This is a genomic window from Corynebacterium urinipleomorphum (assembly GCF_900155535.1).
Taxonomy (GTDB): Bacteria; Actinomycetota; Actinomycetes; order Mycobacteriales; family Mycobacteriaceae; genus Corynebacterium; species Corynebacterium urinipleomorphum.
In genome coordinates, this window is record NZ_LT706965.1 from 181,473 (window position 1) to 296,086 (window position 114,614).

The window sequence follows — 114,614 nt, forward strand, 5'->3', positions numbered from 1 at the left end:
GGGTGGAAACGCGCCACGGCACCTACAGCGGAAAGATTGCGGCGGGGGCGCGACTGGATGAAGCTGGCAGGGCGTTCCCGCCGATCATTGGGCCCGCGCTGGACGGCGAAGGATTCGCGCACGTGACCGACACGGACGGCGGGGAGTACGACAATGACGCGGAATTTGACCGTGCAGTCGGGCCGATGCAGTTCATCCCGGAATCATGGGCCCGCTACGGGCGCGATGCCAACGGCGACGGGTACGCGGACCCGCAGCAGATCGATGATGCTGCGCTGGGTGCCGCGAACCTGCTGTGCTCCGGCGGGCGCGACCTGGACACGCCGGAGGATTGGCGGGACGCGATCCTCGGATACAACCACTCCAACGACTATGTGATCCGTGTGCGCGATGCCGCCGCGAACTATGCCGTTGGGCAGCCGGCGCATAGATAGACGCATCGATAGAGTAGATCCCTCGCCGGACCTTGTCGGATTGGTGTAGCTGGAGTGATTTGGGGGATTGAAAGTGGTTAATTGTTTGATTGTTTTTGTTTGTTTTTGAATGGACCCTGACCATCGCGGTGATTTTCTGGAACAATTGAGGGCGTACAAGCCAACTTCGATTAAAGGAGAACTTCAATGGCTGACATCATGTTGACGTACGCTCGCGAGATCCTGGATTCCCGCGGTAACCCGACCGTCGAGGTCGAGGTCTTCCTTGACGACGGCTCCCACGGCCTCGCCGCCGTCCCGTCCGGTGCCTCCACCGGTGAGCACGAAGCGCACGAGCTGCGCGACGGCGACGACCGCTACGGCGGCAAGGGCGTGCGCAACGCTGTCCGCAACGTCAACGAGACCATTGCCGACGCAATCGCGGGTATCGAGGCTGACGACCAGCGTGTGCTGGACGCAACCATGATCGAGATTGACGGCTCCGACAACAAGAAGAACCTCGGCGCCAACGCCATCCTCGGTGTTTCCATGGCCGCCGCGAAGGCTGCCGCTGACTCCGCTGGCCTGCCGCTGTACCGCTACATCGGCGGCCCGAACGCTCACGTCCTGCCGGTCCCGATGATGAACATCCTCAACGGTGGCGCACACGCTGACTCCGGCGTGGATGTCCAGGAGTTCATGATTGCCCCGATCGGCGCGGAGACCTTCACCGAGGCGCTGCGCCAGGGTGCGGAGGTCTACCACGCACTCAAGTCCGTTATTAAGGACAAGGGCTTGTCCACCGGTCTTGGCGACGAAGGCGGCTTCGCCCCGTCCGTCGGCTCCACCAAGGAAGCTCTGGACCTGATCGTCGAGGCTATTGAGAAGGCTGGCTTCAAGCCGGGCACCGACATCGCACTGGCGCTGGACGTCGCCTCTTCTGAGTTCTTCGAGAACGGCTCCTACAACTTCGAGGGCGGCCAGCACTCCGCCGAGGAAATGGCCAAGGTCTACGCCGACCTGGTGGAGAACTACCCGATCGTGTCCATCGAGGACCCGCTGGACGAGAACGACTGGGAGGGCTACACCAAGCTCACCGCCGAGATCGGCGACAAGGTCCAGATCGTTGGCGACGACTTCTTTGTCACCAACCCGGAGCGTCTCGCCCGCGGTATCGAGGAGAAGGCCGCGAATGCTCTGCTGGTCAAGGTCAACCAGATCGGTACCCTGACCGAGACCTTCGACGCTGTGGAGCTCGCCCACCGCAACGGTTACCGCACCATGATGTCCCACCGCTCCGGCGAGACCGAAGACACCACCATCGCCGACCTGGCTGTTGCTCTGTCCTGCGGCCAGATCAAGACTGGTGCTCCGGCCCGCTCCGAGCGCGTGGCCAAGTACAACCGCCTCATCCGCATCGAGGAGGAGCTCGGCCCGGCAGCTGTCTACGCCGGCCGCGATGCTTTCCCGCGCTTCAACAAGTAGCGGCAATAGCGCGCCTCACGCACGCGGGTAGCGCGGCCACGTAGACTACACAGTCACTATGGCCGCATCATCCGCACGAGGCGCACGGCGCAGCGACACCAGCCCCCAGCGCAACGGCACGTCCGGAGGCGCTGGGGGCTCACGTCGTCGACCCACGACGGTGCCCGTGGCTAGCCGCGATGCTGCACGCGCGGTGAAGAAGAAACGGCCGCGCACAGACATGCTCAAAGGAGACATCGTCGGCGTCGCGGTGCTCATCACCGCGGTCTTGATTGTCCTTGTGGCCATTGCCGTCCCGCTGCGCAACTACTACACGGGCAAGGCTGAAATCGCGCGCCTCAACGAGTCCATCGCAGCGAAGGAAGAGGAGAAGGCTCAGCTCCAGGAAGACCTCGAGCGTTACAGCGATGCGGACTACGCCAAGCAGGAAGCCCGCCGCCGCCTCGGCATGATGGAGCCCGGCGAGACCGCATGGCGCATCATTGATCCCCGCATGCAAGGCACGACCATCACCAGCGAGCACGCCGAAGACCCGGACGCAGACAAGCCGTGGAACCAGATCCTGTGGGACTCCCTGCGCGAGGTGCCCAAGGAAGAAGCAGAAGAGCAGGCGCCGGAGCCGGCCCAGCCTCCCGCTGAGACGCCCGAACAGCAGTAGCGCGGCATGTGCGACAATGAGCGTCATGCAGAAACCAACGGAGGAGCAGCTCGCGGTCGTCGAAAAGCAGCTTGGCCGCACCCCGCGCGGCGTGCTCGAGATCGCGTACACGACGCCTGACGGGCAACCAGCGGTCGTCACAACGGCGCCCAAGCTTGACGACGGCACACCCTTCCCCACCCTCTATTACCTCACCGACCCCCGGCTGACCGCTGAAGCGTCCCGCCTGGAGGTCGCGCAGGTGATGAAGTGGATGGAGTCCCGGCTGGGCACCGACACCGACCTGAAGGCCGATTACGAAGCCGCTCACCGCAACTACCTAGACAAGCGCAATTCCATCGAGGACCTGGGCACCGATTTCTCCGGCGGCGGAATGCCCGACCGCGTGAAATGCCTCCACGTCCTGATCGCGTACGCGCTTGCCGAGGGGCCCGGTCGCGTCCGCTTGGGCACCGAAGCCGTCGCCTTGGCTGCCGAGCACGGCGACCTGCGCGGCACCGCGATTCCCGCCGACTGGCCGTCGCTCGCCGACCTGGGCATCACCCTCGCAGAAGCAGGGGAGGGGCTGGCATGACCCGTGTGGCAGCCGTCGACTGCGGCACCAACTCCATCCGTCTCCTCATCCACGACTCTTCAGCCGGCGAGATCTGCCGCGAGATGACCATCGTCCGTCTGGGCGAGGGCGTCGATGCGACCGGCCGGTTCCACCCCGACGCCATCACCCGCACCCGCGACGCCTTAGCCACATTTGTGGAGCGCATGTCGTCCGAGGGCGTCGAAGCCGTCCGCATGGTGGCCACGTCCGCGACGCGCGACGCCGCCAACCGCGACGACTTCTTCGACATGACCCGGGAGCTCCTGGGCCGCATCCAGCCCGGTGCTGTCGCCGAAGTCATTTCCGGCGAGGAGGAAGCTGCTCTGTCGTTCCGCGGCGCCACCACGGATCTTGATACCGCCCGCGGCCCCTTCTGCGTCATTGACCTCGGCGGCGGTTCCACCGAGTTCATCGTCGGCACTGGGGCTGACATTCTCGGCGCTCATTCCACCCAGATGGGCTGCGTGCGGATCACAGAGCGCTTCATGCGCACCGATCCGCCGACGGAAAAGGAGACCGCTGCCGCCCGCGACTACATCGACGCGCAGATCGCTACGGCGATAGGAACTGTTCCCCTCGGCCAAGCCGCGACCTTCGTCGGCTGCGCCGGAACGTTCACCACGCTGAGCGCACTCGCGCAAGGGTTGGAGTCCTACGATCCGGAGGCCATCCACTGCTCCGAGATCACCTTCGACGACATGCGCGACGTGACGGCGACCTTGCGCGCCCAAACCGCCGCCCAGCGTCTCGAGAACCCTGTCATGCATGCTGGGCGTGCCGACGTCATCGGCTCCGGCGCCGCCGTCGTCGAACAGCTCATGGCCGCCATCGAGCGGGAAACCTCTGGCACTGTCTCGTCGTTCGTCATCAGCGAGAAGGACATTCTCGATGGAATCGTCGCCGGCTTGCTCGACTAGCGATCGACTTTCGCCTTAGTCCTCGTCGGGCTCGTAAATCTCGTGGTCGCTCTTGCGCACGTTCTTGATCTCGCGCATCCGCGGATCCGGGTCGAGCTGGTTCGCGATCGTTTTGCGCGTTGAGCGGATTACCTGCTGGGTGAGAGGGGAGTTGACCACCTTCTGCGTAGTGTCCACGATCTGGTGGTAGCGCTTGCGGCCCGCCTTCGTGCCCATCACGTATCCGGCTGCTGCTCCAACCGCCAGCTGGGTTAAGCGTCCCATGGTGTTGCGCCTCCTTGTCGAGCTCCGTGCCAGTACCTTTTCACCTTAGCGAACCCGCCTGTCCGCGGTCACACGGGTGGATTGCCGGGTGCTCGCACCCCGCAGTTATACTTTGACAACGCGTCCGGTCACCACTCGGCAACCCCAGTGGCCACCGCGGACGCAGCGAGGGGCTATAGCTCAGTCGGTTAGAGCCGCGGACTCATAATCCGTTGGTCGCGGGTTCGAGCCCCGCTGGCCCCACAATTCTTTTCTGGGACACGCCGTGCGCGATGTTCTTTTGCTCGCTCGGACAGGAAGAGCAACTCGCAGCTCTGCACCCGCCGCGACTGCTTTTTGACTACACACTTCGATACTGCAGGCTACATTTCGCTATCCTGCACTGGGTGCAAACATACAAAACGCCCCCCAACCAGCGTCTTTACTGGTCAGGGGGCGTAATCCAACTGCTCCTCCAACTGGGCTCGAACCAGTGACCCTTCGATTAACAGTCGAATGCTCTGCCAACTGAGCTATGGAGGAATATTTAGTGTTGCTTCCTTGCTCGGTGCAACGAAATGTAACCATAGCGTGTTACCAACGAGAACCAAAAATCGTATGGTCAAAGCCTGTTTTTGGATTGGCTGTTGGAGGCATTTATCGGCAATGTGGGATGACTTGAGAGCTCTACACGTCGTAGCTCATCGGCGATCCGGGTCCGAGCGGGATGCCCAGGAAGTACCAGACGAGGAAGAACAGGAACCAGCCGACGCACATTGCCACGGAGTAGGGGAGGGCAAGCGACATGAGCGTGCCAACGCCGGCCTTCTTGTAGTACTTCTGCAGGAAGGTCAGGGCGACGGCGAAATAGGGGGACATCGGGGTAATGATGTTCGAGGGGGAATCGCCGATGCGGTAGAGCATCTGGGTGACTTCGGGGGCGATGCCGACGTACATCATCATCGGCACCACGACGGGCGCCATGAGCGCCCACTGGGCGGAGCCGGAGGTGATGAACAGGTTGATCAGGGCGACCATGAGCACGAACGCGGCGAAGAGTAGGACGTTCGGCAGGTCCCAAGCCTGGAGGAGCTCGGAGCCGCGGATGGCGGTCCAGGAGCCCAGGTTGGACCACTGGAACCAGGCGAGGAACTGCGCGACGGCGAAGAAGAGCACGAGCATGGGCAGGAGGGTCTCAAGGCCCTTGGCCATGAACCCGGGGATGTCGGACGGGCTCTTCACGGTGCCGACGATGACACCGTAGACCAGGCCGGTGAGGAAGAACGCCAGGGCGATCGGGACAGCGATGGCCTGGATCAGCGGGGACTGCATGAAGCCTTCCTCCGGGCATGCGAACGGCGAGGCGGGGATGAACAGCAGGGCGAAGTATGCCGCGAAGAACGCCAGCAGAGCGAGGCCGGCCCACAGCAGGCCCTTCTTCTCCAGCGGGGAGAGCTCGAGGTCGTCCTGGGACGCACCTTCGGAGGCGTTAGAGCCGTCAGTCCCTTCAGGGCCCCCATCGGAGTCGGAGGTCACCGCGTCACCGTCAGCATCGTCGTTTTCCGTGGCATTGGAGGGGTCGTCGAATTCGAGTTCGGAGGCGTCGATGTGGTCTTCGTCGATAAGTTGCTGTGCCTTCTTATCCACGTAGAACTCGGTGACGGCGGTGATGATCAGTGAGAGCACCACGGCGGACGGGATGACGAAGAAGATGTTGGCGAGGGGGGAGACGACGTAATTCTCGTCGACAAGCTGGGCGGCGGAGGTGGAGATGCCGGCGAGGAGCAGGTCCGTGATGTTGAGGATCAGCGACGCGTTGAAGCCGGCGGAGGACGCCGCGAACGCGACCATCGCGCCAACGATCGGGGAGCGGCCCACGGCGTAGAACGCCATCGCGCCCAGCGGAATGATGATCACGTAGATCGCGTCGGATGCGACGGAACCCGTCACGCCCGCCAGCGCGACCATGAAGGTGAGCATCTTCGGGCTGACGCGCACCACCATGCGGCGCACCAGCGCGGACAGCAGACCGGCTTGCTCCGCGACGGACACGCCGAGCATCACCGCCAGGATCACGCCCAGCGGCGGGAACGCGATGAAATTCTCCACCGCGTCGGACACCATCCGCGAGAGATTCTCTGCGGTAAGCAGGTTCTCCACGCGGATTTCCTCGCCCGACGAGGGGTCGACGGCGCTCAGGCCCGCGCGGCTAGCCAGCCACGACGACACCGCCACCACGCCAGACAGGATCACGAACAGCCAGAACGGGTCCGGCAGCTTGTTACCGATCTTCTCAATCCACCCGAGGAACCCCGACGATTCATTCGGGTCCTGTGTGGTCTCGTCCTTGCGCTGTGTTGTCGTGGAGGCGCTCATGGGCGGCAGCTTACAGAAGCGGCGGGAACAATTTCGGCAGACCAGCCACGGGGCACCGCTTATCGACGTAACCTTTCCCCATGAAACCCACTTTCCCCTTCCGCCCCCGATCCGTCTCCGCCCTGGCTATTTGCTTGGCCTCCACGGCCGCCGTTCTGCCCGCCGCTCCCGTTGACGCTGCCGAGGACACCGCGGGCGCCGCCGGTGCCGAGACCAACACGTGCTCCATCCGCTACACCGCCGAGGAGATTCCTGCGATCGCCGCCGAAGAGCTGTGGACGGCGCACTACGAGGACGATTCTTGGCGCGTCGTTCTCAAGGCGTACAACGCGAAGAAAGCCGAGCTTGCCGGGAAGCTGAAGCGCGGGGAGAACACCGCGGACCTAGTCGGCGTTCTGCCGCTGAAGGAACAGGGGGAGACTGCTACTGCTTCCTCCGTGTTCCGGAACATCTTCGACGAGACAAGTTCTCTCACTCCCGAACGCACCGGCCATGTGCCGTACGGTGCGCTGGCGTTCATGTACAACGCGGACGACTGGCGTACCCAGGTCGCCAGCGCTGGTTGCCCCGCCGAGCGTCCCGCACCGCCGAAGGAGACCCGCGCGGTCACCGTTCCCGAAGGTTCCGCCGTCGCACCGAAGGAGTGGCAGGGCGCGCTGATCGGTCTGCTCGCATTGCTGGGCATCATCGCCGCCGGCACAGCGCTCGTGCCGCAACTGGCGCAGCTCCAGCTCCCGCAGCTCCCTCCGCTCCCGTTCTTCGGCTAGCTCGAGGGCGCTAGGCTGGCGGGCATGGAACTCGCCCCGCACCTTCGTGACTGGCCCGCCGACACCGTCGCCGCAGCCCTCATTACGCCGAGCGCAGCCGACGCGAGCAGCACATTCACCTTCGGCGACCAGGACCACGTCTTCGAGCTCGCCAGCGTGACCAAGCTGCTGTCCGCATACGCATTCCTCATGGCGGTGGAGGAGGGGGTCTTCGACCTGGACACCCCGTGCGGGCCGGAGGGCTCCACGGTGCGGCACCTGCTGGCGCATGCGTCGGGCGTGGGATTCGACACCCGCGAACCCCAGAAACCCGTGGGGGAGCGCCGCATCTACTCGTCCGCCGGCTACGAGATCCTAGCTGAGCACCTCGAAGCCGAGACCGGCATGACCTTCACCGACTACGCCGCGCAGGGGGTGTTCGAGCCCCTCGGTATGAGCTCGACCGAGATCTACGGTTCGGCGGGGCATGGGGGGAGGTCGAGCGTCGATAATTTGCTCTCCTTTGCGCGCGAGCTTCTCGCACCCACGTTGCTCGCGGAAACCACCGTGCGCGAGGCGTTCACTAACCAGTACAGCGATCTGCGCGGCATCGTGCCCGGCTACGGAATGCAGAAGCCGTGCCACTGGGGACTCGGGTTTGAAATCAAGGACAGCAAAGACCCCCACTGGACCGGCGACGGCATGCCCGCAGACACCGTCGGCCACTTCGGCATGGCCGGCACCTACCTGTGGCTCGTCCCCGCCTGGTCCGACTCGCCCGCCGCCGGTGCTGCCATGGTCGCGCTCACCGACCGCCAATTCGGCGACTGGGCCAAGCCCCTCTGGCACGACACCAATACCCGCATCTTCAGCGAGCTGGCTTAGCTACGATACTTGCGTGTATTTCGGCGGAATTGACAACGCAGTAGGCCAAGCAATTGCCATCCTCGACCTGATCGGGGTGTTCCTCAACGCCATCATCGGCGGCACTGTCGCCCGGCGCATGAAATTCGACGCCGTCGGCTTCATGCTCATCGCCATCATTTCCGGCATGGCCGGCGGCATGATGCGCGACGCGCTGATCGGCAACACCCCCGTCGCTGCGCTTGTGGACCCCTGGTATATCTCCATCGCCGTCCTCGGCGCCGCCGTCGCTTTCTTTGCCAACCTCCACGGATATTTCTGGGAGCTCGCACGCTTCCACGGCGACATGATCATCCTCGGTGTCTGGTGCACCACCGGCACCGTCACTGCCATCGGCGCCGGCGTCGCGTGGCCCGGCTGCATCCTCATGGGCGTCCTCACCGCCACCGGCGGCATGGTCATCCGCGAAGTGCTCATCGGGCGCATCCCCCGCATCCTCAACGACCAGCAAATGTACGTCGTGCCCGCCATAGCCGGCTCCATCACCGCCATGGTCCTCTACAACGCCGGGTACCCCACTGCGGCCATTGCTGCCGCGCCGTTCGTCGCCTTCATCCTCGGCACCGCCGCCTACTGGGCCGGCTGGTACGTCCCCGTCACCATGGACAACGCCCCCATGAACACCTGGGCACGCTACGCGCTCGGACGCATGGCCAAACTCGAGCCCGCCGCTTTTCGACGTTGGCGCCACACCAAATCCTCCCACCCCACCGAAGATCCGCTTGCCGACGACGGCATGATGCCCACCAAAGGCGAAGTCCGCCACGCTCTCCGCGGCGGCGTCAGCCCACTCCGTGGCCCCGGCCCCGAACTCAAACCCGCCACCCCCGACGAATTTCTGGGCGCCCTTTACCGCGTCTACGTCCACCCCGACGGCGATGACTCCGAAGACGGGTGGGCCCGCCGCCGCGAGCCGTAGCCTTCCCCGGTACCCGCCGCGAGCCGTAGCCTTCCCCGGCACGCCTGCCCGACGAACCCTCGACCGCCCGTTGAACGATCGGGGGGATCAAGTACTTGTCGAGGGTTGCCGCTGTGACTCAAGCGAAGCAACAATCGTCACGAGTCACATGAGGCCGTTGGGGAAGACGAACCTCGTCTGGCGCACCCGCGCGACTTTCCCATCACGGGCAGAGATACCGGTACATGCTTTCACGCTTGCTCGCCGTGTGTTGGATAGCCACCGTGAATGGGATACGGGAAACCGAACTGGTCGGCCGCGGAGTGCGTTTTAGAAGCGAAAGGACCCCTCCCCGTCATGACTACGACCCTCGCTGCCACTGACGCTGCTGCGACCCACGCCGCCGCCACCCACGCCGCCACCACTGACGCTGCTGACCGCTCGCAAGATTCTTCTGCCCGCGAGCGCCGCGTTCTCGCCATCTCCTCGATGCCGCGTCACCTCCGCCTTCGCGTTGAGGGCCTCATGTACGAACACCTCAGTGACCCCGACCTCGCACTGCCGCTCGTCAGTGTTTGGGACACGCCCTGGTTCACTCGCTGGCGCAGGGAGCCGTCCCGCGCCGGGACCGTGAGCTGCCGCGAAGTGATCGAAGCACCGGCTGAGGAGTTCGCGACCTTCCGCAGTGCCCTCGCGGAGCTGGCGCAGACGTTCCGTTTTGAGGCGCACGTCGATTAGCAGGAACGCGCTTCGCGGTAGCTAGTCTTCCGCTGGCGCTTCGCCGCGCGACTGCTCGCTGAAGAACTGGGCCATTTCTCCGATCGTCGCCGACGGGTCAAGGACACTTTCGTCGACGCGCACCCCGAAATGCTCCTCGGCGCGGACCGCCAGCTCGATGCGGGTGAGCGAATCGACCCCGAGGCTGCCGAAGGTGTCGCCAGTCTCGACCTCGCCCGCGTCTTCGACGACGCCGACCTTTGCGAGAAGGCCCGCCAGCTGAGCGAGGGCGCCGCCCGCCCCGGTTCCACCTGCCCCGGTTCCGCCTGCCCCGGTTCCGCCTGCTATGTCAGCTGCACCGCCCGCGGCGCTGTTTCCGTCCGCGGCGTTGCCGGAATCACCGTAGGATTCGCCGTCGGGAACGAGGTCGGGGTCTAACCCGAGCTTGGCTAGGTCGAGGCGCTGGGAAAGTTCCATGCGCCCATTCTAAAAGCAGGTAAACGAAAGCACCTTCGCGGCGCCGCAGTCCAGTTGGTAGGGGACTTGGCGGTACGAAGGTGCTCAGGGGCAGTAGTTTTCAGTAGCTCTTAGCGGGGGCGCTTTTCACATCCGACGCCGTCGCCGTCGCGGTCGAGGTGGCTGCCGTAGCCGGGCTCGTTACGACGAATCGGGCGCCCCAGGTCGTTCCACACAGCGCGGCAGTTGGCGTAAGTCTTGGCAGGCTTTGCCGCTGGGGCAGGGCGGGGAGCTGGTGCAGGTTTCGGCGCAGGGGCAGCTGCAGGGCGCGGTGCAGGTGCTGGGGCGGGTGCTGGGGCGGGTGCAGGCTTCTGCGCAGGAGCAGGGCGGGGAGCCGGCTTCGGCGCCGGGCCTGGAATGAGACCCGGAGCGGGGTTCGGAATGAGACCCTGCTGAATCGCCCAGAAGGCACCACCAGCGAGAGCCGCGATTGCGGCAACGACACCGATGACAATGCCAGCAATCTGCCCGCCAGTCAGACCGTCCTCGCCTCCGTCGGCCTTGTCGGTGCCAGTCTTACCGGTGCCAGTTTTACCGGTGCCGGTCTTGTCTGCGCCGGTCGGCATGGTCTCTTTTCTGATTCTGGCATCAGCTGGGGCTCCAGCAGCAGTTTCGGCGGCTGGGGCAGCGAGAGTGACGTCGGTGGCAGCGGTGATGTAGGGCGCAGCCGTGGGGGCGTTCGCTCCGGTGTTGTCGTAAGCGTGGGCAGGGGAAAGGCTGGCTGCAAGAATGGCGGCAGCGGTCGCCAGTGAAATGACAGACTTCTTCATGGGAAATAACAATCAACTACGGCTGATTGGCTTGCAAGGCATTCCCGGCAATTACCCCCGAAACTCGTTGCTTCCACCCCCGGTCGCAACGATGGGCTGGCATCAGTTCTGTGCGTTTCCCGTCAGCGGCGAGGGAGAGCCGAGCGACAGTGGTCGTTGCCAGTGGCAGGAGAAGAACGGGGGCCTACTAGAAGACTAGGAGAAGAACTAGGAGAAAAATAGGAGACGGCCCGGAAAAGACGCGGTCCTCTCGGTGTGCCCACGCCTATAGGACACGCCCGTAGAGCTGAAAAACTCCCCACGAGCGGGAGCTGATTTCTCAGTCCAACTCGTGGGGAGCTATTCAAAGGGGCAGGGAGCCGATCAGGCTAGAACGCGGGAGGGTTTAGCCCATCGCGTTCTCTTCGCCGTCGTCGGAGCCGGAGTGAACGGGCTCAGCGGCGGTCGGGTCATCGACCTTGAGGTCCTTGGCGGCTTGGGCGGCGACGGAGATGTCGATCTTGCCTTCGTCGGCAAGCGCGGTGAGCGCTGCGACGACCATGGACTCGGCGTCGATGTTGTAGTAGCGGCGTGCAGCCTCGCGGGTGTCGGAGAAGCCGAAGCCGTCGGCGCCGAGCACGGTGTAGCGGCCCGGGACGTAGGGACGGATCATTTCCTGCAGCTCGGTGGTGAAGTCGCTCGTCGCAATGTACGGGCCTTCGGTCTGCTTGAGCTGCGTGGTGGCGAATGCCTCACCCGGGTCCTCGGCCGGGTTCTGGATGCGTGCCTTGTTGCGGGCTACGCCGTCGCGGGCGAGCTCGGTCCAGGAGGTGACGGAGTAGACGGCGGCGCCGACGTTGTACTCGTCCTGGAGGATCTGCTGGGCGCGCAGTGCCCACGGCATGGCCACACCGGACGCGAGGAGGGACACGGTGTTTTCCTTGTCCTCGCCACGGTCGTAGAGGTAGATGCCCTTGTGCAGGCCTTCGACATCGAGATCGTCGGGGCGGGCCGGCTGGTGGATCGGCTCGTTGTACACGGTGAGGTAGTACATGACGTTCTCGCCGCCGTCGGGGCCGTACATGCGATCGATACCGCGGTTGATCAGGTACGGCATCTCGTAGGCGAACGCGGGGTCGTACGCGACGATCGACGGGTTGGTCGACGCGAGGACGTGGGAGTGGCCGTCCATATGCTGCAGTCCCTCGCCGAACAGTGTGGTGCGGCCGGCAGTTGCACCGACGATGAAGCCGCGGCCCATCTGGTCGCCAGCTGCCCAGAAGTTGTCGCCGGTGCGCTGGAACCCGAACATCGAGTAGAAGATGTACATCGGGATCATGGGTTCACCGTGCGTCGCATAGCTTGTTGCGGCGGCGATGAAGCTTGCCGACGACCCGTCCTCGTTGATGCCCTCGTGCAGGATCTGCCCCTCCGGGGCCTCGCGGTAGGAGAGCTGCAGGTCGTGGTCGACCGGGACGTAGTTCTGGCCCTTCGGGTTGTAGATTTTCAGGGTCGGGAACCAGGAGTCCAGGCCGAAAGTGCGTGCCTCGTCCGGAATGATCGGGACGACGCGCTTGCCGATCTCCTTGTCGCGCATGAGCGACTTGAAGGTGCGCACGAGCGCCATGGTGGTGGCGACCTTCTGCTTGCCGGAGTCCTTGAACAGAGCGCGGAAGGTCTTCTCAAAGTCGGGCAGCTCGAGCGGCGTGTAGTTCACGCGGCGCTCCGGCAGGTAGCCGCCGAGCTCCTTGCGGCGCTCGAGCATGTACTTGATTTCCTCGGACTCGGGGCCCGGGTTGTAGTACGGCGGCAGGTACGGGTCCTTCTCCAGCTCCTCGTCGGAGATGGGGATTTCCTGCATGTCGCGGAAGAGCTTCAGGTCGTCGAGGGTGAGGCTCTTCATCTGGTGGGTGGCGTTGCGGCCCTCGAAGCTGTGGCCGAGGCCGTAGCCCTTGATGGTGAGCGCGAGGATGACGGTCGGCTTGCCGTTCTTGGTCTCCAGTGCCTTCTTGTAGGCGGCGTAGACCTTGCGGTAGTCGTGGCCGCCGCGGCGCAGGTTCCAGATCTCCTCGTCGGTCATGTCTTCGACGAGCTTGGCGGTGCGCTCGTCGCGGCCGAAGAAGTGCTCGCGCACGTAGGCGCCGTCGTTGGCCTTGAAGGTCTGGTAGTCGCCGTCCTTGGTGGTGTTCATGATGTGGACGAGGGCGCCGTCCTCATCCTTTTCAAGGAGCTCGTCCCACTCGCGGCCCCAGACGACCTTGATGACGTTCCAGCCGGCACCCTTGAAGAAGGACTCCAGCTCTTGGACGATCTGGCCGTTACCGCGCACTGGGCCGTCGAGACGCTGCAGGTTGCAGTTGATCACGAAGGTCAGGTTGTCCAGCTCGTACAGGCTGGCCATCTGCAGCAGGCCGCGGGATTCCGGCTCGTCCATCTCGCCGTCGCCGAGGAACGCCCAAACGTGCTGCTGGTCGGTGTCCTTGATGCCGCGGTCCTGCAGGTACTTGTTGAAGCGGGCCTGGTAGATCGCGTTCATCGGGCCGAGACCCATGGACACTGTCGGGAATTCCCAGAACTCCGGCATGTCGTGCGGGTGCGGGTAGGACGGCATGCCTGCCCCCGGGCGGGAGTGCTGCTGGCGGAAGCCGTCCATTTGCTCTTCGCTCAGGCGGCCTTCGAGGAAGGCGCGGGCGTACATGCCCGGGGACGCGTGGCCCTGCATGAAGACCTGGTCGCCGCCCTGCGGGGCGTCCTTGCCGTGGAAGAAGTGGTTGAAGCCGACTTCGTAGAGCGCCGCCGCGGACGCGTAGGTGGAAATGTGGCCACCGACTTTGATGCCGGGGCGCTGTGCGCGGTGCACCATGATGGCGGCGTTCCAGCGGATCCAGCGGCGGTAACGCTTCTCCATTGCCTCGTCGCCGGGGAACTCCGGTTCGAGGGAAGTCGGGATGGTGTTGACGAAGTCAGTCGACGTCAGTGCCGGCAGCGGCACGCGCTGAGCGTTTGCGCGCTCGAGCAGGCGCAGCATGAGGTAGCGTGCTCGCTCCGGGTCAGAGGCCTCCAGAAGCCCGTCCAGGGAGTCCATCCACTCCTTGGTCTCTTCCGGGTCCGGGTCGTGAAGGTATGACGCGACGCCGTCTCGGATGAGAGGGACGTTGGAATCGTTCAGGTTTTCGGGGTCAGACAAGACCATCCTCCGATAATTTGGTGTGGTTTCCACCAGCGTTTCCGCACGTCAAAGAGGGGCTTGTTCAACCGCGTGCTGTACGGATACGCCGATGCCTACAGGGCTCAAGGATACGTACTTTTTCCAACTGTCGCCCATGGGGGTAAATGTCGCTGTATCCTGGCTATATTCGTGTCCGTTAACCAAGGAGGAAGTGGAGATAGTGAGCGCCGCCGGTGCCGCAAACTACGTGGATAAGCTCGGTGTTTCGAAGGGCGAGATTGTCCAAGAGCTCGGCTGGGACGACGATTGTGACGCGTCCATTTCGGAGTCCATCGAGGATGCGATCGGGGAAGCGCTACTTGACGACGATACAGATGAGCTCTGCGACGTCGTCCTCCTCTGGCACCGCGCTGACGACGAGGATTTGGTTGACGCGCTGGTCGACGCGACCCGCAACCTCTCTGACTCCGGCCGTATCTGGCTTCTGACCCCCGGTGCCAACCAGCCCGGGGAGGTCCACCCCGGTGATATTTCCGAGTCTGCGCAGCTCGCAGGCCTCGTCCAGACCAAGGCGGACCGTCTCGGCGATTGGCAGGGGTCCTGCCTGCGCAGCGCAGGCGCGAAGAAATAGCTGGTTAGAGCACCCCGCTTATCGACGCAGCATCTTCCCCCATTCTCCCCTGTGAGATTCACCACCATCCTGTTTTGGGGGCCTTCCGCTACCCCCGTTGCGCTGCAAAACGCTCAATAGCTGTTTTGGATCCGCTCGTTTTTGCCCCCATCCCGCCCGGGAAGCTTCTGTAGCCCGCCCCGGATAGTTTGGGCGTGAGTCTTGAGCGCTCGCATAGGCGCGTCTGTTTCATCCGGAACTGCGGCGGGAGGAACGCGCTCGGCGTCCTCATCATGATCTCCCGGAGAAAGTGGCGATTCTCCTCCTCCTACCCATCTTCCTTGCGGCACCGAGGTTGCTCCTATGCCGGCCCAGAGTGCACCCTTTCCGTATCATCCTCGTCGGACTAGTTACCCGAATCTAGGCACACTGAACCGGCCGTGGGGCGTGTTTCTCCCCCGGCTGGTCCAGTTGTTAGCGTTTTCCCGCTCCGTCTCCTCGACCCAGTAGTTTCGGCTGGTCCCCGCCCCTTAGTTCAGCTGGCCCACTGGTCTTGGTGGCCCGGCGTTTTTCCCGTTGTTTATTCTCGTTGTTTTCCGAACAACAGGTGCATCGCGCCGTATTGGTGGGTGGTGTTCGCCGCCGGTCGCCCCCTAGGGGATACCCACACCGGGGTCCCTGCTCTGATTTCGATGCGTCCCCGGTGGTGACGGGTGGGGTCATCATCGTTGGTGCGGTTGTGGTACCTGCACACCACCGCCAAGTTATCCATGTTGGTTTGTCCGCCGTGTGACCACGCGGTGACATGATGCACCTCGCAGTTATCTGCGGCATGCCGGCACCCCGGCACCGGACACGTTGTGAGTGTTGCTCGGGCCAGGTCACGCTGCTTGGTGTTGGCGAAACGTTTCGTGTCGTACAGGTTCACCGCACCCGCCTGCGGATGGAAGATAGCTACTTCCAGGTCCTCACCGTGGAACCTTGCTAGGTACTCCGCACCGGTCATGGTGGTGCCGTCGGATAGTCCCAGGATGGTGTCATTGCCCTCACCACGCAGAATCCTCATGTGGTCCTCAAGCGGAACCACCACCAGTGGGCGGGGTACAGCATCAGCCACACCACCCTCACCACGCAGAATGTCGGTCAGTGCTTCATACATTTGCGGGCCCGCCGGACAACCCGGATCCAGGTTCCGGCGCAGGGCATACTCCAAGGCGGCGATGAAACTGTCGTCACCGGTGGCGGTAAAGGAACGTTTCCCTTTCTTCGGTGTGCTGAACCGGACCGTCGACTCCGGGGCGGGTGTGTCCTGATCAGGATCGGGGATGATCGTCTTCGCACGACGCCGCAGAGTGTTGTAGTCACCACGCACGGACAACAACGCGAGGCGGAGCCGCCACGTCTCACTTGCCGGTGTGACTGCTTTGAGTTGGTTTTCGATCAACACCAACTGATCCAGAGACTTCCCCGTCTCACGGGCAATGCGGATGGCCTGGGCCTGCTTGCGGGTGAACCTCGTTGCGCCGTAGTAGGCGTTGAAGGCGAGTTTCCAGTCGCGGACGTTGGCGGGGTTGACGCTGGCATCGAGAAGCACCTGGGCATCGAAATGCGCCAGGGCATCAACGGCGCTGCCGGTAGCGCCCACGTGGACTGCGAATTCGTTCATGCCCCACACACTAAAACCCGACAACCACGAAAGAAAGGACACGGCTTGTAGGCCTGTGGAATTTGCGGGGTTATCCACACCCCGCCGGAACCGGGGACCCTGAAAACACCGGCTGATCTGCGGTTCCGCAACCCCCGAAAAAATCCGGGCAAAATGAAAACGCTCACCGCATCAAGCAAGTGAGCGTTCATTCTCGGAAACTGGTGCGCCATGACGGGCTCGAACCGCCGACCTACTGGGTGTAAACCAGTTGCTCTTCCAGCTGAGCTAACGGCGCGCGTGGAGGAAATGCTAGCACGGGGTCGCAGCAAGCTACAAAAGACTAGAAGCGCTCGTCGTCGGGCTTGGTGGCCCACGGGTTGGAACGGGAGTGGCCGTAGCGGGCGCGGGCGGGGGAAGAGGTGGGCATGGAGGCAGTGCCTGCGGTGCTTGCGGCTCCTGCGGCGTCAGGCGCGGAAGGGGTCTCGGCGGTGGTGGAACGGGACGCCGTCAGCGCGGCCATTTCTTGCTGCTCGGCGGCGTAGCGGCGGCGTTCGCGGATTTCGGAATAGATGAAGTATGCGAGTCCTGCGGGGGCCATGATGCCGAAGGCGATCCATTGCAGGCCGTAGGAGAGGTGGTTGCCGCGGTCGAGGACGGGGAGGGGGATGGGGTTGAGGACACCGGGTTGGTCGGCAAGCAGCTGCACGTATGGGGCGACCATGTCGGTGCCGGTCAGCGACGAAGCCTGCGTAGTGTTGACGGTCTGGACCATGGTGTAGCCCTGATCGTCGACGGGGTCCATGCTGGTGGTGTCGCTGAGCCGGATCATGCCCAGCAGGGACACGGATTCGGCGGGCGCGCGGTCGATCGGGGGGACGGTGGTGCCGCCCTCGGCGGCGGGGACCCAGCCACGGTTGACCAGGATCGTCTGTCCGCTGTCGAGCTGGAACGGCACAAGAGACTGGAACGCGGGGGCACCTTCGACGGGGCGCAGGCGCAGCAGCAGCTCGTCGTCGGGAAGGTACCGGCCGGACATGGTGACGCGGGTCCACTCGTCGAAGTCGCCGGAGGCGAGCAGCTTTTCCGCGTCCACTGCTTCCCCCTCGAACGCCTTCTCAATCTGCTCGTTGCGCTCTTTAATATCGTGGTCTTTCCCGAGCTGCCAGGGGGACAGCCAGGTGATGGCGAACCACGAGAACGCGAGCGCGAAGACGGCTGCGAGCACCCATCCTGGAGTGAGGAAGGTTCTCCAGATCGGTTTCGTCTTCGGCGTGGTCACGCTGGCTAGTCTACTCGGGCGCGCATCCAATCCAGAATGCCGTCGGCGGCGGCTTCGATCTGTTCGCGGGTGACGGTGAAGCCTTCGGGGCCGCCGTAATAGGGGTCTTCGACGCTTGCATTCTCGGGTGCGGACGGGTCGAAGGAACGAAGCAGACGGATCTTCTCCTCGGGCACGCCTTGGGCGACGAGTTCGGACACGTGGCGGGTGGCAAGTGCGACGATCAGGTCGGCGTCCATCTGCTCGCCGCCGAATTGCTGGGCGCGGTGGGCGGAGCCGTCATAGCCGGCGGCGGACAGTTCAGCCAGGGCGCGCTCGTCGGCGGGGTTGCCCACGTGCCAGCCGCCGATTCCGGAGGAGGTGACGCGGACGTGGTCGGCGAGTGAAGCGTCGATAAGCTTCTGGCGCACGATGGTTTCCGCCATCGGCGAGCGACAGATGTTGCCGGTGCACACGAAGTCTATGTGGATCATTGGTCCTCCTTGAAAGCGGTGACGATGTTGGCCAGCTCGGCGGGTGTGTGCGCGACGGCCCACGCGTGGTCCCATTCTTCCTGGGTGCCGTAACCCCAGGTGACGGCGGCCGTCGATAAGCCGAATTGCGCTGCTCCCTCGATGTCGTGGAGGCGGTCGCCGATCATGAGCCCGCGGCCGATGTCCACATTATCCAGCACGTGCGCGATGACGTCGGCCTTGCGGCGGCGCGGCCCGTCCTCCTGCGCGGCGCCGAGTAAATCGATGTGCTCGAGCATGCCCTCGCGCTCCAAGATGGCGCGCGCGAAGCCTTCGCCTTTCGACGTCGCCGTGACCACCTGGTACCCCTCTTCCTTCCAGGTAGCCAGCAACTCCCGCATCCCGGGGAACGCCTTGGCGAGTTGCCAGCCGCCGGCGTGCGTGAACTCCATGTAGGCGGCGAGCGCGCGGTCCCGCGTCGCGTCGTCCATGCCCAGGCTGTCCAGCGTCTCCTCCATCGGCGGGCCCGGGATGCGCGCGGTGAACTCGTCGGACGGGTGCTCCCAGCCCACGGTGTCGAGCGCGTGCAGGAAACCGTCGCGGATGCCGGGGAAGGAGTCGATGAGCGTGCCGTCCACATCGAGCAGGAGAGTAATCACGCACCCCAGCATGGCAGTGCGTTGCTGCGCGGGCAATCGACCTAGAGTGGGAAGGCATGACTACGACTGTTGCTGATGTCGTCGCGGCGCTTAATGCCGCGTACCCGCCGCACCTCGCCGAAAGCTGGGATGCCGTCGGCCTCGTGTGCGGCGACCCCGCCGCAGAAGTGCGGCGCGTGGCGTTCGCGCTCGACTGCACCCAGGCCGTCGCTGAACAGGCCGTGTCACTCGGTGCGGATCTGCTCGTCGTCCACCACCCGCTGCTCATGCGCGGCGTGACGTCCGTGGCTGCCGACACCCCGAAAGGCAAGGTCGTGCACACCCTGGTTACCGGCGGCTGCGCGCTGTTCGCGGCGCACACCAACGCCGACTCCGCCCGGCCGGGTGTGTCCGACAAGCTCGCCGAGCTCGTGGGCATCACGCCCGGTCGCCCGATCAAGGTGGTCGGCGCCGGCACCCAGGATCTGTGGGGCGTGCACATTCCGCCTGCCGACGTCGCCCACGTCACCGATGCCCTCTTCGCCGCCGGCGCCGGCGCTATCGGCGACTACTCCGAGTGCTCCTTCCAGTGGGACGGCCGCGGCGGCTTCACCCCGCAGCCCGGAGCCAACCCGACCGACGGGGACGTGGGCTCCCATTACTCGGCGCAGGAGACCCGCGTGCAGTTCGTCGCGCCCTCGCGCCTGCGCGCCCGCCTGGCGGAGGTGCTGCGCGACGTGCACCCGTACGAAGAGCCGGCGTTCGACGTGGTGCAGCTCGCCCCAACTGGGGATTTGTCGCAGGCCACCGGTCTGGGCCGGGTGGGGGAACTGCCTGAGCCGATGACGCTCCGCGACTTCACCCAGCAGGTCGCCGATGCCCTCCCCGAGACCGTTTGGGGCGTGCGAGCGGCGGGCGACCCCGACCAGATGGTGCAGAAAGTCGCCGTGTCCTCCGGCTCCGGCGACAGCTTCCTCGACGACGTCCGCTCCCTCGGCGTCGACGTCTACGTCACCTCCGACCTGCGCCACCACCCCGTCGACGAGCACCTGCGCGCCGGCGGCCCCGCCGTGATCGACACCGCGCACTGGGCCAGCGAGTTTCCGTGGACGCAGCAGGCCAGTGAGATTGTGGCGAAGGCGTGCCCGGAGGTGTCCACCGGCATCATCACCCTGCGCACCGACCCGTGGACGATCTCCGCGCACCTGCGCCACGCAGCAGAGGCCGCGCACTAGACACCCCGCCAACTTCACCCCCGAACCCGACTAAGAAAGAAGGCCGACGTGGAACTGGAACCCGATAAGCAACGCACATTGCTCGCGCTCGCACAGGCGGAGCGCAGCCAGGCTCTTGATGCTCCCGCATCCCCGGAGCAGCAGGAGCTGGAGAAGCTGGAGGCGCAGCGCCCCGGTCTGGCCAACGCGGCCGCGGCCGCGCAGCTCGCTGTCGACGACCTTGAGGCGGAGATCCTGCGCATCCAGGAGGACGAGCGCAAGCTGAAGAAGCGCGAGATGGACGATAAACGCCAGCTCACCGCCGAGACCGACCCTGAGCGCCGCAAGGATCTGGAGCACGACCGGTACGCGGCGAAGTCGCGCATCGCGGACCTGCTCTACGAGCTGAAAGAGGCGCACGGCGAGGTCAAGGCGCTGCGCAACAACCGCGACGTGCACGGTGCGAAGCTCGACGACCTGGACCGCAAGATCGAGGCCGCACGCCGCGCGGCGGAGGCAGTCCCGGAGAAAGAACAGGTGGACACGGACGCCCTGCGCGCGGAGCTGCCGGCGGGCGTCCTGGGGGTGTACGCCACGGTCGGCGCGGCGCGGTTCAACGGCCGCACGTGCGGCTCCTGCTACCTCCAGCTCCCGCCGGCCGAGCGTGCCGAAGTGATGGCCGTCCCCGCCAACGAGCTTCCCACCTGCCCGAACTGCGGCACGCTGCTCGTCCGGGTCACGGGCTAAGGGGGGCGTGCGTGAAGGTCACGGTCTACACCGACGGCGGCTCGCGGGGGAACCCGGGGGTCGCGGGATCGGGGAGCGTCGTCTACGACGAGAATGGCACCACGCTCGCCGAGATCGCCTATGTGGTCGGCCAGAAGTCTTCGAATAACGTCGCTGAGTACCACGGTCTGCTCCGCGGGCTCGAGGCGGCGCGCGATCTCGGCGCGACCGAGGTGGACGTGTACATGGACTCCAAGCTCGTCGTCGAGCAGATGTCGGGCCGCTGGAAGATCAAGCACCCGGACATGAAGAAGCTGGCGCTCGACGCACGCGACCTCGCCGCCGGGTTCAACACGGTCACCTACTCGTGGGTGCCGCGCGCGAAGAACAAGAAGGCCGACGAGCTGTCCAACGTGGCCATGGACGCCGCAGCTAAGGGATCGAAGCCCGGCATCGTGGAGGGAACCAGCTTATCGACGCCCGCTCCCACAGCCTCACCCTCCCGCTCCCCCAAGAAGACGAAGAGCCACGAGACCGGTAGTCCCTCTCACTGGCACGGGCACGATAAACCGCGCACGCGGTTCGTGCTCGTCCGGCACGGGCAGACGGAGCACTCGGCGCAGAAGCGCTACAGCGGCTCCTCCGACCCGGCGCTGACGGAGCTGGGGGAGAAGCAGGCGGCGGCGGTGGCCAAGGCTGTGTCGGCTTTCGGGCAGATCGACGCGATTGTCGCGTCGCCGGCGCAGCGCACGCAGCAGACGGCGAAGGCGTGCGCGGAGGCGCTGGGGATCGAGACGAGCCAGATTGAGACGGTCGACGGTTTCCGCGAGATGGACTTCGGGGTCTTCGAAGGCCTCACCCGCGACGAGGCGCGGGAGGGGTATGGGGAGGAGTTCGGGGCATGGGAGGCGTCGATAAGCAAGGCGCCTCCGGAAGGTGAAAGCGTGTCCAGCGCGCACCGACGGGTGACTCGCGCGCGCCTGAAACTGCAGGAAGCGCACGAGGGGCAGACGGTGCTTGTGGTCACGCACATGACCCCCATCAAGTCGGTGATCCGGCAGGCGCTGGAATCGGGGCCGGACACGTTCAGGCACGTGTTCTTGGACTTGGCGTCCATTAGCGTGGTGGAGTTCTACGGCGACACAGGCGTGGTCCGCTGTGCCAACGACGTCGCCCACTTCCGCTGACAGCCCCCAGGCGGGTACAGTTATGCGCTGCGAGTGAGTCGGCCGGGTGATCGCGGCGCCCTGTACCGCCACGCATGTGGGCTGGCAGGGGTCGAGGAAAGTCCGGACTCCACAGGGCACGGTGGTTGTTAACGGCAACCCGGGGCGACCCGCGGGAAAGTGCAACAGAAAGTAGACCGCCCGGGAAACCGGGTGAGGGTGAAAGGGTGCGGTAAGAGCGCACCGGCGGATGTGGCGACACAACCGGCCAGGTAAACCCCACCGGGAGCAAGGCAAGAATCCCTGCCGCGTGCAGGGATCGTCGGACGCGATGAGGCTGCCCGCCCAGTTCGAAGGTAGCTGCTTGAGGCGCCGGGCAACCGGCGTCCTAGATGGATGATCGCCGCCCCGCCCCTTTACGGAGCAGGGCACAGAATCCGGCTCATAGGCCGACTCACTCGCCCAGTTTCTGCCACAATTGGCCCCCATGAAGCTGTATGCCGCACCGCTTGATTTCCGCGCGATCGCCGACGAGTTCGACGTGCCTACGGACTTTCCGCCCGAGCTGCACGCCGAGGCCGCGAATGCGCGCGACAGGTACGCCGACCAGCGGCGGGACGCGCGCGACATCGAGTTTGTCACCATCGACCCGGTGGGTTCCATGGACTTGGACCAGGCGGTGGCCATCGAGGTCAACGGCGACGGCTACCGAGTCTTTTACGCGATCGCGGATGTCGCGGCGTTCATCGAGCCGGGCTCGGGGCTCCATGAAGAGTCGCTAAAGCGCGGGCAGACGATCTACCTGCCGGACGAGCCGGCGCGGCTGCACCCGGAGGAGCTCTCGGAGGGCTCCGCGTCGTTGCTGCCGGACGCGGACAAGCCAGCGGTGCTGTGGACCTTCGAGCTCGACAGCGCAGGTGAGCTGACCAGCACGAATGTGGAGCGCGCCGTCGTGCGTTCCGTTGCGCGGCTCGACTACGACGGCGTGCAGGAGGACATGGACAATGGCATGCTGCACCCGTCGATCGCGCTGCTGCCGGAGGTGGGGGAGTTGCGCGCGGCGTCGTCGCTACGCCGGCACGCGATCAACTTGCGCGTACCGTCCGTGCGCGTCGTCGAGCTTGACGACGGCCGCTTTGAGCTCCTCATCGAACCCCGCCAGAAAATGATGGACTACAACTCCGAGATCTCCCTGCTGACCGGCATGGCCGCGGGCCAGATGATGCAGGAGGCGGGCGTGGGCATCCTGCGCACGCTCCGTCCGGCGGGCGGCGACGCGGAGAGCACATTCCGCTGCGAAGCGCGGGCTCTGGGCTACGAGCTGTCCGACACCGGCGACATCGGCGAATTCCTCCAGACCGTCGACGCCGACACCCCGCGCGGCATGGCCGTCATGCGCGAGGCGCAGAAGCTGCTGCGCGGCGCCGGCTACGTGTCGCTGGCGGACGGTGAGCCCGAAGTGCACGCCGGTATCGGCGGCTACTACTCCCACGTGACCGCGCCACTGCGCCGGCTTGTGGACCGCTACGCCACCGAAGTCTGCCTGGCGCTGTGCGCGGGCACAGAGACTCCAGAGATTCCCGAATGGGTGCACGAGGACACCCCGCGGGGGCTCAAGACCATGGGCCGGACCTCCCAGCTGGCCAACACCGTCGACCGCGCGTGTCTCAACCTCACCGAGGCCACCGTTCTGCGGCCGTGGGTGGGGGAGAATTTCACCGGCGTGGTGCTGCGGACCAATGAGGAGTCCGACACCGCCCGCGTGTTCATCGCCGACCCGCCTGTCCTGGCGCAGTGCGCCGGCCACCCGGAGGAGGCGACGGAGGTGAAGATGTCGCTGGTGCGCGCGGACGTGGAGAAGCGCGAAGTGCTCTTCGCCTGGCCCGCCGATTAGCCGGTCACACGCGCCGGCGCGCCGGGCGTGACCTCCACGACGGCGAGACCGTCGGCGGCGAGGCTTTCCGCCACCTCGTCGGCCTCTGCCGCGGGAATGTACGCGAGAGCTGCCTGCGACATGCCTGCCGCCGCGGGACGGGCCGCGCGTGCGCCGCGGAGCTGGAGCAGCTGCACGAGTTGATCCGGTGCCGGCAGCCCGGGAGTGCGCTCGGGTTCGCCGATGATCTGGAAGAACTCGTCGGTGCGCATGGAGCGCAGCGCCTTCGCTGCGTTTGCGGACAGCTCCGTCTCCGCTTCGCCGAAGTCCACCCACGCGCGGGCTGTCTCCAGGGTCGGCGCGGAATCGGTGCCGTGCACGTGGTGGCGGGCGTCGACCCACTCCACGACGCGGTCCGCCGCATTTGGCAGCTGGCGCAGTGACGCAACACCGAAATTGGCGCAGGCGTCGTCGATGAAAGTGCGGCCTTTCTCCACCGCGTGCCCCGCGTCCAAGAAAGGCTCGCCGTGCGACGGTGCGATGGACAGGATCCGAACGTCCGCTTTCGCCGGGTGCGGCGCCTGGGTGAGGGAACCGTCGGCGTAGTCGATCACGGAGACCGTGCCCTCCCGGCCGCGTAGCGCCGCCGAATGGCGGGCGCGCAGGACCGGTAGGGGAGAAAAGATCCGGGCGGACTGCGATGCGATGTCCGCCAGGCGGGTGCGTAGCGGAGCCGAGTCAATCTCCGCATCTCCGCCAAGAAGAGCAAGCGCGAGCGCCGCGTCGGCCGCATGCAGTGCGCCGAGACCTGCGCCCAGCGGCACGTCGGAAATGACCGTGATGTCCATGCCTGCGGTGTCGCGGGAGAGCATTTGCCGGCCGACGAGGGTGTGCACCAGCCCCCCGAACCGCTCAGCCAAGGAGCCCGATCGAGCTGCACCGACCTGCTCGGCGAGCTCCTCGATGCTTCTGCAGTCCGCGGTGTCTTCGGTCGTGGCGCCCGCGAAATCGCAGTGAACGGCGACGGTGGTGTCATCCCGGGGACTCACCGCCGCGGCTGCGCGCAGGCCGGTCAGACCGGTGATGGTGATTCCGCCGAAGTGGTCCGAATTCTCGCCGACGACGATGAACGTGCCCGGCGCGTCAGCGGTGTGGAGCGGGGCGTTGCCCGTGCGGTTCAAGTGAGCCTGGGCGACGCGGTCGGACGCGGGGGTCTCGGGGGCGGTCCACACTGCCATGGGGGAGAGCACTGTCCTTTCGGGGCGGTTCGGGAGGGGCGAATTTACCCCCATAACAGTACCAACCCGGCGCAGGTAGCCTTGGCGGGTGAGCACTCTTTCTCGCCATACCGAAAGGACCCGACCATGAGCGACGAGAAGTTCTACTTCAACCCCAGCACCCGCGAGGTCTCCCAGGGCAAGGAAGGCTCTTGGGACGACCGCATGGGGCCGTACGACACCCGCGAGGAAGCCGAGCAGGCTCTCGAGACTGCCCAGCAGCGCAACAAGATCGCCGAGGCGCAGGACGAGGCCGACGACAACTGGGGTCAGCCGGCCTCGTGGGAGAAATAGCTCCCTAGTTTCCTGGAGGAGTTACCTTGAGGTGTTGCTAGAGCTCGCGGACGTCCGCGGGCTCTACTTCTTTTTGGGCTCCACCTTTTTAAAGGCCTTCTTGATCTCCTTGACGGCCTTCGGGTAGTCCTGAAGAGCCTGATCGCCGCGGGTCATTTCGCGCTGGTAGAGCATGCCGTAGGCGAAGGTGTCCTCGCCGCGTTGGCGGGCGCCGTTAGCCAGTTTCTCGATCCGGTCGCGCGAGGTCACCGCGTCCTGGTAGTAGCCGAGAATCTCCTGCAGCTCCTTGCAAGCCTTGGACAGCTTGCCGGCCTTGAGGCCGCTGTCCTTGGCGGCGTTAGCGGAGTAGCGCAGCTTCTTAGCAGCCTTGCGCACGTCGTGGACGTACTCCTCGCGCTGGTGCAGTGGAAGCGACGTGTCCGGGTAGTGCTCTTCCGCGGCCTTGTGGCGCTTGACCAACTTCTTGTAGCCGCGCTCGAGGTGCTCGTAGAGGATTTCCTCGGAGGAGCGGGTCTCAGCGGGGGCAGCGGGGGCAGCGGGGGACGAGGAGTCAAAGGCATCGCCGGTCTCGGTGCCAGCTTCAGTCTCGGAGTCGGCAGAATCCGCGGCAGAAGCTTCGGCAGAATCTTCAGCAGGGGAGTCGGAGGCGAGGGGTGGGTTGGCAAGGAGGGCATCGATGGCGTCGAGAAGCGACAGGTAGCGCTCGGAGTCGAGCGTGCGCAGGATGCGTTTGTGGGCGCGCTCGTATTCGCGGCGCATATCGCCGCGGACGTGCTCGGCGGCGGGCCCGTCGATCATGCCGGTGGTGTCGGAATCGAGCAGGCCGGCGAAGCGCTCTTCGACGACTTCGGCGTCGCGGGCGGTGCCCAGCAGAGCCGCGAGTTCCTTGAGCTCGTTCTCGATGTGTGTGAGCTGGTCGCCGGCGAGGATGCCCTCGAATGTCTCGAGCAAGCTGCGCAGCTCGCGGGTGGCCACGCGCATCTGGTGGACGGAATCCCACTCGTCGTTGCGGACCTTCGGGTCCCATTCCACGAGGCGGTCGCGCTGGACGCGCAGGGAGTCGACGACAGCCTTGGCGGGGGAGTCCTCCTCGAGGCCCTCCGTGCTCATGTACGGCGGGACGGGGGCTGCCGCGGCGGAATCTCCGAGAGCGGTGGCCAGCTTAGATGCGGATGCGGACTTGCGGGCGCCGCGGTTGATCAGAAGCGAAGTGGCTTCGTGCAACAGGGCGGCACCCTCGACGGTCTCGGCCAGCTCGCCGGAAAGCTCCACTTCCCATTCGCGCCACGAGGTCTGCTGGCCGCCGGGCAGGAGAGACCAAGCGGTGACGCGGTCGTCGCAGAACTCGGCGACTTGGTCACCGGCGGCGTCGAAAAGCGGCGTCTCCGCGCGGTTGTTGTCCACCTGCGCGATGGGCGCGAGCGGCTCGCGGCGGATGATGGCGCGCACAGCCTCGAGTAGCTCCGTGGGCGGCGTGGACGGGTCCGTCAGCTCGGCGTGGAGCTCGGTGCGCCCCGTTGAGCCGGGCAGCTTGATGTGCCAGCCGTCGTCCTTGCCTCCGGTGCGGCGGCGCAGCGTGATTTTCGCCCGGGTCAGGCGCAGGTCCGCGGTGTCGTAGTAGATCGCGGACAGGCTGTGGTGAGCGGTCTCGCCCGCGGATTCCACGGCGGTAAGGGCAGTCAGGTCGGGGACCGCGGTGGTGTCGTCGACGGCAAATTTAGCCTCGACCTCGATAAACGTTTGGTTGCTCATTGGATCTGGCCTTCTTGCAAAAATAGGTGCGTCAGAAATCGCACCAGAATCGGACGCGTTCGTTCACCCCCAGTTTACCTAACGTTTTCTGGTTGGGATGTGGCCTCCGGGGCTGGAAATGCTCACTAGTGTGGTGGGCATGAACAGCCAACAAGAAAACGTCCTCCGCGACGTTGAGGAACGCGATATCCGCTTCATCCGCCTCTGGTTCACGGACCTGTTCGGGGAGCTGAAGACGGTGATGATGTCCCCGGCGGAGTTGGAGACGGCCTTCGACGAAGGCGTGGGATTCGACGGCTCCTCCATTGAGGGCTTCTCGCGCGTGTCGGAGTCGGACACGCTGCTGCAGCCTGATCCGTCGACGTACCAGCCGCTGCCGTTCGACGTGGAGGACGGGCTGCAGACGGCGCGGATGTTCTGCGATATCTCCATGCCGGACGGCAACCCGCTGTATGCGGATCCGCGCCAGGTGCTGCGCCGCCAGCTGAACAAGGCGGCGGACGCGGGCTTCGAGTGCGTGGCCAGCCCCGAGATCGAGTTCTACGTGCTCAAAGGAGACGAGCCGAAGCCTGTCGATGACGGCGGGTACTTCGATCAGGCGAAGCAGAACCAGGCGCCGCGGTTCCGCAGGCAAGCTGTCTCAGCATTGGAGTACATGGGGATTGTCACCGAGTTCTCCCACCACGAGGGCTCGCCGGGGCAGCAGGAGATCGACCTGCGCCACACCGACGCGCTGACCATGGCGGACAACGTGATCGCGTTCCGCTACGTGGTCAAGACGGTGGCGGAATTCAACGGTGTGCTGGCCACGTTCATGCCCAAGCCGTTCCGCGAGCACAACGGCTCGGCGATGCACACGCACTTCTCACTGTTCGAGGGCGAGGATAATGCGTTCCACGACCCGGATGACGAGTACTCGCTGTCCAAGACCGCCCGCCAGTTCATCGCGGGCGTGATCGAGCACGCAGGGGAGATCTCCGCGGTGACCAACCAGTGGGTGAATTCGTACAAGCGCCTCCAGTTCGGCTCAGAGGCGCCGACGGCAGCGACGTGGGGCGTGTCCAACCGTTCTGCGATGGTGCGGGTGCCCACGTACCGCCTGCACAAGCCGGTGTCACGCCGCATCGAGGTGCGCACGATCGATTCAGCGGCGAACCCGTATTTGGCCTACGCCGCGATCTTCGCCGCCGGTCTGCACGGCATCGAGGAAGGCATGGAGCTCGGCGAGCCGGCCGTTGACGACGTCTTCTCGCTCACCCGCCGCGAGCGCCGCGCGATGGGGTACAAGGACCTGCCCGGTTCGCTCGATGAGGCGTTGCGGGTGCTGGAGAAGTCCGAGTTCATGGCGGAGGTGCTGGGCGAGCAGGTCTTCGAGTTCTTCCTGCGTTCCAAGTGGGATGAGTGGCACGCCTACGAGGATCAGATCACCCCGTGGGAATTGGCCAACAACCTCAACCTGTAGGTAGCCCGGTACGACCGGTAAGAAAGGAACCATGGCCCGCAGCAGCTCACCGTCCCCTGCCCAGCTCGCGCTCACCGGGGCGCACGCCGCCGAAGACCTGGAGAAACTCGGCTGGACCGACAACGACATCCTGTACACGCTCGGCGGCTCAGGCAACCCGGACCTGACGCTCAACACCAGTTTCCGTCTCGCGGAAGCGCTCGGAGATTCATACGGCGAACTGCGCCAGGCGCTTATTAGCGACGACGTGTTCCGCGTCCGCCTCTTCGCCCTCTTGGGGGGCTCCACAGCTTTGGGCGACCACTTGGTGGCGCACCCGGAGGAATGGAAACTGCTCGCTGAACCGTTGCCGAGTCCAGAGGAAATCTTCCAGGCGATGCTGGGCGCGGTGGGAGCGGAGCCGGTGGAGGGCGATCCGACGGCACAGGCGAGCCTCGACGGCCCCGGCACGTACCGTGCGGCTGAGGCCGGGCCGGAAGCGAAGCGTGCGCTGAAAGATGCGTATCGCACGCTGGTCATGCGCGTAGCGGCTGCGGACCTAGCCGGCACCTACTCGGCATTCAAGGGGTATGGCGCAGAGCAGAACGAGCTCAGCTATAGCGAGGTCACAGAACTGCTGACCACTATCGCGGACGCGGCCTTGACCGCGGCGCTCGCCGTCGCGGTGCGCAGTGTCCACGGAGACGAGGATTACGACCGGAAGCTCGCTGTGATCGCCATGGGCAAGTGCGGCGCGCGGGAGCTCAACTACATCTCCGATGTGGATGTCATCTTCGTGGCGGAGCCCGCCGACACCAAGGCCACGCGCGTGGCCAGTGAGTTGACCTCCGTGGGCAATGCCGCATTCTTCGACGTCGACCCGAACCTGCGCCCCGAGGGCAAGTCCGGTGCGCTGGTGCGCACGCTCGACTCGCACGAGGCGTACTACAAGCGCTGGGCGGAGACCTGGGAATTCCAGGCGCTGCTCAAGGCGCGCCCGATGACCGGCGACATGGAGCTGGGCCAGGCCTATTACGACAGGCTGCGGCCCATGGTGTGGGAGTCTTCCCAGCGCGACTCCTTCGTCGACGACGTCCAAGCGATGCGCCGTCGCGTGTTGTCGAACGTGCCGGAGGACATGCGCTCCCGCGAGCTCAAGCTCGGCTCCGGCGGTCTGCGTGATGCCGAATTCGCCGTTCAGCTGCTCCAGCTCGTTCACGGGCGTATCGATGCCTCCGTGCAGACCCAGAACACCGTCGAATCCATCGAGGCCCTGTCCGCTGGCGGCTACATCGGCAGGGAAGACGCCGCCGATTTGGTGGAGGCATATGAATTCCTGCGACTCCTCGAGCACCGCCTCCAGCTGCACCGTTTCAAGCGCACACACACGCTGCCTGCGGACGACGATGTGGAGAACCGCCGCTGGCTCGCTCTGACTTCCGGGTTCATTTCCTCGCCGACAAAGTCCGCCGTGGACGAGCTGGACCTGCGCCTGAAAAAAGAGCGCAAGAAGATAACGGACCTGCACTCGCGCTTGTTCTACCGCCCGCTGCTGAATTCCATCGCCGGGATGAGTGTAGGCGAAGCGACGCTCGGTGCCGACGCAGCGAAGGCCCGGTTGAAGGCGCTGGGCTACACCCACCCGGACCGCGCCTACGAGCACCTGTCCGCGCTGGCGAAGGGCAACTCGCGCAAGGCGAAACTCCAGCAGATCCTGTTGCCCACGCTCATGGCGTGGTTGGGGGAGACCGCCGACCCGGATGCCGGGCTGCTGAATTACAGGAAATTGTCGGAGGCGGCCGTCGATAAGGCGTGGTTCTTGCGCACGATCCGAGATGAAGGCGTGGTCGGCGAGAGGCTGATGCATATTCTGGGCACCTCGCCGTACGCCGCGAACCTGATTATCTCCGCGCCGGACGTGGTGAAGCAGCTTGGCGACGGCGCCACTCAACCCAAGCTCCTCGACACCGCCCCCGACCGTGTCTACAAAGCCCTAGTGGCAGCAACGAAGCGCCACGATGACCCGGACAAAGCCGTCAAGGTCGCCCGCTCCCTGCGCCGCGCGGAGCTGGCGCGAATCGCCTCTGCGGACCTGCTGGGCTTCCTTGACGTGCGCGAAGTCTGCGAGCAGCTGTCCTGGGTGTGGGACGCCGTGCTCGAAGCCGGGCTGCGCGCCGAAGTACGCGCGGACCTGATCGAACGAGGTGTGGACGAGCCACTGGCACGTATCGCCGTGATCGGCATGGGGCGTCTTGGCGGGCAGGAACTCGGATATGGCTCCGACGCAGATGTCGTTGTCGTGGCGGAGCCCGCGGTGGGCATTGAAGAGAGCGAGGCCCTGGCGTGGGCCGCGAAGATCATCGACCAGATGCGCAAACGTTTGTCCAAGCCCTCCGGCGACCCGCCTTTGGAAGTCGACCTTGGCCTGCGGCCCGAAGGGCGCTCAGGCCCCGTCGTGCGCACCATCGCCTCCTACGAGCGCTACTACAAGGAGTGGGGCGCGGTGTGGGAGAAGCAGGCTCTGCTGCGCGCCACCTACGTGGCCGGCGACCGTGAAGTCGGGCAGGCTTTCCTCGAAGCAATCGACCCGTTCCGGTACCCAAAGGGTGGCGCGAGCGAGGCGGAGATCCGCGAGATCCGCCGAATCAAGGCCCGCGTGGACAATGAGCGCCTGCCCCGCGGCGCGGACCGCGCCACCCACACCAAGCTGGGGCGCGGCGCGCTCTCGGACATCGAGTGGACGGTGCAGCTGCTCACCATGATGCACGCCCACGAATATGAGGAGCTGCACAACACCTCCACCTTGGAAGTGCTGGATTTCTTAGCCACCGATGAGGCCAGCGACATTATCGAGACATCCCAGGCCCGCAAGCTCACCGACGCGTGGCTGCTCGCCACTGCCGCGCGCAATGCGCTTGTCCTCGTGGCGGGAAAACGCACCGACCAACTCCCCGGTCCGGGTGCTCAGCTCAACCAGGTCGCGGGCGCCGCCGGACACGACCCGCACGACGCGCAGGCCTACCTAGACCGTTACCTCAAGGTCACGCGCCGCGCGCACCGTGTCGTGGAGGAAGTGTTTTGGGGCGAGGAGCCTTCCTTCGAGTACGACGACTAGCTTCACCGCCACCGGCAGCCCGGCGCGCGAACTAAGCTGGCGGTCATGGCTCTGAAACTGTCGATCGACCTGCAGGACGCCACATACGGGGACCTCGTGGCACTCGTGGACGCCGCCCGCGCCGCCGGGGTGGACAACGCCACCGCGCTCGAGCTCGACGGCTCCACGCTCACTCTCGCCGTCGCCGCGCCAATGGTCGGGGGGGCGCGCCGAGCACCGCGCGACACGTCCGGCTTCGACGACCGCGTGGTGCCCACGCTGGGGGAGAACGCGGTGCGCGGCATCATGGACATCCTTACCGGCCGCCAGGACCCGCCGGGCGCGCACAGCCGTTAATCTTCGGGCAATCCTTCCGGGGGTGAGGCGGGGCACGTAGACTGTGTCGGGTGGATTACATCTCAACACGCGACGCGTCTGCTGCTCCGTACAAGTTCACCGACATCCTGCTGTCCGGGCTCGCCCCCGACGGCGGGTTGTACGTGCCCGTGGCCTACCCGCGGATCACGGATGAGCGCCTGACGCAGTGGCGCGGCGTTCTCGCAGAGGGTGGTTACGCGGCGCTGGCAGCCGAGGTGGTCAAGCTCTTCGTGGGCGACATCCCGCCGGCGAAGATTGAGGAGCTCACCGCCAACGCGTACCGCACTCCTGTCTTCGCGCACAAGGAGATCGTTCCGGTAAGCAAGCTCGAGGACGGCTTGTTCTTGGCCCACCTCTCGGAGGGCCCCACCGCCGCGTTCAAGGATATGGCGATGCAGCTGCTCGGCGAGCTCTTCGAGTTCGAGCTGGCACGCCGCGAAGAGACCCTGAACATTCTCGGCGCCACGTCCGGCGACACCGGCTCCTCCGCCGAGTACGCAATGCGCGGCCGCCACAACATCAACGTGTTCATGCTCACGCCCGCCGGGCGTATGACTCCGTTCCAGCAGGCCCAGATGTTCGGCCTGGATGAGCCGAATATCTTCAATATCGCTCTCGACGGTGTCTTCGACGACTGCCAGGACGTGGTCAAGGAGGTCAATTCCGACGCGGCCTTCAAGTCCAAGCACCACATCGGCGCGGTGAACTCCATCAACTGGGCGCGCCTGCTGGCACAGACCGTCTACTACATCTCCACCTACATCAAGGTCACGGAGAGCAACGACGAGCAGGTCTCCTTCTCCGTGCCCACCGGCAATTTCGGGGATATCTGCGCGGGCCACATTGTGAAGCAGATGGGCCTGCCCGTGGACAAGCTCATCGTGGCCACGAACGAGAACGACGTGCTGCACGAGTTCTTCACCACCGGCCAGTACCGTCCGCGTTCCGCCGCGGAGACCCACGCGACGTCTTCGCCGTCGATGGACATCTCCCGCGCATCCAACTTCGAGCGATTCATCTTCGACGTCATCGAGCGCGATGCCTCCCAGACCGCCGAGCTCTTCGGCGTGAAGGCGAAGGAGGGCGGCTTCGAGCTCGAGGACCACATCATGGAGGAGATCCGCACGCGCTACGGGTTCCTTTCCGGAACTTCCACGCACGCGGACCGCGTATCGACGATCCGAGCCACCCACTCCGACCACAACGTCCTCATCGACCCCCACACTGCCGACGGTGTCTTTGTGGCCCGCGGTGTGGCGGATCAGGTGGACACCCCGATCGTGGTGCTGGAAACGGCACTTCCGGTGAAGTTCTCCGAGACCATCGTCGAGGCCACCGGCCAGGAGCCGGTCGTACCGGAGCGTTTCGCGCACATCATGGACGCTGACCGCCACGTCGTGGACATGCCGAACGACGCCGAAGCAGTGAAGCAGTACATTGCCGACACAGCCGAAAAGGCTGAAGCAGCTGAGGGGAACTAAGCGACGATGGCCCAGGAACAGTTCGCAGGCCCCGAGCACTACACCGAGTTCGACCCGGAGAAATTCCTCCGCGACATGAACCTGATCAAGGAGTTCGGCGAAAAGGGCGACAAGGGTTCGGAGGACACGGATGACTCACAGAACACCGCAGACATCGGAGACACCGGAAAGCGGGACTCCTAGGCACGCCGCACCCGATGTGACCTACCCGTATTACGGGCAAGAGTTGCCGCCGCAGGGGGACCAGCCGCGCGATTCCGCATCAGGGGTGACTCTGTGGGCGGCTCTCGTGGTCATCACGAGTTTCCTCGTTGCGTCGGTGGCGTGGCTGGGCATCACCTCCGCCCAGCAGCCCACCCCGACTGCGGAGGAACGGCAGGAGCGCGAACAGGTGCAGCGTCCGGGCGAGAACGATGGTCAGACGCCGGACGAGCCCGCCATGGGCTACCGGGTCTCCTCTCCGCAGTTCGCGCTGTGGGCGCCGGGCACGAAGATCCAGGCAACGGACCACTACCCGCAGCCGGGTGAAGCCTTCACCGCGCAATCCTGCACCGTCGCGTTCAGCTTCAGTGGACCCGACGGGCGTAACTACGCCGTCACTGCCGGGCACTGCGGCAAGGAGGGGGACTTGGTGTGGCCGACGTACGCTGAAACGGCCGCGGATTACTCCGTGGAGGTCGGCCACTACATCTATTCGGGTCTCTACAGCGAGAACGTGGGGGAGATCGTCGACATCGACGTCGGCATCATTGAGATCACTGATTCTGAGCGCTACATGGACCTCGTGGGTAAACCGATCGAGACTGCCCTGTACTCCGGTGATATCCCGTCGGGCGAGAAGATCTGCAAGACCGGCGCCACCACAGGTTTCACCTGCGGGGACTTCGAAGCGTCCGGCCGCACCCAGATCATCCGCACCGACACCAATATCGAGCGCGAGACGTACGGCGACATCGCCCACGTGTGCGCGCTGCCGGGGGATTCCGGCGGGCCCGTGTTCTACATAATCGGTGGCCGCGCCAGCATCATCGGTGTCGTTTCCGGTACTGAAGCCGGCCGTGCCGACGAGCCGTGCGACGCAGAAGGATCCGCCACCAAGATGATGTCGTACTCCAACTATGACCAAGTGATGGAGGTCATTGACCGGGTTGTGCCGGGGGTCAACTGGGTGGGGCAGACCTGGTAGCGCAGGGGTAGGCATCGGCGCGAGGTCCCAAGCCTCCAGCCGGCCGGCCGTCTCAGGGTTGGCATGGACCGATTGATAGTCCCTATGGCGCCGGCTAGGTCGCTCCCGATTCATGCCCACTAGTTCCTGCCCACCGCGGCCTCATCCTGCGGCAGCGACTGCTGCTCCCAGCCCAGCTGCACCGTCTCACGTTTCCGTCGGAGGGTGGGCTTAGAAGACCTCGTCGTCGCGCCAGTAATCGGCTTTTCCGCGCTCCTTGACTAGGCGGTGGACCTTCTCCGGTGAATAGGTGTAGAAGCGGATTTGCTCGACCGCGCGGGGGCGACGAACCCCGTTCCACGTCTCGTGAATTCTCTCTGCCGACTTCTCGCTGGGAACGTACCACGTTATGGACACGTAATTGGAGTTGCCGTAACCGGGGTTGTTAGCAAAGTCGATGGAATCCGCCTTGCCATCGAGTGCGACCGTGAGCATGCGTTGGATGGATTCTCCTGGCAGGGTGGTGTAGCAAAAGCCGTTGAACGTCACTCGTTCGTTGTCGGGCGTGGTCAGCGCCATCGAATCCACGCAGTTCTGCTCGAGCAGGCGGCTCAGGTGGCCAGCGAACTCCGGGAAATCCCCGAGCGCCTCCTCTGTGATGTTTCCAGTCACCGCGACACCCGTGTACGTGCGCGCCGTCTTCGCGTCAGCAATGAATTGCGTGCGTATCGACGCCTTCACTTGCTCTTCGCTCGTCTCCGGCGGCGCCGGCTTCGGTGGGCGGGACACGCTGGTCTGGCCGTCCGCGCCGGTAACCGTAGTCACCGCGGGGAGCTGCTGCGATGTCGTTTCCGTTCCCGTCGCTGTGGAGGAAGAGCTGGACGCGCGCTCCGAGGCAGACGTCTCGTAGTTGACCACCCCGATGGCGAACACGAGGCAGATGATCAGCAACGCCCCGAACCCCACGATGAATGCGGCCGCGGGGACGCGGCGGCGGGGCTGCTTCTCGGGATCGGTGGTGCTGACCTGCGTGCTCATGATGCACATGATGTTAGTTCACCCCGTCGCCCGCGCGGGGACGCGGGACGTAGACTTGGGCGGCGAAGTTGAACAGAAAGGTGCGCCCCATGCCCATCCCCGAATTCATCGTGGAAACCCGCAAGAAGATCGGCACGGACCTGATGTGGATCCCGGCCGTGACCGCGGTGGTGCTGCGCGACTCCACGGATGACTCGCCCTGGGCCGTGCCTGAAGTGCTCCTGGTAAAACGGGCCGACAACGGTGAGTGGACCCCGGTGACCGGGATCTGCGACCCGGGCGAGGAGCCCCATCACGCCGCCGTGCGCGAGGTGGCGGAGGAGACCGGCGTTGCGGCGAGACCCGCCGCCCTCCTCGGCGTCGGTGCCGTCGGGCCCATCGTTCACGCCAACGGCGACAATGCCAGCTACATGTCCGTCGCTCTGCGCCTGGAGGCCGACGATCCCGCCGCTGTGCCCGCCGTCGGCGACGACGAGAACAGCGAGACCGGCTGGTTCTCCATCGCGCAGATGCCGGTCACAGACCCGAAATGGCGCTTGGTCATCGCCGACGCTGTGGCACAACGCAAGCACCCGGGGTCCTTCACCCCGCGCATGGGCTTTGCCAGGCGCTAGATGTTCCCAACAGGCGAACTCCAGTTCGGCATCGACGTCAGCGAGCACCAAGATGGGCTGAGTCTCGTCCAGGCTGCGGCGGAGGGCGTCGAGTTCGTGGTCGTGCGCACCACCGACGGCACCTACCGCGATCGCACCTACACCTCGCATGTGGAGGACGCGCTCCGCGCCGGGCTGCCGGTTGAGGCTTACCACTACCTGCGCAATCCGTCGGAGGGGACCACCGTCGCCGAGCAAGTTGAGGCCGCCTGCGCGGTCATGGGGGACCTGGTTGTCCCCGTGTGGATCGACTGTGAGACCCCCGCGGGCCTGGCACTTTCGCACGTGCGCGAGGCCCGCGTCCTCTTCACCGCGCGCGGTGTGCCCGTTGCCGGGGTGTACACCTACCCGCGCTACTGGCGCTGGCGCATGCTCGGCGCCGCCACCGCCGAGTTCGGGGCCGTATGGGTCGCCGATTACGGCGCGGATCCCGCCGGGCAGCCGCGGGAGCTTCACGACGGTCGCGCGTGGCCGGGCGAAGTGGGCAAGCAGACACCCCTGACGTGGCAGTACGGCTCACGGGGGCTCGTCGCGGGCTACGAGGTCGACGTGGACGTGCGCCGCGTGATCAGCACATAAGCCAACGCTGTTGCGGCCACCGTCGCTAGAACAGAAATCACAAGATCGCTTATCGACGCCGCCGCCAAGTCCACCCCGTCCACCCCGAAGGCATCCGGAGCGTAGGCGAAAGTGTTGCCTACTGCGTGAACGGCAGCTGCCGCCTCAATCCCGCGGGTGGCGTAGGTGAGAAAAGATGCGCACAACGCGAAGACGGCGACACTGATCATGCCTTGCCAGCCGTAGTGGTGGCCGGACAAGAAGAACAGCAGCGGGAGCAGGTAGGCCACGAAGGAAGGAGTGAACCACTGACCCGTGATCTGCACCAGCGAGCCGCGGAAGAAAAGCTCCTCCGACAGCGATTGGAGGGGTGCCATCGCCACGATCACCACGAGCGCCGCCACGTTGACAGGCGTGATCGAAGCAGTAGAACGGTCTGAAGTGATGATCGCGTACGCACCTTCGGCGCCGAGAAAGGCGAGCGCCGGAAGGAGTGCGAGAGCGAAATTCCGCCACCGGAATCGCAGCTCCACCGACCACAGTGCCCGCGGATTGCGTCCGGTGAGCCGTGCGGCGATGAACCCCGCCGGGATAGCCGCGACCCAGCCGATAAAGGTTGCGAGGGCCAGATACGGGTGGTCCGCAATAGCGAATTCTTCGAACGCGCTGACCTCGGGCTGAGCCACCTTCTCGTAGAGGTAGAACAGCCCGGTTGCGGCGCTTGTCAACGCGACTAACAGAACAAGGGCGAGAATGAGCTCCACGAGCGGGCGCCACCATGCGGGCTTCTGCGCGCTATCACCTGCGGCTGCCCGGTCTCTGTCAGCAGGGAACCGGTATGCGCGGCCAAGGAGATGGTAGGAACTCATAGCTGAATCGTAACGCTTCAATAGCCTATTGCTCGATCAGCTCGTCCCGGTTGATTTTTCCGGCGAGTGAGCGGGCAATACTGAATGTCACGCACAGCAGTTGTGCGCTAAGCAGCTGGGAGAAGAACAGTGCGACATCCGTCGCAGTGGGGTCGAACCAGAACTTCGAAGCGAAGGCGACCGCACCGGCAACGACGAAAAGGGCGAGCGTGGTCACAAAGGCGGTTGTCAGCCCGACTTCGCGCGCCTCCAAGCGCCGTTGGCGCTCATACTCGTCCAGATCCGTGCTGGGCAGGTCCGCTTTGCCGATGCTCGCGCGCACAACGTAGATCCCCAGCGCCGCACCGAGACACCCCAGCATCCACAACAGGTTGGACCAGCCCGGCAGGAAGAACTGGAGGCACGCCCCCAGAATCACCACCGCGATGGCGGCATCTGTGAAGTAGATGGAGCGGTTGCGGGCTTTCACTGTGCCCGGGGTGGCAGCTGCAGTCACGAATGGTCCTTCCGAGAGTTGACGCGTGGTAGGCCAGTGTCTACCCTGTCACACAATTACGGCGAGAGTCGGCGCCCTTCGGCGACCCAGCTGAGGAATCGGGCGGAGCACAGCGACCAGTGGATGATGAGCAGCACCGGGATGCTCAGCGCGATCGCGTCCAGCAACTCGGACCCGTTGACCAGCGCCAACTGGTGGCCGCCCATGCTGACCGTGCCCGGCGGGAAGGTGCACGCCCACCATGCCGGGGAGTAGTCGACCCAGCGGGCGACATTGGGGTAGAAGGTGAACATGGCGAAGATCGCCAAGGGAATAGCGATACCCAGTGCGATGAGCCCGTAGTAAATAGAGACAGGCCCGGGGTAGAGGATCTGCATCGCCGTCGTGGATTGGCCGACCACACCCAACGGGACCCATGCCGTGGCGGAATTGGCGCCTTTCAAATCCACCTGTCGGTGCCACGCCGCCCAGTACACGCGGATGAACACGGGCACCGCTGTCAAGATCGACATGGCGAAGAAGATTGTTCCCAACACGTGGTAGAACTCGCCGTAGTCGCGGGCCAGCCAGCCGGCTACCGACGCCGAAATCATCGGACCGACAAGTGGCAGGCCCCAGGTGAAGCGCGGCGTGCCGTCGAAACGCGTCAACTGAATCGCCCACGTGACCACAGTGACGGGCGCGCCGATCCAGAAGCCAATCAGGCGGTACGCTGTCTCACCCGTCAGACCCGATAACGCGGCACCGAGCGCGAGCACACCGATGAAGAACATCGACCATTCCGCCATGGAGGTCCGCTCCCAGGCGGGGTGGCGGTACCGGATGAACCCCACGACGAGAGCGATGAGGATAACGCATGCAATCGCAGCGAAGATCGCGGAACCCAACATCATATTCTCCTCGACAAGGAGGCGAGAAACGATGGAGGTGCCCATGAGGCTGCCGCCCCAAGCTGGGCCAGGAGGAGGCAGTGTGCGGAACTTATCAGTCACTCAGCACATGGTAATCACGGCTGGCGAACTTAGGAAAAATAACAAAAACCCACGGAATCCGTGGTGGAAACCGTGGGTGCGCTATCCGCTGAAGCGGCTGAGTATTTAGACGTCGAAGTACATTTCGTACTCGAGCGGAGTCGGGCGCAGGCGTGCCGGAGTAATCTCTTCGTCGTTCTTGAGCTTGATGTAGGTCTCAATCAAGTCTTCGGTGAACACATCGCCTTCGGTGAGGAACTCGTGGTCCTCCTCCAGCGCTGCGAGCGATGCCTCGAGGGAGGTCGGTGCCTGAGGGATGGACTTGGCCTCCTCCGGCGGGAGCTCGTAGAGGTCCTTGTCCACCGGCTCGTGCGGCTCGATGCGGTTCTTCACGCCGTCCAGTCCGGCCATCATCATGGCAGCAAAACCGAGGTACGGGTTGCCGCTCGGGTCCGGTGCGCGGAACTCGATGCGCTTCGCCTTCGGGTTTGAGCCCGTGATGGGGATGCGGATCGCCGCGGAGCGGTTGCGCTGGGAGTACACAAGGTTGATCGGCGCCTCGAAACCCGGAACCAGACGGTGGTAAGAGTTCAGCGTCGGGTTGGTGAACGCCAGGACAGCACCGGCGTGGTGGAGGATGCCACCGATGTAGAACCGTGCGATGTCGGACAGGCCGCCGTAACCGGACTCGTCGTAGAAGAGCGGCTCGCCGTCCTTCCACAGGGACTGGTGGGCGTGCATGCCGGAGCCGTTGTCGCCCGCGATGGGCTTGGGCATGAACGTGGCGGTCTTGCCCCATTCCTTGGCGGTGTTCTTGATGATGTACTTGAACGTCTGCAAGTCATCCGCCGCGTGAAGAAGGGTGTTGAACTTGTAGTTGATTTCCTGCTGTCCGCCGGTGCCCACCTCGTGGTGGAAACGCTCGATCTCAAAACCGGCCTGGGCCAGACGCAGCGTCATGTCGTCGCGCACGTCCAGCGTCTGGTCGTACGGCGGGACCGGGAAGTAGCCGCCCTTCAGTCGGGTCTTGTTGCCCAAGTTCGGGGAGCCGTCGTGCTCGAGCTCGCGGTCGCGGTTCCACCAACCTTCGATGGAGTCGACCTCGTAGAACGCCTTGTGGGCGTCGGTGGAGTAGCGCACGGAATCGAAGAGGTAGAACTCGGCTTCCGCGCCGAAGAAGCAGGTGTCGGCGATGCCGGTGGACGCCAAGTACTCCTCGGCCTTCAGCGCCACGTTGCGCGGATCGCGGGAGAACGCCTCGTGGGTGAACGGATCGTTGACGAAGAATTTCACGTTCAGGGTCTTCGCCTTGCGGAACGGGTCCACCTGAGCGGTGGCCAGGTCCGGCATGAGGATCATGTCGGACTCATCAATCGTCGTAAAGCCGCGAATCGACGATCCGTCGAATGCGAGGCCTTCTTCGACCGCGTCCTCGTCGAACATGGACGCCGGGATGCTGAAGTGGTGCTCAATGCCAGGAACATCGGTGAAGCGGACGTCAACGAACTCGATGTTCTCGTCCTCGATGTACTTCATTGTGTCCTGGATGTTGTCAAAGCCCACGGGTAAAACTCCTTGAGTGCAAATTGGGTGCTTTTAACGATCGTACATGGAAATCCGGGGGCTCTGCGGGCGGAAAAAGACTTCAATTCGCACGGAGTTCTGATTGCAAAAACCGTGCTCTATCCTTGATCACCATGGGTAACGCGCAGCGTGGCAGCAACGCCGGAAATCAACCGCCCACACCAGCGGGCGGCTCCGACAACGAATACATGGTAGGACGCTGGCCGGGCGAGTACCTCGGCTTGCCGGAGAGTGGAAGCGGCTCGATGGCATCCGTCATGCGACGCGCCGCCGGTGTCCTCATCGACTGGGGGATTTGCTGGATCATCGCCGGATTCATTGTCATGAACACAGACATTTTCGGTGGAACGTCGACATTGACCTATCTCCTGTGGTTGCTGCTGGGAATCATCAGCGGTTGGTTGTTCGCCCGCACGCCGGGCATGGCGGTGCTGGGAATGGGTGTCGCCCGCCTGGATCAGCCCGGTTCCACCGTCGGGTTCTGGCGCGCGGCGGTGCGCACCATCCTCACCGGATTCATTTTCCCCGCCGCGATCGTGGACGCGGACGGACGCGGCATGCACGACCGCGCTACGGGCACAGCAGTAATCCGCTCGTAGCCGTGGCCGGCCGACGAGCGGATTACTGGGTAATTTAATTATTTGCCTTTGCGCTGTTGCATGCGGCGCATCTTGCGGTTCATGCCCGCCATGTTCTGCGCCTGGTGAGGCATCGGGCCCTTCGGCAGACCGGCGCGCTGGCCGCCGCGGATATTGTCCATGGCCTCCAGCTTGGCGTTGACAGCGTAGACCTCGTCCTTGGCGTAGTTCTTCGGCAGCTTCAGCAAGTGGCGCTGGAGCTTCTTCGGCGGGACCTGGCCTTCCCCGGAACCGACGAACACCTCGTGGATAGGAACACCAGCGACGAGGCGGTCGATGCGCTTACGCTCCTTCTCCATCATCGGCTTCAAACGCTTCTCGTTGCCTTCGCCGACGAGGATGATGCCCGGGTTGCCGACCACACGGTGAACGGTGTCCATCTGCGGGTTGGCGGCCACACCCGTCTTGGTCAGCCACACGATGCCCATCGTGTTGCGCATATTCTCCAACGTCCAGCCGGCGGCTCCGGGAGTGTCGCCTACCTCGTCGTACATGGATCCCTCAAGGCGGCGGGTAAAGATGAACATGGCCAGCACGAACCCGAAGAGCAGGCCGAGCACCAACATGAACCACTGGCCGTTGAAGAGCAGGCCAATAAGGAAGAACAGCAGACCCACGCCCAAAATGGCGGCCAGCATCAGCGGGATCAGTTTCTTGTCGCGCTTGCGCTGGAGGTTGAACGCCTGCCAGATCTGTGACCGGGTCTGCTTGCGTTGCGTGCGCTTCGCCGAGCGCTGTTCCTTCTTCGCAGCTTTCTCGGCGGCAGCTGCCTTGTTGTCCTTTGCCATGGTCACCACACTATCGAAGAGCCAGCGGGCCGCACGAACTGCCACAGCGTGCAGTATGCGAAAACCCGCCGTCCCCGTTGGTTCGGGAGCGGCGGGTCAACTAAGCGGGGAGTGCCTACAGTGGCTTCAGCTCCGCGTTGAGGTGCAGCTTGTCCGGCTTGGACGAGCCACGCAGCTGGATGCCGTAGGAGCCGTCCTCATCCTCGATGGTCCACAGCGCGACCTGTGCCGGGATGACCACGGGTTTGACGAACTCGACGGAGTAGCGCAGAGCCTCCGGCAGCTTGCCTTCCAGCGGTGCGAGCACTGCCGCCGCGGAGTACATGCCGTGGGCGATGCGCGCCGGGAACCCGAACAGCTTCGCGCCCAGGTTGGACGTGTGGATCGGGTTGTGGTCGTTGGATGCCTCGACGTACGCGTTGACGTCGGACCCGGTCCAGCGCCAGCGCGCGTTCGGCTTGAACTCGGGCAGCTCCGGCTTCGGCAGGACCTTGCCGGAGTCCTCCGCACGGGTGGTCACGTTGATGTCGGCGGACTTGGCGAACTTCGCGCCCATGCCCAAGAACGTCGACGTCTGGCGCCACACCGGATCGCCAGCAGTGTCGCCGTCGGCGAAGATCTCGGTGACGATGTCCACCAGCAGGCCGCGGCGGTGCGGGCGGAGGTTCTCGCCGTGGGAGCGGATGGTGTAGGTCTCGTCGACGGTCAGAGTGCGGGCCTGTTCGATCACGTTGGTCACGTGCACAGCACCCATGGCCGGGTACGGGAAGTCCGGGCGGGAGAGCAGTTCCATGACCAGCGGGAAGGAAAGCACGAAGAAATAGGTCGGCGGGATCTCGTTGCCCAGGCGCAGACCGGTCGCGCTGGTGTAGTCCGCCAGGTTGCCCTGGTCGATCTTCACGCCGCTGACCTCAATTGCGGACGTCGGGTCCTTCTTCGCCTCGCGCGTGCCGCCGATGCCCGGAATCGCGCTCATGAAGATCTTGCGGTTGATCGCCTTCAAGTCCGGGATCGCCTTGAGCGTCTCGTACGTGCGGCTGGCGCTTGCCTGCGCCTTTGCCTCACCCTTATCTGCGGCATCCTCAGCCTTGGTCTTAGCGTCCTCGGCGACCTGCTCGGCTTTAGCTTTGGTGTCGTCAGCCTTCTGTTCGGCCTCGTCACTGAGCTCCTCGACTGTGGAGGAGACCTTCTCCTTCGCGTCCTCGAAAGCGTCGGCAGCCTTCTCAGCGAGGTCCTCAGCCTTCTCCTGGGCCTGGTTAGCAGCGGCCTTCGCCTTGTCGGCGACGTCTTCTGCCTTGGCTGCGGCCTTGTCGGCGACCTGCTCGGCCTTTGCTTCAGCCTTGGCAGCGGTCTCCTTGGCGTCAGCCTTCGCCTCGGCGGCGGCTTCTTCCGCCTTCTTCTTGGGGTCCTTGTCGTCGCCCCGGTTCACAGCAGTGGTCATGGTGCTTACGCTCCCAGCAGGTTCTGGCCGCAGACGCGGACGGTGTTGCCGTTGACGGCGACGGAGGACGGAGCAGCGAAGAATGCGACGGTCTCGGCGACGTCGATCGGCTTACCGCCCTGGCTCAGGGAGTTGAGGCGGCGGCCGACCTCGCGGGTGGTGAACGGGATGGCATCGGTCATGTCGGTCTCGATGAAGCCCGGAGCCACAGCGTTGATGGAACCGCCCTGGGCAGCGATCTTCTCAGCCAGAGCGTCGACGAAGCCGACCACACCGGCCTTGGTGGTGGCGTAGTTGGTCTGGCCGCGGTTACCGGCGATTCCGGCCATGGAGGAGACGCCGATGATGGAGGGCTTTTCGGCGAACGCATCGGCGTCGATAAGCGCCTCGGTGATGCGCACGGGCGCGACGAGGTTGATGTTCTGGACCATGTTCCAGCGGCCCTCGTCCATGTTGACCAGCAGCTTGTCGCGGGTGACACCGGCGTTGTGGACGATGGTGTCGATCTTGCGGCCGTAACGCTCCTGGGCGTGCTTGGCAATCTCCTCGGCGGCCTTCGGGTCGGTCACGTCGAGCGGGAGCGCGGTGCCCTTGACCTTGTTGGCGGTCTTAGCCAGGCCTTCGCCTGCCTGCGGGATGTCCACGCAGATCACCTTTGCACCGTCGCGGGCAAGAGTCTCTGCAATGGTTGCGCCGATGCCGCGGGCGGCACCGGTGACCACAGCGAGGCGGCCTTCAAGCGGCTTGTCCCAGTTCTCCGGCACCTGCACGTCGACCGGGGTGATGCGGATGACCTGGGCGTCGACGAAGGCGGACTTGCCGGACAGGAGGAAGCGGAGAGTGGACTCGACCTTGTTGATCTGGGAGCCATCGATCTCCGGGTCCACGTAGACCAGCTGAACCGTGGCAGCTTTGCGCATTTCCTTAGCCAGGGAACGGGTGAAGCCTTCGAGTGCGCGGGCGGCGATGCGGGCATCCGCGTCGTCGATAAGCTCCGGCGTCGTGCCGATGACCACGAGGCGCGCGTTGTCCAGGACCTTCTTCAGCTGCGGGTTGAAGAAGTTGTACAGCTCGATGAGGTCCTCCGGCTTCTTCAGCTCGGTCGCGTCGAAGACGATACCGGCGCGCTTTGTGTCAGCTTCGGCCTTGATGAGCTTGTAGGGGCCCTCGAGCAGCGGGGTCAGCTGGCCGGCGAGACGGCCGTTGCCGCCGACGACCACCGGTCCGTGGAGGAGTGCCTCACCCTGCTTGTAGCGGCGCAGGGGGTAGCCCTGGGGGACACCTGCTTTAGCAGCCAGGGGGGAGTTGATGAACTGTTCGAGGAGGCCTTTCGATGCCACAATTTTCTCCTTCTTTTTCGGCAACAGCGACCGTTCTAATTCGGTAGCTCTGTGTCGAATACTATTATAAGATCGCAATGGTGACGAACCTTACAAAGTTCGAACTTTGTAAAGTGCCAGACAGAAATCTCACGGTGAACGACTGAACAGCAGTTATTTACCTCGAGCTCCATGGGAAGTGCAGGAAACAAGCATGAATCAACCGCGCAAAGTAGCCATCCTCGGCGGAAACCGTATCCCGTTCGCTCGCTCCAACAAGGAGTACGCAAACGCCTCCAACCAGGACATGCTGACCTCGGCCATCAACGGCCTGGTCGCCCGTTATGGACTGCAGGATCAGGAGCTGGGCCTCGTGGTCGGTGGCGCTGTGCTCAAGCACGCCCGCGACTTCAACCTCGTGCGTGAGTCCGTGCTCGGTTCCGAGCTGTCGTCCACGACCCCCGCATTCGACATCCAGCATGCTTGCGGCACCTCGCTGACATCCGCCATCCAGGTCGCAGACGCGATCGCGCTCGGCCGCATCGAGAACGGCATCGCTTGCGGCGCCGACACTACCTCCGACGCGCCGCTGGCCGTCAACGACGCTTTGCGTAAGACGCTGATCCGTCTGTCCAACGCCAAGTCCACCAAGGACCAGCTCAAGCTCGTCGGCTCTATCCGCCCGAACCAGCTGGCACCGGAGCAGCCGCAGAACGGCGAGCCGCGCACCGGCCTGTCCATGGGAGAGCACGCAGCGATCACCGCGCGCGAAATGGAGATCAGCCGCGAAGCTCAGGATGAGTTGGCTGCCACGTCCCACCAGAACCTGGCTAAGGCGTACGAGGAGGGCTTCTTCAACGACCTGATGACGCCGTTCTTGGGTGTCAACCGCGACACCAACCTCCGCCCGGACTCCTCCGTGGAGAAGTTGTCCAAGCTCAAGCCCGTCTTTGGCAAGAAAGACGCCGAGCAGCACGGCGGCACCGCCACCATGACCGCGGGTAACTCGACCCCGCTTACCGACGGCGCCGCGGCAGTCCTGCTCAGCTCCGAGGAGTGGGCAAAGGAGCAAAACCTCCCCGTCCGCGCATACCTCGTCGACTCTGAGCTCGCTGCCGTGGATTTCGTCTCCGGTAAGGACGGCCTGCTCATGGCCCCGACATACGCCGTCCCGCGCCTGCTTGAACGCAACGGCCTGACCCTCCAGGACTTCGACTTCTACGAGATTCACGAGGCATTCGCGTCCCAGGTCCTGGCCACCCTGAAGGCATGGGAAGACGAGATCTACTGCCGCGAGCGTCTCGGTCTGGACAAGCCGCTGGGCGCGATCGACCGCTCCAAGCTCAATGTCAAGGGCTCCTCTCTGGCTGCCGGACACCCGTTCGCGGCCACCGGCGCACGCATCCTCGCCTCCGCGGCGAAGACCCTCGAGGAGAACGGCGGCGGCCGCACCCTCGTCTCCATCTGTGCCGCTGGCGGCCAGGGCGTCGTAGCGATCATCGAGCGCTAAACCTCCGCACACCCCAATCCCAAAAGGAAGCATTCAAGGAAAGAAGGACATCATGACTTCTGTCGAGGATAAAGTCCGCAAAGTCACTCTGGAACGCCGCTCCCAGAAGGCGTCTCCGGAATCCCGCTCCCCGAAGACGCTGCCGGAGACTCCGGATCAGGCTGTCGCAGGCAAGCTGAAGACCCTGCTCGACGGCCCGTGGGAAGAGCAGAAGGACAGCATCCGCGAGCAGCTCAACCGCGAGGAATCGCTGCCGATGATCGAGGGCTCGGTGGAGGAGATCCGCGCGGCCCTGCTGGAGAAGGTCAAGATGGTGGCCTCCACCGGCATGATGCAGACCGCCTTCTCCAAGGCGAACGGCGGCTCCGGCGAGGCTCACGTGGGCATCATGGGCTTGGACCTCCTCGGCCAGTTCAACGGTTCCCTGGCTATTAAGTCCGGTGTGCAGTTCGGCCTGTGGGGCGGCGCCGTCGACGTGTTGGGTACGGAGCGCCACAAGCAGTACGCCAAGGGCGCGATGAACCTGTCTATGCTCGGCTCCTACGGCATGACCGAGCGCGGCCACGGCTCCAACGTCCAGGAGCTGGAGACGACTGCGACCTACGACCCGGAGACCAAGGAGTTTGTGATCAACTCCCCGTCCCCGTCCGCAACCAAGGTCTACATTGGCAACACCGCACGCGACGGCCGCTGGTCCGCCGTCTTCGCCCAGCTGTACACCCCGGGCGAGGAAGAGTCCCACGGCGTCCACTGCTTCGTGGTGCGCATCCGCGAGGATGACGGATCCCCGGTCGAGGGCGTCAAGATCGGCGACCACGGCCACAAGGGCGGTTTGCTCGGCGTGGACAACGGCACTCTGACCTTCGACAACGTCCGCATCCCCCGCGAGGCCCTGCTGAACCAGTTCGGCGATGTCGACGAGGACGGAAACTACACGTCTCCGATCGAATCGAAGAACCGCCGCTTCTTCACCATGCTGGGCACGCTGATTCGTGGCCGCATTGCAGTCGGCGCCGCTGGTTCCGGTGCCACCAAGTCTTCCCTCGCCATCGCCCTGAAGTACGCGAACCAGCGCCGCCAGTTCGATTACGGCGACACCGGTCAGGAAGACAAGCTGATCGACTACCGTCAGCACCGCCGCCGCCTGATCATCCCGCTGGCGCGCACCTACGCGATCCAGTTGCTGCAGAACCAGCTGACCGCACGCTACGCCGACCAGACTGCACGTCAGGCATCGGGTGAGTGGTCCACCACCAACCCGACCGAAGCACAGGCTCTGGCTTCCCGCGAGATGGAGACCCTGGCCGCGGCGTTCAAGGCTGTCGCCACCGAGCACGCAACTGACACCATCCAGGAGTGCCGCGAGGCATGCGGCGGCGCCGGATTCATGTCGGAGAACCTGCTGACCACCTACCGCGCCGACACCGACGTGTACAACACGTTCGAGGGCGACAACACCGTCCTGCTGCAGCTGGCCGGCAAGAATCTCCTCACCGCGTACACCAGCGAGATGGCTAACCCGTCCGCCATGGACATTGTGAAGTTCGCGGCCACCAACGTGACCGACATCTTCCGCAGCCGTGCTGGCCTGGGCGCCACCGTCCAGTCCGTGGTGGACACCTTCACCAGCGAGGAAGCGTCCCTGTTCGACGCCGACTACCAGCTGAAGGTCATCCAGATGCGCGAGCAGCTGGTCATGCGTTCCCTGATTCGCCGCGTCCAGGGCGCACGCAAGCTGGACAAGGCTGAGGCTGCCAAGGTCATCGACAAGGCGCAGGACCACATGCTCAACGCTGCCTGGGCTTACATTGAGAACCTAATGGTCCAGGCCATGATCGAGGCAGAGCGCTCCCTGCCGGTGGGCTCCACCGAGCGTGCTGTCTTCGAGCAGGTCCGCCACCTGTTCGTCTTTGACACCATCATCCGCAACGCTGGCTGGTACCAGGAGCACAACGTGATCTCCTCCGGCCGCGTGAAGGCTGCCCGCGCCGCCATCAACGACCTGGTCGACTCGCTCGGCCCGTGGTCCGAGGTGCTGGTGGATGCCTTCGCCATTCCGTCTGTCGTCCTCGACCGTCCGCTGTTCAAGGACGGCGGCACCGACGACAGCCGTGACAACCCGGAGGCATGGAAGGTCGGCTCCAACATCCCGACCGGTAAGTAGTGGGGACAGCCGGTAGGCCTACTGACAAATCAACCCCCAGCCGAGAGCGCTCGGCTGGGGGTTGAGTCGTCGATAAGCGGTAGCGCCGCTTTGAGCTGGAAACTGCCGGGGCAGCCAGGAACCGGGGTAGAAGCTTCTAGTTCGCCCCGATGCCCGGCATGCCGAGCGTGACGGACGGGCGGCCAGCGGAGACGACTGGGGTCTCCTCGGAAGCGCCGTACTTGTTCAGCAAGGTCTCGGCTTCCTGGTCCGTCGCGCCCTGGGATGTCTGGGCGAGGTGCTTCAGGTTCTCCGGCAGCTCGCGGCCGTGGAACTTCATTGCCTCGACGTAGAGCTTGCCCGCGCGGTAGGAAGAACGGACTAGGGGACCGGACATGACGGCGGCGAAGCCCATCTCGTACGCGGCATCGCGGTACTCGATGAACTCCTCCGGCTTCACCCAACGCTCGATCGGGTGGTACATCGGGCCCGGCCGCAGGTACTGGGTGATGGTGATGATGTCCGTGCCGGCATCCTGCATGTCCGCGAGGGCCTCGAGGACCTCCTCGCGGGTCTCGCCCATTCCGAGGATGAGGTTGGACTTGGTGATCAAGCCGTAGTCGCGTGCCTGGCGGATGACGTCCAGGGAGCGGTCGTAGCGGAACGCCGGGCGGATGCGCTTGAAAATGCGCGGGACCGTTTCCAAGTTGTGGGCGAACACCTCGGGCTCAGCTTCGAAGACCTGCTGAAGCAGATCCGGCTTGCCCGAGAAGTCCGGCGTGAGGTTCTCCACGCCGGTGTGCGGGTTGAGCTCATGGATCTTGCGCACGACCTCGGCGTAGAGCCATGCGCCCTCATCCTCGAGGTCGTCGCGGGTGACACCGGTAATGGTGGAGTAGTTCAGCTGCATCTCGCGAACGGACTCGGCGACGCGCTGCGGCTCCTCCACGTCCAGCGGCTCCGGCTTAGCGGAGTTGATCTGGCAGAAATCGCAGCGGCGGGAGCAATTCGCGCCGCCGATGAGGAACGTTGCTTCGCGCGATTCCCAGCACTCATGGATATTGGGGCAACCGGCCTCCTGGCACACGGTGTGAAGGGACGCACCCTTCACTTTCTTGCGCATGTCCTCGTATTCGGGGCCGGTTTTCACGGCGTTACGGATCCAGCGCGGCTTGGATTCGATCGGGGTTTGCGCGTTGCGCTTTTCTACGCGGCGCAGCTTGCGTCCTTCTTCTGCGACAGTCACGCTGACAACGTTAACCGCGTCCGTGCAAACGTGCGAATATCGCTGGCACGGACACCCCTTTTAGAGTCAGCTGCGCGTAATGCTGTGGTCGGCGACTTCGAGCTCGCCGGAAAAAGCGCGGTCGAGATTGCGCACGACCGTCGGTGCAATGTCATCGGGAGTGACATCGCGGCCGGTCTCCAAGCTCAGCGTGGTCACGTCGGCGTCGCTGATGCCGCAGGCGACGATGTGGCCGAAGTACTCAAGAGTGTTGTTGCAGTTCACCGCTAGGCCGTGCATGGTCACCCCGCGTGTGACGCGGATGCCTAACTGTGCGATCTTGCGGTCGCGGCGCACGCCTAGTTGCGGATCATCCGCCGGCACCCACACCCCCGAGCGGCCCTCGATCCGGCCTGCGTCGGGAACGCCGAAGTCGCGGACTGAAGCGATCAAGGCCTCCTCGATCCGGCGGACGAAGTCCACCACGTCGACCGGGTCGGCGAGTTTGATGATGGGATAGACCACCAGCTGACCCTCGCCGTGCCAGGTGATGCGGCCGCCGCGGTCCACGGTGACAACGGGTTGGCCGTTGTCGGGCATGTCCTCCGGCTGCGTGCGTTTTCCAGCGGTGTAGGTGTTGGGGTGCTGGAGCACCAGCAAGGTGTCGCCGATCTCGTCGTTGGCGCGCTGCGCGGCGAGCTCTGCCTGCAGCTCCCAGGTCTCCGCATAGTCCACGAGCCCCAGTTCCCGCACGTCAAGTGGGGAATCTGAGGCTCGGATGGAACGGTCGGGCGGGAAGAACGGTTCACGAGGGGCGGTCATGCTCTACATGGTAGACCTCCCGTCACGGGTGCTTTATTAGAGGCCGTTGGCGGAACCGTACTCCTCGGCGGTCAGCAGCGGACCGGCGGACTCGACGGAGACCTCGAAGAGCCAGCCGTCGCCGAACGGGTCGTTGTTGATCGCCTCGTAGTTGTCCTCGATCTCCTCGTTCACAGCCGTGACCGTGCCGGTGACGGGAGAGTAGAGGTCGGAGACGGACTTGGTGGACTCCACCTCGCCGCAGGTCTCGCCGGCAGTGACGGTATCGCCCACAGCCGGCAGCTCGGCGAAGACGATCTCGCCGAGACGCTCGGTGGCCACGGAGGTGATGCCCACGCGAACGGTCTGGCCCTCCACAGCGTCAGCGGTGGCGTTGACCCACTCGTGGTCCTCGGAGTAGGAGAAGTCCTGGGGCAGCGTGATGTCGGCCATGGCTATTTGTCCTTTCGGGTGTAGAACGGGGTCTCGCTGACGGTGTACGGGTAGCGCTTGCCCCTGATGTCCACTTCCACTTTAGTGCCCGGCTCGGCGTGCCAGGGGTCAATGTGCGCAAGAGCCACCGGGTGGCCCAAAGTGGGGGAGGGCTGGCCGGATGTGACCACACCGATACGCTCCTCGGAGCCGTTGCCGTCGGCGAGGAAGACCTCCGCACCCTCGCGTGCGGCGCGGCGCTCCTCGGAGGTCAGACCAGCGATGACCACGGAGGGTTCGCGCCCAGTGAGTGCGGCTTTGCCCACGAAGTCGGCTTCCTTCTTGGCAAACGCGCGGCCCATGCCCGCCTCCACAGGAGTGATGTCGGCGGTGAGCTCGTGGCCGTAGAGCGGCATCGATGCCTCTAGGCGCAGGGAGTCGCGGGAGGCGAGGCCGCAGGGAGTGCCGGAACCGATCACGGCGTCCCAGACCTTCTCGGCGTCCTCGTTCGTGCAGAAGAGCTCAAAGCCGTCTTCGCCGGTGTAACCGGTGCGGGCGACGAAGACCTCGACGTCGCCGGCGTTAGCGTTGAGCGTGGTCCAGGCGCCGGAGTAGTAAGCGAGGGGCGCTGGGTCGTCGGCAAGCAGCGGCGTGAGCGCGTCGAGCGCGCCCGGGCCCTGGACGGCGATGAGCGCGACGCTCTCCGAGTCGTTGCGGATCTCAACGTCGAAGCCTTCGGTGCGCGCCTGGAACGCGGCCCACACAGTCGCGGTGTTGGCGGCATTGGGCACGACCATGAAGTGGTCGTCGGAGAACTTGTACGTGATCAGGTCATCCAGGATGCCGCCGTTCTCGTCGACGATCATGGAGTACTTCGCCTTGCCCACCTTGAGGTTGGACAGGTTGGAGATGAGCACGTAGTCGAGGTATGCGCCGGCGTCGGGACCGGTGACGTCGATCTCGCCCATGTGGGACAGGTCGAAAATGCCCACGGCGTTGCGCACGGCGCGGTGCTCCTCGAGCTCGCTGCCGTACTTCAGCGGCATGGTCCAGCCGCCGAAATCGGTGAAGGAAGCGCCGAGCTCCTCGTGCTTTTGGTGCAGCGGGGTCTGTGGCATGGCTGTGGGGTCTCCTTTACTTGCTGTTCTCTTCGGTGACGGTCGGGTCGATGATCTCGCCGTCATCGGGATTGGCGGCCAGGTCGAATGCCTCTGGCGGCGGACACGCGCAGACGAGGTTACGGTCGCCGTAGGCCTCGTCGATGCGGCGCACCGGCGGGAAGTACTTGGTGGTCAGGAGCGAATCGACCGGGTACGCGGCTTGCTGGCGTGTGAACTGGTAGTCCCAGTTGTCGTTGACCAGGCTGCGGGCGGTGTACGGGGCGTGGTGGACGACGGAGTCCTCGTACTTCACCGCGCCGTCGATGATGTCCTGGATCTCTGCGCGGATGGAGCGCATTGCGGTGACAAACCGCTGGAGCTCGGCGATGTCCTCGGACTCGGTCGGCTCGATCATCAGCGTGCCGGCGACGGGGAACGCGAGAGTCGGAGCGTGGAAGCCGTAGTCAACGAGACGCTTCGCCACATCGGCCGCGGTCACGCCGGACTGGTCGGTGATCTCGCGCAGGTCGATGATGCACTCGTGGCCCACCAGGCCGGCGTTGCCGGTGTAAAGAACCGGGAACGAGTCATTCAGCTCGTGAGCCAGGTAGTTGGCGTTGAGGATGGCGTTGCGGGTGGCGGATGCCAGGCCCTCTGCGCCGGACATGGCGATGTACGCCCACGAAATGGGCAGCACGCCTGCGGAACCGTAGGTGGTCGCCGCAATGGGCACGCCGGTGCCTTCAGCAGCTTCCTGGGCGGCTTCCTCGCCGCTGATCTGGGGGTCCGACGGCAGGAAGGGGATGAGGTGCTCGCCGACGCCGATCGGGCCGACACCCGGGCCACCGCCGCCGTGGGGGATGGTGAACGTCTTGTGCAGGTTCAGGTGGCTGACGTCGCCACCGAAATCGCCCGGGCGGGCCAGGCCGGTCAGAGCGTTCATGTTGGCGCCGTCGATGTAGACCTGGCCGCCGACGCTGTGAATCTTCTCGGCTACCTGCGTGACGGTGTCCTCGTACACGCCGTGGGTGGACGGGTAGGTGATCATGATGGCTGCGACGTGCTCGCCGTACTGCTCCAGCTTGGCGTCGAGGTCGGCCATGTCGATGGAACCGTCGTCGGCCGTCTTGACCACCACGACGCGCAGGTTCGCCAGCGTCGCCGAGGCAGCGTTGGTGCCGTGAGCGGAGGCCGGGATGAGGCATATGTCGCGTTCCGTGTCGCCATTGGCCACGTGGTAGCGGCGGATGGCCAGCAGGCCGGCCAGCTCACCGGTGGCGCCCGAGTTGGGCTGGACGGACACGGCATCGTAGCCGGTGATCTCCACAAGCCAACCGGTCAGCTCCTCAATGAGCTCCCGCCAGCCTTGCGTGTACTTGTCCGGGGTGAACGGGTGGACGTTGGCGAAACCGGGCCAGGTGATCGCCTCCAGGCCCGCGGTGGGGTTGAGCTTCATCGTGCACGAACCCAGCGGGATCATCGTGCGGTCGAGCGCCAGATCCTTGTCGCCGAGGGCGCGGATGTAGCGCATCATCATGGTCTCGGAGTGGTGGGTGTTGAAGACCTCGTGGGTGAGCAACTCCGTCTCGCGCGCCAGTTCGCCGGGGAGGTGGCTGTCGGCGTTCGTCGCGGGTTCGTCGATAATGCCGAAGCCGCTGAGCAGCGCCGCCAGATCCGCTTCTTCGGTGTCTTCACCGAAGCTGACGGCGACAGTGTCCTCGTCCACCGCGCGCACGAGGTAGCCGGATTCCGCGAGCGCATCCACGATGCCCTGCGCGCGCCCCGGCACAGTGACGGCCACGGTGTCGAAGAAGTGCTCGTGCTTGACTGTCAGTCCAGCATTGCTTATCGACGCAGCGAAGCGCCCCGCCCATTCATGCACACCCTGCGCGATCTCCCGCAGCCCCTCCGGGCCGTGGTACACCGCGTACATGGACGCGGTGACGGCGAGCAGCGCCTGGGCGGTGCAGATATTGGAGGTGGCCTTCTCACGTCGGATATGCTGCTCGCGGGTCTGAAGCGACAGGCGGTAGGCGGGGTAGCCCTCCGCGTCGACGGACACGCCGACGAGGCGGCCCGGCATCTGGCGCTTGAGCTTGTCGGAGACAGCCATGTAGGCGGCGTGCGGGCCACCGTAGAACAGCGGCACACCGAAACGCTGCGTGGTGCCCACCGCGATGTCTGCGCCGAGCGCGCCCGGGGCTTCCAACAAGAGAAGCGCCAGCGGGTCGGCCGCCACGGTGGCCAGACCGCCGCGGGAGTGGATGGCCTCTATCACCAGGCGCGGGTCGACGATGTCGCCCTCGGTGCCCGGGTATGCCAGGACCACGCCGACGAAGTCTTCGCCGACCAGGTTGGAGTCGAGTGCGGTGACTTCCACTTCAAGGTCCAGCGCGCGGGCGCGTTCGGCGGCGACGGCGATGACCTGGGGGTGCAGCCGTGCGTCGAGAAGCACGCGGCGGCCCTTCTTCACGGCGCGGGACATGAGCCCGATGGCTTCGGCCACAGCCGACGCTTCGTCAAGAAGCGACGCATTAGCGATGGGCAGACCGGTGAGATCCTGCACCATCGTCTGGAAATTGAGCAGCGCCTCCAAACGACCCTGGGAAATTTCCGGCTGGTACGGGGTGTACGCGGTATACCAGCCGGCATCCTCCACCACGCCGCGGCGGATCACCGGCGGGGTGATGGTGGAGGAGAAGCCCTGGCCGTAGAAAGCCTTGAGGACAGTGTTCTTGCCAGCCAATTCTCTCAGGCGCTTCTGCGCCTCGTGCTCCGTCAGCGGTGCCGGCAGATCGAGAGGGGCCTTAGCCAGAATGCCCGGCGGGGTTGCTGCTGCAACCAGCTCGTCGATCGAACCGTAGCCAACGGCATCCAGCATGAGCTTGCGCTCACTGTCCGTTGGGCCGATGTGGCGGGAAATGTAATCCACGACAACTAGCTCCTTTAATTTTCAGTGCGTCACGTTCGTCTAAGAGTGTAGAAAATCCCGTTCTAGAAATCGTCTACGGCTGCCTCGCCGAACAGCCACGTAATAGCGATCGCGCCGGGATCCGGCACATCCGCGGCGGATTCGCCGAGGTAGGAGGCGCGGCCCTTCTTAGCCTGCATACCGCGGGTGGACTTAGCGCCCTCCACAGCGGGGGTATGCAGCTGCTCGAGAGCCTCGGAGATGGAGCCGGGCGCAGAGCCGTCGGCAAGCTTCTTGGCTTCCTTTGCGGCGGGGGCGAGTGCGTCGATCAGCGTGTTATCGCCCTCCTTGGCACCGCCCAAATCCGTAATGGCCTCGACGCCGTTGTTCAGTCCTGCGCTGAGCGCCGCGACGAAGTCGGCGGTGTCAGCCTCGCGGGAATCGGCCTCCGCCTCGGCGAAAGCGTCACCCATCTCGCGGAAGAGAGTGCCAAGCACCGCGCCCGAGGTGCCTCCAGCGCGCACGAGCATCCGGTGAGCGAAGAACTTCAGCACCTCGGAGTCGCTTCCCTTCAACGGAGTCTCGATGTCCCCGAAGGCCGCCTCCAAGTTCTGGCCGAAATCGCCGTCACCCGCAACGCGGTCAAGCTCGGTCAGATCGTCGAAGGACGAACCGATGCGGTCGGCGAAGGTGCTGAGCCACTCGTTCTCGCCGCCCTCGTTCGGCGCTTCCTCATCGTCGACCATCTTCACGGCGGTGTATTCGGGATCCGCCACCACAGCAGGCCATGCCGGCGCGTTCGTCTCCGCGTCGACGAGCTCGAGCAGCTCGTCGTCCACAACCGTCACGGTCAAGGAGACACCCGCCATATTCAAGGAGGTGACCAGCGTGCCCACGATGCCGCGGCGCACGGTGGCTCCGCGCTCGGCGAGCTGGGAGACGGCCTCACCGAAGACCAAGTCGAGCTCGAGCTCGCTTGCGGCGCCGAGCCCGTTGACCAGCAGCACCACGTCGGCGCCGTCGATAGCCACATCGGCGTTCTGCAGGGATTCCGTGATGCCGTCGAGCAGCTCACCGACAAGGTCATGCGCCGTCGGCTGCCCGCCCTTGGTGGTGTCACGGCGCTCCACACCCGGCTCGCCGTGAATGCCCACACCGATCTCGATCTCGCCTTCGTCCAAGTCGAAGGTCTGGCGATCGCTCGTGGGCAGGTGACCAGGCATGAGGGCTGCGGCCATGCTGCGCGACTGGTCGGCTGCTTTCTGCGCGGTCTCCGCCACCGTCTGCAGGTCATCGCCGCGGGCCGCGGATGCGCCCGCGATCTTCTCCACGATGATCGTGGCGCCGGTGCCGCGGCGGCCCGGTGAGTCGTCCTCGTCGTCGATCTCCGTCGCGGCATCGTCAGCGACAGTCACCGTCGCAACTTCGCCCTCGACGCTGTTCGCGGCCACAGTGAAGTTCATGACGTCGCCCGTGTAGTTCTTCACTACGTGGACAACGCCCTTGCCGCGGTCCGCCCAGTCCGTCGCAGCGGTGACCTGCACGGCGTTCGGGGAGGTGAACAGCAGGCCGGGGCACGCGGCATCGAGCATGCCCGAACCGATGAAGCCCGCATGCATCGGCTCGTGGCCGGATCCGCCACCCGAGATCACGGCAACGCGCTCATCGCCGGCGGTGTCCGCGTCCTCCGTGAGCCCAATGAAACCCTCGTCGTGCCACTCCGCGTTCGGGTGCGCGGCCACGAGCCCTCCTAGAGCTTGCTCCATGAAAGCGGACGGCTCATTGCGGAAGGACTTGAAGCTGTTCTTCGCGCCCTTTTCTGTGGCGGTGCCGTCGGCAGAGTTCTGGTCGTCGTTGGTGTTTTCTGTCTGATCTTTCGGAGCCTGTGCCATACCTCCCAGTGTATCGACTGGGGTGAACACCCGTTGCCAGATAGAAAGCGGCCCAGCACTGACGCGAAGCCAGTACTGGGCCGCCCTAACTCAAAGGGGAGATGGGGTTAGAGCTCCATGTCGCCTTCGAAGTCACCTGCCTCGATGCGGTCCTTGATCGTGGTGATGAAGCGGCCTGCGTCCGCCCCGTCGACGATCTGGTGGTCGTAGGTGAACGGCAGGTAGCACATCTGGCGGATGGCAATGGAGTCGATGCCGTCCTCCGTCACGATGATCGGACGCTTCACAATTGCGCCGGTGCCCAGGATGCCGGACTGCGGCGGAGTGAGGATCGGGGTGTCCATCAACGCGCCGGCGGAACCGATGTTGGTCACCGTGAAGGTAGCGCCGGAGAGATCGTCCGGACGCAGCTTCTTGTCGCGTGCGCGGGCGGCCAGATCGGCGATGCCCTTGGCGATGTCCGCGAGGGACATGTCCTGGGTCTTCTTCAGCACCGGCACGAGCAGACCCATCGGGGTGTCAACAGCAATGCCGATGTTGACGTCCTCGTGGTAGGTGATCTCCTTCGTCTCCTTGTTGTAGGAGGCGTTCACGTTCGGGTGGGAGACCAAAGCTTCAGACGCAGCCTTGACGAAGAACGCGAGGAACGTGATGTTCGCGTCGTGCTTGTCCACGAAGGCCGGCTTGACCTTCTTGCGCAGGTCGGCGATGCGGGTGACATCGACTTCCTGTACATGGGTGAGCTGTGCAGAGGTCTGCAGAGACTCCACCATCTTGGCGGCAGTGATCTCGCGGATGCGGTTGACCTTCTGCGTGGTGCCGATGAGGTCCTGCTTGGCCGGGTCCACAGCCTTGGTGGACCAGCGAGCGCGCGGACCGGATGCCTGCTCGGACGAAGCAGCGGCAGTGGACTCCGTAGCCTTGGTGTCTGCAGCCTCAGTGCCCTTTGCGGAGCCACCCTCGGCAGCTGCCAGGACGTCCTGCTTGCGGATGCGGCCGCCGACACCGGTGCCTTCGATAGTGTTCAGATCCACGCCGTGCTTGTCGGCGAGCTTGCGCACCAGCGGGGTCACGTACGGGACCTTGCCGCCGTTATTGACCTTCGCGGAGGTGTTGGTGGACTCGGCCTTCTTCGGCTCGGCCTTCTTCTCTTCCTTCTTCGGAGCTTCAGCCTTCGGCTTTTCCTCCTTAGGAGCAGGGGCCTCCTCAACCTCATCCTCGTCGTCGGAAGAATCAGCAGCGGCTGCCTCGGCGTCGCCGATGCGTGCGATCACGGCGCCGACCTCAATGGTGTCGTCTTCCTCAGCGAGGATCTCCAGGAGGGTTCCCTCGACCGGGGACGGGATCTCGGTGTCGACCTTGTCGGTGGAGACCTCGAGCAGCGGCTCGTCGACCTCAACCATGTCGCCGACGGACTTCAGCCAAGTGGTGATGGTGCCCTCGGTGACAGACTCGCCGAGTTCCGGCATCTCCACATCGGTGGACTCGCCGGAACCCTTCTTGTTGGAAGAGGAGGACTTGGACGCGGACTTCTTCGGAGCGTCCTCCGGGTTGTCGCCTTCGCCTGCGGCGGAGTTGGCTTCTTCCACCTCTTCATCAGCGTCAGCGACATCCTCTTCCTCGCTGGAAGCAACGGCATCAGCGTCGCCGACGCGGGCAATGACCTCGCCGACCTCTACGGTGTCGTCCTCCTCGGCCAAGATTTCCACGAGGGTGCCAGCAACCGGGGACGGGATTTCAGTGTCGACCTTGTCGGTGGAGACCTCGAGCAGCGGCTCGTCGACCTCGACCTCGTCGCCGACGGACTTCAGCCAGGTGGTGATGGTGCCCTCGGTGACGGACTCGCCGAGTTCCGGCATCTCCACATCAGTTGCCGAACCGGAGCCGCCGGACTTCTTCGCCGGCTTGGACTCGGCCGCCTCAGCCGTATCCTCGTCGGCGGCAGCGGAGTCGTTGCCAGAGTCGCCGGACGGTGCCTCGCCCTCGTCGCCGACAAGCGCGATGACCTCGCCGACCTCGACGGTGTCGTCTTCCTCAGCCTTGATCTCCAGCAGGACGCCGGCGACCGGGGACGGGATCTCGGTGTCGACCTTGTCGGTGGAGACCTCGAGCAAGGGTTCGTCGACCTCGACGGTGTCGCCGACGGACTTCAGCCACGTCGTGATGGTGCCTTCGGTGACCGATTCGCCCAGCTCGGGCATCTCTACAGAGTGAGCCATTGTTGTTGAGTCTCCTCAAAAATTGCAGACGTTAATTCGCCACCAGCGTACCCGCTTAGTGGCTCTAGCGCCCTCACGGATGTCCGCAACGGGGGTGTGTTCTTGGTCGCCTTATATGATGTTGTGCGTGTTCAACATCTTCGGCTCCCGGAAAAACAATTCTCCGATCAAGCCCCCGCGCGGGCCCGGTGAGACGGTGCGTCCTGAAGATGCCCAGTACTTGAAGCAGTGGGCTGCGCAGCATGCTTTCGTAGAGGGCTACGTTGAACCCGAGACGTTGGTCAACGAGATGTCGGTGGTTTTGGTGGCAGAGAACGGGGAATTCACCCGCCGCCGTATCGGCGGCCCCAAAGGCATCGATGCCGTGAGCAAGGCTTTAGGAATTCAGCTTTACGACGTCGAGGAGACCGGTTATCCCGACCGGATGCGCAAGCGGATGGAGCAAGAACGCATCCTTCGCAAGCGCGCGGAGCAAAGAGAACGCCGCGCCCGGTTCGAGCGCGGCGAGAAGATCTAGCAGGTCGAGCTTCTAATTAAACGAGGGTGCGGATCGTCTCCACAAGGGTGCGGACGGGGATTCCGGTTGCCCGGGGCGGGGTGAAGCCGTAGGCGCCGCCGGTGTTCCAGGCGGGGCTGGCCACATCGACGTGAGCCCATTCAATATCATCGGCGACGAAGCGAGAGAGGTAAGTGGCGGCGAACTCCATGCCGCCGAAACGGTCGCTGTTGGCGTTCTTGACGTCCGCCACCTTGGAGGCGATTTCCTCCTCGTGCTCTTCCAAAAGCGGCATCGCCCAGCCGGGTTCGTCGATTTTCCGGCCGCTTTCTGCGATGCGGTCGCGCAGCTCGTCGCTGCCCATTACACCGAAGGTGCGCTTGCCCAACGCCACCATTTGGGCACCGGTGAGGGTGGACGTTTCGACCAGGTGGGTGGGGGAGTCTTCGCACGCGCGGGCAATGGCGTCCGCGAGGACAAGGCGGCCTTCGGCATCGGTGTTGATTACTTCGCTGGTGATTCCTCCGTAATGGGTGATCACGTCGCCGGGGCGCTGTGCGGAGCCGGACGGCATGTTTTCCGCCAACGGCATCCATGCCTCCACGCGTACGGGGAGTTCCAGGGCGGCGACCGCGCACGCGGTGGCCAGCACCGCAGCGGAACCGCCCATGTCCATGACCATCTGTTCCATGCCGGATGCAGGTTTGATGGAGATGCCGCCGGAATCGAAGGTGATGCCCTTGCCCACCAGCGCCACCGAAGTGTTAGCGGAAGCGTTCTCTGGCGCCCACGTCAGGTGCACCAGGCGCGGCGGGTGCACGGAACCCTGTCCGACAGCGGTGATGCCACCGAAACCCTGGTCGCGCAGCTGCTTCTCATCCAGAATCTCAATAGACAAGCCCGCGGCGGTGGCGACCTGCTCGGCGTATCCGGCGTAGAGCTCCGGGTACAACAAATTCGAGGGAGTGTTCACCAGATCGCGGGCCAGCGCGACTGCGTGTCCCATAGTGGCAGCCTGCTCAAAGGCATCCTGATCCTTTTCCACGCCGTCGCGGCCGATCACCGTGATACGAGGGGCGGAATCGGATGCATCGAGCTCGTTGTTGCCAGCGTTCGTGGTTTCAGCAGTACCCGCCTTGGTCTTCAGCCCGGTGTAGGAGTAACCGCCTAGCAGCAGGCCTTCGACGGTGGCTTCGACCCCGAATTCGCCGGAAACGACCGTGTGTCCGATACCCTTCAGCGACCGGGCAGCGACGCCCATCGAGCGGCGCACGGAGGTGGGGGAGGTGTCGTCGCCGAGGCCCACTGCAATATAGAGGACACCCTCGAAGGCCACTTTGGTGATCTCCCCGTGTGCTCCCGTGGCTCCCACGGCTTCCAGAGCCTCCAGCAGACCGTCGCGGGTAAGAGCGGACACCGGCAGCTCCAGTGCGTCGTCGCCCTGAGCGACGGGAATGAGGCGGGCGGCGCCGTCGATAAGCGTGCTCTCCGCGGAAGACGCGAAGTCCACGCGCGGCAGGAGGCCGTGGGAGGGGAGGACACCGGTGGTGTGGGGAAGCATAGAACTCGTACTCCTTCTTCAAGCCGTGAATAACGTGCGTTTCTCGCGGCCGATCCTACGCCAGCGCGGGAACACCCCGTTTCGGTGTCCAGGTGCGGGCGTATGCTGATGAACCATGACGAGCTTGGAATTCACCGTGACAAAGAACGAGCACCCGGCGAGTGCGGAGCAGCGCGCCGAAATTCTCAAGGATCCGAAATTCGGCCAGAAATTCACCGACCACATGGTGGCCATCGATTGGTCCGAGGACGCTGGTTGGCACAACGCACGCGTCGAGCCGTACGCGCCCATCGAGTTCGACCCGGCAACCATGGTGTTCCACTACGGGCAGGCGATCTTCGAGGGATTGAAGGCGTACCGTCAGCCGGACGGTTCGATCGCGACGTTCCGCCCAGAGCAAAATGCGCGGCGTTTGCAGAATTCCGCGGAGCGCCTGGCCATGCCGGAGCTCCCGGAAGATCTGTTCATTGAGTCCATCCGCCAGATCGTCGAGGTCGACGAGGCTTGGGTTCCGGAAGCTGGTGGCGAGGCCGCCCTGTACCTGCGCCCGTTCATGATCTCCACGGAGATCAGCCTTGGCGTGAAGCCGGCGAGCAGTTACACCTACTACGTCATCGCGTCCCCGGCCGGCGCATACTTCTCCGGCGGCATTAAGCCGGTCAAGGTGTGGATCTCCGAGGACTACGTCCGCGCCGCGCCCGGAGGCACGGGTGCAGCGAAATTCGCGGGTAACTATGCTGCGTCCCTGCTCGCACAGGCGCAGGCTGAAGAGCAGCAATGCGACCAGGTCGTGTGGCTCGATGCGATTGAGCGGACCTACATCGAGGAGATGGGCGGCATGAACCTCATGTTCGTCTACGGCTCCGGCGAGGACGGGAACGTCAAGGTGGTCACGCCGGCACTGTCCGGTTCTCTGCTGCCAGGCATCACGCGCGATTCACTGCTGCAGGTCGCCCAGGATCTGGGGTACGAGACGGAGGAAGCACGCATCTCTGTCGAGGACTGGAAGAACGACGTTGCCAGCGGAAAGATGACAGAGTCCTTTGCCTGCGGCACTGCGGCAGTGATCACGCCGGTCGGCCACATCGTCGGTAACGATATCGACTTCACGGTCAACGGCAACGAGGCGGGCGATGTCACTATGGCCATGCGCGAGCGCCTGACCAAGATTCAGCGCGGCGAAGTGGAGGACACCCACGGGTGGCTGCACACTCTCGTGCCCGCCAAGTAAAAGGGCTCCCCGCTTATCGACGTTCCATGGGGCCGGCCCCATCGCCCGCCCCGTCTTGGGAACGCATCTCGTCGGCGACCAGCTCCACTGCTGATGTGATCAGCGGAAGAACAGCGGTCCCGCCGGCACCTTGTCCGGTGGTCATATCGAGCGCCGCCACAGGAGTCAGGTCAAGCGCCTGAAGGCACACTTTGTGGCACGGCTCCGGCGTCAACTGGCTAGCGATCAGCCACTCTTTCACGCCGGGGGTGATCCGTTCGGCGGTGTAAGCGGCGGCGGAGGGAAACGCGCCGTCGATAAGCACGGGGGTGCGGCGCGACGCGCACTGGGCGATGAACGCGGTGAGCGCGACGAAGTCCGGTGATGAGATTCGGCGCATCACCTCCGCGACATCATCTTGGACCTCGCGCACGCGGAACATGGAGTCGCGCACGGCAGCGACCTTCACTTTCCAGACCTCGTCGTTGATGCCGCTGCCGCGCCCCACTGCCACGACTGGTTCTGTGAATGTGAGAGAGCCGATGAGTGCCGCCATCACCGTCGTGTTTCCTACACCGACATCGCCGGCAATTGCGAGGTCACATCCTGCGTCGATAGTCCGGTCCGCGACCGCGCGCCCGAGTTCCGCTGCGCGGAGGAACTGCTCCTCGCTCATCGCGTCCTCGACATCGATTGCGCCGGAACCCTCGCAAATAAGGGAGCTGGGCGCTTTCAGGCTGACTCGGATCAGTTCGACCGGTGCGCCAGCCGCTCGCGCCAATGTGTTTACCGGTGCGGCACCTGCATCGATTTCGTCGGCTTGAAGCGCTGATGCGTCAGGGGTGAACGCGGACAATCCGCGCTCCGCGATGCCGTGGTCGCCCGCGAAAATGACAACGCGCGGGGAGCTGATCGGCTGTGGGGGAGCGTCTCCCTGACGGCCCGCAAACCATGCACCAAGGGAAGCGAGGCGGCCAAAAGAAATCCCCCGTGGGTTTTCCGTCATCGCCGCCCGGACCCTCGCTTCAACAGCGGTGTCTGGAAGCGGGACTGCGTCGAGATGCAATGAAACGCTCATCGTGGTGCCTTATTCTCCGACTTTGGAGCCAATTTCTACCTGCGGTTTCGGCGTACGCCAACCCCGTGGCTGAGACGCGCGCGAGTAGGCGTACATGCCCAATCCGAAACCTGTCTCGGTCGTTTCCGGGAACTTCCGGCGGACAGCCCGGTTGGCGCGGCGTCCGATGAAGAATGCCTCCGTGAATATGCCGACGATGAACACCATGGACACCAGCGAGAGGATTTCCGCCACGCGGGGGAAGAACATACCCAGGATCATTATGGCCAGCAGAACGACCATGGCCGGCATCATGTAATTGGACAGAAAACGGCGCGAATCCACCCAGTCGCGCACATATCGGCGAATTTCGCCTTTGTCGCGGTCCATCAGGTAGCGCTCATCTCCCGCATCCATGCGGGCCTGAATCTCTTTGTTCTGTTCGCGGCGCTCTGTCCGCTCGCGCTTTTTGTAGTCCTTCCATTCCTCTTTGGACATGGAGGCCTTCAGTTCTTTGCGCTTTTGCGCTTGCTGCGGCTTGGACATCGCGTTCGGGTCGCGCACAACGCCACGCTTGACTTCCTGGTCGTGGCGTTTCGGAGTAGGGCGACCTTTCGGTGGAGTGTAACCCTTGGGCAGCGGCTTGCCGTCCTTGCCGGTGGGGCGCTCGGCAGATGCCTTCGCGTTCTGTCCCGCTGCCTTCTTTTCGGCCTTATCGGCCTTTTCGGACTTCTTTTTCGACTTGGGGGCCGGGGTTGTCGGCGCCGACGAAGCAGAGGGCGATGAAGCGTCACCGAGGTCGAGCTTGGTGGAGCCACCTGCGGCGGCCGCAGGGGCATCGGATTTCTTCCAGGGAAGTTTCACGCACTCTAGGCTACAAAACCCCGGCCCGCTGGTGGGAATACGGGTGCGTCCGGTGATGTTGAGGGAAAGCAGAAGCGCGCATTCCCGGTTTTATCAGGGTGACCAGCGCAAGTTAGGGTGCACTAGCATCCAGGTGCCGGCCAAGAGTAGGCTCGGTGCCCTGACACGATCCGTAGGCAAGGAGAAACGATCATGACTGCACCGACTTCCGCAACCGGCGTCAAGCTCAGCGAAGCCGCCGCCGCAAAGGCGAAGGCGCTGCTGGATCAGGAAGGCCGCGACGACCTGTCCCTGCGCATCGCCGTTCAGCCGGGTGGCTGTGCCGGATTGCGCTACCAGCTCTACTTCGACGACCGTGAGCTCGAGGGCGACAAGGCCGACATCATCGGCGGTGTCCGCCTCGTAGTGGACAAGATGAGTGTCCCGTACCTGATGGGCGCGGAGATTGATTTCGCCGACACCATTGAGCAGCAGGGCTTCACCATCGACAACCCGAACGCCGGCGGGTCCTGCGCCTGTGGCGACTCGTTCAACTAACAGTAACGCGGCACATTCATACTGAGCGGTGAAAGCATTGCGCCCCTTAAGGGGCGCATTTTTTGTGTATTGCCCCGGGAGTGCCGGCTCGTGGGTCTGCTGGCCTCGGGCGCCACAGGGGGCCGGTTAGACGCGTTTGAGACGCTCCCGCAAAACCGCAGGTGAAATGTTTCTCATGTTGCGCAAGGGATTATCACTCTAAACGCGACTAACCGCAGCTCCCGCGCGAAGCGTCAATGACAGAACTACCCCGCGCCGAGGACACACGGGGTGACGCCGGGCGGGGTAGAGGGGCAATTGAGCCTAGAGCTTCACTGGGTACTCGCGCTGCTCGATGCCTGGGTCGATGCGGTGTTCGACGAAGATGCCGTGCCAGATCATGAAGGCCAGCACAGTCCAAAGGCGGCGGGAGTGGTCGGAAACGCCGTCGCGGTGCTCCTTGAGCATCTCCAGAACCTCGGGTTTGTTGAAGATGTCGTCGGTCTGGGATTCGCGGATTGTCTGCTGAGCCCAGCCGTAGAGTTCGTCGCCGGCGAGCCAATGGCGCATCGGCACTGGGAAGCCGAGCTTCTTGCGGTGGAGTACGTGGGGCGGAACGATCTGTTCCATAGCCTTGCGCAGGGCGTACTTGGTGGTGCCGTCGGCGATCTTCAGTTCGTGCGGGATCGTCTCAGCGACTGCGAAGACCTCCTTGTCCAAGAACGGGACACGTAGCTCGAGGGAGTGCGCCATGTTGATTTTGTCGGCCTTGACAAGAATGTCGCCTCGCATCCACGTGAACAGGTCGAGGTGCTGCATGCGGGCAACTGGGTCCATGTCCTTTGAACGCGCATAAATCGGGGCTGTGACTTCGCGGTGGTCCCACTCCGGCTTGGCCCAGGGCAGGACCCGACGCAGTTGGTCGTAATTGAAGGAGCGGGCGTTGCCGTAGTAGCGGGTTTCCATCGGGGTGGTGCCGCGCTCGAGCAGAGACTTGCCGCGCATTCCTTCCGGCAGAATCTGGCCTAGCTTGTTCAAACCCTTGAGTAGGGGATCAGGCATCTTCTCGAAGGGCGCGAGGGAGAGTGGCTCCTTATAAATGGTGTAACCGCCGAAGAGTTCGTCCGCGCCCTCGCCGGAGAGGACTACCTTGACGTGTTTGCGCGCCTCCTGCGCCACGAAGAAAAGCGGGACGAGCGACGGATCCGCGACTGGGTCGTCGAGGTACCACATGATCTTCGGGATGGCGTCGGCGTATTCCTCGGGGGACACGACCTTGACAATGTGCTCCACACCGATCGCTGCGGCGGACTCGGCCGCGACATCCACCTCCGAGTAGCCCTCCCGTTCGAAGCCCGTGGTGAATGTCAGCAAATTCGGATTGTGGCGCTTCGCCAACGTCGCAATCGCAGTCGAGTCGATACCGCCGGAAAGGAAGGAGCCGACAGTCACGTCAGCGCGCATGTGCTTTGCGACGGAATCCTCCAGCGCCCCCGCAATCTTGGTGAACAGCTCCTGTTCTTTGCCCTTAGCCACCGGGATGACGTTGAACTGGGGGTTGAAGTAGCGCTGTGCTTCGACCTGGTCTCCGGGGGAGAGCGTGGCGGTGCAGCCGGATTCGAGGCGGCGGATCGACTGGTGCAGCGATTCCGGTTCCGGCACGTACTGAAGGTCGACATAGTGCTCGATTGCGCGGCGGTCCAGGCTCAGGTCTAGACCGAGCTCCGGTGCCATTTCGATGATGGCCTTCTTTTCAGAAGAGAAGACGGTGCCGGCTGGTGTCGTGGCGTAATACAGCGGCTTGATTCCGAATTGGTCGCGCGCTGCGAACATGGTCCGGGTTTCCGTGTCCCAGATGACAAAGGCGAACATGCCGCGCAAGTGCTTGACCACGTCTGCGCCCCAGTGGTGGTAGCCGACCACGATGGTTTCGGAATCGCCCTCTGTGTCGAAGCTGAGACCAGCGGCGGTGAGCTCTTCGCGGAGTTCGACGTAGTTATAGATCTCGCCGTTGAAAGTCAGGGCATAGCGCTCCGGGTTCTCTGCGGGGCCCCAGCGTAGGGGCTGGTGGGAGTGTTCAAGGTCGATGATGGCGAGGCGGTTAAAGCCGAAGAGGGCGCCATCGTCATGCCACGTACCAGCCGCGTCAGGGCCGCGGTGGTGGAAGCACGGGAGAGCGCGTTCGGCGGCGTCCGCAAACTCGGAAGCATTGGACGAGCTTGTCAGCATTGCGAGAAGACCGCACATGGGAATGACTCCTTAGATGGTCATTTAAGGATTATGAGTTCAGCTCTACCAACAATAAAGCCCGGATGAACCACTGCCGGAATTGGCGGGCATCCGCGTGGCGTGAACGGGTGTTGTGAAATCCGGGCGAAAGAGAGAGGCCCACCTTTAGCCCGTCCCCAATAGGGGTGCAACTTCCGGATGATATTTCTACGGATGGATGTGACCGCGGACACATGAATGGCTGGGGTGAAAAAGTGCGAGAACGAGAGTCGGCCGGTTACCAGCGGGTAAACCGGCTTGGGGGAAGAGCTGACGCGAAGGCCTTCTGCCGTGGCTGAACATGTGGCGCCGAGCAGCTTAGGAACCGCGTCCAGATAATCTATTCTGACTGGGTAGGAATATTCTGCTTTGCTCTCCTTCGGCTGGGTCTCAGTCGGAGTGGAGAATCGGAGGGTATTCACAGCTTTTTCGTTAGTGTGGACAGGAAGGCAGACACACGTGGATACGGCAAAGAACCGTGGCCTGGCCAAGAAGATCGGAGTCGCAGGCGTACTCGCACTCAGCGGCTTCGGTCTCGCCGGCTGTGAGGCTGAACCGCCGAGCGCATTGTCGAACTTGATCGACATGGGCTGGCCAGACCCCGTCACCCCTGAAGGTGCAAGCATGTACAACTTCTGGGTCTGGGTCTGGCTTGCCGCCTGGATTATCGGCATCATTATGTGGGGCATCTTCCTCTACGCGATTTTCGCGTGGGGTGGGAAGCGCCGCCAGAAGCAGGGTGCCGGGGAATTCCCGAAGCAGCTGCAGTACAACGTCCCTCTGGAGCTGGGGCTTACTATTCTCCCGATCATTATCGTGATGGTGCTGTTCTTCTTCACGGTCCAGGCGCAGACCAAGGTCGTTGCCCTGGATAAGGAGCCGGAGGTCACCGTCGATGTCACCGGTTTCCAGTGGAACTGGAAGTTCGGTTACGCACAGGTCGGTGCAAACCTGTCTCCGACGGGCTCCGACTACGACGGTGCGGACCAGGAGCGCCAGAAGCTCGCTGATGGGTCCAAGTACGACGATGAGGATCTCCACAACGCGAACCCGATTCACGGTCGTTCCATGTCGGACAAGTCCTACTTGAACTACAACAAGATCGAGACTGAGGGCACCACCGAGGAGGTCCCGGTTCTGGTCCTCCCGACCAACACTCCGATCGAGTTCCGTCTGGCATCCGGTGACGTGTCCCACGCGTTCTGGGTCCCGGAGTTCCTGTTCAAGCGCGATGTGTACTCCCACCCGGAGGCAAACCAGCAGGAGCGCCGTTTCCAGATCGAGGAGATCAACCAGGAAGGTGCATTCGTTGGCCGTTGTGCCGAGATGTGCGGTACCTACCACGCCATGATGAACTTTGAGATCCGCGCGGTCTCCCCGGAGAAGTTCCGCGACTACATGCGCTTCCGTGAGCAGAACCCGGATGCAGCTAACTCTGAGGCCCTCGCGTCCATCGGCGAAGAGCCGTTTGCAACGTCCACCCGTCCGTTCAACTCCGACCGAACCGGAACCCGCGGCGGCGACAACGCCGTGCAGAACGTCTAAGAGAGGCTAGGAAAAGCAATGGGAGCTGGAGCAAAAGTTTTCTACGCCAACGGCGTCTTTCTGACGATCATGGCGGTCCTCTACGCATTCGCCACAAACTTCGTCGGTGATGATGCGTACCTGTACGGCTACGAATGGGCCGGCGGTGTCGCGCTTATCCTGGCCGCGGCATTCTCGTTCATGCTCGGCGGTTACCTGAACTTCACCGAGAAGCGCAGCGATGTGCTCCCGGAGGATTGGGAAGAGGCTGAGGTTGAGGACGGCGCAGGCGTTCTGGGCTTCTTCTCACCGGGATCGATCTGGCCGCTCGCCATGACCGGAGGTATCTGCTTGATGGCCTTCGGGATTGCGTTCTGGCAGCTCTGGCTGTTGGCCATCGGTGCTGTCATCCTGATCTGGGCGACGACGAAACTGAACCTGCAGTACGGCATTCCGCGCGAAAAGCACTAAGAGCCTTCCGCTACAAGCGCGAGCCCCCGCACTTCACCGGTGCGGGGGCGTTTTTGCGTGCCGGCGCAGATTGGGAGTGGAGCTGAATGGGTACTGGCTACGAGGGGGTCAAACGAAAGTAGGGGAGTTCCGACGTTTACGCAGGGGTAAAGTGTGAATCCCATCACAGTTGGGAACTGAACGAAATTCGGTGGAACCACCGCGGATGTGATGTTCGGCGAATTCGATGCGGGCCGAGCCAGGGGCCTTAGCGGGCGTGGAGCGGTGACCTGCAGCGATGAACGTCGTAAAGCGGGGCCCAATAGTTCCCGAAAGTTTCATGTGTTCCGACACGCGGAAATGCCTGAAATAAAAGGGCAGGTCCGCGTTGCGCTCACATGAAAAATCCGGGGGTGAACAAGGTGACTTTATGGTTGAAAAGGGCGATACTGTAACGCGTGACGACTGCAACAACGAACCCAGGTATGGCGACAACGCCCGACCGTCTCCCAGTGCTGAACCGGCCGAACATGGTCAGCGTGGGAACGATCGTGTTCCTCGCCCAAGAATTGATGTTCTTCGCCGGCTTGTTCGCGATGTACTTCACATCGCGCGCGAACGGCATGTCCAACGGCGATTGGTCGAACCAAACGGACCATCTCAACGTGGTCTTCGGCACGATCATCACCGTCGTCCTGGTGACCTCCTCGGTCACGTCTCAGCTTGGCGTCTTTGCCGCTGAAAAGGGCGACGTGTTTGGTCTGCGTAAATGGTTCACGGTGACCATCGTGCTCGGCGTGGTCTTCTTGGGCCTTGTCGCTTTCGAGTGGACCGAGATGGCGACTGCCGGTGTCACGCCGCAGGCCAGCGTGTACGGCTCGGTGTTCTACATCATCACCGGCTTCCACATGGCGCACGTGACCGCGGGCATTCTCGCATTCGTCGTGGTCATGCTCCGTGTGGCTAAGTCGAAGTTCACCCCGGCTCAGGCAACCGCCGCCATGGTGACCTCCTACTACTGGCACTTCGTCGACGTCGTGTGGATCGGCGTGTTCGTTACTCTCTACTTGGTTCAATAGCCCGTCTCTCACAGCGACGTAAGCACGAACCACCGATTTTCGCTTAAGGGAACAACATGGATAACACCCCAAAGAAGGCGCGGAACCACCGCAGGATGCGCCGCACCGCCGCGGGCGCACTGGCGCTCGGTATCGGTCTGTCGGGTGCCGGCCTGCTGGCTACGGCCCTGACACCGGATGCGCAGGTGGCCACCGCCCAACGCGATGACCAAGCGCTGATCCAGGAAGGCAAAGACCTCTACGAGCAGGCGTGTATCACCTGCCACGGTGCTAACCTGCAGGGCGTTAAGGACCGCGGTCCGTCGCTCATCGGTACCGGTGAGGGCGCCGTCTACTTCCAGGTCAACTCCGGTCGTATGCCGATGATGTCTAACGACGCGCAGGCTGAGCGTAAGAAGCCGCGTTACTCCGAGGCTCAAGCGCTGGCTATGGCCGCGTATGTCGCGGCTAACGGTGGCGGCCCAGAACTCGTTTACAACGAGGATGGCTCGATCGCTATGGAGGAGCTCCGTGGCAAGAATTACGACGGTAATCTGCAGGCTGCGGATGTCGCGCGAGGCTCCGAGCTCTTCCGCTTGAACTGCGCTTCGTGCCACAACTTCACGGGTCGTGGAGGCGCGCTGTCTTCCGGCAAGTACGCCCCGGTTCTGGATCCTGCCAACGAGCAGGAGATTTACCAGGCAATGCTGACCGGCCCGCAGAATATGCCGAAGTTCTCCGACCGTCAGCTGACTGCTGACGAGAAGCGCGACATCATCGCCTTCATCAAGTCGTCCAAGGAGACCCCGAGCCCCGCAGGTTGGGCGCTGGGCGGCATCGGCCCCGTCGCTGAGGGTCTGGCTATGTGGATCATCGGTGTCACCCTCGTCGGTGCAGCCGCTATGTGGATTGGATCGCGCTCATGAGCAATGAAGTGAAGAAGAATTACACCAGCGAAGAGCTGGACAAGATGAGCAACGCCGAGCTCGCTGCACTGGGCACCGAGCTTGATGACGTCACGGTAGCGTACCGCAAGGAGCGCTTCCCGCTCGAGAATGACCCGGCTGAAAAGCGTGCGCAAACCGGCATCAATGTTTGGCTCGCGGTTTCGATCATTGCTGGCCTCGCCTTCTTGGGCGTCTACTTGTTCTGGCCGTGGGAGGCGAAATTCCACGGCCAGGAGGGTCTGTGGCAGTACAGTCTGTACACTCCGCTGCTCGGTCTGACCTCCGGTCTGTCGCTCGTCTCGCTGGGCGTTGCGATCGTGCAGTACGTCAAGAAGTTCGTGCCGGAGGAGATCGCGGTTCAGCGTCGTCACGACGGTCGCTCCTCCGAGCTCGATCGCCGCACCACGACTGCTTTGCTGAACGACGCGTGGCAGACGTCCACTCTTGGTCGCCGAAACGTCATGAAGGGTCTGCTGGGTGGCGCGGGTCTGATGGCCGGCCTGGTCATCATCGCTCCGCTCGGTGGCATCATTAAGAATCCGTGGCGTGTCCGCCACGAGATGAACTACAACGGCGACGGCACGTTGTGGACTCAGGGATGGTCTCTGGCCCGCGAGGGCAAGAAGCTGTACTTGGGCCGCGACACCTCTGCCATTGCGGAACTTCACGAAACGGGTGCCGGCAAGCACTACAGCACCGCCGGTGTGTCCCGACTGGTCCGCATGCGTCCGGAGGATCTGGATGCTGCTGCCATGGAAACGGTCTTCCCGCTCTTGGCGGAGGACGTCAACGATGGCGACAAGTATGACCCGGAGCGCGACGTGTACGAGAACCACATGCATTCCATTCACGGTCCGCGTAACGCTGTCATGCTGATCCGTCTGCGCTCGGCCGACGCCGAGAAAGTCATCGAGCGTGAGGGGCAGGAAGACTTCCACTACGGCGATTACTACGCCTACTCCAAGATCTGCACGCACATCGGTTGTCCGACGTCTCTGTACGAGGCTCAGACCAACCGCATCCTGTGCCCGTGCCACCAGTCGCAGTTCGATGCGCTGCAGCACGGCAAGCCTGTCTTCGGTCCGGCAGCCCGCGCTCTGCCGCAGCTGCCTATTGAAATTGATGAAGAGGGTTACCTCATCGCCCGCGGGGACTTCATTGAGCCCGTCGGCCCGGCCTTCTGGGAGCGTAAGTCATAATGAGCACGAAACTGGAACAAGCCGCGGACAACATTGACTCGCGGTACACGATCTCGGGCATTCTCCGCCCGCAGCTGAACAAGGTTTTTCCGACCCACTGGTCCTTCATGCTGGGTGAGATGGCGCTGTACAGCTTCATCATTCTCCTGCTGACCGGTGTGTACCTCGCCCTGTTCTTCGACCCGTCGATTACCAAGGTGATCTACGACGGCGGCTACCTGCCGCTCAACGGTGTCGAGATGTCGCGCGCGTACGCAACGGCATTGGACATCTCTTTCGAGGTGCGCGGTGGCCTCTTCGTCCGCCAGATGCACCACTGGGCAGCCCTCATGTTCATGATGGCCATGTTCGCCCACATGCTCCGCATTTTCTTCACCGGTGCTTTCCGTCGCCCGCGTGAAGCTAACTGGATCATCGGTGTCACCCTGATCCTGCTCGGTATGGCCGAGGGCTTCATGGGTTACTCCCTCCCGGACGACCTGCTCTCCGGTGTGGGTCTGCGAATCATGTCCGCCATCATCGTGGGTCTGCCGATCATCGGCACCTGGCTCCACTGGGCAATGTTCGGCGGAGACTTCCCGTCGGACCTGATGTTGGACCGCTTCTACATCCTCCACGTTCTGATCCTGCCGGGCATCATCCTCGCGCTCATCGCGGCGCACCTGTTGCTCGTCTGGTTCCAGAAGCACACCCAGTTCCCGGGTCCGGGTCGCTCCGAGAACAACGTCGTCGGCATCCGAATCATGCCGGTCTTCGCGGTCAAGGCGATGGGCTTCGGCATGCTGGTCTTCGGTGTGCTGGCCCTGATGGCTGGTTTGACCACCATCAACGCCATCTGGAACATCGGCCCCTACAACCCGTCTCAGGTCTCCGCTGGTTCCCAGCCGGATATCTACATGCTCTGGACAGACGGTGCTGCCCGTGTCATGCCGGCATGGGAGCTCTACCTGGGTAACTACACCATCCCGGGCGTGTTCTGGGTCGCTCTGCTTGCCGGCCTGATGGTTGTCCTGCTGCTTACCTACCCGTTCATCGAGAAGAAGGTCACCGGCGACGACGCCCACCACAACCTCTTGCAGCGGCCGCGCGACGTGCCTGTCCGCACCGGTATCGGCGTCATGGGCCTGGTCTTCTTCCTGCTGCTGACGCTGTCCGGCGGTAACGACCTTTTCGCTTACCACTTCCAGATCTCGCTCAACGCGATGACTTGGGTAGGCCGTATCGGCCTGATCGTGCTGCCTCCGTTGGCCTACTTCATCACCTACCGCATCTGTGTTGGTCTGCAGCGCAGCGACCGTGAGGTGCTGGAGCACGGTCTGGAGACCGGCGTGATTCAGAAGCTTCCGAACGGTGCATTCGTTGGTGTCCACCAGCCGCTCGGCCCGGTTGACCACCATGGCCACCAGCTGCCGCTGGAATACGCAGGTGCCCGCGTGCCGAAGCAAATGAACGAGCTCGGCTACGCAGACTCCGAGACCTCCGGCATCTTCTCGCCGGATGATCCTTCGATCACCGCGAAGCGCAACGAGATTAAGCGCGCCAACCACCACGAGGAGATTGCGACCCTCCGTGCCCTCGAGGCTGAGAAGGAAGTCTCTGACCGTGATGCTGGTGAACTCCCCCGCAAACGCAAGTAAGCGGACATAGTTCAGCACAAAGCCCCTTCCCAACTGTCCCCGTAGCCCGGGGTAGGGAAGGGGCTTTCGGCATGTGTATAGCGATTCGGTAACGGTGTGACGAGTGTCACATTTAAACTTTTACACGCCTGTGGTCTCTGTTGAATATTTTCGGAGGATGCATAAAGCTCCATATTTGCGCAGGTAAAAGGGGGTAGGTTCGTTGTGCGGATAATTCTCAGCGCTTATCCAAATATCAGTGCAGAAGCGCAATTTGGCCCGTTTTGGAAAATTACGAATTGATAACGGGCGCGTCGCTAGACAACGACCGTGTCCATTTCGTAACCTATTCGAGACCTTGCGGCCGCAGAGGCGCAAGCGATAAGACATCTGAACACTAAGCCGAGTCCCTTCTCCGCGCAGAGGAGATGGGAGCCGGGGAACCGAATACGTTTCCTGGGGTGAAAGAAGGACGAGGAGCTTTCATTCGAAAGCCGGGGTCCCTCAAGGTGAATTCCTGCACCGAACCCGTCAGCTAACCCGGTAGGCGACACTGGAAGATATTGGAGATTGTTCATGGCTAAGCACCGCCGCCAGACCGCCGCTGTTAAGCGCAGCATCGCTACCGCCTCCGCGATCGTCGCGGGTGCGACCCTCGTCGCCCCGGCCACCGCTGACGCGGCTCAGGTCAAGGTTCCTAACACCGGTATCGCAACCGAGATTCCGGGTATTGAGAATGTTCCGGGCATTGCGAATGTCCCGGGGATCGATCAGTGGATTCCGTCCCTGGCAGGTAAAGCAGATAAGAACGCTGATGTCCGTAGCGCCATCGCTGCCGTGAAGAACGTTCCGGGCATCCAGAACGTGCCGGGCTTCAACGACTGGATTAAGGGCGTGGAAGCGAAGTACGCTCCCGCCGCTGCGACCGAGTACCGCGCCGCAACCAAGGCCGCCGCTGTGGCTCCCGCCCCGCAGCAGTCCCAGGGTGAGCGCATCGTCGCCATCGCCAAGTCCAAGATCGGTTCCCCGTACGTGTACGGCGCTGCTGGCCCGAACGCCTTTGACTGCTCCGGTTTCACCTCCTGGGTGTACGCACAGGCTGGCAAGCAGATCCCGCGCACTTCTGGCGCTCAGGCCTCCGCAGGCCGCAAGGTGGCCATTTCCGACCTGCAGCCGGGTGACATTGTCGCGTACTACGGTGGCGCTTCCCACGTTGCTATCTACGCTGGTAACGGCCAGATTATCGACGCTTTGAACTCCGGCACCCCTGTGGGTTACCGTCCGCTGAACTACATGCCGATCCACTCGGCAGTGCGCTTCTAGGTATTGGCACTTCAGCGCATTTTGCCGGTCGTCTTCTCCCGGGTAGTGGGGGGAGCGGCCGGCTTTTGCTTTCAATTTTCACTCGAGTATCGGTGGTATCGGACAAGACGAAGAATTCCGCGTCAGTGTTTGACCAGCGGGCTTAGTCGGATTACCTTTGTTACAAGTTTGTAATCCTCCTCCGTTTCCTTGTGGCCCATTCATGGGCTCTTCTCTGTTTGTGAAAGAGGTTTCCCCGTGGGTAAGCACAGCGCTTCTTCTCGTTTGAGCGTCCGTAAGGCTCTGACCTCAACGGGTCTCGCGACCGTCATTGCGGTTTCTGGCACCACGGTTCCGGCGCAGGCGGATGAGATCGACGATCTGATCAAGCAGATGAGCGAAACATCCGACAAGGCGACTGCGAAGGCTGAGGAAGTCAAGCAGATTGAGTCGGATATCAAAAAGGGGGAACGTGAGGTCGCTGCGCTGAGGAAGACAGCTGAGACGGCTCAGCGGGATGCCCGTCAAGCCGCGACGGCGCAGAATGGCGCACAGGGCGCGGTGAATAACCACGCTCGCGCGCAGTACCGCAACCTGTCTAGTGACGCTAACGTCAATGCTCTTGAGTCCGCTAACCCGCAGGAGGCGATTGACCGAGCTGCGTATTTGGGATCGCTGTCGCGTTCGGCTCAGCGCACGTTGGACGAGTCGCAGCGGCTCAACCGCCAAGCTGCGCAGCGTGCGACAGACGCGAATATCGCTGTCGCTGTAGCGAATTTCCGCCAGGCGGAGCTGGAGGGCAAGCGCAAGAAGCTGGACACCGAGCGCCGTGAGCTCGAAGGCCAGGTCAAGGAAGTGGAGCGTCGTGTGGACTCCTTCACTCCGGAGCAGCGTTCCCGCTGGGAGTCCAAGAACGGTCCGGTGAGCCTCAACGTGCCTCCGTCCGCATCCGCGAACGGTGTTGTCGGTGCCGCGCTGTCGAAGATCGGTTCGCCGTACGGATGGGGGGCTGCGGGTCCGAGCCAATTCGACTGCTCCGGTTTGATGTACTGGGCTTACCAGCAGAATGGCAAGTCCATTCCGCGCACTTCGCAGGCCCAGCTGGCAGGTGGAACACCTGTGTCTATGTCTGAGCTGCAGCCGGGCGACATCATCGGCTATTACCCGGGCGTCACGCACGTGGCCATGTATGTGGGTAACGGCCAGGTCGTTCATGCTTCGGATTACGGTATTCCGGTTCAGGTCGTTCCGGTCAATTCCATGCCGGCGCAGGGCGCTGTCCGCTACTAGCGGTGCATGACGGCGCTTCTGGTCACGAATGATTTCCCGCCCACCGTGGGCGGGATTCAGTCGTATCTGCGCGATTTCGCGGACGAATACGTGCGCCTCCGGGGGCCGGAGTCGCTCGTCGTCTTCGCGTCGACGCAGGACAAGAAGGAAGCAGCGCTTTTCGACGCCTCCGTGCCCTATCCCGTCCACCGCTTGCCCGTCCCGGTGATGTTGCCGAGCCCGGCGACAGCACACCGCATGATCGAGCTGATCCACGAGCACGGCATCACCACGGTGTGGTTTGGTGCGGCTGCCCCGTTAGCGTTGTTGGCACCGGCGGCGCGCAGGGCGGGTGCCTCGAGGATCGTCGCCTCAACCCACGGGCACGAAGTCGGCTGGTCGATGGTTCCGGGTGCTCGTCAATCGCTACGCCGTATCGGAGAGTGTGCCGATACGGTCACGTACATCTCTGAGTACACTCTGAACCGTTTTGGGCGGGCATTCGGTGACAGTCCGGACTTTGTCCGTCTGCCCTCAGGCGTAGACACGGATTTCTTCCGGCCCGCCACCGAAGGCGAGAAGAGGGCGGCACGGGTCCGGCACGGCCTGGGGGAGGGACCGCTCGTCGTTGTCGCATCCCGCCTCGTCGCGCGGAAAGGCCAGGACCGGTTGATCGAATGTTGGCCAGCAGTGCTCGAGGCAGTCCCCGGTGCACGTCTGGTTGTCGTGGGCGAGGGCCGCTACGGAAAGAAGCTGAGGCGCCTGGCCGGGCGCCACGGTGTTGAAGATGCCGTCCTGTTCCTGGGCCGCCTGCCACGGGAAGAAATGCGCGACATCGTGGCTGCCGCCGACATCATGGCCATGCCGGCGCGTACGCGGGGAGGAGGGCTGGACGTGGAGGGGCTCGGCATTGTGTACCTCGAGGCGCAAGCGTGCGGCGTGCCCGTCATCGCGGGGAGGTCCGGCGGGGCACCCGAGACAGTCACCGCTGAAACGGGCATTGTGGTGGACGGAAACGACCGTGGCGAGATCGTGCATGCGGTGTGCTCGCTGCTGGGGGCTCCGGAGCGGAGACAAGCAATGGGGGAAGCGGGGCGCGCGATGGTGCGCGAACGCTTCTCGTGGACTGTGTTGGGCAACCGGCTAGCGCAGTGCCTTGAACCTGGTGCGCGTCCCTGACGGAAAGAAGAGCGAATATTGGTCTGCCGGTAGCGGAGCTAGAATGTTGACTCATGCCTACACACGACAGTGCTGCACCGCTCACCATTGGTTTCGATATCGGTGGCACGAACACCCGGGCGGGAGTCGTGGATGCATCGGGCACCGTTGTGGACACGGTGTCCACAACTACCCCGGAGGATGAGGACGGTCTCGTCCACGCGATCGTGGAGTTGGTGGAGCAGCTGCGGCGCCGCCACCACCCGGTCGCGGCCGTCGGTGTCGCTGTCGCGGGCTTTCTGGACCCGGCGTGCGAAGTAGTCCGTTTCGCGCCTCACCTGCCGTGGCGGGACAACGAGCCGGTGCGCGATATTTTGCAGGAAGAACTGGAGTTGCCGGTGCGTCTGGAGCACGACGCAAACTCGGCAGCATGGGGTGAATACCGGTTCGGCGCAGCGAAGGACACAGACACGTGGGTGCTCTTCGCAATTGGCACGGGGATTGGAGCCACGCTCATGCACCACGGGGAGATCTACCGTGGCTCGTTCGGCACTGCACCCGAATTCGGCCACCTCACCGTTGTTCCAGAGGGACGGGCGTGTTCATGCGGTAAACGCGGATGCCTGGAACGCTACGCCTCGGGCACCGCTCTCGTGGACACCGCTGTGGAGATAGCAGAACGAGGCGGGTTCGAGGGCTGCGGGCTGTACCGTCGCGTCGTCGATAAGCGTGCGTCTGGCAACAGTGTTGTCGCGGCGGCGCGCAACGGCGACGCTCTGGCGTTGGCCACCATGGACCACTTCGCACAATGGCTCGGGCAGGGCCTGTCCATCGTGTGCGACGTACTGGACCCGGAGCTTATCGTGCTCGGCGGGGGAGTGAGCCAAGATGCGGACCTGTTCCTGGATACAGCCCGCACGAAGATGGAAGCTGGTGTCGTCGGCTCGGGATTCCGTCCCACGCCGCGCCTGGAAACCGCTGAACTCGGGGCGCAGGCGGGTATGATTGGCGTTGCTGATTTGGCCCGAGACCTGGCTTAGGGGAAGCATGAACAACAAGTGGTACAAGTTTTTCAAGTACATCCTGATCGGGCCGTGGCTGCGGATCTGGAATCGCCCCGAGACAGAGGGGCTGGACAACATCCCGCCGGAAGGAACCCCGGCGCTCATGGTGTCCAACCACCAGGCGGTCATGGATTCCTTCTACTTCCCGCTGGTCTGCCCGCGTCAGCTTGTGCACCCAGCGAAGAAGGAGTACTTCACCTCCCCGGGCCTGTCCGGCGCGATCCAGAAGTTCTTCATGACGTCGGTGGGGCAGGTCCCCATCGACCGTGAAGCGAAGGATGCGGGCGAAAACCTGCTCAAGGTCACCCAGGAAGTCTTCGATAACGGCGACCTGTTCTGCATCTACCCGGAGGGCACGCGCTCCCCAGACGGGCGCATCTACAAAGGTAAGACCGGAATGGCGCGTGTGGCCATGAACTCGGGTGTGCCGTGCATTCCCGTCGCTATGATCGGTACCCGCAATGCCAACCCGATCGGCACCTGGATCCCGCGCCCCGCGAAGGTGCGTGTGAAGATCGGCGAGCCCGTCGACCCGCACCAGTGGGCGCGCGACAACGGCTACGACCCGCACGATTCCGCAGTCTGGCGCCCGTTCACCGATTTCTTTGCCCAGCAGCTCGTTGAGCTGTCCGGCTACGATTACGTGGACGCGTACGCGGCGGATGTGAAGAAGTCGCTCGAGGCGGGCAACGGCTACCCGGAGGGCACGGAGCCTGACTGGCAGAAAATGCAGTGAGGTACTTCTACGACACTGAGTTCATCGAGGACGGGACGACGATCGAGCTGATCTCGATCGGGATCGTCGCCGAGGACGGGCGCGAGTACTACGCGGTGTCCACGGACTTCGATGCGTCCCGGGCGAATCCGTGGGTGCGCGAGAACGTGCTGGAGAAACTCCCCAACCCGCAGCGCCCCGAATGGAAGCCGAAACTGAAGATCCGGGACGAGGTCTTTGCGTTCCTCACTGCCGCGGACTCTAAGCCGGAACTGTGGGCGTGGGTCGGAGCCTACGACCATGTCGTTCTCGCCCAGCTGTGGGGTGATATGGCCAAGTTGCCAAAAGAACTGCCGCGCTACACGCGTGAGCTGCGCCAATACTGGGACATGGCGGGTCGCCCGACGCTGCCGCCCGCACCGCATGGCAACCATGACGCGCTTGTCGACGCCCGCCATAATCTCCTTAAATTCAAGATTTGCGCCCGTTCTCTGCCGTTGGATCGGCGCGGTCACGCCACTGGCCGACCCCAATAACCCGAGCTCAATTCGACCTTCAACTACGTCCGTCGCAGCGGACGTGATAGAAGTAAAGGCGTGAGTTGGACAGTAGACATCCCCAAAGAAGTGTTGCCCGATCTGCCGCCGCTTCCCGGCGACATCAATGAGGCGTTCCAGGACGCCGTTTCCCGCGAGGCGAAGCAGCAGCCGACATGGGATGAGAACGCGTCCCTGTACGTGCGCAAGATTCTCGAATCAGTTCCGCCCGTTGTGGTGGCCCCCGAGGTGCACAAGCTGAAGAAGCAGTTGGCAGAGGTCGCCAACGGTGAGGCTTTCTTGCTCCAGGGCGGTGACTGTGCAGAGACCTTCGAGTCCAACACCGAGCCGCACATCCGGGCCAATATCAAGACGCTTCTGCAGATGGCTGTGGTGCTCACCTACGGTGCATCCACCCCGGTGGTGAAACTAGCCCGTATCGCTGGCCAGTACGCCAAGCCGCGCTCGTCCGACTTGGATGAGAATGGTCTGCCGAACTACCGCGGCGACATTGTCAACGGTGTGGAGCCGACTGAGGAGTCCCGTCGCCACGACCCGGCCCGTATGGTCCGCGCGTACGCGAACTCTTCTGCTGCGATGAACCTCGTGCGTGCACTAACGACCTCTGGAACGGCCGACCTGTACCGCGTCGAGGCGTGGAACCGTGAGTTCGTGGCCAATTCCGCTGCCGGTGCGCGTTACGAGGCGCTGTCCCGCGAGATCACCCGCTCCCTGCACTTCATGGATGCCTGTGGTGTGAACGACCGTGAGCTGCGCACTTCCGAGATCTACGCCTCCCACGAGGCTCTCCTGGTGGACTACGAGCGCGCGATGCTGCGTCTGGCGGAGAATGAGAAGGGCGAAACGAAGCTCTACGACCTGTCCGCTCACCAGCTGTGGATCGGCGAGCGCACCCGCGGCCTAGAGGACTTCCACGTCAACTTCGCCGCCCTGATCGACAACCCGATCGGCATCAAGCTCGGCCCGTCCGTCACCCCGGAAGAGGCCGTTGCGTACGCGGACAAGCTCGACCCGAACCGCGAGCCGGGCCGCCTGACCATGGTGGCGCGCATGGGCCACGACAAGGTCCGCGATGTGCTTCCGGGCATTATCGACGCTGTGGAGCGCTCCGGCCACAAGGTGGTCTGGCAGTCGGACCCGATGCACGGCAACACCTTCACCGCCTCCAACGGGTACAAGACCCGCCACTTCGACAAGATCATCGACGAGGTGCAGGGCTTCTTCGAGGTGCACCGCCACTTGGGCACCCACCCGGGCGGCATCCACATCGAGTTGACCGGCGAGCACGTCACGGAGTGCCTCGGCGGCGCCCAAGACATCACGGACATCGATCTGCCGGGCCGCTATGAGTCCGCGTGCGACCCGCGCCTGAACACCGAGCAGGCTCTGGAGCTCGCGTTCCTCGTTGCGGAGATGCTCCGCAACTAATGCAGGCACCAGCCCCGGGCCGCTGAGCTCGGGGCTAATCCGGCATCCGGAGGATCTCCGGGATCTCCCCGTAAGCTCCGGAGCCGAACCACCAGCCACCGACAGCGACAGCTGCGGTGGCTGCTGCTATGAGCAGTAGCACCAGCGTTAGGGCCACACCTGAGCGGTTTGATTCCACCGGGGGAAGTTCCGGTTCCGGCTGCGGACACCGGTCCACGGGCGCGTTACTGCGCTCTAGTGGGGGCACGTGCCGTTCGTACGGTGCGGGATGCGCTATTGGTTGCGCTGGTAGTGGAGCGGGAGGGGCAGCAGGCCTGTATTCCGCAGCTGGAGGTTCGTGCGCAGTCTCCGATCCCGCATGCTCTACCGGGGCGCTCATCTGCGTGATGCTTGTCGGGATGGCTGCCACGCGGTGTGCGGCCGATTGCGTCGGTGCTGGCACAGTGAAATCGGGCAGGCCCAACTCGGCTGCCACGTCGTCGAGGGCAGCGAGGAATTCTTCGGCATCGGCGAAGCGTTCGCGGGGATCACGGGCGGTGGCGGTGGCCACGAGCTCGTCGAAAAGCTTGGGTACACCCTGCATGCGGGAGGACGGCGCGGGGACGTCGAGACGCAGGCGCGAGAGCGCGTGAGATAGAGAAGTGTCGCCGTTGAACGGTACGGTCCCAGTGAGGAGCTCGAACAAGACGATGCCTGCGGAATACACGTCCGAGGCTTGGGTGATTTCGCTGCCGTCGACTTGTTCGGGGGAGAGGTACACCACCGTTCCCACTATTTGGTCGGTGGAGTGGCGCGCATCGCTCGTCGCGCGGACGAGCCCGAAGTCGGCGAGCTTCACCGTATTGTCGCCATTGATGAGGATATTGTCCGGCTTGATGTCGCGGTGCACCAGCCCGCGGCGGTGGGCGACGGACAGGCCCGTGAGCATTGCGCGCATAACGGCCGCAGCGGCGTGGGGCGGCATGGGGCCGCGCTCGGCCAGAAGTTCCCGCAGCGTGCCACCCGTGATCAGCTCCATGATGAGGAAGACGTCCTCGCCGTCGGCCGAGAAGTCGTACACGTTGACCAAGTTCGGGTGGCTCAGCTGCGCCATCGCGCGGGCTTCACGGGCGAAACGATCGAGGAAGACATCGTCGTTCATGTAACGCTCGTCCATCACCTTCGCGGCGACCTCGCGGCCCAGCCGCGTGTCCAAACAGCGGTACACGGTGGACATGCCGCCACGCGCAATGGGGCGGTCGATGAGGTACCGGCCTTCCAGCACATCGCCGGCTGCGAGGTGAGTCATGCCGTCCAGTATGGTGCACAAGCCGCGTCGACAGGTAGCAACCCCCGCTACGCGTAGAGTGGCGGGCGTGAGTTTTTCAGAGCACGACACTAACGCCCACGACATCGACGCGCTTCTGAGCGGTGAAACACTATTGACGTTCCCCGAGGTTGCGGATCGCCTCGGGGTGCCCGTGACCAAGGTTCACGACTACGTGAACGCCGGCAAGCTCGTCGCGCACAAGCAGGGCGGCACGAAGCTGATTCCCGAGCTCATGCTCGATGAAGGCACAGAATTGTCCAAGTTCGTCGCGGGCGCGATCACCGTGCTTCTCGACGGCGGCTTCAACCACCAAGAGATCCTGTCCTACCTGTTCACTGAGGATGACAGTCTGCCGGGCCGGCCGATCGACGCTCTGCACGGCCACGGTGCACGCGAAGTGATCAGGCGCGCGCAGGCAATGGCTTTTTAGCCCCGGGCACGATCTCCACTGATTCCTGGTTGCGTGTACGTGGTAGCACGTACGCTGCGGCGCCCCATCCCGCAACCAGGGCCATGAGCATCCAGGCCCCGTTGTAGAAATTGTGGTTGCCGCTGCCACTGAAAGCTAGGGCCACGATGACGGAAGCGCCGATGGTGAGACGCACCAGCCACTGCGGCGGGTTGAATGTCCCGGCTACTGAGACGGCGGAGGCGAAGTACCACGGCAGTGTCACCGCGTTGAAGACAAATGCGACCATGTAGGCGAGCGCCATGCCCGCCACATTGCGGCGGTCTGTTTGCCTGAACATCCACCAAACGGTTACGAGTCCCGCGAGCATCAATACGGAGCCCACAGTTCGGGTCGCGCTGAGAACGGTGTTGTAGGGAAATTCTTCGTCGAAAAGCTGAAGGAACGGTGTCACGGCATCCGCAGCGAGTGTCGCGCCCGACAGCGGGTTGACTACTTTCGAATTGCCCGAGATCTGCGCGAGCCACCCCCACGACGTACCCGATGCCACGGTCACGGCAGCGACAGAGGCTACGGCTACGGCAACCACTGTTAGCCCCGAAACGAGAAAGGAACCCAGGCGCCGAGCAGGCCGGCTCCCAGAGGGAGCGTAGTGGTGCGCCGCCATCCACACGATGAACGGCAATGTCACTGCCGCTGTCGCCTTGAGAGAGACAGCAACACCGACGAGAAGGGTGCCCAGTAAAAAGCGACGTTCCAAGCACGCCACCAACCCGAGGCTGACCAAGCCGACCATAACGGACTCGTTGTGCATTCCCCCGACCATGTGGATGAGCATTACCGGATTGGCCACACCGAGCCACAGAGCGAGTGCGGGGTCGCCGCCCAAACGACGGGCAATGCGTGGAACTGCCCACGCGACGGCGGCGAAACCGGCGAGCGAAATGAACTTGTAGCAAATGATTCCGGCCATCACGTTCTCGCCCACAAAGCTGGTCACACCGTTGCCGATCCAAAGGTGAAGTGGCCCGTAGGGGGTTGTCGTGTTGCGCCAGTCGTGTGAGACCTCGAGGAGGTAGGGGCCGGGGTTAATGGCGGCACCTTCGGAGTAGGGGTCGAATCCGTCGCGGACCATGGCCCCCTGCATGAGGTAGGAGTACACATCCCGGGACATGAGCGGGGCGGCGAGAAGCAGTGGAGCGGTCGCAGACCACAATGCGGACTTGGTGTACGACAACCGGTCCCGCAGACTCGATTCGCGGCGGGCAGCCACTGCATAGCGTCCAGCGGCAACCCACCCGGCTACGAGTAGGAGGAGACCGACTGTGAGCGCAATGTTGAGCAGGCCCCGCGCGTGGCCGTAGGCCAAGAACTCCATCCCCAGGTAGTCGAGCATCCCACCGCGGTTGCGGGTCGCGCCCGCACCGAAGGATCCCACTGCGAGCAACGTGGAACCGACCACGCCGAGCCACAGGGCGGTTGTCGGGGACGGTCGTCGTGTCATCGTGCCGGAACCCCCTATTTGCGGCGGGAAGTGGCCTTGATGGCCAGAGCTGTAAGCGTCTCCACCGCGTCCGAGCTGATGGAGGCGCCGCTCAAGTGATTCAGTCCCATGCGTGTCAACTGGTCGATGCGTTCTTCAACGATATCCACCGCACCAGTGTTTTCGATGATGCGAGCGAGCTCAGCGATGTCATCGTTCCTGGTGGCACTACCAATCCCATCTCGGAGTGTTTTCGCCGCGGCCGGGTCTGAGGCATCCGCCGCCTTGAGCGCGAGCGCGTACAACACAGTCCTCTTGCCTTCGCGGAGGTCGTCGCCGGCTGGTTTGCCGGTGACAGCCGGATCGCCGAAGACTCCGAGGAGATCGTCACGGAGCTGGAACGCGATGCCGATGTCGTGGCCGTACCCTCGTAACGCAGCGATGGTGGCGTTGTCCGCGCCTGCGATTGCGGCACCGAGGTGAAGCGGCCTCTCGACCGTGTACGCGGCAGTTTTGTACCGGTTGACGGCATTGGCCATGTCTTCGCTCTCGCTATTCGACGCTTCCAGCGAGATGTCCAGGATCTGCCCACCGATCACTTCGGAGCGCATTCCACGCCACGGTTCGGCAGCGCGTTGCAGAGCCTTTTCACTCACACCCGAGTAGTGCCACATGTCGTCGGCCCACGCGAGTGCAAGGTCGCCGAGAAGAATGGCGACGTTCTCCCCGTATGCGTCCGAATTCCCGTGCCACCTGCTCCGGGAATGCTCGGCCGCGATTGCTCGATGCACGGTCGGTTTACCGCGCCGGGTGTCGGAGGCGTCGATGATGTCGTCGTGGATGAGTGCACAGGCTTGGATCAGTTCAAGAGAGCTCACAGCGCGCAGTACCGCGGCGGGATCTTCGGTCTGGTCGGCCGCCCTCACTGTTGCCGTGTAGCCCACCCAGCCGTATGTCGGGCGAATGCGTTTACCCCCACCGAGCACAAAGTCGCGCAAATGCTCCACGGCATCGGCGACAGGAGCGCCGATTTCGCTTATCGACGCCGCGTTAGCCTCAAGGAAATCCCGCAACTCGGCTTCCACTGCGCCCGGAACGTCAGCTGCCGAGAGGTAAGAGGTGCGCTCGCTCAAAAGTGGTGGCTCCTTCTAACCGGGAGGTGAATCAACACCGCTCACTCTACCGGTCGGCGTTTTCATAGCGGTAAGGTCCGTCCGAGTACCGCGAAGGGGCGGGGATCTCCGGCGTACTGGAAGTTGCGCAATACATCCTCAAACCCAAGCGAGCGGTACAGCCCGAACGCAGCATTCGATTCTTGGGGCACTTCCGGGGTGGACAGCAAGACGTGCCGCTGGGGTGCGCGTTGGAGCAGACGGTGGATCAATGTTCGGCCAATCCCGCTGCCCTGGCGCTGCGGGGATACATGAATTTCCGCGAGCTCGAAATAGTTGTCGACGACTTCCAGCATGTGCTCTGTCATGGCGTGGTTATCTGCGAGGCCCCGCCGCAACTGCTGGTCCCACCAACGGCCCGGCGAACCGCGGAAACCGTAGGCGATCCCTGCGAGCTCGTCGCCGTCGAATGCGGCGACAGATGTGAAATCCCGCTCGGTGGAATCGCGGCGCCAGATATTCACTCGTTGTTCGCGGATGGTTACGGGGTAGTGCATCGCTTTGATGTAGAGGTCCACCAATGTGGGCGCCAAGGCGGAGAACTCGTGTGGGGATAACTCGCGGATGGTGACGGACACGAGTCCATCGAACCATGTCGCTCGGCGAATTGGGTGAGGTTCGTAGTTTCCGTGACGCGTAGCTGTGCTCAGAGGCTGTTTCCGAACCTGATATCGAATACATGTTCGAGGGCTGCGAGGGTGTGTCCAGGCTGTTTTCTAGTGTGAGGGCCACAAAGTAGTTCGACATCGACGGCAGTAAATGAGCAGTCAAGGAGGAAGCCGAAATGTCTAGCGTGGTTTCAGCAACAACCGGTTCGGTCTACGGGGCAACTCCTGTCACGTCCCGCCACGATGAATTCTTGGATTCGGCACGGCTGCTTTTGGGCGATGCTCAGCGTCAATTGGCGGCAGGCGCTGGTGACCTGGCGGTGGAGAGCGCATACCGGTCTGCTCTTCGCACTGCCGGCGCGGTGATCTCTCAGTCGGCAACGGTGGCGAAACGTAAGCGGCTGCCTACGAGCGCGTGGGAGAAATTGGCGCTCACTGGACCGCGGGGTGCGTACTGGGCTGAGAACTTATCTAAGTTCTCGCGGATGAGGGGTCGGGTCGCCTCCGGTATTGAGTTGCATCCGAGGGTGGAGGATGTTGAGCGTCTCGTAGGACTAGCTGCGTCCTTCTACGCGGAAACTGCTGGCGAGGCGGACGGCGTGTTCGCGGCCTAGTTTTTCATGACTATTTGCTCGGCCTCGAGGGCGGTATGATGAGGGGAACAAACCGTCTTCAATGGACGTTGTAGTTCAGAGAAGACAGCGACCAAACCAGGCTGGGAGTGAAAGTGGCTTTATCTGAGCAGGAACAGAAGTTGCTCCGCGAAATCGAGGAGTCGCTGATGGCCGATGACCCGAAGTTCGGGTCCTCCGTGTCTTCCGTGCCTGCGCGCAGCTCCGCAGGTACTGGATTCCGCCCCACCATGCGTTCGGTCGCACTCATCGTCCTCGGTCTTGTGCTGCTCATCGCTGGCGTGGCCTTGGCAGCCGAGAGTTTGTGGTTCATCGCTTTAAGCGTTCTTGGCTTCGTGGTCATGTTCATCGGCGGGGTGTGGGCACTCAATGCGCCCACTGAGCACGTTCCGGTTCGGCCACAGCGCAGTGCGGGTCCGCAGCTGCAACGTGACGGTATGAGCTCCCGGATGGAGGAAAATTTCCGGCGCCGGTTCGAGGGGCAGTAGTGCCGGGCCTCTAACGCACTGTCTTGGATGCGTGTCCGAGACAGCTTTATTCCCTTCACGGAAGTGAGGGGAATTTTTTGTGCCCCACCATGCCCCACTTTTGTGCCCCACTTTCACCCACTGCCGCCAATCGGGAGCATGTATAGGCGGATTATTTGGGCCAATAGGTGTCTCGCTCCAGGTTTTCCTGATGTCCAAAGGTGCAATAGAGGTGTTCTTGTGTCAGTGGGACGTGATTGCCCTTAAGGGGCTGGGTGGGCGCCCCACCGGACGGATGGGTGTTGAACTGTGTGTTCATGACACGCAAAAGGAATTTAGTGTTCCAATGTGGCGTGTGTGGGGGAGAGTGGGTTAAAGTGGGGGCTAGTGAAGGGCCGGTGTGACGATGCCGGGTCGGATCTGACAAAAGTTCACAGCCGGAGTTGTCGAGCGAAGGAAGGTAGGGCGCCGGATGTTTCTTGGCACCTATACCCCCAAGCTGGACGACAAGGGGCGCCTGACGCTGCCCGCCAAGTTCCGTGAGGGTCTGGCGGACGGGCTGATGGTGACCAAGGGGCAGGACCACTCTTTGGCGGTCTATCCCCGTGAGGGATTCGCGGCTCGCGCACGAAAAGCGGCCGCGGTGTCCCGCACGAACCCGAAGGCGCGCGCATTCATTCGAAACTTGGCGGCAAGCGCGGATGAGCAGACGCTCGACGGTTCTGGTCGCATCACGTTGTCGCCGGCGCACCGGGATTACGCGAACCTGTCCAAGGAATGCGTAGTCATCGGTTCAGTGGATTTCTTGGAAATCTGGGATGCCGAGTCCTGGGCGAAATACCAAGAAAATACCGAGGCCGCTTTCTCGGCGGCCGATGAGGACGACATTCTCTCGGGCCTGCTTTAAGCAAGCGGGCGGAGAGCGTGTACGAACTCTGCTCGGGGCGCGAGTCGTTCTGGTGTACTTCCCCGATATCAGAATGACCGCCCCGAGCAGGGCTCTACATGTTCCCCGTGGGTACCAAGGGACAGTTTCAGTCAGACCTAATCCGCAGCACAACACGTCAGTCGCACACAAAGGGGGGTGGACATGGTGGTACACGAAACTGCCGGGAAATCCGACATGGATTTCGGCATCGATGTCAACCACGGCCATGTCCCTGTCATGCGCGACCGTATGGGCGAGCTGCTGCGCCCGGCGGTGGAGAAATTCGGCCCGGATGCAGTGATTGTCGACGGTACGTTGGGGGCAGGGGGGCACACCGAGTACTTCCTCGCCGAGTTCCCGGACGCTGCTGTTATCGGCATCGACCGCGATGCCTCCGCGCTCGAACAGGCTACGCAGCGTCTGAAGAGGTTCGGCGACAGGTTCGTCCCGGTCCGGGGACGCTTCGACTGCTTCGCCGATGAGCTGGAGGCCAACACTCACGAGGTATTCCAGCGCGCCCGCTCCGCCGGGTTGGCGGGCGCGTTTTTCGACTTGGGTGTGTCCTCGATGCAGTTGGATCAGGAGGAACGGGGCTTCGCATACCGGGTCGACGCACCCCTGGACATGCGAATGGATCCGAGTGCGGGGATGACAGCGGCGGACGTGTTGAACACGTACAGCCACGGAGACTTGGCTCGCGTGCTCAAGACATATGGTGATGAGCGCTTCGCAGGAAAGATCGCGTCGGCCGTCATCGCCGAAAGGGAGAAGGAACCATTCGAGCGTTCGGGGCGTCTCGTCGAGCTTTTGTACAGCGTCATTCCGGCTGCGACCCGTCGCACTGGGGGCCATCCGGCGAAACGTACGTTTCAGGCGCTACGGGTGGAGGTCAACCGGGAACTCGATGCCCTGTCAAATGTCATCCCGATGGTCGCAGACGCGCTCGGTTCCGGGGGTCGCGCAGTCTTCATGAGCTACCAGTCTCATGAAGACAAGCTGGTCAAGCGTGCTTTCGCGGAAATGACCGAATCGAAGACCCCGGTGGGTCTGCCCACTGAGCTGCCCGACATGGCACCGAGGTTCCGTCTTGTCACCCGAGGCGCTGAACAAGCCTCGGAAGCGGAGATTGAGGTGAACCGCAGGGCGGCTTCGGTGAGGGTCCGGGCCGTCGAAAAGCTGGGCGGCGATCCTAGCGGAGGACCCCGATGACTACTCACGCGTCACGTTCGAAGACAACACGTCCACAAGCGAAGGGAACTAGGACCATGGGAGCAAGCCGAGACCTCACAGCCGGGAACACTACCGGCGGCTCGACCGCGCTGCTTGAACGCACCCCGCGACGCACAGTGCGTACGACGGATGCACCGCGCACAGCTACCATGCCTTCGGGGTTGAAGCCGCGCGTTGCACCGCATGTGCCGCGCGGCCCGCGTCGCTTGGGCTCCAAGCAGGTTGTTTCTGTCCGCGGCCGCCGTGTTTCGACGACAGAGGCGAAGCGGAAGTTCTCCAAGATGTCGCTATTGGCGCTACCTCTACTCGTCCTCGGCATATTCGGGGCAATGCTCTTGTCGGCGCTGTCTACCCAGCAGACATTCACAATCCAGCAACTTCAGAGCCAAGAGCGCGCGCTTAACAACGAGATTGAGACTCTCAACCGGAATGTCGAGGACAGCCGGGCCGCGGCTGAAGTCGCGGCAAAGGCCGACGCAGCTGGAATGGTCATCCCGGTTCAACCCGGCATCATCAATGTCGATGCCGAGGGCAAAGCCCACGAGACGCGTGAGTCTGACGCGTCTAAAACGGTGCGTGTTGTGGATGTGAACCAAGAAACGATCCGTACTGATCACGCCACCAGCGACCAGAAAGCCACCCGCGACATCGCAGACAACCTTTCCGCTCTGCCGCAGAACACCCTGCGGGCAGGTCGAGGTGCTGCTCCGTCGTTACCGGCCATGGGAGAGCAGGCCGCTCCCTCAGCGCCGGCGGGTCAGGAGCTTGACAACCGTGACGCCGCTCCCGTTGCTCCGGCGGCACCGATTGCTCCCGCCGCGGATGCCCCAGCTGATGTGCCGGCTGCACCGGCTGGTGCGCTCCCGGCGCTGCCCGGTGGCTTTTAAGACCGTCATTTAAGGCCCCGGTTGGCGTGTGGCGGTCACAACCCCGCCCGGTGATCGGGGCAAGATGAAGGCAATCGTTGGGCGCTACGGCACAAGAGGAGTAGGTGAGACTGCGACGTGAGCAGGATGGATCCGCGGAAGCGGCAGGCGCAGCCGCAGGGTATGTCTGCGCAAAAAGTCATCACTGCCCGCCGCATGCGCATCCTCACAGCAGTATTCCTCGTTGTCGCTCTTGTGCTCGTGGGGCGACTGGCGTGGGTTCAGTTGAAATGGGGCCCGCAGTTGCAGACTGTGGCGGCCGAACAACGTGAACGCGAATTTGTGGACCCAGCACGGAGGGGTGCCATCGTCGACAGGGAGGGCAATTTCCTGGCGTACACGATGAAGGCGCGTTCGTTGACCGTGTCCCCAGTGACGCTGCGGCGGGAACTTGGCGAGCTCGCACGCAACGAGATGTACGAAGAAGGCGCTACCCGGGCTGAGGCAGAGGCACAGCAGGAGGCACGCGTCGAAGACATGCTGCGCCAGATGGCCAACGAGATTCCGACGATGATCAAGGCCGACGACGTCGAAGAATCCGATAAGGGCGAAAATAAAGAAAAGAATAAGGATGGCGATAAGGGGGAGAAGGACAAACTTCCTACCCCGAAGGTGAACTCGAAGGACATTCTGGAAAAACTCCACGCAGACTCTGACTACGAGGTGCTCGTCCGGAACGTCGACCCCGATGTGGCGGCACAGGTCGCGGAGAAATTCCACGGCGTGGCAGCCGACCGTCAGGACATCAGGGAGTACCCGAATGGTGCTATCGCGGAAAATATCGTCGGTCGTGTGTCGATGGACGGCCAAGGGCAGTTCGGCCTCGAAGCTTCTAGTGACTCCATTCTCACTGGTATTGACGGTCGCTCCACGGAGGACGTGTCCGCGAACGGGCAGGCGATTCCGGGGACGCTTCGCGACGTTGTCCCGGTCGTAGATGGTGCCCGAGTGGAACTCACTATCGATCTTGATCTGCAAGCCTATGTCCAGCAGCTGCTCGAGCAAGCGAAAGTCAACTCCAAGGCGAAGGACGCAGAGGCGGTAGTACTGGACGCTAAGAGCGGTGAAGTGCTGGCCATGGCGAATACCAGCACGATCGACCCCAACGGCGACTTGGAACGTCAGCTGTCGGCTGGACGCAGTTTTGAGAACCCGTCGATTTCGCACCCGTACGAGCCGGGGTCGGTGGCCAAGATCATCACCGCATCCGCTGCGATCGAGGAGGGTTTGACCACCCCGGACGAGGTGCACCAGGTGCCCGGAAATATCGAGATGGCGGGGGTGAATGTTGCCGACGCATGGCAGCACGACGTCGCACCGTACACGACCGCAGGAATCTTCGGTAAGTCCTCGAACGTGGGCACGCTCATGCTCGCACAAAAGGTGGGAGAGGAGCGTTTCGACGACTACTTGAATCGTTTCGGCATCGGCCAGTCCACCGGGATCGAGCTGCCTAATGAGTCATCTGGTCTTGTCCCAGCACGCGAGCAGTGGTCGGGAGGCACATTTGCCAACCTGCCGATCGGCCAGGGAATGTCGGTGACGACGTTGCAGTTGGCTAGTGTCTACCAAGCCCTCGCTAACGGTGGCGAACGGATCGAACCGCGAGTGGTCAAGAGTGTCACTCAGCCCTCCGGCGAGCAGCTGCCGCAGGAAGACCCCCGTCGCACACGCGTTGTCAGCGAGAAAACCGCCAAGACAGTGGTGAACATGTTCCGCGCTGCGTTCCAGGATGATCCTAACGGGGTGAACAGCGGCACGGCCCAAGGCAACAGTGTTCCCGGCTACCAGCTTTCGGGCAAGACGGGTACCGCGCAACAGGTCAACCCGGACACCGGTGCGTACTCCAACTCGGACTACTGGATCACGTTCGCCGGCATCGCGCCCGCCGATGACCCCCGGTTCGTGGTCGCAATCATGCTCGACGACCCGGAGCGTGGCCCGCTTGAAGGAGGAGGCGGTGGACAGTCTTCCGCCCCCGTCTTCACCGAGATCGCCAACTGGTTGATTAACCGTGAAAACATTCCGCAGAGTCCGGACCCGGGTGAGCCCATGGTCCTGCAGGCCCAGTAGAGAAAGCGAGGAATGGTCATGAACAACACGGACACGAATCTTGCGGCCGCCGTCGCACTGGACACTGTGGCGGACATTGCCGCAGCAAGGATGGAAAATCCCCCTGCCCAATCACTGATTGTGTCAGGCATCAGTCTCGACTCCAGTGCTGTCCGGCCTGGTGAGATATTCGCGGCGTTGCCCGGTACCCGCGCGCACGGCGCGACGTTTGCGGCGTCATCGACGGCATCCGCTGTTTTAACGGATAACGACGGCTGGGAGATTCTCACGGCGGCGGGGGAGAAACGCCCCGTCCTCGTTGTCGACGATGTTCGTGCAGTGCTGGGCCTCGTTTCCTCTGAGATCTACGGGAACCCGTCGGAAAAGCTCACCGTGATCGGCGTGACGGGCACATCGGGTAAGACCACCACGACCTACATGCTTGAAGCGGGGCTCGCCGCTACGGGATGCGCGGTGGGGCTGATCGGTACGACTGGCACACGTATCAAGGGTGAGGATGTCCCGACATCCCTGACCACCCCTGAAGCACCGAAGCTCCAGGAGCTCTTCGCGCTCATGGTTGAGCGTGGTGTCACGCACGTGGTCATGGAGGTTTCCTCCCACGCCCTTGTCTTGGGACGTGTCACGGGTACGCGGTTTGACGTAGCCGGGTTCACTAACCTCTCGCAAGATCACCTAGATTTCCATCCGACCATGGAGGACTACTTCAACGCCAAAGCGATGCTGTTTGACCGTGAGTCCCCGGTAGCAGCCACGACCAGCGTGATCTGCGTTGACGATGACTGGGGCGAGAAGATGGTGGGCCGCGTCAAGCATAGAGCAGACGAGGGAGCCGCGAACGAGACAACTGTGATCACCGTGGGCACGCGCGGCCAAGAAGATTTGGACTGCGAAGCGACGCTCAACGGGACCACCGACAGCGGGGCACAGGACATCACCGTGCGGTTGCACGGCGCAACCATCGCAACACGCCTACCGCTGCCGGGCGCTTTCAACGTGGCAAACGCGGCTTTGGCAACTGCTATCGCGGACGTGGCTGGCATCGACGCTGAAGAGTTCTTGCGCGGCTTGAGCACAGCCGCTGTACCGGGGCGCATGGAGCGCGTCGATGCCGGACAGGAATTCGTCGCGGTCGTGGATTACGCCCACAAGCCTGCCGCGGTCGCCGCGGCGTTGGACACTCTTCGGGAGCAGGTCGACGGCCGTGTCGGAATTGTTGTGGGTGCGGGTGGGGACCGTGACCAGTCCAAGCGTCCCATCATGGGAGCTGAGTCCGCGCGGAGGGCAGATTTGGTGATCATCACAGACGACAATCCGCGCAACGAGAACCCCGCGGACATTCGCGCGGCCGTGCGAAGAGGCGCCGAAGAAGCCCGCGAGACCAACAGCGGGGTGGAAATCCGTGAAAGCGATTCGCGTGCCAGTGCCATCAGGCAGTTGGTGGCATGGGCACAGCCTGGCGACGCGGTTATCGTCGTGGGTAAGGGCCATGAAGTGGGCCAGATCATCGGCGATGTCACGCACCATTTCGACGACAGGGAAGAGATGCGCGCGGCGTTGGCTGAGGCCGGTTTCGGCGGAGAGAGCACAGGTAAGGAGGACCGGGCATGATTCCGATGACGCTGGCGGACATCGCACGGGTCACAGGGGGCAGGCTCAGCGAGTCGGCTGACCCCGACGCGACAGTGACTAGCTACGTGGAGTTCGATAGCCGGAAGATCACCCCAGGCGGTCTCTTCGTGGCATTGCCGGGAAGCAACGTCGACGGGCATGATTTTGCGGAGTCAGCGATCACCCGCGGCGCTGTGGGGGCTCTCGTCGCACGCGATGTCGGAGTTCCTGCCGTCATTCTTCCACCCGTCGAACGGATCGAGGGCGATAATTCGGATCTCGCCGCAGGCGATCCAGACGGTACAGCCCGTGCTGTGGTGGCCGGGATGGCAAAACTGGCGGCGTATGTGGCGCGCACGCTCGTCGATAAGCACGGCCTGCGCATTACTGGCGTGACTGGATCTGCGGGCAAGACGTCCACGAAGGACCTCATCGCGTACGTTCTCGGTCGCGGCGGGGAGACCGTTGCGCCGCCGGGATCGTTCAACAACGAGATCGGCCTGCCGTACACCGTGTTGCGCTGCACGGAGAACACAGAATTCCTCGTAGCGGAGATGTCCGCACGCAATGTCGGGCACATCGCTCAGCTGGCCAGCATCGCCCCGCCGCACATCGGCGTGGTGCTCAATGTGGGCAGCGCGCACCTCGGCGAATTCGGTTCGCGGGAAAATATCGCCCAGGCGAAGGGCGAGCTCGTCGAAGCCTTGCCGGCAGGGGGCGTTGCCATCCTCAATGCGGACGACGGCCTCGTCGCGGGCATGGCGCCGCGCACTCAGGCACGCGTCGTGCGTTTCTCCGCGGACAACTCCGCGACAGAGCAAGGGGACGCGGCGGAGTACTACGCCACGGACATCCAGCTTGACGACGTTGCACGTGCCACCTTCACCATGCATTCCCCTGCGGGGGACCCGCAGCGGGTGGGTCTTAAAGTCTTCGGTGCCCACCAGGTGTCGAATGCGCTGGCCGCTGCTGCCGTGGGGATTGAAGCGGGATTGGATGCGGCGACGGTCGCCGATGCGTTGTCCAACGCGCACAGCGTTTCGGTCAACCGTATGGATGTGAACACACGCGCTGACGGCCTGACGGTGATCAACGACGCCTACAACGCCAATCCGGATTCGATGCGCGCAGGTATTGCCGCTCTCGGCTTCACCGCTGCGGCGCGGCCAGGGGTCCGCTCTATCGCAGTCTTAGGTGAGATGGGTGAACTCGGTTCTGATTCGGTCGAGGCACACCGTGCGCTCGGCGATGAGCTTGCTCGGTACCGCATCACGCATCTGGTAGTGGTGGGGGAGAGCGAGGAGACTCGCGCTCTCGCCGAGCGGGCGGCGGAGCGCGGCATTGACACCCGGTCCGCCGACGGAGTCGAGCGAGCCGCCGGCATCGTGGGTGAGATAGTGAGCACCGCTCCGCCAGGAGAAGAAGAGTGGCGCACCCGGACGGACCGTGACGTGGTACTCGTCAAAGCATCGAATGCCGTGGGGCTCTGGCGGGTAGCCGAGACCCTGCTCGCCGACGGGAATGCACACCCGCGCAACATCAACCAGGAAGATCCGAGGTAGCCAATCATGACCCAGATCATCATGTCGGGGGCGATCAGCTTCCTCGTCGCCATCTTCACCACACCGCTGCTCATCCGTTATTTCACCTCGGCTGGTAAGGGCCAGGAGATCCGTGAGGACGGACCCGCATCGCACATCCGCAAACGCGGCACCCCGACGATGGGCGGCATTGCTATCCTTTTGGGCATTCTCGTCGCCTACCTAGTCGTCGGTTTTTGGGGCATGGCCACAGGAAATGGTGGATTCACTGCCTCCGGTCTACTCGTGCTGGGACTCACCATGGGCCTCGGTCTGCTCGGCTTCGCCGACGACGGCTTGAAGCTCTTTTTCAACCGCAACCTCGGTCTGAACAAGACAGCTAAGTTGGTCGGGCAGCTCGCCATTGCGCTGATCTTCGGCTTCCTGCTGCTCCAATTCCCCCAGGACGGCACAGGTCTCACCCCGGGCTCAACGCACTTGAGTTTCATTCGGGACATCGAGACGTTCGACATCGCCGTCGGAGGCGCGGTGCTGGGCACGATCTTCTTCCTTATCTTCGTGTACTTCCTGATCGCCGCATGGTCGAACGCGGTGAACCTCACCGACGGCCTCGACGGTCTCGCTGGCGGCTCGACTGCGTTGGTGATGTTCGGGTACACCCTGATTACGTTCTGGCAGTTCCGGAACTCCTGCGCCCAGGCACCGGGCGCCGGCTGCTACGACGTGCGCGACCCGCTGGATCTGGCGGTGCTGTGCTCCGCCGGAATGGGCGCGTGCATCGGGTTCCTCTGGTGGAACGCTGCCCCGGCAAAGATCTTCATGGGCGACACCGGCTCGCTGGCGCTCGGCGGTCTCGTCGCAGGTGTGTCCATTGCTAGCCGCACCGAAGTACTCATGGTGGTCATTGGCGCGCTCTTCGTCATGGAGGCCGCATCGGTCGTCATCCAGGTGGCCGCATTCAAGACAACAGGAAAGCGCGTGTTCCGCATGGCCCCGTTCCACCACCACTTCGAAAACGGTGGATGGGCTGAGACCACGGTAGTCATTCGATTCTGGGTCATCTGCGCCATCGCGGTCGTTCTGGGCCTGGCCATCTTCTACACCGAATGGCTCTCCACCACCGGGGTGAGTTTGACATGACGACGACTGATTTCCCTGTGTCCGGACCGGTGCTGGTTGCCGGGGCCGGCGTTTCCGGATTGGGTGCGGCGCAACTTCTAGCCCGGACAGAGCTTGCTTTCGCCGTCGCGGACGATAACGGAGAAAAGCTCGCCCAGATCGCGGAGATCGCCGGGCCGCATTACCTCGGCGGCGTGTCCACGGCTGACGCGGAGCGCAAAATTGGTGATTACCAGACAGTGGTCACCTCCCCGGGCTGGCGGCCCGACTCGCCCTTGCTCGTTGCGGCGGCGGACGCCGGATGCGACGTGATCGGCGACGTGGAGCTGTGCTTCCGCCTCGACCGCGCCGGCGTGTTCGGGCCGCCGCGGGACTGGCTCGTGGTCACCGGCACAAACGGAAAAACCACCACGACCGGAATGCTCGCCGCCATCATGCAGGAAGCAGGGGCCTACACAGGCAAACATGCCGTCGCGTGCGGGAATATCGGTGTGGCTGTCGGGGATGCACTGACCGCCCCGGAGCGTGTCGATGTTCTAGTGGTGGAGCTCTCCAGCTTCCAGCTGCACTGGTCGGATACTCTCACCCCGGACGCCGGGGTGCTGCTCAACCTTGCTGAGGACCACATCGACTGGCATGGGTCCTTCGACGCGTACGCCAGCGCGAAGGCGAAGGTCTTCGGCAGTTCCGTCGCAGTCGCGGGTATCGACGATTCCCAGGTACACGCATATGCGGACCGGTCCGAACGCGACGGAATCATCGGATTCACGTTGAACGAGCCGCAAGCGGGGCAGGTCGGAATTATCGGCGGGACCATTGTCAGCCGCATTGGAGAAAGCGCCGACGGGGCAGCCTCCCCGGTGGAGATCACCCCGCTCGACGGCATTGAACCTGCCGGTCAAGCGGGAGTGCTCGATGCTCTTGCGGCAGCCGCAGTCGCCATCACCCAGGGTGCTTCGCCCGAACACATTCACCGCGGTCTGCACGGATACCAGGTGTCCGGGCACCGCGGGGCAGTGGTGCACACCGGCGGTGGGGTGACGTGGGTGGATAATTCGAAAGCCACCAACCCCCATGCCGCGGATTCAGCTCTGCGCGGTGCTGCGACCGGAAACGGGAGCAACCAATCCAAAGTCGTATGGGTCGCCGGGGGTCAGCTCAAAGGCGCTGAAGTGGATGAGCTCGTTGCAAAGCACGCTCACCGTTTCCGGGCAGTCGCACTGCTGGGGGTGGACAGGGAACAGATTGCGCGTGCCGTCGATAAGCATGCCCCCGGAATTCCCGTCTTCCTGACGGAGAGCACCGACCCCGAGGACGCGATGCGAGCAGCTGTTGAATTCGCCGCGCAACAGGCGCGCCAAGGTGACTCGGTGATTCTCGCCCCTGCCGCCGCGAGCCTGGATATGTATTCCGGAATGGCTGAGCGGGGAAATATCTTCGCCTCGTCCGCGCGCGCCCTCGACGGAAACCTCGACGCGTAAGGCAATGTGAAACACAATGACCACATCAGCACCACGCCAACCACGGCCACCACAGCCCCGTACGCCGCACGTGAAACAAGCGTCGCGGCCCGCTCAACCGCGCCAGCGGAACGCGGGCCAATACTCGTCCGGCATGGCGCGGGCATTGTCACGCATGAACGCGTGGATGGATTCCCGCCCGTTGCTGGATTACACGATGGTGCGCACGATCGTTCTCGTGCTCGCGGGTCTCGGCGTGGTGATGGTGACCAGCTCCTCGATGACATGGTCCGCTTTGAACGACTCCTCCGTGTGGGCGCAGCCCCTCAAGCAGGTCATTGTCGTGTCCATGGGCCTGTTCATGTTCTGGCTCGCGCTGCAGATTCCGCCGGAAAGGATTAGGAAGATCGCCTGGATCCTGATGGGCATTTCGATCGTTCTGCTCATCGCGGTGCTCATTCCCGGTATCGGTACCGGGCGCGCGGAGGTCGGCTCTCAGTCCTGGATCTACATCGGAGGTTTCCAGCTGCAGCCGTCCGAGGTGGCCAGGGTGGCCATCTGCGTGTGGGGTGCCTCGATCCTGGCTAATAAGGATCCGCGCCGTATGTTCGACATGACCAACGGTTTCGTCCCGTTCGCTGTCGTGGCTGTCGCTTGTGTGGTTCTCATCGCGGCGCAGGGCGATCTCGGCATGGCTGTGTCCTTGTGCATCGCCGTCGCATTCATCCTTGTGTTCGCGGGCATTTCCTGGAAATTCATCGGGGTTGTCGCTGCCTTCGGCGCCCTTCTTTTCGCTGGTGTCATGGCAGCTGGAGGATTCCGTTCCCAGCGTTTCCATGTTTATTTCGACGCGCTCTTCGGGCATTTCGAAGACACCCGTGGCGTGGCGTTCCAGTCCTACCAGGGCTTCCTCTCCCTGGCGGATGGCTCGATCTTCGGTGTGGGCCTGGGGCAATCCCGTGCGAAATGGTTCTACTTGCCGGAAGCGAAGAACGACTTCATCTTCGCCGTCATCGGTGAGGAGCTTGGACTATGGGGCGGAGCATTGGTGATCATTTTGTTCACCATGCTGCTCTTCTTCGGTCTGCGGACCGCACGCCTTGCCGCTAACCAGTACCAGGCGCTGCTCGCGGCCTCGATCACCACCGGAATCGTCTCCCAGGCGTTCATCAACATCGGCTACGTCATTGGCCTCCTGCCGGTGACGGGTATCCAGCTTCCCATGATCTCTGCCGGCGGCACATCCGCCGTGATCACTCTTGGCGCGATGGGCTTGGTCGCCTCCGTTGCGCGGCACGAGCCGGGGGCAGTGTCGTCGATGCAGAATTACGGTCGCCCGTTGTTCGACCGCCTCTTCTTCTTGCGGGAGCCCAGTTCCTCCGAACCTCGACAGCGTACGGCACGCCCCGCGAAGAAAGAACAAGCGAACCGTTACGGCGTTCCCGTCACCGCGCGGCGTAGCCCGGTGCCGGAGAACCGGCGCCAAGAGCCGGTGCCGGCGACTTTCGCACGGGGGCGCGCCGATGCACGTTCTGGGCGCGCAGATTCCCGCGGCGGTGCGCGCCCCGGCTCCCGCACCGGAGAACGCTCTGCTCAGCGAACGCGTTACGATAACCAAGGCGCGCACCGGGATCACCGGAACCACCGGAGCAACAGCGAAACCCGCCGCGCCGGATAGAAAAGGCGGTTGATTCACCCGTGACAGCACGACACATCGTGGTGGCCGGCGGCGGCACTGCCGGCCACATCGAACCAGCATTGGCGGTGGCCGAGGTCCTGCGCGACACGTACGGCGCGGAGGTCACTGCTCTGGGCACCGAGAAGGGCTTGGAAACGACGATCGTTCCTGCCCGTGGCTTTCCGCTCGAGCTAATTCAGCCGGTCCCCATCCCACGCAAGAAGCCTCTAAAGCTGCTCGGCGTGCCGGCGAAGCTGGTGCGCTCCGTCTCCCAGACCCGCGCAGCACTGAAGAAGGCGCAGGCGGACGCAGTCTTCGGTACAGGCGGCTACGTCTCAGCGTCGGCCTATCTGGCGGCGAAGTCCATGCGCATCCCGTTCTACGTTCTTGAGACCAATGCCTTAGCCGGAATGGCCAACAAGCTCGGCGTGAAACTGGGCGGCACAGGTTTCAACGCAGTGCCCAGCTCCGGCATGCCCGGCGAGGTGCTCGGTGTTCCTGTGCGACCCGGAGTGGGAGTGGACGCAGACGGCGTGAAAGCCGAGCGCGGGTACAAAATGTGGAACCTCGACCCGCAACGTCCGACCGTTCTGGTCACCGGCGGTTCCCAGGGGGCCCGAAGCATCAACACCGCGCTTGCGGGGGCTGTCGGTCGCCTCACCGCCGCCGGCTACCAGGTCCTGCACGCCTACGGCCGCAAGAACGACGCGCCGGAGCCGCACGAGCACTACACCGCTGTGCCGTACATCGAGGACATGGAAGCTGCGTACGCGGTCGCAGATGTAGTGATTTGCCGGTCTGGCGCGATGACGGTAGCGGAGAATTCCGCGGCCGGCGTGCCCGCAATCTACATTCCGCTGCCCCACGGCAACGGCGAGCAGGGCTTGAACTCCGCGCACCTCGTCGAGGCGGGTGCGGCGTTGCGTATCGACGATGCCGCGCTGACCCCCGACGCCCTTGTCGACGCCGTTACGGGCATTCTCCAGCCCGGCGGCACAGCTGAGGCCATGCGCTCTGCGCTGGCCGGTTCGGGGGCAGGCAACGCCGTGGAGGAAATCGCTCGGCGCATCATCGGCGAAAGGACATCATGACTTCTCCCATCGATCTCTCCCGCGTCCACCTGATTGGTATCGGCGGCTCGGGCATGTCCGGGGTCGCCCGCATTCTGCTGGACCGCGGTGCTGTGGTCACCGGTTCCGATCTGAAGGATTCTCGTCCTGTGCGGGCCCTGCGCGCCCAGGGTGCGAACATCGCTGTGGGCCACGCCGCCGAGAACCTCGACCTCGCGGGTGAGCCGCCGACAGTCGTGGTGACCAGCTTCGCCGCTATCCCCAAGGACAACCCAGAGCTCGTGTCCGCCGCTGAGCGGGGCATTCCCGTCATCCGCCGGTCGGACCTGTTGGGCGAGCTCATGGAGGGCTACACGCAGGTGCTTTTCGCCGGCACCCACGGCAAGACGTCGACGACATCGATGTCCGTCGTCGCACTCCAAGCGGCGGGGGAGGACCCGTCGTTCGCGGTGGGCGGCCAGCTCAACCGCGCGGGCACTAATGCCCACCACGGCAGCGGGCACATCTTCGTCGCGGAGGCCGACGAGTCGGATGGGTCGTTGCTGCGCTACAAGCCGACGGTCGCCGTGATCACGAATATCGAGCCGGACCACCTGGATTATTTCGGTAGCGAGGAGAGCTATTACCAGGTCTTCGACGAGTTCGCGGACCGCGTCGCGGCTGGTGGCACGCTCGTCGTGTGCCTCGACGACGACGCGTCCGTGCGCTGCGGCGTCCGCGCGGCCGAGCGCGGCATCACAGTGCTCGGTTACGGCACGGCGGAAGCGGCCGCGCGCCACCCGGAGATCACCGCCGGCGCGGTTGTGACCGACGAGGTGGTCGAAGGCCACGTCACCGAAGTCGCAGTGGAGCTGAACAGTGCGGCGCAGGGGGGTATCGACGGGGCGGTCGCCTACCACCTCGCGGTCCCGGGCCGACACATGGTTCTCAATTCCGCCGCGGCGCTGTTGGCCTGCGCTGTCGCAGGTGCTGACGCGCGCAAGCTGGCCGAGGGGCTGAGCAGCTTCACGGGGGTGCGCCGCCGCTTCGAACTTCGTGGCGAGATCACTGCCGGGCCGAAGGCTGGTACGCGGGTCTACGACGATTACGCCCATCACCCGACCGAGGTCGAGGCAGTTCTCTCCGCGGCACGCGGGAAGGTCGAATCCGAAGGCAATGGAGCTCGCGTTGTCGTGTGCTTCCAACCGCACCTCTACTCGCGCACGCAAGCATTCTCGAAGGAATTCGCGGACGCGCTTTCGCTTGCCGACGCCGCCGTGGTCCTCGACATCTTCGGCGCCCGTGAAGCCCCTGTGGAAGGCGTGGACTCACGCATCATCACCGAGCACATCGCGGAGTCGACCGAAACTGTCTACCAGCCGGACTATTCCCGCGCGCCGGCCACTGTTGCGGGATTGACGCAACCTGGAGATGTGGTGATCACCATGGGTGCCGGCACTGTGACTATGCTGGCTGATCCGATTCTTGAGGCATTGGCTACGGCCGAGGAAGAGAACTAGCCGTCATGTCCACTGCTGTGTCGTCCGCCGGCCGCCCAGGAAGCCGGAACAAGAACCGTCGTGATCGGAGACGCGCCCAGACGCGTTCAGGGAAGAAAGACTCTGGCCGTCGCGGCATTCCGTGGCGCCGCATTCTCGGGATCGGTGCTATTGGCCTGGTTCTGTTGGCGATCGTGTGGGCTGTGGTCTATTTCACTCCGCTGTTCGCGGTGAAAAATGTCGAGGTTGAGGGGAATCAGCAGCTGGATGAGGAGACGGTTGTCGCCGCTGCCGGTGTCGCAGAGGGCACTCCGTTAGCGCGGGTGAATATGCGGGAGACTGCATCTAACGTGGTCTCCTTGCCGTGGGCGAAGACTGCGACGGCATCGAGGAAGTGGCCGTCAACCGTTCTGGTCGAGGTGCAGGAAAATAAGGCAGTCGCGTTCGTCGGGAGCTCAGACGGTGCTCACCTCATTGACCCCGAGGGCCAAGAATTCGCGGTGGATACCCCGCCCGAGAATGCTGTGGAGCTCACGGGAACGGCAGGATCGGACGATGCCGCTCGAAAGGGTGCAGTCGACATCGCCGCGTCTCTCAGCGACGCTGGGCGGGGAGCTGTGGCGTCGATAGAAGCGAAGTCGAAATATGAGTTCGTGCTCAATCTCAAGGATGACAGGACTGTCGTGTGGGGAGCGAGCGAGGACAACGCGAATAAAGCCCTCGCCCTCGATACTGTCGTGCAGCGCGAAGGCCAGGAATTCAACGTGACCAATCCGCGGCAAGTCACCGTGAAGTAATTGTTCTCTCCTGAAATCCCCAGGTCACGAACCCTAAAGTTGAGGTTGAGGGTACCGACACGCCGGAAATATTCGCCGAAATGCCGCCGCAGTTGGTCATGATGGGAGGCGTCTTTGAATCACACGTCCCCGTTATCTGAAAGGCGAGCACACACCCATGACCTCACCTAGCAACTACCTCGCCATGATCCGCGTTGTCGGTGTCGGCGGCGGCGGTGTCAACGCAGTGAACCGCATGATCGAAGAGGGCCTGAAGGGTGTCGAGTTCGTCGCCATCAACACGGACTCCCAGGCGCTCCTGTTCACCGACGCTGACACCAAGCTCGACATCGGCCGCGAGGCAACGCGCGGTCTCGGTGCTGGTGCGAACCCGGAGGTCGGCCGCACCTCCGCAGAGGACCACAAGCAGGAGATCGAGGAGTCCCTCAAGGGCTCCGACATGGTCTTTGTCACCGCTGGCGAGGGCGGCGGCACGGGTACGGGCGCGGCGCCGGTCGTCGCCGGCATCGCCAAGAAGATGGGCGCTCTTACCATCGGCGTGGTCACCCGCCCGTTCTCCTTCGAGGGCAAGCGCCGCACCCGCCAGGCGCTCGAGGGCATCGACGCGTTGAAGGAAGTCTGCGACACCGTCATCGTCATCCCGAACGACCGTCTGCTTCAGCTGGGCGACGCCGAGCTGTCCATGATGGAAGCCTTCCGCGCGGCGGATGAAGTGCTCTACAACGGTGTCCAGGGCATCACCAACCTGATCACCATCCCGGGCATGATCAATGTCGACTTCGCGGACGTCCGTTCCGTCATGGCAGACGCCGGCTCAGCACTCATGGGCGTGGGCTCCGCCCGCGGCGAGAACCGTGTCATGGCCGCCACAGAACAGGCCATCAACTCGCCGCTGCTGGAGACCACGATGGAAGGTGCGAAGGGCGTGCTCATCTCCGTCGCCGGTGGATCGGACCTGGGCCTCATGGAAGTCAACAACGCTGCTTCCATCGTCGAAGAGAAGGCCGACGAAGACGCCAACATCATCTTCGGCACGATTATTGACGACAACCTGGGTGACGAGGTCCGCGTGACCATCATCGCCACCGGTTTCGACGAGAAGGCCAACGCCCGTCCGCAGGCCCCCGGCCAGGAGCAGGCTGCAGACCAGTCCGGCGCCGCAGGCTCCAGCCAGCCGGTGGAGCCCCAGCAGGTGAAGGTTGAGCCTGCAGCCGCCGGTGAGACTCCGACCCCGGCACCGTCCTCCAGCTCCCTCTTCGAGCCGGCTGGGCGCGAGGAAGCCCAGGACGAGGAATACACGCCGCGCCACCGCTACGACGATTCTCGCGGCGGCCTGTTCACCAACCAGGACCGCGACCACGACCGCGAGCGCGAGTACCGCCCGTCCCGCCGCTACGAGGAGCCGCGCGGCGGCGACGATGACCTCGATGTGCCGGACTTCCTCCGGTAGTAGCCTTGGGTGTCATGATTGACACCACCGGCCGCCCCGTCCGCATGCTGTTCACCAGCCGTGCGGGCGGGGTTTCTGCATCCCCGTACGATTCGTTCAACCTCGGCGACCATGTCGGCGACGCTCCGGATTCGGTCGCGGCTAACCGGAAGCGCCTCGCAGATGTCGCTGGTCTTGATCCCGATCGATTCGTGTGGATGGAGCAGCTTCACACCAACACGGTCACGGTGGTCGACGGCCCGCAGAATGGTCCGGTCGAGGCGACTGACGCGCTCGTGACCACAAGCAAGCGGCTCGCTCTGTGCGTGCTCGTTGCCGATTGCGTACCAGTGCTGCTGGCGGACCACAATGCGGGGGTCGTCGCGGCCGCGCACGCCGGCCGTCTCGGCGCCCGCAACGGCATTGTTTCCCGAACTGTGGAGACAATGCGCGAGCTGGGGGCTGAACCCGCTAATATCCAAGCGCTGCTGGGTCCGGCAGCGGCGGGAGAGTCCTACGAAGTGCCCCAAGAGATGGCCGACGATGTGGAAACGCACCTGCCAGGCTCGCGCATGCGCACCAAGAAGGGCACACCTGGACTGGATATCCGTGCAGGTCTGGTCCGCCAGTTGCTCAGTCTTGGGGTCACTCACATCGACGCTGATCCGCGCGATACCGTGACCGACGAGTCGTTCTTCTCCTACCGCCGGGAGAAGACCACGGGACGTCAAGCAGGTGTGGTGTGGTTGACGGGAGAGGGCAATTGATGGAGATTTCAGAGGAACGTCGCAAAGAAATCGCGGAGAAGCTCGACGAGCTCCGTGCTGCCGTTGCTTCGGCTGAAGAACACGCCGGCCGTGAGCCGGGCAGCGTGGACATTCTGCCCGTGACGAAGTTTCACCCCGTTTCGGACGTGGCTATTCTCGCTGAGCTGGGTGTCGGCCTTGTCGGCGAGAACCGTGAGCAGGAAGCACGCGCGAAGTCGGAGGAGCTCGCAGAAGCGGGTGTGAACGTAGCGTTCGCCATGATCGGTCAGATCCAGTCGAAGAAGGCCAATGCCGTTGCGCGCTGGGCGAGCGAAGTTCACTCAGTCGACTCGGTGAAGCTCGCGGAAGGGCTGAACCGCGGAATGGCGCTTGCTCTGGAGCGCGGCGACCGCTCCACAGACACTTTGCCGTGCCTGATCCAGCTCTCCTTCGACGACGACGCATCCCGCGGTGGAGTGCCGCACGACGATGGGGAGCTCGTGAGAGACGTCGTTGCCGCAGTCGAAAAAGCGGAGCATCTGCTTTTCGACGGCTTCATGGTCGTCCCGCCCCGGGGCGTGGATGCGGGGGAGGTGTTCGCGGCGTCGAAAAGCATCCGCGATTCCTACGCGGAAGAGCTCGGCCGGGACCTGCGTCTCTCGGCGGGAATGTCGGGCGATTTCGAGGAAGCAATTGCGCACGGATCCACCGTCGTGCGTGTCGGAACCGGGCTGTTAGGAACACGGCCCGTAGGCTGACGAACAACGCTAGACCGACTGCCTAAAACCGCCCGCGAACAGGAGACTTACGCGCATGTCCTTCTCGAACAGCCTCAAGGAATTCTTCGGCCTCGGCCAGTACGACCCGGCCGTCGACCCGTACTACGACGACCCCGCCTACGAAGAAGCCGGCTCGACCGCGTACTCCCGTTCCAGCGCCGCGGCTGAGCCGCGCACCCGCGACCGCGACTACGGCTATGAGGCGCGCGACTACTCCGCAGCCATCATCAGCGTCCGTCCGCGCAACTACAACGACGCCAAGGAGATCGGCGAACCGTTCCGCGACGGCGATGCAGTGGTTATGGACCTGTCCAACGTGGACAAGCCAACCGCAATGCGCCTGATCGACTTCGCCGCAGGCCTCTGCTTCGCCGCGCGCGGCAAGATGCACAAGCTCTCCCGCACGGGCGACGAGCACCTCGTCTTCGCCATCGTTCCGGAGAACGCCCGCACCACCGTCAGCGAGCTCGAGCGCGCCGCGCACCTCCGTTAATTCAGTTGGCGCACGCGCCTAGGTAGGGTGGGGTCCCGTGAATATGCTCGGTGCCGTTCTCTATTCCCTTGTCGGTCTGTACACGCTCTTCGTGATCATCAGGCTGATCATCGAGATGATCCAGTCTTTTTCGAAGCACTTCGCCCCGCCACGTTGGTTCATGGTGGTTGGAGAGTTCTTCTTTGTGGTCACGGATCCGCCGATCAAGTTTCTCCGCCGCTTCATCCCACCGCTGCCTCTTGGCGCGGTCGCGCTGGATGTCAGCGTGATCGTGTTGTTTCTCGTTCTCGCTGTTCTGCAAACGGTCATCCGAAGCGTGATGCTGTAGCGGTGCAGAACTTTGAACTGCGGCGAATTTTCTAGGCGGCCCCGCATTTTGATTGGCAAAACGGGCCCGTTGAAACTCACCCTCGGGTAAACGTTGAGGGTATAACTACTGTCAGCTAGGCTTTATGCCTAGACCGTGCCACTGGCCTCTAAGGGGCTGGCAAAAAACGTCATTACTTGAAGGGAACGCAAATGCCGCTGACACCAGCTGACGTGCACAATGTCGCTTTCAGCAAGCCGCCGATTGGCAAGCGTGGCTACAACGAAGACGAGGTCGACCAGTTCCTCGACCTCGTTGAAGACACTCTCGCCCAGCTGCAGGATGAGAACGACGATCTCCGTGCCCGCGTGGAGGAGCTCGGCTCTGGCGCGAGTGCACCGGCTGCAGCGGCACCGGCGGGCCAGCCTGCCAACCAGGTGGACGAGCGGGCTATCCGCCAGGACATCGAGACGAAGCTACGCAAGGAATACGAGGCTCGCTTGAGCGATGCTGAGAACGAGGCAAAGGCTGCCCGTTCCCGCGCTGAGGCTGCGGACGCCGAGATCCGCTCCGCCCGCGAAGAAGCCGCCCAGGCACGCAAGCAGGCAGAGGCACTCAAGAACGAGGCATCCCAGGCGCAGGCTCAGGGCATTTCCCGCCCGGTCGCCCAGCAGCAGCCGCAGTCGACCGGTGACGCACACGTCCAGGCCGCACGTGTTCTGGAGCTGGCGCAGGAGACCGCGGACCGTCTCACCCGCGAGGCGGCGGAAGAGTCCCAGCGCGTGACCGAAGAGGCACGTTCCAAGGCCACCACGCAGGTGTCCGACGCGGAGAAGAAGGCCGCCGAGACCACCCAGGCCGCCGAGCAGCGCGCTAACCAGCTCGTCGGTGAAGCAGAGCGCAAGGCCGAAGAGACCACCAACGACGCCAACTCCCGCGCCGAGGCCCAGATCCGCCAGGCGGAGGAGCAGGCAGCCAAGCTGAAGGCTGATGCAGAGCGCAAGCACACCGAGATCATGAACACGGTCAAGCAGCAGCAGACCGCTCTCGAGTCCCGCATCGCTGAGCTCCGCACCTTCGAACGCGAGTACCGCACCCGCCTGAAGACCCTGCTGGAGTCCCAGCTCGAGGAGCTGGAGACCCGTGGCTCTTCCGCTCCGAGCGGCGACGTGAACAACAAGTAAGCGCTTCAGCACCGCGCTCAACCGATGAGATCCGCCCCCTGTGGGGCGGGTCTTTTTGTTTGGGGCTACACTTAGGCCTTGTCACAACCAGACACGCGTTGATCCGGCCATCACCGGGGAGCGTTTCCGGAAGAACAGCCGCTTCCAGCCTGTGCGCTCCGCGCGGCCCAGTAGAACCGGACGTGCCTAGGGATACGTCAATCCTTCACCACAATGAAGTGGGGATTCACCTGGTGGATCCCAAGCGGGGTGGTACCGCGCAGACGATCTGCGTCCCCGCACAACGATGTGCGCGGAGGAAACATGGCAGACAATCAGCAAGGTGTCGGGCACGTCTACCCGAAGGTGGACATGACCGGGGGATCGTCGAAATTCCCCGACATGGAGCGCATTGTCCTGGATTTCTGGAATGAGGACGGCACCTTCCAGGCCAGCTTGGACAACCGCGAGGGCTGCGAGGAATACGTCTTCAACGACGGCCCGCCGTTCGCTAACGGCCTGCCGCACTACGGCCACCTGCTCACCGGCTACGTGAAGGACATCGTCCCACGCTTCCGCACCATGACCGGGTACCGCGTGCCCCGCGTCTTCGGCTGGGACTGCCACGGCCTGCCGGCGGAGCTCGAGGCGGAGAAGCAGCTGGGCATCACTGACAAGTCCCAGATCGAGGACATGGGCCTGGCCAAATTCAACGAGTACTGCGGCACCTCGGTGATGCACTACGCCGACGAGTGGGAGAACTACGTCACCCGCCAGGCGCGCTGGGTCGATTTCGAGAACGGCTACAAGACGATGGACCTCGAGTACATGGAGTCCGTCATGTGGGCGTTCAAGGAGCTCTACGACAAGGGCCTCATCTATCAGGGCTTCCGCGTTCTGCCGTACTCCTGGGCCGAGCACACGCCGTTGTCGAACCAGGAGACGCGCCTCGACGACGCGTACAAGGAGCGCCAGGACCCGACGGTCACCGTCACGTTCCCCATCAAGGACACCAAGGGGCACGACGAGCTTGTCGACGCCGCCTTTATCGCCTGGACCACCACCCCCTGGACCACTCCGTCGAACCAGGCTCTGGCTGTGGGCCCGGAGGTGGAGTACTCGCTCGTCCGCGTGGGTGAGGACACCTCGGTACCGGAATTCGCCGGCACCAAGCTAGTTTTGGCCACCGACCTGATCACGTCCTACGCCAAGGAGCTGGGTGAGAACCCGGAGGTGCTGGCCACCTACCGGGGTGCGGATCTGGAGGGCATCACTTACGAGCCGCTCTTCGAGTACTTCGCCGACCAGCCGAATTCCTTCCAGGTGCTGCTCGCCGACTACGTCACCACCGAGGACGGCACCGGTGTCGTCCACCAGGCTCCTGCTTTCGGTGAGGACGATATGCTCACCTGCCAGAAGTACGACATCGACTTGGTCATCCCGGTCGACGCCGACGGCAAGTTCACCTCCCTCGTTCCGGATTACGAGGGCAAGCTCGTCTTCGATGCCAACCGCGACATCATCCGCGACCTGCGCGCAAAGGGCCGTGTTGTCCGCGACCAGACCATCGTCCACTCCTACCCGCACTCCTGGCGCTCCGGTGAGCCGCTTATCTACATGGCGCTGCCCGCGTGGTTTGTGAAGGTCGTGGACGTCCGTGACCGGATGGTGGAGCTGAACCAGGAGATCGAGTGGATCCCGGGTCACATCCGCGACGGCCAGTTCGGCAAATGGCTCGAAGGCGCGCGCGACTGGAATATCTCCCGCACCCGCTACTGGGGCTCCCCGGTGCCGGCGTGGGTGTCCGACAACCCGGAGTACCCGCGCGTGGATGTCTACGGCTCCCTCGACGAGCTGGAAGCAGACTTCGGCGTTCGCCCCGAATCGCTGCACCGCCCGTACATCGATGAGCTGACCCGCCCCAACCCGGACGACCCGACCGGCAAGTCCACCATGCGCCGCGTTCCGGACGTTCTGGACTGCTGGTTCGAGTCCGGCTCGATGCCGTTCGCCCAGTACCACTACCCGTTCGAGAACAACGACGAGTTTGAGACCCGCCAGCCGGCCGACTTCATTGTCGAGTACTCCGGCCAGACCCGCGGCTGGTTCTATGTCCAGCACGTGCTTTCAACCGCTTTGTTCGACCGTGTCGCCTTCAATCAGGTCGTCGCCCATGGCATTGTTCTGGGTTCCGATGGGCAGAAGATGTCCAAGTCCAAGGGAAACTACCCGAATGTCAACGAGGTCTTCGACCGTGACGGCTCCGACGCCATGCGCTGGTTCCTCATGTCCAGCCCGATCCTCCGCGGAGGTAACCTGATCGTCACCGAGCAGGGCATCCGCGACGGTGTGCGCCAGGCGATCCTGCCTATCTGGAACGCCTACTCATTCCTGCAGCTGTACGCGGACCGCGAGGCCACCTGGGACACCAGCTCCGACAACGTTCTTGACCGGTACATCCTGGCTAAATTGCACGACACCGTCGAGCGCACCAGCGCGGCGCTCGAGGCGACGGACATCTCCGGCGCGTGCGAAGAGGTCCGTCTCTTCGCCGACACCCTGACCAACTGGTACGTCCGCCGCTCCCGCGACCGTTTCTGGGCGGGCCAGGAGCAGCACCCGGAGGCGTTCAACACCCTTTACACGGTGTTGGAGGTGCTCGCTCGTACCGTGGCTCCGCTTCTGCCATTCATCAGCGAGGTCATGTGGCGCGGTCTCACCGGCGGCCGTTCGGTGCACCTGGCTGACTACCCGAAGGCCGCAGAGTTCCCGGCCGACGACGAGCTCGTCGCCGCCATGGACGCCACCCGCGCCGTGTGTTCGGCGGCATCCTCGTTGCGTAAGGCGAAGAAGCTGCGCAACCGTCTGCCGCTGCCGGCGCTCAAGGTCGCACTGCCTGAGGCTGACACGCTCGCACCATTCGAGTCGGTCATCCGCGACGAGGTCAACGTGAAGAACGTGGAACTGACCAGCGACGTAGACTCCGCTGGCACCTTCGAGGTCGTCGTCAATGCCAAGGTCGCCGGGCCGAAGCTGGGCAAGGACGTCCAGCGCGCGATCAAGAACGTCAAGGCCGGCAACTACGTGCACGACGGTGAGAACGTCGTGGTCGACGGCGACCTGGTGCTCACCCCGGACCTGTACACCGAGCGCCTTGTCGCCGCTGATCCGGATTCCACCGCCCGTGTGGAGGGCATGGATGGCCTCGTCGTGCTGGACACCACCCTGACCGAGGAGCTCGAGGCGGAGGGTTGGGCAGCCGACGTGATCCGCGGCCTGCAGGATGCCCGCAAGAATGAGGGCTTCGAAGTCACCGACCGCATCAGCGTCACCCTCCATGTCCCGGAGGACAAGGAGGAGTGGGCGAACCGTCACGCCGACCACATCGCCGCCGAGACCCTGGCCACGTCGTTCACCGTCACCACCGACGCCGAAGCCGACGCCAACGGCCACCAGGTCCTTGACGGCGTCACCGCTGAGGTGGCCAAGAACGGCTAGCCCCACCTGCCCTAGCTAGACACCTATCCCAGGGTTCCTATTCACAAGGTCACGAAATTTCCGGCCGCTACAGCCACCTTGTGAACAGGCATCCTGGGATAGTTTTGTGGATGAGGCAGGGCAGCGGGGTGTTTCTACACAGCCACAATCCGTACGAGGTCTTCGATTCCTTTGAAGTCCTCTGGGTTTCGAGTAAATAGCCGTAGGTCTTCTGCAAGCGCACAACTAGCAATCAACAGGTCAGCAAGACGGCGTCGCGGTGAACGCCCGGATTCGACGATCGAGGCATAAATCAATCCGTACGCTCGGGCGGCTCGTGCATCGAAGGGAATGCACTCAAACAAAGACTCGATGCGTTGGAGTTGCGATGTTCTTCTTGCCCGCTCCATATTGTCGGAGGTGGCTGAGGGACCAGCGGCAAGCTCGGCCAAGGTGATGCTGGAGATAGCGAATTCGTCGGGCAACACATCAGGATCGATTTCGCCCAGATCCAGGACTACGGACGTGTCCAGTAATCCCCGGTCATACGCGTACCTCAACCCCCTGGTTGAGGTACGCGTCTACGTCGATCCGGAATTGTTGAGAATCGATTTTCGGCGCTCCCCGGAAAGCATCAAGGACATCCTGCTTGCGGGCAAAACGGGAGCGGCGCAATGGTCGAAGTTCTCCGATGGGCTGAGCGTTACGTGTCACAACGAAACTCCGCCCCGCATCCAGCTCACGCATGATTCGGGCACTTTCGTTGCGCAACTCCCTTTGGCTAACGATGTCCGTCATGCCTTGAGCGTAGCACCGATTGCTACGGGCGCATTGGGTTCGAGGAGACCAAGGCGCGGCCCTTAGCTGGGTTCAGTCGCGGCATCGGCCTACGCTGGAGTGGCTATGACTCGCTGGGTGCTGCACATCGACATGGACGCGTTCTACGCGTCCTGCGAGCAGCTGACCCGTCCCACGTTGAAGGGGCGCCCGGTGCTCGTCGCCGGGGTGACAGGCCGCGGAGTGGTCGCCGGCGCCAGCTACGAGGCGCGGACATACGGCGCGCACTCGGCGATGCCGACCTACCGCGCGGTTCAGCTCGTCGGGCCGAAAGCAGTGCTGGTCTCACCGCGGCGGCCGGTGTACACCACGGCATCGCGCCGGGTGTTCGAGATCATTAGCCGCCGCGTGGACGTTGTGGAGCAGCTCTCCATCGACGAGGCTTTTCTCGAGCCGCGGGAGTTGGCGGGGGCATCGCCCGAGGACGTGGAGTCATGGGCGAACGAACTGCGCGAGGAGATTCGCCAGGAGACCGGGTTGCCCAGCTCCATCGGCGCGGGCACCGGCAAGCAGTACGCGAAGATCGGTTCCGGCCTGGCTAAGCCAGACGGCACGTTCATCATTCCGCGGGACAAACAGACGGAGATTCTCCACCCGCTGCCCGTGGGCGAGCTGTGGGGAGTCGGTCCCGTCACGGCCGCGAAGCTCACGGGCATCGGTGTGGAGACCATCGGCGATTTCGCGGCCATGAGCGAGCGCGAGGTGGAGGTCGCGCTCGGCGGGGTGGTGGCCAAACAGCTGTGGACGCTCGCTCGCGGCATCGACGAACGCGAGGTCGCGCCCCGAGCGGAATCGAAGCAGATTTCCGCCGAACACACGTATCCGCGCGACCTCACCACAAAAGGAGAGGTGGAAGCCGCCATCAAGCGCGCAGCGGAGGGAGCGCACAAACGCCTGCTTATCGACGGCCGAGGTGCCCGCACCGTCACCGTCAAACTCAAGATGGCTGATTTCCACATCGAGTCGCGCTCCAGCACGTTGACGTACGCCACCGATGACTTGGACACGCTCACGGCCGCGGCGTTCCGGATTGCCCGCTACCCAGACGAATTGGGGCCGATCCGCCTCGTCGGCGTGGGGTTCTCCGGACTTGAAACAGTCATGCAGGAGGTGCTGTTCCCGGAGTTGGACCGCGCGAACCTGCCCGAGCCGCAGGAGGGGGAGGTGCTTCCCGTCATTCCTGCAGGGACTCGGGCGTGGACAGCCACGCAGGACGTCCACCACACTGAGTTCGGCCACGGCTGGATTCAAGGTGCCGGCCACGGGTTCGTCACCGTCCGGTTTGAGACCCGCGCAAGCGGGCCGGGCCCCGTAAAGAATTTGCGTGCCGACGATCCCGAGCTGCAGCCCGCTGACCCCGTTGCATCGCTGGCGTGGGAGGACTGGGAACCGTCTACCGCGGCTGCGGCCCCGTTGGAGGTAGAGACGCCTGTGGGAGAGGAGAGCGAGGGAGACTGAGGCGCGCGATGACCCCTCCGCCGGGCTTCGGTTCCAAGTGGAGCTGGCCGTGGTGGGAGGAGGCGATGGCGTCCACAAGAGCGAGGCCCAGCCCATGTCCCGGACCCGTGACGCGAGCGGCGCCGCGGGCGAAGGGCTCTTTGAGTTCGTTGAGCTGTTCCGCCGACATGATCGGACCGTCGTTAGAGACCTC

Annotated in this window: 102 protein-coding genes, 3 tRNA genes, 1 other RNA gene and 1 riboswitch (1 of these 107 only partly in view); of the genes, 67 read left to right on the forward strand and 39 right to left on the reverse strand. The window is 63.7% G+C overall.

Annotation, left to right across the window (positions count from 1 at the left end; all coding sequences use genetic code 11):
* From CZ338_RS08035 to CZ338_RS08055, 5 genes are all read left to right on the forward strand, one after another.
* Positions 1-434 (forward strand): lytic transglycosylase domain-containing protein (locus CZ338_RS08035; RefSeq protein WP_143341286.1); only part of this gene is annotated, 434 nt, incomplete at its 5' end.
* Between the two features lie 186 nt (positions 435-620).
* Entirely contained in the window at positions 621-1,898 is a 1,278-nt protein-coding gene (eno, locus tag CZ338_RS08040) for a phosphopyruvate hydratase (protein WP_087117731.1), read from the forward strand.
* A gap of 58 nt (positions 1,899-1,956) precedes the next feature.
* Complete coding sequence (locus CZ338_RS08045) at positions 1,957-2,556, forward strand: FtsB family cell division protein (protein WP_087117732.1); 600 nt, start codon at positions 1,957-1,959, stop codon at positions 2,554-2,556.
* 25 nt (positions 2,557-2,581) lie between these two features.
* Positions 2,582-3,130 carry a DUF501 domain-containing protein gene (locus CZ338_RS08050; protein ID WP_407919371.1) on the forward strand — a complete coding sequence of 183 codons (549 nt, stop codon included), beginning with the start codon at positions 2,582-2,584 and terminating at the stop codon, positions 3,128-3,130.
* A complete protein-coding gene (locus CZ338_RS08055; protein ID WP_087117734.1) occupies positions 3,127-4,068 on the forward strand; it encodes a Ppx/GppA phosphatase family protein in 942 nt (313 codons plus the stop codon). Before CZ338_RS08050 ends, CZ338_RS08055 begins: the two co-directional genes overlap by 4 nt.
* Before the next feature lie 15 nt (positions 4,069-4,083).
* Here CZ338_RS08055 and CZ338_RS08060 read toward each other — a convergent pair whose 3' ends face one another.
* Positions 4,084-4,332, reverse strand: a complete 249-nt coding sequence (locus tag CZ338_RS08060) for a hypothetical protein (RefSeq protein WP_087117735.1) — start codon at positions 4,330-4,332, stop codon at positions 4,084-4,086.
* 169 nt (positions 4,333-4,501) lie between these two features.
* Between CZ338_RS08060 and CZ338_RS08065 the strand changes: the two genes are divergently transcribed.
* Positions 4,502-4,575, forward strand: a tRNA-Ile gene (locus CZ338_RS08065).
* A gap of 206 nt (positions 4,576-4,781) precedes the next feature.
* Here CZ338_RS08065 and CZ338_RS08070 read toward each other — a convergent pair.
* Positions 4,782-4,854: transfer RNA gene (locus CZ338_RS08070), tRNA-Asn, on the reverse strand.
* A 144-nt stretch (positions 4,855-4,998) separates the two neighbouring features.
* On the reverse strand, positions 4,999-6,687 hold the full coding sequence (locus CZ338_RS08075; protein WP_087117736.1) for an AbgT family transporter: 1,689 nt from the start codon (positions 6,685-6,687) through the stop codon (positions 4,999-5,001).
* An 80-nt stretch (positions 6,688-6,767) separates the two neighbouring features.
* Between CZ338_RS08075 and CZ338_RS08080 the strand changes: the two genes are divergently transcribed.
* The 4 genes from CZ338_RS08080 to CZ338_RS08095 all read left to right on the forward strand — a co-directional run bounded on the left by CZ338_RS08080 (position 6,768) and on the right by CZ338_RS08095 (position 9,993).
* Positions 6,768-7,454 (forward strand): hypothetical protein, encoded by a 687-nt coding sequence (locus CZ338_RS08080; RefSeq protein WP_087117737.1) that lies wholly within the window; start codon positions 6,768-6,770, stop codon positions 7,452-7,454.
* Between the two features lie 24 nt (positions 7,455-7,478).
* The gene (locus tag CZ338_RS08085) at positions 7,479-8,318 is read left to right on the forward strand and encodes a serine hydrolase domain-containing protein (RefSeq protein WP_087117738.1); all 840 of its coding nucleotides are present in this window, start codon (positions 7,479-7,481) and stop codon (positions 8,316-8,318) included.
* A gap of 13 nt (positions 8,319-8,331) precedes the next feature.
* Entirely contained in the window at positions 8,332-9,276 is a 945-nt protein-coding gene (locus tag CZ338_RS08090; protein WP_162287327.1) for a trimeric intracellular cation channel family protein, read from the forward strand.
* Between the two features lie 336 nt (positions 9,277-9,612).
* The gene (locus CZ338_RS08095; protein ID WP_087117739.1) at positions 9,613-9,993 is read left to right on the forward strand and encodes a hypothetical protein; all 381 of its coding nucleotides are present in this window, start codon (positions 9,613-9,615) and stop codon (positions 9,991-9,993) included.
* A gap of 21 nt (positions 9,994-10,014) precedes the next feature.
* On the opposite strand, the gene CZ338_RS08100 is transcribed toward CZ338_RS08095, so the two are convergent.
* From CZ338_RS08100 to aceE, 3 genes are all read right to left on the reverse strand, one after another.
* On the reverse strand, positions 10,015-10,449 hold the full coding sequence (locus tag CZ338_RS08100) for an acyl carrier protein (RefSeq protein ID WP_087117740.1): 435 nt from the start codon (positions 10,447-10,449) through the stop codon (positions 10,015-10,017).
* 110 nt (positions 10,450-10,559) lie between these two features.
* Positions 10,560-11,258 carry an excalibur calcium-binding domain-containing protein gene (locus CZ338_RS08105; RefSeq protein ID WP_087117741.1) on the reverse strand — a complete coding sequence of 233 codons (699 nt, stop codon included), beginning with the start codon at positions 11,256-11,258 and terminating at the stop codon, positions 10,560-10,562.
* 385 nt (positions 11,259-11,643) lie between these two features.
* Positions 11,644-14,424 carry a pyruvate dehydrogenase (acetyl-transferring), homodimeric type gene (gene aceE / locus CZ338_RS08110; RefSeq protein WP_235839509.1) on the reverse strand — a complete coding sequence of 927 codons (2,781 nt, stop codon included), beginning with the start codon at positions 14,422-14,424 and terminating at the stop codon, positions 11,644-11,646.
* Positions 14,425-14,626: 202 nt separating this feature from the next.
* Between aceE and CZ338_RS08115 the strand changes: the two genes are divergently transcribed.
* Positions 14,627-15,037 (forward strand): DUF3052 domain-containing protein, encoded by a 411-nt coding sequence (locus CZ338_RS08115; protein ID WP_235839545.1) that lies wholly within the window; start codon positions 14,627-14,629, stop codon positions 15,035-15,037.
* A 559-nt stretch (positions 15,038-15,596) separates the two neighbouring features.
* On the opposite strand, the gene CZ338_RS08120 is transcribed toward CZ338_RS08115, so the two are convergent.
* The 5 genes from CZ338_RS08120 to CZ338_RS08140 form a co-directional block, all read right to left on the reverse strand.
* A complete protein-coding gene (locus CZ338_RS08120; protein WP_087117744.1) occupies positions 15,597-16,682 on the reverse strand; it encodes an HNH endonuclease signature motif containing protein in 1,086 nt (361 codons plus the stop codon).
* Between the two features lie 201 nt (positions 16,683-16,883).
* Positions 16,884-16,959: transfer RNA gene (locus CZ338_RS08125), tRNA-Val, on the reverse strand.
* A 45-nt stretch (positions 16,960-17,004) separates the two neighbouring features.
* The gene (locus CZ338_RS08130) at positions 17,005-17,943 is read right to left on the reverse strand and encodes an SURF1 family cytochrome oxidase biogenesis protein (protein WP_235839510.1); all 939 of its coding nucleotides are present in this window, start codon (positions 17,941-17,943) and stop codon (positions 17,005-17,007) included.
* Positions 17,944-17,948: 5 nt separating this feature from the next.
* Positions 17,949-18,416 carry a low molecular weight protein-tyrosine-phosphatase gene (locus CZ338_RS08135; protein WP_087117745.1) on the reverse strand — a complete coding sequence of 156 codons (468 nt, stop codon included), beginning with the start codon at positions 18,414-18,416 and terminating at the stop codon, positions 17,949-17,951.
* Positions 18,413-19,054 (reverse strand): HAD-IA family hydrolase, encoded by a 642-nt coding sequence (locus CZ338_RS08140; RefSeq protein WP_235839511.1) that lies wholly within the window; start codon positions 19,052-19,054, stop codon positions 18,413-18,415. The genes CZ338_RS08135 and CZ338_RS08140 overlap by 4 nt, the downstream gene beginning before the upstream one ends.
* A gap of 56 nt (positions 19,055-19,110) precedes the next feature.
* On the opposite strand from CZ338_RS08140, the gene CZ338_RS08145 reads away from it, so the two are divergent.
* The 5 genes from CZ338_RS08145 (at position 19,111) to CZ338_RS08165 (ending at position 24,033) form a co-directional block, all read left to right on the forward strand.
* The gene (locus CZ338_RS08145; protein WP_087117747.1) at positions 19,111-20,268 is read left to right on the forward strand and encodes a Nif3-like dinuclear metal center hexameric protein; all 1,158 of its coding nucleotides are present in this window, start codon (positions 19,111-19,113) and stop codon (positions 20,266-20,268) included.
* Between the two features lie 48 nt (positions 20,269-20,316).
* Positions 20,317-20,994, forward strand: a complete 678-nt coding sequence (locus tag CZ338_RS08150; RefSeq protein ID WP_087117748.1) for a zinc ribbon domain-containing protein — start codon at positions 20,317-20,319, stop codon at positions 20,992-20,994.
* A gap of 11 nt (positions 20,995-21,005) precedes the next feature.
* Positions 21,006-22,160: a bifunctional RNase H/acid phosphatase gene (locus CZ338_RS08155; RefSeq protein ID WP_087117749.1), complete on the forward strand. Its 1,155-nt coding sequence runs from the start codon at positions 21,006-21,008 to the stop codon at positions 22,158-22,160.
* 34 nt (positions 22,161-22,194) lie between these two features.
* Positions 22,195-22,600: RNase P RNA component class A (gene rnpB / locus CZ338_RS08160), an RNA gene on the forward strand.
* A gap of 26 nt (positions 22,601-22,626) precedes the next feature.
* Positions 22,627-24,033 carry an RNB domain-containing ribonuclease gene (locus CZ338_RS08165; protein WP_087118201.1) on the forward strand — a complete coding sequence of 469 codons (1,407 nt, stop codon included), beginning with the start codon at positions 22,627-22,629 and terminating at the stop codon, positions 24,031-24,033.
* On the opposite strand, the gene CZ338_RS08170 is transcribed toward CZ338_RS08165, so the two are convergent.
* Entirely contained in the window at positions 24,030-25,250 is a 1,221-nt protein-coding gene (locus CZ338_RS08170; RefSeq protein WP_087117750.1) for a galactokinase, read from the reverse strand. The two genes, CZ338_RS08165 and CZ338_RS08170, sit on opposite strands and share 4 nt — an antisense overlap.
* Positions 25,251-25,376: 126 nt before the next feature.
* Here CZ338_RS08170 and CZ338_RS08175 point away from each other — a divergent pair, with 126 nt between their 5' ends.
* Entirely contained in the window at positions 25,377-25,583 is a 207-nt protein-coding gene (locus CZ338_RS08175) for a hypothetical protein (protein WP_087117751.1), read from the forward strand.
* Between the two features lie 63 nt (positions 25,584-25,646).
* On the opposite strand, the gene CZ338_RS08180 is transcribed toward CZ338_RS08175, so the two are convergent.
* Positions 25,647-27,335, reverse strand: coding sequence for a CYTH and CHAD domain-containing protein (locus tag CZ338_RS08180; RefSeq protein WP_087117752.1), 1,689 nt, complete (start codon positions 27,333-27,335; stop codon positions 25,647-25,649).
* A 139-nt stretch (positions 27,336-27,474) separates the two neighbouring features.
* Between CZ338_RS08180 and CZ338_RS08185 the strand changes: the two genes are divergently transcribed.
* From CZ338_RS08185 to CZ338_RS08205, 6 genes are read left to right on the forward strand one after another with little or no spacing between them, the layout of a single operon-like run.
* A complete protein-coding gene (locus CZ338_RS08185) occupies positions 27,475-28,797 on the forward strand; it encodes a glutamine synthetase family protein (RefSeq protein ID WP_087118202.1) in 1,323 nt (440 codons plus the stop codon).
* 31 nt (positions 28,798-28,828) lie between these two features.
* Entirely contained in the window at positions 28,829-31,891 is a 3,063-nt protein-coding gene (locus CZ338_RS08190; protein WP_087117753.1) for a bifunctional [glutamine synthetase] adenylyltransferase/[glutamine synthetase]-adenylyl-L-tyrosine phosphorylase, read from the forward strand.
* 45 nt (positions 31,892-31,936) lie between these two features.
* A complete protein-coding gene (locus CZ338_RS08195) occupies positions 31,937-32,227 on the forward strand; it encodes a hypothetical protein (protein ID WP_087117754.1) in 291 nt (96 codons plus the stop codon).
* Between the two features lie 50 nt (positions 32,228-32,277).
* A complete protein-coding gene (thrC, locus tag CZ338_RS08200) occupies positions 32,278-33,729 on the forward strand; it encodes a threonine synthase (protein WP_087117755.1) in 1,452 nt (483 codons plus the stop codon).
* 6 nt (positions 33,730-33,735) lie between these two features.
* The gene (locus CZ338_RS10885) at positions 33,736-33,912 is read left to right on the forward strand and encodes a hypothetical protein (protein WP_154669283.1); all 177 of its coding nucleotides are present in this window, start codon (positions 33,736-33,738) and stop codon (positions 33,910-33,912) included.
* 16 nt (positions 33,913-33,928) lie between these two features.
* Positions 33,929-34,915 carry a S1 family peptidase gene (locus tag CZ338_RS08205; RefSeq protein WP_235839512.1) on the forward strand — a complete coding sequence of 329 codons (987 nt, stop codon included), beginning with the start codon at positions 33,929-33,931 and terminating at the stop codon, positions 34,913-34,915.
* 210 nt (positions 34,916-35,125) lie between these two features.
* Here CZ338_RS08205 and CZ338_RS08210 read toward each other — a convergent pair whose 3' ends face one another.
* The gene (locus CZ338_RS08210) at positions 35,126-35,932 is read right to left on the reverse strand and encodes a hypothetical protein (RefSeq protein WP_143341288.1); all 807 of its coding nucleotides are present in this window, start codon (positions 35,930-35,932) and stop codon (positions 35,126-35,128) included.
* Positions 35,933-36,021: 89 nt separating this feature from the next.
* Here CZ338_RS08210 and CZ338_RS08215 point away from each other — a divergent pair, with 89 nt between their 5' ends.
* Together CZ338_RS08215 and CZ338_RS08220 are read left to right on the forward strand one after the other, a co-directional pair.
* Positions 36,022-36,546 (forward strand): NUDIX hydrolase, encoded by a 525-nt coding sequence (locus CZ338_RS08215; protein ID WP_087117758.1) that lies wholly within the window; start codon positions 36,022-36,024, stop codon positions 36,544-36,546.
* Positions 36,547-37,164, forward strand: coding sequence for a glycoside hydrolase family 25 protein (locus CZ338_RS08220; RefSeq protein WP_087117759.1), 618 nt, complete (start codon positions 36,547-36,549; stop codon positions 37,162-37,164). It begins immediately after the preceding gene.
* Here the strand turns inward: CZ338_RS08220 and CZ338_RS08225 are convergent.
* The 4 genes from CZ338_RS08225 to glnA form a co-directional block, all read right to left on the reverse strand.
* Positions 37,122-38,012 carry a CPBP family intramembrane glutamic endopeptidase gene (locus CZ338_RS08225; RefSeq protein WP_087117760.1) on the reverse strand — a complete coding sequence of 297 codons (891 nt, stop codon included), beginning with the start codon at positions 38,010-38,012 and terminating at the stop codon, positions 37,122-37,124. The genes CZ338_RS08220 and CZ338_RS08225 overlap by 43 nt on opposite strands.
* Before the next feature lie 25 nt (positions 38,013-38,037).
* Complete coding sequence (locus tag CZ338_RS08230; protein ID WP_087117761.1) at positions 38,038-38,508, reverse strand: hypothetical protein; 471 nt, start codon at positions 38,506-38,508, stop codon at positions 38,038-38,040.
* Between the two features lie 56 nt (positions 38,509-38,564).
* The gene (locus CZ338_RS08235) at positions 38,565-39,500 is read right to left on the reverse strand and encodes a TDT family transporter (protein WP_204211908.1); all 936 of its coding nucleotides are present in this window, start codon (positions 39,498-39,500) and stop codon (positions 38,565-38,567) included.
* A gap of 105 nt (positions 39,501-39,605) precedes the next feature.
* Positions 39,606-41,015, reverse strand: coding sequence for a type I glutamate--ammonia ligase (glnA, locus tag CZ338_RS08240; protein WP_204211925.1), 1,410 nt, complete (start codon positions 41,013-41,015; stop codon positions 39,606-39,608).
* A gap of 161 nt (positions 41,016-41,176) precedes the next feature.
* Between glnA and CZ338_RS08245 the strand changes: the two genes are divergently transcribed.
* Positions 41,177-41,662 carry an RDD family protein gene (locus CZ338_RS08245; RefSeq protein ID WP_407919372.1) on the forward strand — a complete coding sequence of 162 codons (486 nt, stop codon included), beginning with the start codon at positions 41,177-41,179 and terminating at the stop codon, positions 41,660-41,662.
* A gap of 38 nt (positions 41,663-41,700) precedes the next feature.
* Here the strand turns inward: CZ338_RS08245 and CZ338_RS08250 are convergent, their stop codons facing one another.
* From CZ338_RS08250 to CZ338_RS08260, 3 genes are all read right to left on the reverse strand, one after another.
* Positions 41,701-42,489 (reverse strand): DUF4191 domain-containing protein, encoded by a 789-nt coding sequence (locus CZ338_RS08250; protein WP_087117763.1) that lies wholly within the window; start codon positions 42,487-42,489, stop codon positions 41,701-41,703.
* A gap of 115 nt (positions 42,490-42,604) precedes the next feature.
* The gene (locus tag CZ338_RS08255; RefSeq protein ID WP_087117764.1) at positions 42,605-43,930 is read right to left on the reverse strand and encodes a MaoC/PaaZ C-terminal domain-containing protein; all 1,326 of its coding nucleotides are present in this window, start codon (positions 43,928-43,930) and stop codon (positions 42,605-42,607) included.
* A gap of 5 nt (positions 43,931-43,935) precedes the next feature.
* Positions 43,936-45,270: a 3-oxoacyl-ACP reductase gene (locus CZ338_RS08260; protein WP_087117765.1), complete on the reverse strand. Its 1,335-nt coding sequence runs from the start codon at positions 45,268-45,270 to the stop codon at positions 43,936-43,938.
* A 193-nt stretch (positions 45,271-45,463) separates the two neighbouring features.
* Here CZ338_RS08260 and CZ338_RS08265 point away from each other — a divergent pair, with 193 nt between their 5' ends.
* Together CZ338_RS08265 and CZ338_RS08270 are read left to right on the forward strand one after the other, a co-directional pair.
* Positions 45,464-46,759, forward strand: a complete 1,296-nt coding sequence (locus CZ338_RS08265; protein ID WP_087117766.1) for an acetyl-CoA C-acetyltransferase — start codon at positions 45,464-45,466, stop codon at positions 46,757-46,759.
* A 52-nt stretch (positions 46,760-46,811) separates the two neighbouring features.
* Complete coding sequence (locus CZ338_RS08270) at positions 46,812-48,923, forward strand: acyl-CoA dehydrogenase family protein (RefSeq protein WP_087117767.1); 2,112 nt, start codon at positions 46,812-46,814, stop codon at positions 48,921-48,923.
* Between the two features lie 136 nt (positions 48,924-49,059).
* Here the strand turns inward: CZ338_RS08270 and lipA are convergent, their stop codons facing one another.
* The 7 genes from lipA to sucB all read right to left on the reverse strand — a co-directional run bounded on the left by lipA (position 49,060) and on the right by sucB (position 59,482).
* On the reverse strand, positions 49,060-50,148 hold the full coding sequence (lipA, locus tag CZ338_RS08275; protein WP_087117768.1) for a lipoyl synthase: 1,089 nt from the start codon (positions 50,146-50,148) through the stop codon (positions 49,060-49,062).
* Positions 50,149-50,214: 66 nt separating this feature from the next.
* Positions 50,215-50,949 (reverse strand): lipoyl(octanoyl) transferase LipB, encoded by a 735-nt coding sequence (lipB, locus tag CZ338_RS08280; RefSeq protein WP_087117769.1) that lies wholly within the window; start codon positions 50,947-50,949, stop codon positions 50,215-50,217.
* A gap of 36 nt (positions 50,950-50,985) precedes the next feature.
* Positions 50,986-51,381 carry a glycine cleavage system protein GcvH gene (gcvH, locus tag CZ338_RS08285; RefSeq protein ID WP_087117770.1) on the reverse strand — a complete coding sequence of 132 codons (396 nt, stop codon included), beginning with the start codon at positions 51,379-51,381 and terminating at the stop codon, positions 50,986-50,988.
* A gap of 2 nt (positions 51,382-51,383) precedes the next feature.
* Complete coding sequence (gene gcvT, locus CZ338_RS08290; RefSeq protein WP_087117771.1) at positions 51,384-52,478, reverse strand: glycine cleavage system aminomethyltransferase GcvT; 1,095 nt, start codon at positions 52,476-52,478, stop codon at positions 51,384-51,386.
* Positions 52,479-52,494: 16 nt separating this feature from the next.
* A complete protein-coding gene (gene gcvP / locus CZ338_RS08295) occupies positions 52,495-55,392 on the reverse strand; it encodes an aminomethyl-transferring glycine dehydrogenase (protein ID WP_087117772.1) in 2,898 nt (965 codons plus the stop codon).
* A 62-nt stretch (positions 55,393-55,454) separates the two neighbouring features.
* The gene (locus tag CZ338_RS08300) at positions 55,455-57,263 is read right to left on the reverse strand and encodes a dihydroxyacetone kinase family protein (protein ID WP_087117773.1); all 1,809 of its coding nucleotides are present in this window, start codon (positions 57,261-57,263) and stop codon (positions 55,455-55,457) included.
* Positions 57,264-57,370: 107 nt separating this feature from the next.
* On the reverse strand, positions 57,371-59,482 hold the full coding sequence (gene sucB / locus CZ338_RS08305; protein WP_087117774.1) for a 2-oxoglutarate dehydrogenase, E2 component, dihydrolipoamide succinyltransferase: 2,112 nt from the start codon (positions 59,480-59,482) through the stop codon (positions 57,371-57,373).
* A gap of 127 nt (positions 59,483-59,609) precedes the next feature.
* Between sucB and CZ338_RS08310 the strand changes: the two genes are divergently transcribed.
* Positions 59,610-59,999: an oxidoreductase gene (locus CZ338_RS08310; RefSeq protein ID WP_087118204.1), complete on the forward strand. Its 390-nt coding sequence runs from the start codon at positions 59,610-59,612 to the stop codon at positions 59,997-59,999.
* A 16-nt stretch (positions 60,000-60,015) separates the two neighbouring features.
* Here the strand turns inward: CZ338_RS08310 and CZ338_RS08315 are convergent, their stop codons facing one another.
* A complete protein-coding gene (locus tag CZ338_RS08315) occupies positions 60,016-61,539 on the reverse strand; it encodes a leucyl aminopeptidase (RefSeq protein WP_087117775.1) in 1,524 nt (507 codons plus the stop codon).
* A gap of 115 nt (positions 61,540-61,654) precedes the next feature.
* Between CZ338_RS08315 and CZ338_RS08320 the strand changes: the two genes are divergently transcribed.
* The gene (locus tag CZ338_RS08320) at positions 61,655-62,770 is read left to right on the forward strand and encodes a branched-chain amino acid aminotransferase (protein ID WP_087117776.1); all 1,116 of its coding nucleotides are present in this window, start codon (positions 61,655-61,657) and stop codon (positions 62,768-62,770) included.
* Between the two features lie 13 nt (positions 62,771-62,783).
* Here the strand turns inward: CZ338_RS08320 and CZ338_RS08325 are convergent, their stop codons facing one another.
* Both CZ338_RS08325 and CZ338_RS08330 read right to left on the reverse strand, forming a co-directional pair.
* Entirely contained in the window at positions 62,784-63,827 is a 1,044-nt protein-coding gene (locus CZ338_RS08325; protein WP_087117777.1) for a nicotinate-nucleotide--dimethylbenzimidazole phosphoribosyltransferase, read from the reverse strand.
* Between the two features lie 9 nt (positions 63,828-63,836).
* Positions 63,837-64,670, reverse strand: a complete 834-nt coding sequence (locus tag CZ338_RS08330; RefSeq protein ID WP_087117778.1) for a DUF3043 domain-containing protein — start codon at positions 64,668-64,670, stop codon at positions 63,837-63,839.
* Positions 64,671-64,862: 192 nt separating this feature from the next.
* Between CZ338_RS08330 and CZ338_RS08335 the strand changes: the two genes are divergently transcribed.
* Positions 64,863-65,207 carry a HesB/IscA family protein gene (locus CZ338_RS08335; RefSeq protein WP_087117779.1) on the forward strand — a complete coding sequence of 115 codons (345 nt, stop codon included), beginning with the start codon at positions 64,863-64,865 and terminating at the stop codon, positions 65,205-65,207.
* 303 nt (positions 65,208-65,510) lie between these two features.
* Here the strand turns inward: CZ338_RS08335 and asnB are convergent, their stop codons facing one another.
* The gene (gene asnB / locus CZ338_RS08340) at positions 65,511-67,433 is read right to left on the reverse strand and encodes an asparagine synthase (glutamine-hydrolyzing) (RefSeq protein WP_087117780.1); all 1,923 of its coding nucleotides are present in this window, start codon (positions 67,431-67,433) and stop codon (positions 65,511-65,513) included.
* 480 nt (positions 67,434-67,913) lie between these two features.
* Between asnB and ctaC the strand changes: the two genes are divergently transcribed.
* The 13 genes from ctaC to CZ338_RS08410 all read left to right on the forward strand — a co-directional run bounded on the left by ctaC (position 67,914) and on the right by CZ338_RS08410 (position 81,741).
* Positions 67,914-68,999 carry an aa3-type cytochrome oxidase subunit II gene (ctaC, locus tag CZ338_RS08345; protein ID WP_087117781.1) on the forward strand — a complete coding sequence of 362 codons (1,086 nt, stop codon included), beginning with the start codon at positions 67,914-67,916 and terminating at the stop codon, positions 68,997-68,999.
* An 18-nt stretch (positions 69,000-69,017) separates the two neighbouring features.
* Entirely contained in the window at positions 69,018-69,449 is a 432-nt protein-coding gene (gene ctaF, locus CZ338_RS08350) for an aa3-type cytochrome oxidase subunit IV (protein ID WP_087117782.1), read from the forward strand.
* Positions 69,450-69,886: 437 nt separating this feature from the next.
* Complete coding sequence (gene ctaE / locus CZ338_RS08360) at positions 69,887-70,507, forward strand: aa3-type cytochrome oxidase subunit III (RefSeq protein WP_204211909.1); 621 nt, start codon at positions 69,887-69,889, stop codon at positions 70,505-70,507.
* Between the two features lie 56 nt (positions 70,508-70,563).
* Complete coding sequence (gene qcrC / locus CZ338_RS08365; protein WP_087117784.1) at positions 70,564-71,412, forward strand: cytochrome bc1 complex diheme cytochrome c subunit; 849 nt, start codon at positions 70,564-70,566, stop codon at positions 71,410-71,412.
* Positions 71,409-72,632 carry a cytochrome bc1 complex Rieske iron-sulfur subunit gene (qcrA, locus tag CZ338_RS08370; protein WP_087118206.1) on the forward strand — a complete coding sequence of 408 codons (1,224 nt, stop codon included), beginning with the start codon at positions 71,409-71,411 and terminating at the stop codon, positions 72,630-72,632. Before qcrC ends, qcrA begins: the two co-directional genes overlap by 4 nt.
* A complete protein-coding gene (gene qcrB, locus CZ338_RS08375) occupies positions 72,632-74,269 on the forward strand; it encodes a cytochrome bc1 complex cytochrome b subunit (RefSeq protein ID WP_087117785.1) in 1,638 nt (545 codons plus the stop codon). The genes qcrA and qcrB overlap by 1 nt, the downstream gene beginning before the upstream one ends.
* Before the next feature lie 369 nt (positions 74,270-74,638).
* A riboswitch (cyclic di-AMP (ydaO/yuaA leader) is annotated at positions 74,639-74,813 on the forward strand.
* A gap of 11 nt (positions 74,814-74,824) precedes the next feature.
* Positions 74,825-75,571 carry a C40 family peptidase gene (locus tag CZ338_RS08380; protein WP_087117786.1) on the forward strand — a complete coding sequence of 249 codons (747 nt, stop codon included), beginning with the start codon at positions 74,825-74,827 and terminating at the stop codon, positions 75,569-75,571.
* Between the two features lie 237 nt (positions 75,572-75,808).
* The gene (locus CZ338_RS08385; protein ID WP_087117787.1) at positions 75,809-76,840 is read left to right on the forward strand and encodes a C40 family peptidase; all 1,032 of its coding nucleotides are present in this window, start codon (positions 75,809-75,811) and stop codon (positions 76,838-76,840) included.
* Between the two features lie 6 nt (positions 76,841-76,846).
* A complete protein-coding gene (locus tag CZ338_RS08390; RefSeq protein WP_087117788.1) occupies positions 76,847-77,998 on the forward strand; it encodes a glycosyltransferase family 4 protein in 1,152 nt (383 codons plus the stop codon).
* Positions 77,999-78,051: 53 nt separating this feature from the next.
* Positions 78,052-79,017 (forward strand): ROK family protein, encoded by a 966-nt coding sequence (locus CZ338_RS08395; RefSeq protein ID WP_087117789.1) that lies wholly within the window; start codon positions 78,052-78,054, stop codon positions 79,015-79,017.
* A 7-nt stretch (positions 79,018-79,024) separates the two neighbouring features.
* Complete coding sequence (locus CZ338_RS08400; RefSeq protein ID WP_087117790.1) at positions 79,025-79,777, forward strand: lysophospholipid acyltransferase family protein; 753 nt, start codon at positions 79,025-79,027, stop codon at positions 79,775-79,777.
* Positions 79,774-80,292 (forward strand): polyadenylate-specific 3'-exoribonuclease AS, encoded by a 519-nt coding sequence (locus tag CZ338_RS08405; protein ID WP_087117791.1) that lies wholly within the window; start codon positions 79,774-79,776, stop codon positions 80,290-80,292. Before CZ338_RS08400 ends, CZ338_RS08405 begins: the two co-directional genes overlap by 4 nt.
* Positions 80,293-80,352: 60 nt before the next feature.
* Entirely contained in the window at positions 80,353-81,741 is a 1,389-nt protein-coding gene (locus tag CZ338_RS08410) for a class II 3-deoxy-7-phosphoheptulonate synthase (protein ID WP_087117792.1), read from the forward strand.
* Between the two features lie 34 nt (positions 81,742-81,775).
* Here CZ338_RS08410 and CZ338_RS08415 read toward each other — a convergent pair whose 3' ends face one another.
* Positions 81,776-83,029: a protein kinase domain-containing protein gene (locus CZ338_RS08415; RefSeq protein ID WP_087117793.1), complete on the reverse strand. Its 1,254-nt coding sequence runs from the start codon at positions 83,027-83,029 to the stop codon at positions 81,776-81,778.
* 67 nt (positions 83,030-83,096) lie between these two features.
* Between CZ338_RS08415 and CZ338_RS08420 the strand changes: the two genes are divergently transcribed.
* Positions 83,097-83,480 carry an Rv2175c family DNA-binding protein gene (locus CZ338_RS08420; protein ID WP_087118207.1) on the forward strand — a complete coding sequence of 128 codons (384 nt, stop codon included), beginning with the start codon at positions 83,097-83,099 and terminating at the stop codon, positions 83,478-83,480.
* Here the strand turns inward: CZ338_RS08420 and CZ338_RS08425 are convergent.
* From CZ338_RS08425 to CZ338_RS08435, 3 genes are all read right to left on the reverse strand, one after another.
* Positions 83,452-84,963: an alpha-(1->6)-mannopyranosyltransferase A gene (locus CZ338_RS08425; protein WP_087117794.1), complete on the reverse strand. Its 1,512-nt coding sequence runs from the start codon at positions 84,961-84,963 to the stop codon at positions 83,452-83,454. The two genes, CZ338_RS08420 and CZ338_RS08425, sit on opposite strands and share 29 nt — an antisense overlap.
* 14 nt (positions 84,964-84,977) lie before the next feature.
* Positions 84,978-86,075, reverse strand: a complete 1,098-nt coding sequence (locus tag CZ338_RS08430; RefSeq protein ID WP_087117795.1) for a polyprenyl synthetase family protein — start codon at positions 86,073-86,075, stop codon at positions 84,978-84,980.
* Between the two features lie 62 nt (positions 86,076-86,137).
* Positions 86,138-86,692: a GNAT family N-acetyltransferase gene (locus CZ338_RS08435; protein WP_087117796.1), complete on the reverse strand. Its 555-nt coding sequence runs from the start codon at positions 86,690-86,692 to the stop codon at positions 86,138-86,140.
* A gap of 206 nt (positions 86,693-86,898) precedes the next feature.
* On the opposite strand from CZ338_RS08435, the gene CZ338_RS08440 reads away from it, so the two are divergent.
* From CZ338_RS08440 to ileS, 21 genes are all read left to right on the forward strand, one after another.
* Positions 86,899-87,336 carry an SAV_6107 family HEPN domain-containing protein gene (locus CZ338_RS08440; RefSeq protein ID WP_087117797.1) on the forward strand — a complete coding sequence of 146 codons (438 nt, stop codon included), beginning with the start codon at positions 86,899-86,901 and terminating at the stop codon, positions 87,334-87,336.
* 113 nt (positions 87,337-87,449) lie between these two features.
* Complete coding sequence (locus tag CZ338_RS08445; RefSeq protein ID WP_087118208.1) at positions 87,450-87,842, forward strand: DUF3040 domain-containing protein; 393 nt, start codon at positions 87,450-87,452, stop codon at positions 87,840-87,842.
* Positions 87,843-88,293: 451 nt separating this feature from the next.
* Entirely contained in the window at positions 88,294-88,728 is a 435-nt protein-coding gene (gene mraZ, locus CZ338_RS08450) for a division/cell wall cluster transcriptional repressor MraZ (RefSeq protein ID WP_087117798.1), read from the forward strand.
* Between the two features lie 216 nt (positions 88,729-88,944).
* Complete coding sequence (gene rsmH, locus CZ338_RS08455; RefSeq protein WP_087118209.1) at positions 88,945-89,958, forward strand: 16S rRNA (cytosine(1402)-N(4))-methyltransferase RsmH; 1,014 nt, start codon at positions 88,945-88,947, stop codon at positions 89,956-89,958.
* A gap of 56 nt (positions 89,959-90,014) precedes the next feature.
* Positions 90,015-90,866, forward strand: a complete 852-nt coding sequence (locus tag CZ338_RS08460) for a hypothetical protein (RefSeq protein ID WP_143341289.1) — start codon at positions 90,015-90,017, stop codon at positions 90,864-90,866.
* A gap of 162 nt (positions 90,867-91,028) precedes the next feature.
* Positions 91,029-92,978: a peptidoglycan D,D-transpeptidase FtsI family protein gene (locus CZ338_RS08465; protein WP_087118210.1), complete on the forward strand. Its 1,950-nt coding sequence runs from the start codon at positions 91,029-91,031 to the stop codon at positions 92,976-92,978.
* 90 nt (positions 92,979-93,068) lie between these two features.
* Positions 93,069-94,589, forward strand: a complete 1,521-nt coding sequence (locus CZ338_RS08470; RefSeq protein WP_456236331.1) for a UDP-N-acetylmuramoyl-L-alanyl-D-glutamate--2,6-diaminopimelate ligase — start codon at positions 93,069-93,071, stop codon at positions 94,587-94,589.
* Positions 94,586-96,151: a UDP-N-acetylmuramoyl-tripeptide--D-alanyl-D-alanine ligase gene (locus tag CZ338_RS08475; protein WP_087117800.1), complete on the forward strand. Its 1,566-nt coding sequence runs from the start codon at positions 94,586-94,588 to the stop codon at positions 96,149-96,151. Before CZ338_RS08470 ends, CZ338_RS08475 begins: the two co-directional genes overlap by 4 nt.
* A 6-nt stretch (positions 96,152-96,157) precedes the next feature.
* A complete protein-coding gene (gene mraY, locus CZ338_RS08480; protein WP_087117801.1) occupies positions 96,158-97,270 on the forward strand; it encodes a phospho-N-acetylmuramoyl-pentapeptide-transferase in 1,113 nt (370 codons plus the stop codon).
* A complete protein-coding gene (murD, locus tag CZ338_RS08485; RefSeq protein WP_087117802.1) occupies positions 97,267-98,730 on the forward strand; it encodes a UDP-N-acetylmuramoyl-L-alanine--D-glutamate ligase in 1,464 nt (487 codons plus the stop codon). The genes mraY and murD overlap by 4 nt, the downstream gene beginning before the upstream one ends.
* Positions 98,731-98,863: 133 nt before the next feature.
* Entirely contained in the window at positions 98,864-100,387 is a 1,524-nt protein-coding gene (locus CZ338_RS08490; RefSeq protein ID WP_087117803.1) for an FtsW/RodA/SpoVE family cell cycle protein, read from the forward strand.
* A gap of 20 nt (positions 100,388-100,407) precedes the next feature.
* On the forward strand, positions 100,408-101,478 hold the full coding sequence (gene murG, locus CZ338_RS08495) for an undecaprenyldiphospho-muramoylpentapeptide beta-N-acetylglucosaminyltransferase (protein WP_235839513.1): 1,071 nt from the start codon (positions 100,408-100,410) through the stop codon (positions 101,476-101,478).
* Positions 101,475-102,956 (forward strand): UDP-N-acetylmuramate--L-alanine ligase, encoded by a 1,482-nt coding sequence (gene murC, locus CZ338_RS08500; RefSeq protein WP_087117805.1) that lies wholly within the window; start codon positions 101,475-101,477, stop codon positions 102,954-102,956. The genes murG and murC overlap by 4 nt, the downstream gene beginning before the upstream one ends.
* Before the next feature lie 5 nt (positions 102,957-102,961).
* Positions 102,962-103,732, forward strand: a complete 771-nt coding sequence (locus tag CZ338_RS08505) for a cell division protein FtsQ/DivIB (protein ID WP_087117806.1) — start codon at positions 102,962-102,964, stop codon at positions 103,730-103,732.
* A gap of 157 nt (positions 103,733-103,889) precedes the next feature.
* Positions 103,890-105,182, forward strand: coding sequence for a cell division protein FtsZ (gene ftsZ / locus CZ338_RS08510; RefSeq protein ID WP_087117807.1), 1,293 nt, complete (start codon positions 103,890-103,892; stop codon positions 105,180-105,182).
* A gap of 14 nt (positions 105,183-105,196) precedes the next feature.
* Positions 105,197-105,928 carry a peptidoglycan editing factor PgeF gene (pgeF, locus tag CZ338_RS08515; RefSeq protein WP_235839514.1) on the forward strand — a complete coding sequence of 244 codons (732 nt, stop codon included), beginning with the start codon at positions 105,197-105,199 and terminating at the stop codon, positions 105,926-105,928.
* Positions 105,928-106,665, forward strand: a complete 738-nt coding sequence (locus CZ338_RS08520) for a YggS family pyridoxal phosphate-dependent enzyme (RefSeq protein ID WP_087117808.1) — start codon at positions 105,928-105,930, stop codon at positions 106,663-106,665. The genes pgeF and CZ338_RS08520 overlap by 1 nt, the downstream gene beginning before the upstream one ends.
* A 55-nt stretch (positions 106,666-106,720) precedes the next feature.
* The gene (locus CZ338_RS08525; protein WP_087117809.1) at positions 106,721-107,179 is read left to right on the forward strand and encodes a cell division protein SepF; all 459 of its coding nucleotides are present in this window, start codon (positions 106,721-106,723) and stop codon (positions 107,177-107,179) included.
* 43 nt (positions 107,180-107,222) lie between these two features.
* The gene (locus tag CZ338_RS08530; RefSeq protein ID WP_204211928.1) at positions 107,223-107,507 is read left to right on the forward strand and encodes a YggT family protein; all 285 of its coding nucleotides are present in this window, start codon (positions 107,223-107,225) and stop codon (positions 107,505-107,507) included.
* Positions 107,508-107,698: 191 nt separating this feature from the next.
* On the forward strand, positions 107,699-108,670 hold the full coding sequence (wag31, locus tag CZ338_RS08535; RefSeq protein ID WP_087117811.1) for a DivIVA-like cell division protein Wag31: 972 nt from the start codon (positions 107,699-107,701) through the stop codon (positions 108,668-108,670).
* A gap of 303 nt (positions 108,671-108,973) precedes the next feature.
* Entirely contained in the window at positions 108,974-112,147 is a 3,174-nt protein-coding gene (gene ileS / locus CZ338_RS08540) for an isoleucine--tRNA ligase (RefSeq protein WP_087117812.1), read from the forward strand.
* A gap of 134 nt (positions 112,148-112,281) precedes the next feature.
* On the opposite strand, the gene CZ338_RS08545 is transcribed toward ileS, so the two are convergent.
* Both CZ338_RS08545 and CZ338_RS08550 read right to left on the reverse strand, forming a co-directional pair.
* The gene (locus tag CZ338_RS08545; protein ID WP_087117813.1) at positions 112,282-112,686 is read right to left on the reverse strand and encodes a type II toxin-antitoxin system VapC family toxin; all 405 of its coding nucleotides are present in this window, start codon (positions 112,684-112,686) and stop codon (positions 112,282-112,284) included.
* Positions 112,670-112,924 carry a type II toxin-antitoxin system Phd/YefM family antitoxin gene (locus CZ338_RS08550; RefSeq protein ID WP_087117814.1) on the reverse strand — a complete coding sequence of 85 codons (255 nt, stop codon included), beginning with the start codon at positions 112,922-112,924 and terminating at the stop codon, positions 112,670-112,672. The genes CZ338_RS08545 and CZ338_RS08550 overlap by 17 nt, the downstream gene beginning before the upstream one ends.
* A 105-nt stretch (positions 112,925-113,029) precedes the next feature.
* Between CZ338_RS08550 and CZ338_RS08555 the strand changes: the two genes are divergently transcribed.
* Positions 113,030-114,421 carry a DNA polymerase IV gene (locus CZ338_RS08555; RefSeq protein WP_087117815.1) on the forward strand — a complete coding sequence of 464 codons (1,392 nt, stop codon included), beginning with the start codon at positions 113,030-113,032 and terminating at the stop codon, positions 114,419-114,421.
* Here CZ338_RS08555 and CZ338_RS08560 read toward each other — a convergent pair.
* Positions 114,357-114,614 carry the end of a sensor histidine kinase gene (locus CZ338_RS08560; protein WP_087118213.1) on the reverse strand. Its footprint extends 798 nt past the window's final position, so the window shows 258 of its 1,056 coding nt (coding positions 799-1,056); the start codon falls outside the window, past its right edge — the gene reads right to left on this strand; the stop codon is at positions 114,357-114,359. The genes CZ338_RS08555 and CZ338_RS08560 overlap by 65 nt on opposite strands.

What these genes read in the sequence shown, in the direction of transcription:
- CZ338_RS08415 (WP_087117793.1), bottom strand. Translation starts at nt 83,029, where the DNA reads ATGACTCACCTCGCAGCCGGCGATGTGCTGGAAGGCCGGTACCTCATC.
- CZ338_RS08175 (WP_087117751.1), top strand. Translation starts at nt 25,377, where the DNA reads ATGAGCGACGAGAAGTTCTACTTCAACCCCAGCACCCGCGAGGTCTCC.
- CZ338_RS08120 (WP_087117744.1), bottom strand. Translation starts at nt 16,682, where the DNA reads ATGAACGAATTCGCAGTCCACGTGGGCGCTACCGGCAGCGCCGTTGAT.
- CZ338_RS08530 (WP_204211928.1), top strand. Translation starts at nt 107,223, where the DNA reads ATGCTCGGTGCCGTTCTCTATTCCCTTGTCGGTCTGTACACGCTCTTC.
- mraY (WP_087117801.1), top strand. Translation starts at nt 96,158, where the DNA reads ATGACCCAGATCATCATGTCGGGGGCGATCAGCTTCCTCGTCGCCATC.
- CZ338_RS08390 (WP_087117788.1), top strand. Translation starts at nt 76,847, where the DNA reads ATGACGGCGCTTCTGGTCACGAATGATTTCCCGCCCACCGTGGGCGGG.
- CZ338_RS08180 (WP_087117752.1), bottom strand. Translation starts at nt 27,335, where the DNA reads ATGAGCAACCAAACGTTTATCGAGGTCGAGGCTAAATTTGCCGTCGAC.
- CZ338_RS08555 (WP_087117815.1), top strand. Translation starts at nt 113,030, where the DNA reads ATGACTCGCTGGGTGCTGCACATCGACATGGACGCGTTCTACGCGTCC.
- CZ338_RS08300 (WP_087117773.1), bottom strand. Translation starts at nt 57,263, where the DNA reads ATGGCACAGGCTCCGAAAGATCAGACAGAAAACACCAACGACGACCAG.
- CZ338_RS08105 (WP_087117741.1), bottom strand. Translation starts at nt 11,258, where the DNA reads ATGAAGAAGTCTGTCATTTCACTGGCGACCGCTGCCGCCATTCTTGCA.
- CZ338_RS08425 (WP_087117794.1), bottom strand. Translation starts at nt 84,963, where the DNA reads ATGACACGACGACCGTCCCCGACAACCGCCCTGTGGCTCGGCGTGGTC.
- CZ338_RS08220 (WP_087117759.1), top strand. Translation starts at nt 36,547, where the DNA reads ATGTTCCCAACAGGCGAACTCCAGTTCGGCATCGACGTCAGCGAGCAC.
- CZ338_RS08550 (WP_087117814.1), bottom strand. Translation starts at nt 112,924, where the DNA reads ATGACGGACATCGTTAGCCAAAGGGAGTTGCGCAACGAAAGTGCCCGA.
- CZ338_RS08085 (WP_087117738.1), top strand. Translation starts at nt 7,479, where the DNA reads ATGGAACTCGCCCCGCACCTTCGTGACTGGCCCGCCGACACCGTCGCC.
- gcvT (WP_087117771.1), bottom strand. Translation starts at nt 52,478, where the DNA reads ATGCCACAGACCCCGCTGCACCAAAAGCACGAGGAGCTCGGCGCTTCC.
- CZ338_RS08210 (WP_143341288.1), bottom strand. Translation starts at nt 35,932, where the DNA reads ATGAGCACGCAGGTCAGCACCACCGATCCCGAGAAGCAGCCCCGCCGC.
- CZ338_RS10885 (WP_154669283.1), top strand. Translation starts at nt 33,736, where the DNA reads ATGGCCCAGGAACAGTTCGCAGGCCCCGAGCACTACACCGAGTTCGAC.
- CZ338_RS08075 (WP_087117736.1), bottom strand. Translation starts at nt 6,687, where the DNA reads ATGAGCGCCTCCACGACAACACAGCGCAAGGACGAGACCACACAGGAC.
- CZ338_RS08050 (WP_407919371.1), top strand. Translation starts at nt 2,582, where the DNA reads ATGCAGAAACCAACGGAGGAGCAGCTCGCGGTCGTCGAAAAGCAGCTT.
- ileS (WP_087117812.1), top strand. Translation starts at nt 108,974, where the DNA reads ATGGCAGACAATCAGCAAGGTGTCGGGCACGTCTACCCGAAGGTGGAC.
- ctaF (WP_087117782.1), top strand. Translation starts at nt 69,018, where the DNA reads ATGGGAGCTGGAGCAAAAGTTTTCTACGCCAACGGCGTCTTTCTGACG.
- CZ338_RS08315 (WP_087117775.1), bottom strand. Translation starts at nt 61,539, where the DNA reads ATGCTTCCCCACACCACCGGTGTCCTCCCCTCCCACGGCCTCCTGCCG.
- CZ338_RS08165 (WP_087118201.1), top strand. Translation starts at nt 22,627, where the DNA reads ATGAAGCTGTATGCCGCACCGCTTGATTTCCGCGCGATCGCCGACGAG.
- CZ338_RS08325 (WP_087117777.1), bottom strand. Translation starts at nt 63,827, where the DNA reads ATGAGCGTTTCATTGCATCTCGACGCAGTCCCGCTTCCAGACACCGCT.
- CZ338_RS08190 (WP_087117753.1), top strand. Translation starts at nt 28,829, where the DNA reads ATGGCCCGCAGCAGCTCACCGTCCCCTGCCCAGCTCGCGCTCACCGGG.
- CZ338_RS08135 (WP_087117745.1), bottom strand. Translation starts at nt 18,416, where the DNA reads ATGATCCACATAGACTTCGTGTGCACCGGCAACATCTGTCGCTCGCCG.
- CZ338_RS08460 (WP_143341289.1), top strand. Translation starts at nt 90,015, where the DNA reads ATGGGAGCAAGCCGAGACCTCACAGCCGGGAACACTACCGGCGGCTCG.
- CZ338_RS08525 (WP_087117809.1), top strand. Translation starts at nt 106,721, where the DNA reads ATGTCCTTCTCGAACAGCCTCAAGGAATTCTTCGGCCTCGGCCAGTAC.
- CZ338_RS08400 (WP_087117790.1), top strand. Translation starts at nt 79,025, where the DNA reads ATGAACAACAAGTGGTACAAGTTTTTCAAGTACATCCTGATCGGGCCG.
- CZ338_RS08380 (WP_087117786.1), top strand. Translation starts at nt 74,825, where the DNA reads ATGGCTAAGCACCGCCGCCAGACCGCCGCTGTTAAGCGCAGCATCGCT.
- pgeF (WP_235839514.1), top strand. Translation starts at nt 105,197, where the DNA reads ATGATTGACACCACCGGCCGCCCCGTCCGCATGCTGTTCACCAGCCGT.
- CZ338_RS08270 (WP_087117767.1), top strand. Translation starts at nt 46,812, where the DNA reads ATGACTTCTGTCGAGGATAAAGTCCGCAAAGTCACTCTGGAACGCCGC.
- CZ338_RS08225 (WP_087117760.1), bottom strand. Translation starts at nt 38,012, where the DNA reads ATGAGTTCCTACCATCTCCTTGGCCGCGCATACCGGTTCCCTGCTGAC.
- CZ338_RS08245 (WP_407919372.1), top strand. Translation starts at nt 41,177, where the DNA reads ATGGGTAACGCGCAGCGTGGCAGCAACGCCGGAAATCAACCGCCCACA.
- CZ338_RS08395 (WP_087117789.1), top strand. Translation starts at nt 78,052, where the DNA reads ATGCCTACACACGACAGTGCTGCACCGCTCACCATTGGTTTCGATATC.
- mraZ (WP_087117798.1), top strand. Translation starts at nt 88,294, where the DNA reads ATGTTTCTTGGCACCTATACCCCCAAGCTGGACGACAAGGGGCGCCTG.
- glnA (WP_204211925.1), bottom strand. Translation starts at nt 41,015, where the DNA reads ATGAAGTACATCGAGGACGAGAACATCGAGTTCGTTGACGTCCGCTTC.
- CZ338_RS08060 (WP_087117735.1), bottom strand. Translation starts at nt 4,332, where the DNA reads ATGGGACGCTTAACCCAGCTGGCGGTTGGAGCAGCAGCCGGATACGTG.
- murC (WP_087117805.1), top strand. Translation starts at nt 101,475, where the DNA reads ATGACTTCTCCCATCGATCTCTCCCGCGTCCACCTGATTGGTATCGGC.
- murD (WP_087117802.1), top strand. Translation starts at nt 97,267, where the DNA reads ATGACGACGACTGATTTCCCTGTGTCCGGACCGGTGCTGGTTGCCGGG.
- CZ338_RS08145 (WP_087117747.1), top strand. Translation starts at nt 19,111, where the DNA reads ATGACTACGACTGTTGCTGATGTCGTCGCGGCGCTTAATGCCGCGTAC.
- CZ338_RS08335 (WP_087117779.1), top strand. Translation starts at nt 64,863, where the DNA reads ATGACTGCACCGACTTCCGCAACCGGCGTCAAGCTCAGCGAAGCCGCC.
- CZ338_RS08440 (WP_087117797.1), top strand. Translation starts at nt 86,899, where the DNA reads ATGTCTAGCGTGGTTTCAGCAACAACCGGTTCGGTCTACGGGGCAACT.
- rsmH (WP_087118209.1), top strand. Translation starts at nt 88,945, where the DNA reads ATGGATTTCGGCATCGATGTCAACCACGGCCATGTCCCTGTCATGCGC.
- qcrC (WP_087117784.1), top strand. Translation starts at nt 70,564, where the DNA reads ATGGATAACACCCCAAAGAAGGCGCGGAACCACCGCAGGATGCGCCGC.
- CZ338_RS08470 (WP_456236331.1), top strand. Translation starts at nt 93,069, where the DNA reads ATGGAAAATCCCCCTGCCCAATCACTGATTGTGTCAGGCATCAGTCTC.
- CZ338_RS08195 (WP_087117754.1), top strand. Translation starts at nt 31,937, where the DNA reads ATGGCTCTGAAACTGTCGATCGACCTGCAGGACGCCACATACGGGGAC.
- CZ338_RS08475 (WP_087117800.1), top strand. Translation starts at nt 94,586, where the DNA reads ATGATTCCGATGACGCTGGCGGACATCGCACGGGTCACAGGGGGCAGG.
- CZ338_RS08095 (WP_087117739.1), top strand. Translation starts at nt 9,613, where the DNA reads ATGACTACGACCCTCGCTGCCACTGACGCTGCTGCGACCCACGCCGCC.
- lipB (WP_087117769.1), bottom strand. Translation starts at nt 50,949, where the DNA reads ATGACCGCCCCTCGTGAACCGTTCTTCCCGCCCGACCGTTCCATCCGA.
- qcrA (WP_087118206.1), top strand. Translation starts at nt 71,409, where the DNA reads ATGAGCAATGAAGTGAAGAAGAATTACACCAGCGAAGAGCTGGACAAG.
- gcvH (WP_087117770.1), bottom strand. Translation starts at nt 51,381, where the DNA reads ATGGCCGACATCACGCTGCCCCAGGACTTCTCCTACTCCGAGGACCAC.
- CZ338_RS08320 (WP_087117776.1), top strand. Translation starts at nt 61,655, where the DNA reads ATGACGAGCTTGGAATTCACCGTGACAAAGAACGAGCACCCGGCGAGT.
- CZ338_RS08490 (WP_087117803.1), top strand. Translation starts at nt 98,864, where the DNA reads ATGGCGCGGGCATTGTCACGCATGAACGCGTGGATGGATTCCCGCCCG.
- CZ338_RS08520 (WP_087117808.1), top strand. Translation starts at nt 105,928, where the DNA reads ATGGAGATTTCAGAGGAACGTCGCAAAGAAATCGCGGAGAAGCTCGAC.
- eno (WP_087117731.1), top strand. Translation starts at nt 621, where the DNA reads ATGGCTGACATCATGTTGACGTACGCTCGCGAGATCCTGGATTCCCGC.
- CZ338_RS08265 (WP_087117766.1), top strand. Translation starts at nt 45,464, where the DNA reads ATGAATCAACCGCGCAAAGTAGCCATCCTCGGCGGAAACCGTATCCCG.
- CZ338_RS08080 (WP_087117737.1), top strand. Translation starts at nt 6,768, where the DNA reads ATGAAACCCACTTTCCCCTTCCGCCCCCGATCCGTCTCCGCCCTGGCT.
- CZ338_RS08250 (WP_087117763.1), bottom strand. Translation starts at nt 42,489, where the DNA reads ATGGCAAAGGACAACAAGGCAGCTGCCGCCGAGAAAGCTGCGAAGAAG.
- wag31 (WP_087117811.1), top strand. Translation starts at nt 107,699, where the DNA reads ATGCCGCTGACACCAGCTGACGTGCACAATGTCGCTTTCAGCAAGCCG.
- CZ338_RS08505 (WP_087117806.1), top strand. Translation starts at nt 102,962, where the DNA reads ATGTCCACTGCTGTGTCGTCCGCCGGCCGCCCAGGAAGCCGGAACAAG.
- qcrB (WP_087117785.1), top strand. Translation starts at nt 72,632, where the DNA reads ATGAGCACGAAACTGGAACAAGCCGCGGACAACATTGACTCGCGGTAC.
- asnB (WP_087117780.1), bottom strand. Translation starts at nt 67,433, where the DNA reads ATGTGCGGTCTTCTCGCAATGCTGACAAGCTCGTCCAATGCTTCCGAG.
- CZ338_RS08255 (WP_087117764.1), bottom strand. Translation starts at nt 43,930, where the DNA reads ATGACCACTGCTGTGAACCGGGGCGACGACAAGGACCCCAAGAAGAAG.
- ftsZ (WP_087117807.1), top strand. Translation starts at nt 103,890, where the DNA reads ATGACCTCACCTAGCAACTACCTCGCCATGATCCGCGTTGTCGGTGTC.
- CZ338_RS08045 (WP_087117732.1), top strand. Translation starts at nt 1,957, where the DNA reads ATGGCCGCATCATCCGCACGAGGCGCACGGCGCAGCGACACCAGCCCC.
- CZ338_RS08170 (WP_087117750.1), bottom strand. Translation starts at nt 25,250, where the DNA reads ATGGCAGTGTGGACCGCCCCCGAGACCCCCGCGTCCGACCGCGTCGCC.
- CZ338_RS08055 (WP_087117734.1), top strand. Translation starts at nt 3,127, where the DNA reads ATGACCCGTGTGGCAGCCGTCGACTGCGGCACCAACTCCATCCGTCTC.
- CZ338_RS08185 (WP_087118202.1), top strand. Translation starts at nt 27,475, where the DNA reads ATGAACAGCCAACAAGAAAACGTCCTCCGCGACGTTGAGGAACGCGAT.
- sucB (WP_087117774.1), bottom strand. Translation starts at nt 59,482, where the DNA reads ATGGCTCACTCTGTAGAGATGCCCGAGCTGGGCGAATCGGTCACCGAA.
- CZ338_RS08465 (WP_087118210.1), top strand. Translation starts at nt 91,029, where the DNA reads ATGTCTGCGCAAAAAGTCATCACTGCCCGCCGCATGCGCATCCTCACA.
- CZ338_RS08100 (WP_087117740.1), bottom strand. Translation starts at nt 10,449, where the DNA reads ATGGAACTTTCCCAGCGCCTCGACCTAGCCAAGCTCGGGTTAGACCCC.
- CZ338_RS08215 (WP_087117758.1), top strand. Translation starts at nt 36,022, where the DNA reads ATGCCCATCCCCGAATTCATCGTGGAAACCCGCAAGAAGATCGGCACG.